Source organism: Gordonia sp. WA4-43, assembly GCF_020520305.1.
GTDB classification, from domain to species: domain Bacteria; phylum Actinomycetota; class Actinomycetes; order Mycobacteriales; family Mycobacteriaceae; genus Gordonia; species Gordonia hongkongensis.
The window spans coordinates 3,219,352-3,333,662 of the sequence record NZ_CP084736.1 but is presented as its reverse complement, the minus strand read 5'-3'; the positions used below and the strand labels follow the sequence as shown (position 1 = coordinate 3,333,662).

Genomic DNA, 114,311 nt, shown 5'->3' with positions numbered 1-114,311 from the left:
TGACGCTGGGAATGTTCGAGCCAGAAGATCACCGATCGATCCGAAGTCGATGTATGTGTCTGCGACTTTCGCCGTCGCCGGCTTCACCGCGCGGGTAATGGCGACAATATCGGGCTGGAGTATCTGGATGTAGCCGCTGAGCTTTTCCACTAGCTTCAGGATCGGTGGCCATTTGTCGTAGGACGTAGAAGTGAAAACGATGAACGCACGTTGGATCCTCGCCAAACCGTCGACGGCATCCGGGGTCCGGACCGACGCGGTGCTGAGCACACCGCCCACGTTCGACATAAGGCCCAGGAGGAACTCGGCATTGTCCGCAGTGGTACGGACGGCACCGTCGTCACCGACGAAGTCCACGAGGCGGTGCATCATGTCTCCGATCGTGTCGAGGTCCTTTTGCCGGCCGTCGACTGCCGCCGAGATCGTTTCGTTGATGGACTGAATCGATGCTGGATCGAGCGCGTCCGCCACTGCCGACATTTTCGGGAGCACCTGGGGAACGGATTGCGACACGCGGATGGCGCCGGCGGGCACTAGGTCCCCACTACGCAAGTACTCACTGGTGGTTGTGCCCGGTGGGATGAAATTGATGTATTGTTCTCCCGCGACCGAGAGGTTCTGAATCGTCATGACACTGCCGCGAGGAATCTTATAGTCGGAGTCGATGGACATGTCGACGGCGAGCTGATTACCTGTGACGCGAATAGATGTCACTTTTCCCACCGGCACCCCCTCTAACATTACCGGTGATGTGTCTAGAAGGCCGCCCGAGCTCTCGAGTATGGCCGAGATCGCGTAGTCGGTGCGGAACGGGTTTACCCGTGCCACGTCGATGATCAAGTATGTCGCTCCGACGAGGAGAACGAGGACAAGGGCAACCAGCGATACGAGGGTGCTGCGGATCATGGCATCATTCCGATCGCTCGCAAGACGGTTATGAACGACTCGGCATCACGCCGCGCCAGTTCTCGGCCATCGATAGACACATCGGAGACGTTGATATCTGGCGAGCTGACGAATGGGATGAGCCTTTCGCGTATTACACGAGCCGCCTTGTCGGAAACATCCTTGGAGTAGATGTCCGAGTACGCGATGGACGCGACCACTGGCGCGATCGCGCCCACCGTTTCCTTGATGCGGGAATACTCAGGGTCGACGATACGGCCTGCGGATACCGCGAAGTCGCGCAGATTAGCGATGAGTAGCGCTACGTCAATTAGCGAGTAGCCCAGACCATAAAAGTTCACTCCCCCCTTGGTCAACATTCGGTCTGTACCTGACGGGTCGGCCAGGATCACTTTGAGTGTGCGATCGGCTGACTGCAGGATTACGTCGAGTTTGTCGGTGTTGGCAGACACCTCAGACACGGTGCGCAAGGTCGTGCGGTAGAGCGCATCGAACTGGGCGGGGTCACTCGGAAAAGTCGAGTTCAGCGTCGATATCGCGGTATGGATTTTATCGAGTTCACCCCCGCCCAATACGTTAGCCATACCCCGCATCACGTCCTCGACGTTGGCAGCCGGTTCGGTGCGTGAGAGAGGTATTACCGATCCCGCGCGCAGCAAGCCTTGGGTGGACTGCTGTGCAGGGGGAAGGATGGCCACATAAATCTCGCCCAGGAGAGTGTCTTGGCGGAGTTCCGCGCGCGAATCTTCCGGCAGCTGGGCGTCTTTATCAATTCGGGCAGCAACCAGCGCGTGGCCTCCGTCGTAAGCGACGCTGGTGACGGCACCGACGTCAATCCCTCGAGAGAGGACTTTGGCACGGGCAGGCAAGTTCAGAGCACTCGTGAACTCGATCTCGATGTCGTAGCCGTCTCGGGCGGATGATCCACCGATGGTCGGCGGGTTGTCAGCACTGATGCTGCAGGCGGCGAGGGCGATAGTCGCTACGAACAGCGTCACGATCGCGGCCGTGACACGACGAAGGTAGCCGTAGATCATCATCGAGGTTGCCCTCCGATCAAGTTGGCGATCGTCGCCGCTTCGTTACCCGTCGCGCAAACGTCCTTGACGGAAGGAGGAGCGCACGCGTTCTTGAGGGCCTGCAGTGGTACAGATATTGCGAATGCCCGCAGGATCGACTTCGCATCTGGATGCTCAACGATGAGGTCAGCTGTTCGAGCGGCGACGGACGCAAGTATGTTTTCTTGCTTGCCCGCTTGCGAGAGGAGGGGAACCGCAGCATCTCCAAGTGAGAAAATAGGTGGCCCGAAGTCAGACGATAGGCGCGACAGGATAGGGACGAAGGTGCCTGCGTACTCTGTTGCGGCGCCGAATGTTTGACCGAAAGCAACAATCACCTCAATTGCGCCTACGAAGTTGTCGAATAGCTGGGTCACCTCAGTACTGTTTTCGGTGGCAACACCGGTTAAGGTGGCGAGATTGGCTACAATCCTGCGTATCTGGCTATCACGCCGGGTCGGATCGTTGATTAGCGTGGCCGAGTCCTGGAGAATGCCGGATATATCACCCTGGGTCCCTTCCATGTTTTTCGAGACGAGTGTAAGTGCCTGAAGAATCGCATCCGTGTTACGTCCGTCGTCCTTGACGAGTTCGTCTGAAAGAGTGCTGATCGCGTCGAGCGTTTGACTAATCCCCAGTGGAGTCCTGGTCTTTTCCAGTGGGATACACTCAGCCGACTTGTAATATTCTCCGCCACGATAGGGATGGGTGAACTCGATTTGTCTTTCGGTGACAATCGAGGTGGACACCAGGGTCGCACCCACATCTGCGGGAAGCGGCACGGTCTTGTCGATCCGCATATCGACACGCACACCTTTCTGTCCCTCCTCGTGAATGCCTACGACCCTGCCCACCTTCTTGCCGAGCATCGCGACGGAATTGCCTTCGTACAGACCTGATGCGTCAGAAAACTCCGCACATAGTGATCGCGTGTCGTCGTCGGCTGTCGCATAGTCGATTCCGACGCCGCCGATCACTACTGCCAGTGTGACAATGGTGGCGATCGGGATCAGATGCCGACGCATCCGCTCCGTCAACATTTGTTATCACCAATCGGGATACAGACGCGGACGGTCGGTTCAGGACTCGCAGGTCCGACCTGCGGAGCATTGAGGAGAATGCTCAGTCTTCTGGTGATCTGATCGACCTGGGCCAGCGCGTCTTGGTAGGCGGGCATCTGGGCCGACACCTTGTTTAGAAGGATCTTAAACTGCTGTACCGATGGTTCTATACCGTCGCGGTACGCGACAAGCGGCCGGGTCAGCAACTTAAAAAGACGACGTAGATAATCGAACCCGCTCTGGACGTTGGCGATGTCTGGTCCAAGGGTGCGGGCAAGGAAGCTGAGCTGGCGTAGGAAGTCCACGAGTACCTGCTTGCGGTTTGCGAGGGCAGCGACATACTCGTCGGACAAAGCCACCGTCTTGTCGAGTTGTGCGTACTGACGCTCCAGCAAGTCCATCAGGCTGCTCGCGTTTTGCAGGGCATCAGGGATATTGGTGTTTCCGTCGGAAAAGGCATCCTGTAGCAACGCCGCCGTGCGCCGTAGATCAACACCACGCACGTCACGGAACACCGGTGTAGATGTCTCCAGGGTGCTGGAAATATCATAGGTGCTGCCTGTCTGCACCAGTGGGATCGCGCCGTCAATGGCCGACGGGCCTGAACCTGGGTCGAGGTCCAATACACGTCCACCGATAGGGGTGAGGAGACGGACGTTCGCCGTCGCGTCCGACCGAACGGCAATCGAGTCATCCAGCCGGAACCGCACGGTGATGAACGTTCCGGTCAGGTCGACCGACGCTACCTTGCCTTTCCTGATCCCGGCGATACGTACCTGGTCGCCAGCTTCCAATCCGCCGGTATTGACTAACTCCGCGCTGTAGATAGTTTGTCCGGGCGGCGAGATATACACAGCTCCGGCGGCGACGAGACCGGCCACCGTGACCATCGTTACGACCCCCGCCAGGATGAGGTCCCGCCGACGCTGCGGGCGGTGATGCGGACGCTTGCCGAAGAAACGGGTCACTGGCACACCACCAGTCGTTGACCCATCAGGGCGATCTGCACTGTTCTCGGTAGGTCGAGCACCCCTCGGGCACACCCTGCCGCCGAGGGCGGGGGAGTCGCGTTGGATGTTGCGGCCAGGGCGTCCAGGAGCGGCTTCAGGAGAACGGCACCATTCAGTAGGCCTTCTGTATCCCCTGGCTCCCGCACTAATCTCTGAAAGATAGCCGCGAAGCTGGTGTCGTAGGTCGACTCGATCTGCTCACCGGCGAGTACAGTCTTTGCCATCGAACGGTTGACCTCTCGCAGCGAGGCCCGCAGTCGATCGCTCACGCGGCTGAACGCATCGACGATTGACCCCAATTTGTCTATCAACTCAACCAGTTCAGCGGAGCGCCCCATCAACTGGTCGGACACCTGCCCCAGGCTCGTCACAATATTGGTGATGATCTCTGAACGCTGGTTCCCGTAATCAGTGATGTTCGCGACTTGCTTCATGACTGGTGCGATACCTCGACCGTCTCCCTGGGCAACCCGTAGAAGGTTCGACTGAAGCTCGTTGATTTCCGCAGTATTCAATGTATCGAATACTGGTTTGAAACTGTTGAATAGTGTCGATACGTCGAAGGACGGGACGGTCTTCTCGAGTGCCACCTGTGTGATCGAGTCCTGGTCGGCGCCTTGTCCGGCATTGATGAGTTCCACATACCGCTGCCCCAGCAGATTTTGGTAACGCACAGCGGCAGTCGTCGCGGGGGTAATCGCGACACCGTCATCCAGTTGGAAACGGACGATCGCTGTTGAGCCCTCGAGATCGACAGCCGTTACATATCCCACTTTCACTCCAGCGAGTCGTACCCCGTCGCGGGGCTTGAGTCCGGAAGCGTCGGCAAACACCGCGGAACGCTGCGAACTGGGTGACCCTTCGTTGGTCGGCTGCAGAATCGCGATGATGACATATGAAAGGACTCCGATGAGAGCGATGAAAGCGACGATTTTAATGATTGTGGGTGTTAGCGACCTCAGAGTCATCGCGTGGCACCCCCCATTCTCAATGCGCCTTGTAGGGCAGGCGACGTCTGGACCACCAGTGCTAGCTGGAGCTGGACCCGTTCGTTGAATTTCGGCAAGGCTTTGTCGATGCCATCGAGGATCTGCGGGATCGTGTACACCGTGCGAACTAGCCCCGAGGCGGATCTGGCGACGGGCCGCGCTAGGTCAAGGCCGACGTCTAACAGCGAACTCAGGGCTGGGTAATTCTTATCGAGCAGGCCGCCGAGCCCACCGAAAAGAACCTTTCCCGTGTCGCCGAGATTACTCTTCGTGCGGTCGATGTTTTGTTGGGTGGCGAAAAAGTCAGCGATATCGACGTTCTTCAAGACGCCAGGGACAAACGGCGTCATGAAGTCGGCGACTCCGGTGGACAGGTTAGCCGCAATTCCTAGGTCCTCCCCGACCGGCCGTTTCTGGACATCTCGCGTGAGTTGCGCAATCTGGAGAACGAGTCTTCCGCTATCAGCCATTGCCTGCGAGTCCTCAACGATGAACCTCACTACCGCTTCAAATGAGGGCTGGTCCAGTGCCTCGACCAGCGTGGAGATCTTGCGAACAAGCGTTGACACCGAGGTCTGTTCAGATTGCAACCTGCTCACGTAGACACTCCCGCCGGAACCGATGGGTGGTCCTTGTCCAGGATCTACGATCTCCAGTGCAGTTGGTCCCAATGCGTTTGACGAGGTGTAGTTCACCGTCATGCCCTGCCGGAGAACTAGGTCGTTACCGGAACCGGTGAGGTTGATTTTGACCGCCGCGCCACGGTCTCGAACCGCGATGCTCGAGACCTCCCCCACGGTGAACCCAAGGTACTTCACATCCGATCCCCCCTTCAATCCGTCGCCTATCGCGTCGGTGTTGATGGTCAACGACGTGTGATCGCTGAAGTCGCCGTTAGCGTCACTTATCAGTAAGTAGGCAGCTATCGCGCCGAGGATCAATAGGGCGACCCCCCGAAGGGCCAGGTTCCCGTGCGACGGCTCGCGTCCGGACGGATCATGAAAGACAGCCACTGAACCCCCTACCCTGAAATCCGTACGCCGGAATCGAATCCCCACATCAGAAGGGTCAAGATCATGTCCTCCACGACGATGACTATGAGGCTCGTGCGGATCGCTCGACCGGACGCTCGACCCACCCCCTCAGCTCCGCCTGTGGCGAAGTAGCCCTGATAGCTATGGATAATCACTACAGAAATGACAAATACAAGAACTTTGATAAGCGAGAAGGCAAGATCCTGAGGTTTGAGGAACTGGTCGAAATAGAAATCGTAAGTGCCGCCGGATTGGCCGTGAACTTGTGTGACGACGAGTTTGGCGGCCCCGAATCCGAGAATAAGCGCGACGATGTACAAAGGAATCACGGTCGTGATCGACGCAACTACGCGAGTGCTGACGACGAATGGAATAGGACGTACCGCCATAGCCTCGAGAGCGTCGATCTCCTCGGAAATGCGCATCGAGCCGATCTCAGCTGTCAACCGGCAGCCGGCTTGTGCTGCGAACCCGATCGCCGCGATCATTGGCGCAAGCTCTCGGGTGTTGGCATAGGAAGAGATGAACCCCGTCAGTGAACCCATCCCTACGAGGTCCAGAGAGGCGTAACCCTGGATACCGATTGAGGCGCCGACGGCGATGCCGAGGATGGCGAGGACGATGGCCGTTCCACCACCGACCAAGACTGCACCTCTACCCCAGGCGAATTCTTGTATGTAGAGCAGGGTTTGGCGTCGGTAGGTGGTGATCACATGGCGGATGCCGAGGACCGCGGCGATCACAAAGGTCGCGACGTGCCCCAAGCGTTCAGGTACGTGTACAACTGGCGCGATCACGGCTTCGACAGGGCGGGTGGCGGCGGAGAACCTCCGGGAGGGAACGGTGGTCACGAGGCGTTTCTCATCCAATAGTTTGGGGGACGAACATGGTTGTTAATTGCGTGATAAAGACATTGATCACGAAGCATGCGACGACGCCCAGTACTACGGTGGCATTTACTGAGGTTGCGACGCCTTTAGGGCCGCCTTTCGTCGACAGGCCGCGGTGACAAGCAATCGTCACCACTACAAGTCCGAACACAAGCGATTTGCATAGAGCGACAACGATGTCTGTTATCGATGCGAACGAAGCGAACGAGGCGACGTAGCTGCCTGGTGTGATGCCTTGGACGTCGACGCTGATGGCGTAGCCCGCCAGCAGCCCGGTGAAGACGATTAGCATGCAGAGCAGCGGCGCGGTGATCAACACAGATACGAACCGGGGCGCTACGACTCGCCTGATCGGATTGAGTCCGAGTGTCTCCATGGCAGCAATTTCTTCGCGAATCGTTCGAGCACCCAAATCAGAGGCAATCGCTGATCCGGCCGCGCCCCCGAGTAGGAGGGCGGTAACGATGGGCGCTCCCTGTTGAATAATCCCGAGGCCACCAGCGGCGCCAGCTATTGACGTGGCCCCAACTTGCTGAGTGAGGCTACCCACCTGTACTGACACGATGACACCGAATGGCACAGCTACGAGAATCGCCGGCAGAGTTGTCACGACGATGACGAACCAGGTCTGCGATACGGCTTCGCGAAACGGAAATCGTCCTGTAGCAATGTCTACTGCTACCCACCGCAGGGCCTGACCAGCCAAGCCGACGGTGTTACCAAAAGTGGCAGCGCCGTCTAGCAGACGGTTGACGCCTGTGCCGGTGGTGATGGCCATCTCCCCCCCTAGTGCGCGTGGTGTGCGCCACTCCATTCGCGTGTGCGTAATGGACAGTATCAGGTACTGGCAGTATTACCTATAGTGGTGAGCACAGACCGTGTTCGGGACCGGTTCCCACACCTCATCGATCCCCCCGCACCCTGTTGCGTAGGTGGCGGGCTGAGTTAAGGACAACGATCAGAGATGACCCCCGAAGCAAGACTGCCGGCACACTCGTCCCAGTGCATGGGCTGCGGAAGCAGCAACCCCCACGGACTTCAACTTGAGGTCTACCGGAGCGGCGAGCGGGTGTACGCCGATCACACCTTCGACGAGAAACACCTCGGCGCGCCCGGGTTGGCGCACGGTGGCGCGATCTCGGCCGCCTGCGACGACATCATGGGTTTCACCCTGTGGATCGCGCGGACCCCCGCGGTGACCCGCACCCTGACCGTCGAATACCGCCGGCCGGTCCCGCTGCACACTCCCATACGTCTCACTGCCTGGATTGACCACGAGTCGGATCGCCTACTGCACATCGCGGCCGCCGGATCGTTCGATGAGCAAACGTACTTCACCTCTAGCGGTGTTTTCGTCAAGGTCGACGTTGCTCACTTTCGACGTTATGCCGACGTATCAACAATCGATGACTTCTTCGCCAACTTCACGCGGTCAGACTGACGCCGCACGCGTCTCCGTTCTGCGCGCCGCCAACTCTGCGAGGTACGCGACCACGTTCGGCGATCCACCGCCAGCGGTCAGGCTGCGACGGTCAACAGGGCTGGAACTGCAAACGCTCGGCCTTCCACTGCCGGTTCAGTAGCGACAGGAAAACAACACCGCAAGGACCGGCTTGACCGCGAGGGTCAGGCCGAGCGGATTGCCCGCCCACCAGTCGCGGCGCTGCAGCATCAGGCTCGTACACAGCGGCTGAACCATAACGGTCACCGGCAGCACTGTTCTCACAGGATTGGAGGGGAGGGCGGCGAGCTCCCTCGAATGTGCAGCTCTCTTCCTTCCGTCCTGGCTACAGTTGAACCGCCCCGGGTCTGTCGGAGGCTCTCGAACCTGTGAAGGATGGAGAGCATGGCAGCACCACGCAAGTACAGTGAGGAACTCAAGGACCGGGCCACCCGGATGGCATGTGAAGCGCGACGAGATCCCGATTCGTCGAGAGGTGCGATCAAGCGGATCGCCGATCAGCTCGGAGTCCATCCCGAGGCGTTGCGCAATTGGGTTCGTCAGGCCGAGATCGACGGCGGGGTCCGCCCGGGCACCACGAGTGAGGACGCTGACCGCATCGCGGCGTTGGAGCGGGAGAACCGTGAACTGCGGCGAGCGAACACGATCTTGAAGCAGGCTTCGGCTTTCTTTGCGGCGGAGATCGACCGCCCACAGCGCTGATCGTGGAGTTCGTCGCGGCTCACCGCGATGAACACGGAGTCGATCCGATCTGTGCGGCATTGCGCGATACGTCCGCCCAGATCGCTCCGTCCACGGTACGAGCCCACCTGAGCCCCCAGAAGACCGAGGCGCCTCGTGTGGTGCGTGACCGGGAGCTCCTTACCCAGGTCCGCGCGGTGCATGCCGACAACCTCGGCGTCTACGGTGCCCGCAAGGTGCATGCCCAATTGCGCAGACAGGGCCATAGTGCTGCCCGCTGCACCGTCGAGCGATTGATGAAAGCCGATGGGCTGCAAGGGATAGCGAGACTCAAGACACGCAAGACCACGCGCAGCGAGGGAGCTGAAACACCCCGGCCGGCTGACCGGGTCAACCGTCAGTTCACCGCGGCGGCACCGAACGCGTTGTGGGTGGCGGACCTGACCTACATCCGCACCCACTCGGGCTGGGTGTACGCGGCGTTCGTCCTGGACGTGTTCTCGCGGATGGTCGTCGGCTGGCAGGTCTCGACCACCATGCACACCGACCTCGCCCTCGACGCCCTGAACATGGGATTGTGGGCACGGTCGCGTGCCGGCCACGACGTGGCCGGGCTGATCCACCACTCCGACCGCGGAGTGCAATACCGAGCCATCCGCTACACCGAACGACTGGCCGAAGCCGAAGCGGTGACATCTGTTGGCTCCAAAGGGGATTCATACGACAACGCGATGGCTGAGGCGTTCAACTCGCTGTTCAAAGCCGAATGCATCCGTAACCCCGTGATGCGCCCGCGAGGCGGCTGGGCAGGTGTGGGCGAGGTCGAGATCGCCGTCGCTGAGTACGTCGAATGGTTCAACCACCGCCGCCTGCACGGCGAGATCGGACACGTCCCACCCGTCGAGTACGAGAGCGCCTACTGGTCGACCCAAACCGTCACCAGCTACCGTGAGAACCCGGTCCCCGCAAACGCTGGAACCAACTAACCGAGCCTCCAGCAAACCCGGGGCGATTCAAGTCGCTACGACTCGCGGTAGTACTAGGTTGGCCGACTGTTTAGGCCAGTGCGAGGAACAGTTTCTCAAGCTCCGCTTCCGTGAGCGGTGGCTGCTCGCCATCTTACGGTCGCGATGCATTGACGCATCCCTGATTAGTCCGGATGGTCCACCGCCAGTCCGGGAACTCGGTCTCGAGCCGTTCGATCCGCTCGGCCGACAACCGGCCCTTGCGGTAGTCAGCGCTGCGGCTCTGCACCCAGGTGCCGATCGCGAATCCGTCAATGACATCGCGCCGGCGGGCGTTGCTGGTGCCGTACACCGCGACGTAGCGGTGCAGGTGCTCGAGCCCGGCCTCGAACCGCCCATCGCCAATAGATTCAGCCACGACAGCTCACGAGTGTGTTCGACGTTGCCGTAACGGGAAGACCGCGCTCAAGTGCGGTCATCACTGGAATGTAGCGCGGCGAACCCCACCTAGTGTCCTGAGTCATTAATTTCCGTTCGGTTGTTAGGCTAGGGAATGGCAACCCGGGGTCCGCGAGCAGTGGATATTGTTCTGACTGATGACGAGCGCCGTGAGCTCGAAGGGTGGGCGCGTCGGCGAACGACGGCCTCGGGTTTGGCGATGCGCTCACGAATCGTTCTCGCCGCCGCTGATGGCGGTTCGAATACTGAAGTGGCACAACGACTCGGCCTCAATCGCAGTACCGTGCGGCGCTGGCGAGGCCGGTTCGTCGAGCACCGCTGCGAGGGGTTGCTCGACGAACCCCGGCCTGGGCGACCTCGCACCGTCGACGACGAGCAGATCAAAAACTTGATCACCGCGACTCTCGAGACCACTCCGAAGAATGCGACACACTGGTCGACGCGGGCGATGGCCGAGCATCTCGACATGTCACAGTCAACCGTGTCGCGTGTGTGGCGGGCGTTCGGATTGGCTCCGCACAAACAGGATTCGTGGAAGCTGTCGAGAGATCCCTTGTTCACCGAGAAGGTCCGCGATGTCGTCGGGCTCTATATGAACCCACCCGAACGTGCCCTGGTGCTTTGCGTTGACGAGAAGACCCAGATCCAAGCTCTCGATCGCACCCAGCCGATCTTTCCCATGCTCCCGGGCACCCCGCAACGGGCCAGCCACGACTATGTGCGCAACGGCACCTCCAGTCTGTACGCGGCGTTGGACATCGCGTCGGGAAAAGTGATCGGTTCGCTTCACTCACGGCATCGGGCAACAGAATTCATCGGGTTTCTCCGCAAGATCGACGCCGAGGTGCCCGACGAGCTCGACGTCCACCTGGTCATGGACAACGCCTCTACCCACAAGACGCCCGCGGTCAAACGATGGCTGACCTCGCACCCACGATTCGTTGTCCACTTCACCCCGACGAGCTCATCCTGGATGAACCTCGTCGAACGCTGGTTCGCCGAACTGACCACCAAGAAGCTCCAACGCTCCCCCCACCGCACCGTGAGAGCGCTCAACGCCGACATCAGAGCATGGATCGAGACCTGGAACGACAACCCCCGCCCCTACGTGTGGGTCAAGACCGCTGACCAGATCCTCGACTCCATCGCCCACTACTGCACACGAATTAATGACTCAGAACACTAGCTGCCTACGCCGAGGCGGCTCGTATGTCGCAGCCCGAACTGGTGGCTGCGTTGCGAGATCTGCTCGGCGCGCGGCTGGTCGCCTACCTGGGTCGGGTGAGCGAGACCCGGGCGGTGCGGCAATGGGCTGACGGCACCCGCACCATCGCCAACCCCGAGGACGTCGAACGGCTCCGGATCGCCTACCGCGCCGCCCGCCTGATCACCGAACGCGACACCCCCGCCGTCGCACAAGCCTGGTTCCAGGGCCTCAACCCGGTCCTCGACGACCGGGCGCCGGCATTGCTGTTGCGCGACGGCGAGCTCGCCGACGTCGGACCGCAAGTACTCGCCGCCGCCCGCCAATTCGCCGCGGTGGGATGAACCAACCACAGCCTTCGACGATCAGCACCCCGCACGGCCCGATCACCACCAGCATCCGGACTGCCACGCCCATATATCGAGTCGGATACGCGCCCAGCCCGTGGGAGTGGACACCATGGGAGTACGCCACCGACGACCGCTTCGCCGGCCGCTGGGACGACCCCGACGGGGGTGTGGCGCACCTTGTACTGCGCCGACACTCCCCTGGCCTGCTACCTCGAAGTCCTCGCCTTCGCCCGACCCAGCCCACAACTGATCGCCGAGCTCGACGACATCGTCGTCGACGAGGAAGACGAGCAGGACTACCCCGCGCTGCCGCCCGGCCACGTTCCGCGATCGTGGTGCGATCTACGGATGATCGGTCACGGCACCCTGACCGGACGGTTCGCGGTGCCCGCCGACCCGGACAGCCTCGCCACCCTCCGGACGGTGTTTCGGCCGCTCGCGATCCGCTACGGGCTCGATGACCTCGACACCGCCGCGTTGCGGGACGGCCGGCCCCGCGGGCTCACCCAGGCCATCTCCCGCTGGATTTACGCCCTCACCGACCACGGCCATGCAGCGGTCGACGGGATCGAGTTCGACTCCCGACACGGCGACCAGCTGCGCATGTGGGCGCTCTATGAACGCGCCGCCGACCCCGACATCAGCCCCACTCCGGCGTTCTCGACCACTCCCCCATTGACGCCGCGGATCCACAACTGGCCCGCGCCCTGACCCTCTTCGGACTCGAGTGGACTCCACATAACCGGCCTGAAACAGGCTGTGCCGCATCGTCGAACGAGCATGAGGATAGCTCGACCAACCGTGGTGGTCCTACGATCGTCTTCAAGTTCGGGATAGCGAACCTGCACCGCTACGCCGCCCACACCGGTGGACGCCGATTCCCAACCTCGTCTCAGCCGGGATGCCGGCCCGGCAGTTGCGCCAGTTCACGATCGTCGGCTCCCTGGTCGACCAACCTTGTCCGGGTCCGCTCCAACCACGCACGGGCCCACTCCGGGTCGGCCGCGGTCAGCATCCGATACTGTTCTGCCCATATGCGGCGCAGATAGTCGGGCGCGCCGGGCGAGTGCAGCCGATACGACGCCGCTTCGGCGATCGCCACCGCAACCCAGCTCAGAAACTCCTCTGGATCGCTGGACTGCCGGTCGAACATCACCGTGCCGCGTTCGCGGATGATCAAGTGCCACACACCGTCCGAGTCACGCACGCACGAGGGCGTCGCGTCGTCGGGGATGTGACCCAGGCGAGGCACATCGGACGGCTCCGCCGACATCGTCGCCGCGAGATCGGCTATCCGGCTGCGCATCTCGGGGTCGAGCTGGTCGTCGGCGCCCGACGTCATCCGGGGAAGACGCTCTCGAGCACACCCGAACACAGCAACCACTGGGTGTTGACGAAACCGCTTGTCTCGTTGAAACATCCGCGATGGTCCTCGATCAACCCGGGATCGAGGAGCTGCTGGTCGATCTGATATTGAATGCCGCCGCCCGGCTGACCGAAGCCCTTGGCGATACGTCCGATCCACACCTTCACCGGGCGCATGACCACGTACACGTGATAGTTGCAGAACTGAGGGTTGTCTTTGTCGACGAGGTTCTCCGGCGGAAGCGCCCGCCTCTTGTAGTGCGTGCCCGCGGGGGCCAGGAAGCGACCATTGGCGGGACCATAGCGATCTATCCGCTTGTTCGGGTTGAGGGTGGTCACCGACTTCTTGGCGGACCCGTCGGGGTTCAGCGTGTATCCGTCGTGGTCCGGATAGTCCCACTTGTCCCCTTTCCGATACGTCTGCAGGAACTCGCTCGGACTCAGACCCGCGAGCCGGTCGTAACCCCTCAACTGCGGACCCACCGGGGCATCGGTCGCCAGAATCTTCGGACCGAACAGTTCGTCGTTGTACAACAACTGTGCGGAACATCCACCCGCCTCCGGCCCGCCCAGCGATCCGAAGTCCAACGATCTCAGGGGATTCGGTGCGGCCGCCGCGACCCCTCCCCCGGACACCGCCAGCGCAAGACTGAAGAAGATGGCGAGCAGAGCATGGCGACGTTTCATGGCCGCGCCTTTCGATGGGTACGTCCGGAGGTCACGCAGTGCGGAAACTAACCGATCGACGACACGATGGGGCCTGAACTGCAAAGGTCCGACTCAGATTCGACCGGACGTCCCAAAGGGCTACCGCCGACGGTGTTCCGACGGCGGGATGCCGTAGCGCTTCTTGTACGCGGCCGCCAGCCGACTGGGGCTCGAAAAGCCCCATCGCGCAGCAACTTCGGCCACCGTGTCGGTGTTGTCCGGTTCGGTGAGGTCGTGGTGAGCCCGGTCGAGTCGGATGTCCCGCAGCGTCTGGGTCGGACTCGCACCGACGTGTTCGGCGAAGCCCTCCTGCAGTCGTCGGAGGCTCGAGCCGCTCAGTTCGGCCATGTCCGCCAGACGCCGGTCGCGTCCGGGATCGTCGTGCAACGCGTCGAGCACGCGCTTGACCATCCGCGGGCGCAGACCGGTACCCGCCTCTTCCGGAGAGACAGCGAGGAGGAACGCGCTGCTGATCGCGCTCGCCAGCTGCGGTCCGACCAGCGGGTTCGACAGGAGGTCGGCGGGTTCGCGCACCTGAGCCGACAATGCACGCACGAGCCCGAACCATGCCTGTTGGTCGGGTCCGGCGAGATCCAGCTGATCCGGCAGCCGCAACTGTGAACGCAGCGCCGACGCCCGGACCCGGTCGGCCTCACGTTCGAGGTACTCGGCGTCGAACTTCACCCCGACCACGACGCAGTCCGCCGACCACCGGGTGATCGTCGACGGGCGGTCCGCGGTGAAGACCGTGGCCGTCCCCTCCTCGGACGTCGTCTGCACCGATCCGGCGCGCGAGTCCAGGACGCCGCGGACCGGGATGTTGATCTCGTAGGCGCCCGGATAGTCGCAGGAGATGGAGACATCGGTCCCCCAGTTGAGCTTGCCGATCGTGACCGGTCCCAGCTCGACGGTCTGCAGGTTCAGATTCAGCTGATCCGGCGACGACAGCGCGGTCAGCTCATGCGGGAAGTACACCTCTTCGACGGCACGATGCGCCGTCTCCCAGTCGCTGGTCGATGTCGTGCTCCGCATGGACTTCTTCCTCGTACTCCGGTCGCGCAGGGTCGTGCATCTCGATTCAACCCGGTGACACACGACACTCGCCACCCGGTTCGGAGACTGCGATCACATTGCCGCGCGATCGGTGCCGCCGACGCGCGAAGCGTATCGACCGCCCGGTCGGCGGTCCCTAATGTCACCTCGCACCGGGTCGCCGACAACCTGCCGGCCGCCGCCCCCGGCTCTCGAGACGAACACAGCGGAGGAACCCATGACCAGCACCATGTCGTGGATCGACGACATCACGATGACCGAACTCGAACGCAACCCCTACCCCGTCTACGAACGGCTTCGCGCCGAGGCGCCGCTCGCCTATGTCCCGGTTCTCGGGTCGTATGTCGCGACGACCGCGGACATCTGCCGGTCGATCGCCACCAGCCCCGACTTCGAGGCGGTGATCACCAAGGCCGGCGGCCGTACCTTCGGACACCCGGCAGTGATCGGGGTGAACGGTGCGATCCACGACGACCTACGGTCGATGGTCGATCCAGCCCTGCAACCCCAGGAGGTCGACCGGTGGATCGACGACCTCGTCCGGCCGATCGCCCGCCGGTACCTGAGCGACTTCGAGGACGTGGGGCGCGCCGAACTCGTCGCCCAGTACTGCGAACCCGTCAGCGTGCGCGCGCTCGGCGACCTTCTCGGCCTTCAGTCGGTGAGTTCGGACAAGTTGCGCGAATGGTTCCACAAACTGTCGGCGTCGTTCACCAACGCGGGAGTCGACGAGAACGGCGAGTTCACCAACCCGGACGGCTTCGCCGAGGCCGACGCCGCGAAGCTGGAGATCCAGTCGATCGTCAATCCGCTGATCGACAACTGGATCGAGAATCCCGACGACAGCGCGATCTCCCACTGGTTGCACGACGGTATGCCCGAGGGACAGACGCGCGACCGCGACTACATCTACCCGACGCTGTACGTATACCTCCTCGGAGCGATGCAGGAGCCTGGCCACGCCATGGCCTCCACACTGGTCGGCCTCTTCAGCCGGCCGGACCAATTCGAGCAGGTCGTCGACGAGCCGAACCTGATCCCGCGCGCGATCTCGGAGGGCATGCGGTGGACGTCACCGATCTGGTCGGCCACGGCCCGGATCAGTACGAAGGACGTCGAGGTCGCGGGCGTCGACCTACCGGAGGGCTCAGTGGTCCTGATGTCGTACGGTTCGGCCAATCATGACCACTCCGTCTACGAGGCACCGTCGGACTACGACATCACCCGACCGCCGTTGCCGCATCTCGCATTCGGTGCCGGCAACCACGCCTGCGCAGGAATCTACTTCGCCAATCACGTGTGCCGGATCGGACTCGAGGAGCTGTTCGAGTCCATCCCGAACCTCGAGCGCGACAACAGCAGCGACGTCGAGTTCTGGGGTTGGGGTTTCCGCGGGCCGACGTCACTGCACACGGTGTGGGAGGTGTGACGTGTCCGACCCGACGACCCGGCCCGGCCCGACGACCTTCCGAATCGACGCCGGCAACACCTCGGTGACCTGCGGTGACGGACAGCGAGTTCTCGATGCCCTGTTGCGCCAGGGGGTGTGGATTCCCAACTCCTGCAACCAGGGCACCTGCGGCACCTGCAAGGTCCGGGTGATCGACGGCATGGTGACCGCCCCGCCTGCCCCCGACAGTGTCCTGTCCGACGCCGAGCAGCAGCAGGGATACGTGCTGTCGTGTCAGTCGACACCCATCACCGACATCGCCGTCGAACCGCCAGCCGCCGAGTGCGGCGAGCGCCATCACCTGTTGCGCGATGTCGCCGGAACGGTCGGTTCGATCACCGCGGTGGCCGATGACACCGTGTCCATCACGGTGTCACTCGACGAACCGTTCGAGTTCACGGCCGGCCAATACGTCGAGTTGTCGATCCCGGGCACCGGCCAGACCCGGCCGTACTCGATGGCCAACCCGCCCAGCGAATCCGACACTCTCGAGTTCCACGTCCGAAGGCAGCCAGACGGTCTCGCCACCGACCGGTGGATCTTCGATTCCCTGACGGTCGGGGCGGCGGTGTCCATGACGGGACCGTGGGGCGACTTCTGCCATCAGCCGGGCGAACCCGACGTCGGGCTCATCCTGCTCGCCGGGGGCACCGGTCTCGCGCCGCTGAAGTCGATCGCGAGAGCAGTACTCGACGCCGACCCCGATCGTGAGATCCACGTCTACCACGGCGTCCGCACCGAGGCCGAGCTGTACGACGTCGACTTCTGGCGCGCACTCGAGACCGAGCACCCGAATGTCCGGTACACGCCCTGCCTCAGCCGCGAAGAGTGGAGCGGCCGTACCGGTTACGTCGGTGACGCGATGATGGCCGACTTCGACTCCTGCCGCAACCACTCGGCATACCTCTGCGGCCCGCCCGCGATGGTCGAGGCGGGGGTCCGGGCCCTCAAGCGACGACGCATGCCGCCCCGGCGGATCAAGCGGGAGAAGTACACGCCCGCAGCGAGTCTCGTGACCCTCTGAGCCGGCCCGGAGGCACTGTTGTTCCGGTGCCGACGACCAGCTCAGGCCACGTCCTGCACATCCGCCGCCGACGCTCCGGAGATGATGTCGAGGACCCGCGGGTACTCGGGCGCAGTCGAGGTGACCACCGACCCGTGGTTGCCGCCACGGATGAGAACGGCCTCGGCGTCACCGCCGTCACGCACGACGGCGGCGACGTAGCGTTGCGAATTGGCCGGCGCGACCATCCGATCGGCGGTTCCGTGAACGGCGACCACGGGGGTGTCGGGATCGATGTTCTGGATGGGATCGACCATCGTGTACCGCTGCGGGACCTGCGCCGGGGTGCCGCCGAGGGCGGTCACGATCCGGTCGTCGCCATGCGTGGCCGCATAGGTCATGTCGAGTGGACCGGCGAGCGAGACGACCCGCGTCGGGCGAAACAGCGGCCGCGCACCGACCTCGTCGTCGTCCAGTTTGTGCCGGGTGCCGCCCCAGACCGCGAGTTGCGCTCCGGCACTGTGCCCGACAACCAGCTCGTCGTCGGTGTCGATCTGCGGGAACTGCCGGTCCACCACGACGACGTGGTCCAGGGCGCTCGCGACGTCCCGGAACGTCGTCGGCCAACCACCGCCCGATCCGACGCGGCGGTATTCGATGTTGTACACGGCCATGCCCCGATCGGCCAGGTCTCGTGCCAGCGGCTCGAAGACGTCGGCCCCGAGGGCGCTCTGCCAGGCACCGCCGTGGATGAGGACCACCAGCGGGATCGTGTCGACCCGTTGCTCACCCGCGGGCAGGTACAGCTCGGCCCAATTCTGTTCGGAGTCACCATCGTCCGGCGTCGGGTAGTCGAACCGGTGGACGGTCACCTCGTCGAGGTACTCGACCGGGGCGGCTGTGGCACTGCTGCTGGGGGTCGGGGTCGGCGTGGTTCCCGTGGAGCACGCGGACAGTCCCAACACGCCGGCGACGACGACCCCCAGTGCGATGCGGACGCGACGCGACGTGGCCGTCACCGCACGCTCAGCGGTACAGGCGTGATCGACGCGCCGCTACGCAGGGTCGCCGGCAGCGGTCCGAACCCGGGCCACAGATTCACCGGCACCGTGACCGTCGCGCCCGCGGGCAGCGAGATCGACGTCGGGCTGACCGCGACGCGATCGGTGAAGGTGTCGCTTCGTTCGACCTCCAGTCGGAGCCGCTGTGCCCGTCCTTCGGATCGAACGGTCACTCCCGACGGAGAGGTGGCCCCCACCGAGACCGCCGAGCCCGGGCCGATCGCCAACTGCGTGGTCTCGGTCGACAGTGATCGCAGCGAATTCTCGGTCGCGACTTCGAACTCCGCGGTCGACGGTGCCGACGAGGTCACCCGCATCCCGTGCCGGGCCGGATCGGCGTCGATGACCGCGACCGCACCCGCGGGCACCTCGAGATCACCCATCGCGACCACGCCGCCCGCGCTGAGCACTGTGGCGTCGATGTCCGCGGTCCGACCCGCTTCCACCCCGTCCACGACGATCCGGAACTTCCGGTTCGCGGGCACTGTGAACGTCGCGGAGTTGTCGTTGTTGAACAAGATCTTCTTGTCGACACCAGGGATCGCACGACCGGCGGGATCGGTGACCCGCACATCCCAGTCGACGTCGCCGACACCGCGCGCACCGCCGTTGTTGTCCGACACCATCACGACCGTCTCGTCGTTGCGCAGCTCCGGATCCTGATGACGTGCCAGGATCGGTGCCAGCGGAACAAGCATCATCTTGTTGGCCGGCGACCCCTGGAACAACAGTGTCGGCTCGGACGGGTTGGTGGCCGTCGAGTAGTACCAGCTGTTGGCAGCCGGGTCGGCGACGATCATCTTCTCCACGCCGGGGAAGTTGTTGTCGTAGACGACGATGCCGCGCTTGCCCTGCCCGAGGTCGCGGATGGCGATCGGGTTGATGGCGTGCCCGGCGCTCTGCTCCTCATCGGTGTAGATCGCCAGGACGTAGTTGTCGTTGCGCGCCCACGCCGAGCGCAGTCGGGACAGCGCCTCTGTGACGGTGACCTCTGACTCGAGGAGGTCGGTGGGCGGGAAGCCCTGGGTGATGAACATCCGCGCGATGAGTTCGTCGAGCGGCGCCGACGGGCCGATGCTGTAGACGGACTGCCACGGCATCGCCAGCGGGAACGGGTTCAACCGCTTGGTGGCATACAGTCCGGCCAGGGCGGCCATCCCGAAGCAGTGCCCGCCCGCCATCGACTCGTTGAATTCCTGCTGGACGAGCTCGGCAACCGTCGTCGGCGAACAGACTCCGACCACGATTCGGGCGCAGACCTCGTCACCGAAGACCGCCCGCATGCCCTCGATGCTCAAACCACGAGTGTGCAGAGCGTCGTTCGGCCCCCAGTTCTCGAACGAGAAACCGTCCCGTTTGACCTGGAAGTCGGCCTGCGCGACGAGCTTTCCGGCCTTGGGGTTCACCACGGGCGCCGCCTGCGACGGACCGGGGGCGACGATCGCCAAACCTGCGGCCACCGCCAGCACAAGTGCCGTCACCGAGAGACGCACCAGCCATCGATTACCGCGCGTGCCTGTGAGCATCGCTAAACACTAGCGGACAATTCAGACACCACCCGAGTAGCCGGTGAATTCACCGGATCGATTTCTGAAATACGTCCCAAAATGTTTGTTGCGGCAGTTCGGCCCGCAATTCGGACCGAGCTGCCGCAACGTGATTGCGGGTTGTTTCGGGATTCCCCTACTTGACGCCCGAGAACACGTACTGCAGTACGGCCAGTGCCAGTTCGTTGTCCTGGATCGCCTGCCACAGGATGTTGTCCACCATGTTCGTCTCCGTTTCGATGTTCGCGTGAGGGGTCGGGTCCGGCACCGAGCAGGAAACCGTGGGTCGCCCCGCCCCGGCGCTGTCGATCCTACGTCGACTGCCGGGCGAGAGTTCGCCGGGCGATCCGCGCGACCGCCTCGTCGATCAGACGGCCCGCACTGTCGGTGGCCGCGGCGCCTCCCGCGGCGTCGAAGGCGGTCAGGACGTCGCGGGCGGAGGCGACCTCGGCGTCGGTCGGCGCCATCCCTGCTCGGGCAGGGGCGATCTGTCGCGGGTGGATGCAGGCGCGCCCGAGGAACCCGAGGGCGGTCAGCCGTCGGGTCTCGTCGGCGAAGCCGTCCGGGTCGTCGATGACCGGCGACGCCGCGCCGAGCGGTGGACCGATCCGCGCCGCCGCCGACGCGGCGACCACCTGCGAGCGTGCCCACAGCAGTTCATTGCCGACCACCGAGGTGACCCCGAGGTCGGCGGCGAGATCGACTTCCCCGATCTGGACGAACTCGACCCGCGGTCCGGCCGCGATCGACGCCGCGTTGCAGAGTCCGGCCCCGGTCTCGATCAGCGGCGACACCGGTGTGCGGGGTCGTCCCCACTCGGCCTCGAGCTCGGCCAGCATGGTGTCCACCCGCTCGAGCGTCGCCGCGTCGTCGACCTTGGGCAGCCAGACGCCGTCGGCGCCGGCCCGCACCGCCATGGTGAGGTCGTCGAGGAGTTCGGCTCCGGGGTTGACCCGCACCCAGACGGGGACGCCGTCCCGGTCGCGGTTCTCCAGCCACGCGCCGACGGCGATGCGTGCGGTGTCCTTGCCCGACAACGGCACCGCGTCCTCCAGGTCGAGGACCACGGCATCGGTCCCCGACCCGACCGCCTTGTCGAAGCGCTCGGGCCGGTCGCCCGGGACGTACAGGAAGACCAGCGTCTGCGTCATCCGACCGTGACGGTGCCGTTGACGAGCGCCTTGGCGATGACCGTGCGCATGATGTCGTTGGTTCCCTCGCCGATCGACATCAGCGGCGCGTCCCGGTAGTAGCGCTCGACGTTGAACTCGGTCGAGTAGCCGTATCCGCCGTGGATGCGCATCGCCTCGAGGCTCGCGGTGATCGCGGTCTCCGACGCGAAGTACTTCGCCATGCCGGCCTCGCCGTCGACGCGGGCACCCGAATCCGCCTTGGCCGCTGCCCAGTACGTCATCAGACGCGCCGCCTGCAGCTGGGTGGCGATGTCGGCGAGCTTGAGCTGGATGGCCTGGAAGTCCGAGATCGGCTTGCCGAATGCCGTCCGCTCACGTGAATAGTTGAGCGCGGCGTCGTACGACGCCTGCGCGATGCCGACGCTACGGCCGGCGATGTTCAACCGACCGATCTCGAGGCCCGACAGCGCCTGCTGCATGCCCCGGCCCTCGACGCCGCCGAGCAGCGTCGACTGCGGGACGCGCACCTCATCGAGGAAGATCTCGCACGACTCGGTGCCCTTGTAGCCGAGCTTGCCCATGTCCCGCTGGACCTCGAAGCCGGGCGTGGTGGTGTCCACCAGCAGGATGCTCATGCCCTTGTGCGCCGGAGTGGCCGACGGGTCGGTCTTCACCAGTACCGGAAGCACATTCGCGTGGCGCGCGTTGGTGATCCAGGTCTTGGTGCCGCGGATGACGTAGTCGTCGCCGTCCTTGGTGGCGGTCGTCTTGATGCCCTGTAGATCCGTTCCGGCCCCCGGCTCGGTGAGGCCGATTCCGGTGCGGCACTCACCACTTGCCAGGCGCGGGAGCCACTGTGCCTTCTGTTCGTCGGTGCCGTGGCGCGCGATCATCCAGCAGGACAGGTTGTGACTGCCGAGGATTCCGGCGATCCCCATCCAACCGCGTGCGAGCTCCTCGTAGACGAGGGTGAAGGACACCATGTCGAGTTCGAGTCCGCCGAATTCCTCCGGCGTGGTGATCCCGAACAGACCCATCTCCCGCAACCGGTCGACGATCTCGGTGGGATACCGGCCGGTGCGCTCCCACTCGTTGGCGACCGGGATGATCTCCTTGTCGACGAGCTGGCGCAGGGCGGCGCGGAAGTCGCGCTGTTCGGAGTTGAAACTGAAATCCATTGTGATCCTTGCTCTCAGGCGTGACCGGACGGGTTCGCGGCGGCAAACCCACGGCGAGATGGGCGTGGTGTGCGTCAGCCGGCGGCGACGATGGTCGTCGCGAGGGTGGTGATCGGTACGACCGACGATGCGTTCGGGAGACCGAACACCGCGTCGACGAGGTCATCGGAGGCATCTTCGCCACCGCTGTTCCCGCGGAACTTCGCGGCCACGGCGGCGTCGTCCATCGGTCGGCCCGAAGTGCCACGGCTGCACGGCACCTCGCCGACGACCCGGGAGCCGTCGGCGAAGGTGATGACCGCCCGGCCGGCGGCGTCGGCGGCCGGGCGGTCATCGGGCACGGTGGTGACCTCGACGAGTCCCGCGGTGGTCGCGACCTCGGGGCGCCCGATCGAGTCCACAGCGTAGGTGTCCACGGTGACGGCACCGTCGTGCACGAGGGCGGCGACGCTCCACGGCAGATCGAACTTGGCGTCGTAGGCGCTGCGCGGGCTGCGGGTACCGGTGCCCGGGCCGCAGACGATCTCGACGCTGTCGGGGTGGACGTCGACGGCGATGCTCGTGATGTTCCCCGGCGTGATCTCGCGACCCTGCTCACCGGCCGTGACCAGTGCGGCGCCGACCGCGTCGAGCGCGGCATGCATCAGCTGGCAGCTCGGGTACGGCTTGATGCCGATACTGGCACTCTCCCAGCGGGTTCCGAGGTCGGCCACGATGGTGTCGGGATCTATCTCGCGATCGGCCAGCGCACGGTACAGACCGCGGCGGCCTTCGAGCACCGACTCGGGTCCGCTCGCCCCGGCCACCGCGAGCCGCGCGGCCAGGACACCGCTGAAGCCCGCGTTCCCGGGGTGCAGGGTCTTGGTGTTCGCGCCGGTGTCGAGGAACTCGAGGAGCCCACCCGACGACGACGCGGCGATGCCGATCGCGTTGGTGAGCACATCGGTCCCGGCGCCGTACAGCAATCCGGCGGCGACGGCACCGGCGAGCGGACCGACGACGGCGGTGGCGTGCAGTCCGCGCGCATGGAATCCGTGGGGCGCGGCCGCGCCGAGACGGCACGCGACCTCGAGCCCGGCCACCAGCGCGACGACGGTGTCGGCGCCGGTCGCGTCGACCTCCTCGGCGACCGCCAGCACCGCCGGGGCCACGACCGTCGTCGGGTGCACCAGCGCGCCGGCGTGCGTGTCGTCGAAGTCGAGCGCATGCATCAGCACGCCGTTGGCGAACGCCGCCGCGGGGGACGAGATCGCCTCGGCATCTCCGAGCGGGTGGGCCTGGGCGGGACCGCCGAGCGCGCGAGCCACCGTCAACCCCGGTCCGCCCTGGTCGAGGCGCCGGGCCCCGATCCCGTTGCCGATGCCGTCGAGCTGGTGTCGGAGTGCGGCGCGGCGGGTGGTCTCGGGGATGGCGTCGATGCTCAGGCCGGCGGCCCAGCTCGCGAGTCGGCGGGCGGTCACGACGGGGCCTGACCGGAGGGGGCCTGACCGGAGGGAGTCTGGGCGACCGCGCCGAAGGCGCCGCCGTCGACGAGACCACGGACGTCGTCCGCGCTGTAGCCCAGCAGACCCATCACCTCGTCGAAGTTCTCGTTGCGATGCGGTGCCCGACGATACTCCGTCTTGTCCGTGCCGAAACGCACCGGCGAGGTCACCTGCCGGACCTCACCCCACACCTCGTGTTCGGTGGTGGCGATGAGACCGCGTGCGAGCGTGTGCTCCTCGGTGAGCGCCTGCTCGACGTCGTTGATCGGCCCGGTGGGAACCCCCGCGTCGGTAAGCAGCGACACCCAGTGGTCGACGGTCGACTCGGCGAATCGCTTCTCCAGGATCGGCAGCAGCTCGTCCTTGTGCTGTCCGCGGGCGGCGAAGTCGGTGAACCGCGGATCGTCGAGCAGCTCGGCCAGACCGATGGCCTCGGCGAGGCGCACCCAGAACTTCTCCTTGGCGCAGCCGACGACGAACCAACCGTCGGTGGCCTCGAAGGCCTGGAACGGCACCAGCGACGGATGCGCCGAGTTCTTGGTGCGACCCGGACGGTAACCGGCATTGAGATGCCATGCGGCCGGGTAGGTGAGCATGGAGACCGCGGTGTCGTACAGCGAGACGTCGCAGTCGCCGCCGACACCATCGCGGCGCGCGGCGTGCAGACCGGCCATCAGGCTCAGGGCGGCGACGAATCCGCCGGAGAAATCCACAAGGGACAGACCGGATTTCGTGGGCGGTCCGTCCGGATCGCCGGTGAGGTCCATCCAGCCGGCCAGGCCCTGCAGGATGTAGTCGTAACCGGGCTGCTTGGCGCGCGGACCGGTCATGCCGAAGCCGGTCAGGCTGCAGCAGACGATCGCCGGGTTGAGGTGTTTGAGATCGTCGTAGGTGATCTTGATCTTCGCCGGGACGTCGCCGCGCAGATTGGAGTAGACCGCGTCGCTGGTCCGGACGAGGTCCTCGAACACCTTGCGGCCGCCGGGGGTCGCGAGATCCAGTGAGAGACTGCGCTTGTTGCGATTGAAGGCCTCGAAGAACAGGGAATCCTCGCCCGAGTTGTACGGGGGGACATACCTTCCGACGTCGCCGCCGGACTGCGGCTCCTCGATCTTCAGCACGTCCGCGCCGAGGTCGGCGAGGTGGACGCTGCCGAACGGGCCGGCGCCGTACTGCTCGATGGCGATGATGCGGACGTCCTCGAGCGGCTTCATCCGACGCTCCCCTCGGTGGTTCCGGTCAGCTCGGTCAGGGACGGGGCCTTGACCTCGGGGAAGTAGTTCTGTCCGATGCCGCTCTCGCGGGTCGCGACCATCACCGAACGCTTCCAGGAGATGACGACCTCGCCGTCCTGGTTGATCCCGCGGGTCACCATCGACACGATCCCCGCGTAGGGACGGGACTGGGACAGGCGCAGGTCGGTGCAGATGCTCTCGGCGTAGATGGTGTCGCCGACGTAGACCGGGTGGGCCAGTTTGACGTCGGTGAACTGCAGGTTCGCGACCGCGTTCTGGCTCATGTCGATGACCGAGAGTCCGAGGACCAGGGCGATGGTCAGACCCGAGTTCACGATGACCTTGCCGTCGGTGATGGGATTCGTCGCGGCGAGGTGGGAGTTGAAGTGGTTCTGGTTGGTGTTCATCGACAGGCATGTGATCCACGCGTTGTCGGTGTCGGTGATGGTGCGGCCCATCGGGTGTTGGTAGACGTCGCCCACGACGTAGTCCTCGAAGAAGCGTCCGAGAGTGGCGGGATGGGTGGTCAATGGTCCTCCTCAGGGTGCGGCGTCGTGGAATGCACACAACGAGCCGTGACGCGGACCACCATAAACATCTGATCTTTAGAACGTCAAGGATCTCGTCATCCTGGCAATACCCTGAGTTTCGCCGCAGGTGTTGCCGAAACCCTCCGATGTATTGCATGATGCGCCGGAGCGCAGCTATGGCTCAGATCACTCCCGTCATCGGGGACACAGCTGAAGACGTCGGGGTGACGGCATGTACAGAGGAAGCGAGTTTCGATGAAGCGAATCGGCGTGGATGTGGGCGGCACGTTCACCGACCTGGTCCTGTGGGACGACGACGGGACGGTCACGGTGCACAAGACGCCGTCGACCAACCACGATCCCTCGATCGGCACGATGGACGGGATCGGGGTGCTCGCCGAACGCGCGGGCATCGACGTCGCGGACATCGAGATGTTCTTCCACGGCACGACCGTGGCCACCAACATCGTGCTGGAGCACAACGGCAGTGACGTCGGCATGATCACCACCGACGGCTTCCGGGACATCCTGCACATCGCGCGCAAGAAGCGCCCCCTGAACTACTCCAACTACCAGGATCTGCCGTGGCAGAAGTGGCAGCTGGTGCCCCGTCGCAACCGGCGCACCGTCGCCGAGCGGATGGACGCGGCCGGAAACGTGCTCACCCCGCTCGACGAGGACGCCGTTCGCCGCGAGGTGGGCCTGCTCCGCGAGCGCGGTGTCGAGGCCATCGCGGTGGCCTTCCTGCACGCCTACCGCAATCCGGCCCACGAGCACCGCGTCCGGGACATCATCGCCGAGGAGTACCCCGGCGTGTTCGTCTCGCTGTCCAGCGACGTCGCCTCGCAGTACCGCGAGTACGAGCGCTTCTCCACCACCGCGCTCAACGCGTTCGTCGGCCCCAAGACCTCCCGCTACATCGAGAACCTGGCCGGCAAGGCCAAGGCCGCACAGGTCGGCGAGGACGTCCACCTGATGACCTCCGCCGGCGGTCTCGTCACGTCGCGCAGCGCCAGCGAGGTCCCGGTCTCGCTCCTGACCAGCGGTGTCGTCGCCGGACTCCTCGGCGGCTGCTTCATCGGCAAGGCGTCGGGCTACCCGAGCGTCATCACCCTCGACGTGGGCGGCACCTCCGCCGACATCGGCGTCGCCCCCGACGGCAAGCTCCGCATGAAGCACCTGCTCGACACCCGCATCGGCGACTACCACGCGATGGTGCCGATGGCCGAGGTCGACACCATCGGTGCCGGCGGCGGATCCATCGCCAGCATCGACGAGGGCGGCATGTTCCGCGTCGGACCGCGCAGCGCCGGTGCCATGCCCGGCCCGGCCTGCTACAACCGCGGCGGCACCGAACCCACATCCACCGATGCGATGGTCGTCATGGGCTGGCTCCGCGAGGACAGCTTCCTGTCGGGAACCATGGAGGTCAAGACCGAACTCGCCACCGAGGCGGTCCAGACCCACATTGCCGACAAGCTCGGTGCCGACATCGAGCACGCGGCGATGGGCATCTTCCAGATCCTCGCGCACTCGATGACCGAGGCCATCTCGCTGCACTCGGTGCGCAAAGGCTATGACCCGCGCGAGTTCTCGTTGGTCGCCGAGGGTGGCGCCGGACCCCTGTACGCCTGGCAGATCGCCGAACACCTCGGCATTCCGCGTGTCATCGTGCCCGGCCACCCCGGGATCACCTCGGCGGTCGGCCTGCTGACCACCGATGTTCGCTACGAGGTGCCGACCACCGTGTGGACCTCGTCGGCCGAACCCGATCTGGAGTTGCTGCGTCGCGAGATGGACCGGCTGTCCGAGCAGGCCGTCGCCCAGCTTCGCGCCGACGGTATCGCCGAGCACGCGATCACTCTCGAGCGCAGCGTCGACTGTCGTTATGTCGGACAGGGTTACGAGCTCCGGGTGCCCGCACCTGCCGGCGACATCACCGACGAATGGGTCGAGAAGACCGCGGCCACCTTCCACGAGGTCCACGGCCGTACGTATTCGCAGCGCTTCGACGACAAGCCGGTCCAGCTGGTCAACATCCGCGTGACCGGGGTGGGCGCGGTCGAGCACATCCGCATCGCCGAGATCGAGAAGGGCGACGCGGACGCGTCGTCGGCGATCAAGGCCACCACCCGCGCGCTGTTCTGGAAGAACGACTCGGCCGATCCGGAATGGGTCGACACCCCCATCTACGACCGCGCACTCTTCAAGGCGGGCAACACCTTCGACGGTCCCGCGATCGTCCAGCAGTTCGACTCGACGACCATCGTCGGCATCGGACAGAAGGCCACGGTCGACGCCGTGGGCCACATCATCATCGAGAGGAGCGCCTGACATGGCGAAAGCTCTGATGCCCACGGACGGCGTTTCGCTCGCCGCCGAGGCCAACCGGACCTGGAACACCGTCGAGGTCGACCCGATCACCCTGCGCGTCATCGGTGGTGCGCTGAACTCGATGGCCAAGGAGATGGCCCAGGTCCTCTACCGGATGGCCTACTCGAGCCTCATCCGCGAGTCCGAGGACCTCGGCGCCGGCATCTTCGACGTCAACGGCCGCGAGCTGTGCGAGTCGGATTCGACTCCGATGCACTGTGGTTCGATCCCCGCGTACATCCGCGGCGTGAACCGCAAGCTCGCCGGCACGTACAAGCCCGGTGACGTGATCCTGCACAACCACCCGTATCACGGTGCCGCACACTCCCCCGACTACGGCGTGATCATCCCGATCTTCTGGGAGGGTGAGCACATCGGCTTCGCCGGCTGCACCGGTCACGTCTCTGACATCGGCGGCAACTTCCCAGGTCTGTGCATGGACGTCGTCGACGTCTGGGCCGAGGGCAAGCTGATGGACTCGATGAAGATCTACGACGGCGGCGTCCGCAACGACATGCTGATCCAGCACATCCTGGACAACGTGCGCACCCCGGAGCAGAACCGCGGTGACCTCGAGGCGCTGATCGCCTGCTCGCGCATCGGTGAGAAGCGGTTCGTCGAACTGCTGGAGAAGCACGGGCTCGACACCGTCATGAGTGCAGCCGACCGCTGGATGGACTACTCGGAAGAGATGCTTCGCAGCCGGATCCGGCAGATCCCCAACGGGAGCTACGAAGCACCGATCGGCTACCTCGACGACGACGGCAAGAACCGCGGTGTGCCGCTGAAGGTCGCGGTCCGCGTGCAGGTCGAGGACGAAGACGTCCTCATCGACCTCACCGGTTCCAACGACCAGGTGCCGACGGCGTTCAACGTGCCGTTCGAGGGTTCGGTGCTGCCGGTCGCGGTCAGCGCCATCCGCACGATCCTGCTCGACGAGCACCTCACCGAGGAGTTCGTCCCGCAGAACGACGGTTGCTTCCGTCCGGTGCGCGCCTACGCGCCGGAGGGCACGATCTTCAACCCGGACTTCCCGGCGTCGTGCTTCGCACGCTTCTCGCAGGTGAACCGCATCTTCGACTCGATCAACCTGGCGCTCGCGCCGGTGCTGCCCGAGCGGGCGATCGCCGGTTCATCGGCCGCCCTGTGCGCCATCGCCTACTCCGGTCTGGCCGAGGACGGCGAGTCGTACTGGGTGTACATCGAGATCAACGAGGGTTCCTACGGCGCCCGTAACGGCAAGGACGGCATGGACGCCGTCGACGCCCTGATGGCCAATACCCGTAACAACCCGATCGAGGAGCTCGAGCTCAACCACGCGATGCGTGCCGAGCGCTACGAACTCCGCGACGAGTCACCGGCTCCCGGCCAGTGGCGCGGCGGCATCGGCAGCGTGCGGACCTGGTACATGCAGACCGACACCTTCCTGGGGTCGGAAGCCGACAACCGGACCGACCCGCCCGCCGGCGCTCTCGGCGGCGGCGGCGGCGCGTCGGGATCCTTCGTCCGCAATCCCGGTACCCCGGACGAGGAGGTGCTGTTCTCCAAGGTGACCCAGGAGGTCATCCGCGAGGGCGAGCGTCTCGAGATCCGGATGCCGTCGGGCGGCGGCTTCGGCGATCCGTTCCTGCGCGACCCGTTCGCCGTCCTCTCCGACGTGTGGGACGAGTACCTCACCGCCGAGGAGGCACGCCAGGACTACGGTGTCGTCGTGAACACCGACGACTGGACGGTCGACGCAGCGGCCACCGAGCAGCTGCGTTCGTCGCGGGTGGCGTCCTGAACAGTTCGACAGGAAGGGCCGGTGATTCTGTCGCCGGCCCTTCCGGCGTCGGTGGCAATCGGCCCGCTCGCTCCGCTCCCAGGGCGGGCGGGAGTTCCTCTGCCGAAATCGTCTCGCTCGCTGAGCATTTGAACACGGTCATCTCGTGGGTGCCCGAGGAGCTCGGCGTCGATCCCGGGGTTGAGTCCGGCCCGCTGTCCGGGGTGCGGATCGGTGTGAAGGACAACATCGAGGTCGGCGGGGTGCGGTCCACCTGTGGGTCGAAGTACTTCGCCGACCGGGTGGCGGAGTCCGATGCAGTCTGTGTCGGTGCGTTGAAGCGTGCGGGTGCGACGATCACCTCGACGTTGAACCTCGCCGAGTTCGCGGTCGGTGTGACGAGTCAGAATTCGGCCTCGGGCGGGCCGGTGAACCCGTGGGACCCGACGCGTGTGCCGGGCGGATCGAGCGGCGGTTCCGGTGTCGCGGTGGCGGCGGGAGTCGTCGATGTGTCGCTCGGTACCGACACGGGTGGATCGATTCGGTTGCCCGCCGCGTGCTGCGGCGTGACCGGTCTGCGGCCGTCGGTCGGCGTGCTCGACATGTCCGGGATCTTCCCCGTCAGTGCGGACTTCGACACCGTCGGTCCACTGGCACGATCGGCCGCTCTGGTCCGTGACACGTTCGCGGTGCTCGCCGGCACCGATCCGACGCCGCTGCGGATCGGACCGCTGCGCATCTCGATGCCGTGGCCGTTCGTCACCGACGACGTGGATCCGGCAGTACGGAATGCGATGACCGGCGTCGCGGACCTGCTTCGCGAACTGGGTCACAGCATCGTGAATGTGCCGGTACGTCACAGCGAGTCGGCACAGGACGTCGTCTACACCCTCATCTACTCGGATCTGGCGGAGGCCCACGCCGAGCGGTTGAACGATGAGCCGAGCCGGTTCCAACCCGCGACCCGGGAACGAATCCGTCTGGGCCTGAGCATCTCCGACGAGGAGGTCGTGGCCGCTCGGCGACAGCGAGACGTGTTCCGTGCCGGGACCGCTGAGCTGTTCGGCGAGGTCGATGTGGTCCTCACCCCGGCGATGCCCGGCGACGTCCCGCCGCTCGGTGGAGGTGATGCCGTTGTGGCGCAGGCGCGTCGGATGGGACAGCTCACCTACCCGTGGTCGCTGCACGACGGTCCGACCCTGGCGCTACCGGTGGGCGTGCATCCGTCCGGCATGCCCATCGGGGCGCAGTTGACCGCGGCGAGAGGTGGCGAGGGAACGCTGTTCGCACTCGCCGATCAGTTCCAGGCGCACACCGACTGGCATCGGCGACTCCCGCCGGTCCGGGTCGGTGTGGGCTGAACTCGGGCGGGGCGGGCCTGCTCAGCCCTGGCGTCTGAGCAGGTCCATCTGCTTGTAGACGTCACCCAGGTGGTCGAGGTGGCGTCGCATGAGGGTCATCGCCGTCATGGAGTCCCGCTTCTCTACCGCATCGAGGATGGCGCGGTGGTCCTCGTCGACGCACTTCCAGAAGTCCTCGGGCGCGGCGTCGCGGCTGAATCGACTGCCGATGACGCGGAAGACCGGCACGGTGATCAGGTCGAGAAGCGGATTGTCCGCGGCCCGGAGCAGCACGCGGTGGAACTCCTGGTTGTTCGCATACACCTCCGGACCGATCTCGCCCGAGGCGTCGAAGATGGTGGCGCGCAACTCTTCCAGGTGTGCGTCGGTGTGGCGGTACGCGGCCACGCCGGCGGCCGGGACCTCGGTGAGCTGCCGGACCTCCATCAGTTGGTCGACAGTCACGCCCTCGGCCGCCGCGAGCAGCGTGACCCCGGCTTCGAGGTGAGCGCTCAGTTGGCTGATGTCGGGGGTGGCGACAAACGTTCCACCGGTGACCCCGCGCGTCGTGTGGACGAGATTCTCGCTGGCGAGCGACCGGATGGCCTCCCGGACGGTGCTCTGCCCCACGCCGAACTCGGCCCGCAAGTCTGTGTCGGGTGGCAGCCGGGTACCGGGGGTCAGTTCACCCGCCAGGATGCGTACGCGAAGCGCGTCGGCCACGACCTGGTACGCCGGGCGTCGGCCAGACTTATTCGCTTCCGTCACAACATCTTCCGATCGTGGATGGGGTGTGATCCAACTTACCAGATCGGCGAGGCGGAGACGACGCTGCGCCAAGGGTTTTCGGATGCGGCCTGGCGGGGGTGGACCCCGGCGTGGTCAGCTCCGGTACGTCACGCCGGTCGTCGGCGCCCTGCTCGTCGAGTCGACGCCTCCACCTCGGCAATCGCGGAACGGAGCATCTCCGCGAAGTGGCTCCAGTACGCGGCCTCGTCGTCGTAGAACCGGATGGTCCGCGAATCGGCTGCTACCAACCGGGCGCCGTTTGCTCGGCTCTGCCAGTTCTCCCACTGGTCCTCACACACTTCGAGATAACCGGCGAGCGTCGCAGCGTCGTGGTTCTGAAATGCAGCGATCCTGCTCGGCATCGAAGTCCCCTCGTCCCGGTGTCAGTCGTGCACACGCTATGCCGTGGGTACGACAATTCTGAGGTGCGAGCGAAGCGAGCCAACGTCTGCTCCCTGAGGTGCGAGCGAAGCGAGCCACGAAGACATCCCAGGGGTGCAAGGTGTCAAGCGGCGAGGTTGGCGCGGTGGTTCCAGGCGGTGTGTTCGTTGTAGAGGGTGCGGTGTTTGAGGCAGCCGTGGAGGATGCCGATGAGCCGGTTGGCGAGCGCACGCAAGGCTTGGGGGTGGGACTTCTTCTGATCTCGCAGGCTGTCGTAGTAGACGCGGGCGCCGGGACTGCCGGTCAACGCGCTTTGCGCCATCGCCATGGCGGCGGCGTTGAGGCGGGTGTTGCGGATATGGCGGGCCAGCACGACGTGCCCTTTGCCTGAGGCGATGGTCCGTGGTGAGGTGCCGGCATAGTTTCTGCGAGACTTGGCGGTGGCATAGCGTTCGGGGTCGTCCCCGAACTCGCCAAGCATCCGGGCGCCGGTGATGTCACCGACTCCGGGCATGGACAGGTAGATCTCGGCGTCGGCGATGCGCTCTAAAAGACTGGGCCATACTGGTTTCCAGTTGATCAATTTGGGTGTTGAGCGTCGTCAGCATGTTCACCGTCACGGTCACGGTCGCCGCATACGCTGCGGTAAGTGCCTCCGGTGCGCTCAGATGACCGCCCCCACGCAGGGCCTGCTGGATCTCGCGGGCACGGGTATCGGTATTGCGTTGGCGGCCAACCTTTTTCAGAGCTGATCGGATCGCCGCGACCGTCAGTGCCGCTCCCTGTCGTGGGGTGGGAGCGCGACGCAACACCGCCAGGCAGTCTTTGTGGGCGAGGTCGCCGCCGAAGGCATCGACCGCGGCCGGATAGTAGGCGCCCAGTTGAGCGCGCAACACGTTCTGTTGTGCTGAGCGCGCCCACACCAGATTCTGATGCGTACGGGCCATCACCGTGATCGCCTTGACCTCGACGGTGTCGGCGGCGACCAATCGATGATTGTGCCGGTCGGTCCGCACCAGATCAGCCAGCGTTTTCGCGTCAGCCTTATCGGATTTGGTGCCCCCGACATGGTGGCAGTCGCGGTACCGCGACACCGACAACGGGTTGATCGCATACACCTGATAGCCCGCGGCGACCAGGGCGGCGACCCACATGCCGTGATCGGTTTCGATCCCCACCACCACCTCAGAGGGGTCGTGGGCGAACCGGGCGAGCAGGTCATGCATCGCCGTCACGCCGGCCGCGTTCTCGGGTAGTCGGCGGGTGGCCAGGGTGGTGCCGTGTTCATCCATCACGCACACGTCGTGATGATCCGACGCCCAGTCGTTGCCCACACAGATCATGTCGGTCGTTCACCTCGTCTTCGGTCGTCTCGATCGATCGTCGGTGTGAACCTTGGGGTGATCACCCTTGACGCGGCCTAATGGATCAGTGCTCACCCCACATGGTTCAGGGGGCACGACATCCCAGAAGCGTTCTAGTGGTGTGTCTCGCAATTGTCTAGCTCGTTGTTCGGTAGGCTGGGTTGATGAGTGCACCGGCAGCTTGTTTGCGGTTGACGAAAGCCGAGCGGGAGACGTTGGAAACGTTGGCGCGGGCGCAGACCGCGCCGCACCGTGAGGTGTTGCGGGCCAGGGTTTTGCTGATGGCCGCCGACGGCGAAGCGAATCGGGTGATCGCCGAGGAACTTGGGGTGACCGCGGTGACAGTGCGGGCGTGGCGCACGCGTTTCGCCGAGGACGGGTTGACGAAGTTCGGGCAGGTACGAGCTGGTCGGGGCCGTAAGTCTTCGATCAGTGAGGAGAAGGTCGCCGAGATCGTGCGGTTGACCAAGACGAGCACTCCACCCGGGCATACCCATTGGTCGTGCCGCACGATGGCCGCCCATGTTGGGGTGAGTCCGGCTACCGTGCAACGCATTTGGTCTGATCTTGGGCTTAAGCCGCATCGGGTGGACACGTTCAAGGTATCCAACGATCCGCAGTTCGAAGAGAAGCTGATCGATGTGGTCGGCTTGTACCTGACACCGCCGGACAAGGCGATTGTGCTGTGTATGGACGAGAAATCACAGATCCAAGCCCTCGACCGAACCCAGCCGTCGTTGCCGATGGTCACCGGCCGTGCCGCTACGATGACCCACGACTACAAACGCAACGGCACCACCACCTTGTTCGCCGCGCTCGACGTGCTCACCGGCACGGTGATCGGACAATGCTTACCCAGACATCGCCACAGCGAGTTCATCACGTTCCTCAACACCGTTAACCGTGAAGTCCCCAAGGGATTGCAGGTGCACGTGATCCTGGACAACTACGGCACCCACAAACATCCCGAAGTCCTGCGATGGTTGGAGCGGCACAAACGTTTTCACTTCCATTTCACCCCGACCTCGTCGTCGTGGCTCAACCAGGTCGAACGCTGGTTTCGGGAGTTGACCGACAAGAACATCCGCCGTGGGATCTTCGCCAGCGTGCCCGACCTCATCGAGAGCATCGAGGAATACCTCAACGCCCACAACGACAACCCGACACCATATGTCTGGACCGCAACCTCCAGGTCGATCCTGGCCAAGGTCGCCCGCGCCCGCGCCGCACTCGAACAAGGAGTTAGCTAAAACCGAGACACACCACTAGCGGGTGATCCTTACCCGGCCGGGCCACGGTCTTCGTGTAGAAATCCGACACCGTTTCAGGGTCTCGGAGTGGTCACCGGCCGGGAAGGCTCACACAAACCAGCATCCCCTGCAGGACGCCGATCCACCCCCATTAGGACGCCGATCCACCCCCATTAGGGTCTCGCAAGGCGTCTCACCAGGCCCTTCGTGGCTCGTCGCTATCGCTCCTCGCACCTCAGGGAGCAGGGGGTGGGTCGCTTGCGCTCCTCGCACCTCAGGGAGCAGGGGGTGGGTCGCTTGCGCTCCTCGCACCTCAGGGAGCAGGGGGTGGGTCGCTTGCGCTCCTCGAACCTCAGGGATCAATGGTCATGTCGTTCTTCCGGATTGGGGAGGGATCAGCCAGCACCGATCAGCACGGCGGTACCAAGCCAGACAAGCGCGACGACCTTCAGGACCTCGAAGCCGACGTAGACGAGGTGGGCGTGACTTCGAGGTCCGTCGTGTCCGGCGAGCACTGCGTCGGATCGCTTGGTCAGTGCCGGTCGGACGGCCACCAACTGAACGGCGAGCGCGGCAATCGCCACACCGGCGGTGATCGGCACGGCAGCGCCGGACCACGAGCCCCACACAACCGCGATCAGAATGCCGACCGCCCAGACGATCTCAGCCGCATTCAGCGCCCGGAACACCAACCGGCCGATGCCGAGACCGATGGGCAGAGTCACCCCGGGGGCACGGAACTTGAGCGGCGCCTCGATGAACGAGATGGCGAACACCATTCCGAGCCACAAGAAGGTCAGCGCGGTCACCACCGCGCCCGCGGTGCTCATCGGGCGCCGGTCCGGAGCAGTTCCGGTCCGAATGTCTCGTAGTGAATCCGGCTCTCGTCGACGTCGCGACCGACGAAGGCCTCACGCATCGACGACAGGAATCCGGTGGGACCGCAGAGCATGATGTGAGCATCCCTCTCGACGTCGAGGTTGTCGAGGGTCATCTGTCCGATGCGGATCGCGTCCGAGACGACGTGCGGCGAGGCGCTCTCGTACCACTGGATCAGCCGGCCCGACGGGAGCGAGTCGACCAGCGCAGCCAGCATGCCGCGGTGCGGCTGACGATCCCGCGAACGGTCGGCGTGGAGGACGGTCACCGGCCGGGTGTCGCGCTTCTCCGACAGGGCGGTGAGCAGCCCGATCACAGGTGTGCAGCCGATCCCGGCCGAAGCGAGCAGGAGCGGAGCGTCGTCGTCGGGCAGCACCAGGTCACCGAAGGGCGTGCTGACATCGAGGAGGTCACCTTCGAAGACGTGCTCGTGCAAATGCGCCGACACCTCGCCGGCGAGTTTGACACTGAACCGCCATCGCGACTCCGCCGGCGAGCCCGTGAGGCTGTACTGGCGGATCTGCCGGGCGCCGTCGGCCAGGGGGACCTGCAGGGATATGTATTGTCCAGGTCGGAATCTCGGCAGATCACCGTCGACTGCATCGACGGTCAGCGCGATCGTGTCGGGAGAGACCTGCACGCGGTCGGTGACCCGGACCTCACGCCAGACCTGCCCGGGACCGACGTCGGCGGCGGCATACAGTTCGGCTTCCGATGCGATGAGCAGGTCGGCCATGTCCCAGTACAGCTGATCCCAGGCATCCGCGACGTCGGGAGTGACCGCAGCGCCGAGCACTTCGACGATCGCAGCGAAAAGATGCTCGTGCACAACGGCATACTGATCGGCTGTGACCCCGAGTGAGGCATGCTTGTGTGCGATGCGGTCGAGGATGAAACGCTGGCGACGGACGTCGGGCTCGAGCTGGAGACGAGCGAACGCGGCTATCGAACCGGCAAGGGCCTGCGGCTGATCACCCGACTTCTGGTGCGTGCGGTTGAAGAGATTGTCGAGCAGATCGGGATGCGCGGCGAACAGTCCGCGATAGAAGCGCGGGGTGATCTCCGCAAGCGACCCTTCGACGGCGGGAAGCGTGGCGGCGATCGTCGCGCGTTGGGTGTCAGACAGCATGAGAACTCCTTTGTTCATCTGCTCATCGGGTTGGTGCGCAGGAAGAATGTGTGACGGGTCGAGCGCCGCCCCCGCTGGTTGAGCTTGTCGAAACCACCACCGCAGCAGGCGGTTACAGCGTCAGGTCGCTGTGGGTGCGGCAGCTTCGGATACCGGTCCGTCCCGCGGCGGCCGGGACGACAGCGACAGCAACACCGCGGTCGTCGGCTCGCGGGCGAGATCGGCGACCGTCTCGGAGTCGAGACTCTCATAGAATGCGGCGACCGCTCGGGCGAGGGACCCCCGGAGCCGGCAGGCGTGGCGCAACGGGCAGGGTTGTGCGCCTTCGCATTCCACGACCTCGCCGTCACCTTCGAGCGAACGGGCGAGCCACCCGACGCGGGCATCGCGGCCGAGTTCGGTGATCGTCAGCCCGCCGGTTCGACCGCGCCGAGCGTGTACGACGCCGAGTTCCGACAGCCTTCCGACGACCTTGGCGACGTGTGTGTATGGGACGGCGAGTTCGCGGGCGAGATCCTTGGTGGTAAGAGCTGTTGCAACAGAGTCATGTTGACCCGAGACGGCCAGCCGCATCACGACCCGGAGGCCGATGTCGGTGAAGCGCGTCAGTTGCATGTCGTAAGTAGAACACAAATTAGCACCTGAGATGCCAATTAAATGAGGTGACGCCGGTCACGCGAGGTGAGCCGGCCGGCTACTAGTCTGCGCCGACGCGGGCCGCGTGTGAGCGGTCCAGGCGTGGCCGTCGTGGTACCGGTCCACGTCCGGATACTGCGGGTCCGGGTACCAGCCACCCATCCCATTCCGTCCGGCGTCGACAGCCGAGTTCTTCGACTTACGGGACACCAGTACGACGATGCCGACGATCCCGGCACCGAGAACCGCCAGCAGCACGAGCAGGACGGCGAGCATCAGGATGATCGACATGCACGTACCGTACCGAGACCGGCGGGCGGCGCCACCGGGCCGACGCTCCGATTCCGTCGAATGACGGACCGCCAATGGGGTCAGCTCCGACGGTCTTCACCGTCGTGCCCATGCGTCGCGCGCGGCGGATCATGATGGCGGCGTTGTCGATCGCGGCGCATCCCGGGTCGTTGTTGAAGTAGACGTAGACGTCACACGAATCGTCGAAGGACTCCGACAGACGGCGTAACCAACTGTCGATCGCCCGGGTTCCATAGCTCATCGGTCGTCGAGACGTCCCGTCGTGAAGGCGCAGGTATCCGAAATCGGCTGTGCGCCAAAGAGGGTTGAGGATTCGGTTCTTCCGGTCGGCCCAGCACAGCGCCGCGTTGTGCCGCTCGAGGACCGTCCTTGTCTCGTCGCACCACCAGGACTCGCGCCGGGGTTCGACGGCGACCTGCACCGACGTCGGAAACCTCGCGAGCGTCTCGTCGAGGGCGTCGGGGATGGCGCGGAGAGTGGGCGGCAACTCCGAGGAGCACCGGTCCCAGCCGGCCGTCGAGCCCGGCCGACCGATCGAGGAACCGCTGGACCGGTTCGGCCGGCTCGTTGAGCCGTTTGATGTGCCCCAGATAGCGACTCATCTTCGCGGCCATCCGGAAGTCGGCGGGGACCGTCTCGGCCCAGCGCTCGAACGCCTTCCGCTCGGGCAACCGGTAGAAGGTGTTGTTGACCTCGGCGGTCGGGAATCGCCGCGCATAGAAGTCCAGCCACAGTCGTTGTGGGAGCTTCTCGGGATAGAAGGCACCGCGCCAGTCCCGGTACTGCCAGCCGGAGGTGCCGATGAACAGCATCGCGCAACTATCCGTTCGGGACGGGGCTACGAATCCCGTCCACGACGAGTACCCGGTATGCGCGTGGGTGTCGACTCACGGCTCGTGGGTACCCGTCGGTGGCACATGCCAATCACCGAGACGGGAGTACACATGACCAAGCTGGCGATCATCTACTACTCGGCCACCGGACACGGCACTGCGATGGCACAGGTGCTGTCGGATGCCGCTGAATCCGCCGGTGCCGAGGTCCGAGTCCGCCACATTGCCGAAACCCGGGACCCGCAGACGTTCGCCGAGAACCCGGCCTGGTCGGCCAACTACGAGGCCACCAAGGACCTACCCGCCGCGACCGGCGACGACATCGTCTGGGCAGACGGCGTCATCTTCGGGAGCCCGACGCGGTTCGGCAGCACGGCTTCGCCGTTCCAGACATACATCGACTCTCTCGGGGGACTGTGGGCCGAGGGCAAGCTCGCCGACAAGGCCTACGCCGCCTACACCTCCAGCAACACCGCCCACGGCGGGCAAGAGACTACCCTCACCGCTCTCTACACATCGCTGATGCACTTCGGCGGCATCCTCGTCCCGCCCGGGTACACGGACGGACTGAAGTTCGCCGACGGCAACCCGTACGGCGTCTCCCATGTCACGGGTCCGGAGAACAAGAACGAGCTCGACGACGCGACGAAGGCCGCGCTCGAACACATGGCGGAGCGGGTGGTGCGGATCGCGGGCCTCCTCGCTGCCTGATAGTCGTCGCTCACGAGATCCGTTCCCGCTCAGCCGTTTGGTTCGGGCGGGGACGGATCTTGTGAGCGCGCGGGTCGCCGTAATCGAGTTGACAGCGAAGGTTCGGCGGTTCACCATCGGTCCTCGTGTCTGTCAGTGTGTCGCCCTCCGGGCGTGAGGAGGTCGTCGGCGTCGTGCGCGCCGACGGTTGATTAACCCGCTCCGATCGGCGCGCGTCCCCGCAGTTGTGGACCGCGCCGGTCGAATCGTGCACTCTTTTTCCTCCTCCGACACCTGAGGTGTATCCACTCATGCATTCCTTGACCGAAACCCAGATCCGTTCGTCGTTCGTCAACGCCTCGCTGCGCGAACGCAAGAGCGTGACCCTTCCACCCGACTTCGACGACTTCGACTGGGAGCGAATCGATTTCGTCGGCTGGCGCGACCCGAAACTACCGATGGTCGGATACGTGGTCATCCCGACCGACGACGACGTCGTGGGCATCATGCTCCGTCTCGGTGGCCGCCAGCCGCGAACCCGGCCCCTGTGCTCGTTCTGCGAGGACGTGCACCTGCCCAACGAGGTCGCCTTCTTCAGTGCGAAACTCGCCGGCGCCGCGGGACGCAAGGGCAACACGGTCGGGACGTTGATCTGCTCGAACTTCGAGTGTTCGGCGAACGTCCGCGCTAAGCCGTCGGCCATCTTCTCCACAGACGACCCCGAAACCGTTCGGCAACAACGCATTCAGGCATTGCGGAGCCACCTCTCCGGCTTCGCAGCGCGGGTGGCGAGCGGCGACAGCTGACGCGCGCCACTGCTCCCCGAGCTGAGAGCCGCCGAAGTTTACGGAGCCGTGTCATCCCGCCCCTGAGCAGCGAGCTTGCGAGCGGATCCCCCGCGCCCTGAGGAGCGAGCTTGCGAGCGGACCCCCGCACCCTGAGGAGCGAGCTTGCGAGCGGACCCCCGCACCCTGAGGAGCGAGCTTGCGAGCGTATCCCCTGCTCCCTGAGGAGCGAGCTTGCGAGCGTCACGAAGGGTCTTGGTGAGATGCGTGGCAGACCCTTCGTGACGCGCCCTCCGCAAGCTCCGGGCGCTCCTCAGGGAGCAGAGCGGGACAGTGGTTCCGCGGCTCTTTCGGATCAGGGAGCAGAACGGGCCAGCGGGCCTGCGTGTTTGTCGACTAGAGGGAGCGTGGGGGTGGGACCGGGTGTCCGCTGAGCTTTCGGCCGACGGTCAGAGCGGCGATAGTGGACCCATGACGTCGCTGTTCATCCGAGCGCTGCAGACCCACCAATGGCTCTACGAGCATTCCGGCGGACTCGTCGGCCACCGGCTGCTGATGGGCAATCCCACGCTGCTGCTGCGCACAATCGGCCGCCGCACCGGGGAGGCCAGGTGCAATGCGCTCACCTATGCGCGCGACGGCGAGGCCTACCTGGTGGTCGCGTCGAACGGCGGATCGCCGCGACCACCGGGGTGGCTCGCCAACCTCAAGGCGCACCCCAACGTCGAAGTCCAGGTGGGTCGTCGTCGGATTCAGGTCACCGCGCGGGCGACCTACCCCGATGACCCGGACTACGCCCGGCGCTTCGTTCTCGTCGATGAAGTCAACAAGGGTCGCTACGCCGGCTATCAGAAGAAGACGACGCGCCCACTCGCCATCGTCGAGCTGACGCCGCGCTAACAGCGTGCCGTTCCGATGACTATCGACCGGCCCGCCGGTCGGTATCTGGGAGACAACGTCAACGACCCCCGGGAGAAGCATGCGCACGCTGGCGATCACCCAGAACATGACGCTCGACGGTTCGATCGAGATGTTGACCAACTGGTTCGACCCGACCGTCGAGGCGCCGGACCTCATGGCCGAGTCCCACCGGCAGGACGCCGAGGCCGATGCGCTGCTCGTCGGCCGGCAGACCTTCGAGGACTTCCGCGGCTTCTGGCCGCACCAGACCGACGACGCCACCGGGATCACCGACTATCTCAACACCGTGGACAAGTACGTGGTGTCGAGCACGATGACCGACCCGGAGTGGCAGAACTCGACGGTGCTGTCCGGCGATGTCATCGACGAGGTGACCGCACTGAAGAACGCCGACGGCAAGGACATCGTCGTGACCGGCAGCATCAGTCTCTGCCACACGCTGATCGGAGCCGGTCTCGTCGACGAATACCGGTTGTTCGTCTACCCGACCGTCCAGGGGTCGGGAAGGCGTCTGTTCCCGGACGGCCTGGAGATCCCGACGCTGCGGCTCGTCGACACCAAGAGTTTCGAGCTGGGCGTCTCGCTGCTGCGTTACCGAACGGTGTGACCCTGTTCAGGCCGGCTCGGAGTTGATCTCCGCGAACGCACGGTCGCGGATCGCCGCGAGATCCATCCCGTACGTCAGTCCGTGAGACTGCTCGTACTCCTCCAGCCGCGCAGCCGCCCGGTCGTAAAGTCGGCGGGCGCCGACGGCATTGCCGCGACGATGGTGCGTCAGTCCGACGCAGAGCTGGGCCAACCCCTGCCACAGCGGACGCTCTTCCGGCGGACACGACTTCCAGCGGGTCTCGAACACCTCGTGCGCGGAGAACGGCCGCCCGTCGTCGAGCAGTTGGCACGCGAGCGCGATCGTCTCGTCGGGCGGCAACGGCTCCTCGGACACGGGTTCGACGCCCCGCTCGCCGTACGGCAGCGGCCGCCCCAGCTCGTCGCGCGGCCGGGCCTGACGGGCGCGGCCATCGGGGTCGCGATCGCGGTCGTCGGACACCGAGCACCTCCTGGGCCGTGTGATCGCATCCTGTCGGTCAACCGGTCTCACGCAGTCGACGCAAGATCTGTGAACGACAGGACGGTACCCATCTGAAGGGTCCGGAAACGAGAAAAGTCAGGCTGCCGTGTGCAACCTGACCTTGTCCGCTCATGGTGGGCGAAGGGGGACTTGAACCCCCACGTCCCGAAGGACACTGGCACCTGAAGCCAGCGCGTCTGCCATTCCGCCACTCGCCCGTGGCCACCGATGTTCCGGTGGGCATGTCGTCGAACTGGGTGTGTCCGGCGACTGGACGACGATAGCAGCACGCCGCCACCGAAACAAAACTCGATCTCCGACGTTGCATTTGTGCAGTACGTCGGGTTACGTCAGATGCCGAATACACACCAATGGGACAGGTGTTGCAGACGGTGCACCAGTTGCCTTGGTGGCACAGTTGGCCGTTGATGTCGCTATCATCAAACAAGGCCAGATGCACGGCGACACGCTCTATTGCCGCGAAAGGAGGTCTCGGTGGGGATCCTGCAACGACTGGAACGCAAGCTCGAAGGTGCAGTTGACGACGGTTTTGCCCGTGTCTTCGGTGGTCAGGTGGCCCCGCAGGAGATCGAGAACGGGCTACAGCGAGAAGCCGAGGAGTCGCTCGAGAACCTCGGTGACGGTACGGTCCTTGCGGCCAACAGCTACACGCTGCTGTTCAGTCCCACCGATCATCAGCACATCGCTGCGGAATACGAGCTGAACCGCAAGACTTTCTCGAAGCATTTGGAAAACTTCATCAAGGACAACGGGTGGCAGACCTACGGCAAGGTCGTCGTAGAGTTCGAGCAATCGCCGTCCTTGCACACGGGGATCTTCCGCGCACGCGGCACGGTGAACCCGGATGCGCGGCCCCGCCCGGTGGCGGCGCGTTCGGAACAGCCGCACGGTGCACCGGTCCCCGGCCCGCCGGCCGGACGCCCGGCCCCTGTTCCCCCACCTACCGACGCCCCCGACCAAGGAGCCCCCAAGATGACTCAGAATCCCGGATACGACCAGCGCAGGGGCGCCGATCCCGCGTACGACCAGTACGGCCAGGGGTCAGGACAGCAGGGCGACCAGGGTTACGGCCAGCAGGGCTACGACCAGTACGGTCAGCAGCCCGGTTACGACCAGGGATACGACCAGCAGGGTTACGGCCAGCAAGGCTACGACCAGGGTTACGGCCAGCAGCCCGGCTACGGACAGCAGGGTTACAGCCAGCAGGGCTACGACCAGCAGGCCTATGGCCAGCAGCCCGGGTACGGCCAGCAGGGCTATGAGCAGCAGGGTTACGGCCAGCAAGGCTACGACCAGGGTTACGGTCAACAGCCCGGCTACGGACAGCAGGGTTACGACCAGCAGGGCTACGGACAACAGCCCGCCTACGACCAGGGTTACGGGCAGCAGGGCTATGAGCAGCAGGGCTATGAGCAGCAGGGCTACGGCCAGCAGGCGTACGGTCAGCAGCCCGCCGGGTACGACTACCAGGGCGGGTACGACCAGGGTTACGGCGCGGGCCGGCCGGCAGCGGGGTACGCCCCGTCGTCGATCACGCTGCTGCTCGAGGACGGCAGCAACCGCACCTTCCAGCTGCACGAGGGATCCAATGTGATCGGCCGCGGACAGGACGCACAGTTCCGTCTTCCCGACACCGGCGTTTCGCGCCGGCACGTGGAGATCCGCTGGGACGGCGCGACCGCCATGCTCACCGATCTCAACTCGACCAACGGCACCACCGTCAACGATCTCCAGGTGAACACCTGGGAACTCGCCGACGGCGACCGCATCCGCGTCGGACACTCCGACATCACCGTTCGGTTCCAGTAGACCCGCATACGCCGAGCGCACGCCCACCGCGGGCGCGCGGCAGTCGACACCGGCCAGAGACCACTCCGGCCGGTTGATACTGAACTGTCATATCCGAATGACCGGGTTCGGCGGATCTGCCCATAAGATGCAGTCGGGTCCGCTCCTTTCGATCGGCGGTCCGACGACTGCTGCCGCGGGTACGACCCGACCGAGACGGAACGCGCTGGAGGTGAACACGACATGCAGGGCTTGGTGCTGCAACTGACCCGCATCGGGTTCCTGTTGTTGCTCTGGTTGTTCGTCTTCGCCGTGATCCGCACCCTGCGCGCCGACATCGCGTCGGCCGGCGGTCTGCGTATGCCCCGGTACTCGGGCGGCTCGGAGAAACGACGCCGCGGTGGTGGCGTCCGCGGCGCGGCCCGCTACCTCGTGGTGACCCACGGTGCACTGGCGAACACTCGGATCAGCCTCGGCCAGCAGCCGGTCCTGCTCGGACGCGCGGACGACTCGACGCTCGTGCTCACCGACGACTACGCCTCCGAGCGGCACGCGCGGCTCTCGCGACGCGGCGACGACTGGTACGTCGAAGACCTCGGCTCCACCAACGGCACCTACCTCGACCGTTCCAAGGTGACGACCGCGGTCAAGGTGCCGCTGAACACGCCGATCCGCATCGGCAAGACCGTGATCGAGTTGCGCCCGTGACACTTGTGTTGCGCTACATCGCGCGCAGCGACCGCGGTCTCGTTCGGTCCAACAACGAGGACTCCTTCTACGCGGGTCCGCGCCTGCTCGCACTCGCCGACGGCATGGGCGGCCACGCGGCCGGCGAAGTCGCCAGCCAACTGGTCATCCGCGCGCTGAGCACGCTCGACGACGACGAGCCCGGCGGCGACCTGCTCACCCAGCTCGACAGCGCCACCCGCGCCGGCAACGAGGCGATCGCCGCGCAGGTGCAGGAGTCACCCGAACTCGACGGCATGGGCACCACGCTCACCGCGATCCTCTTCGCCGGTAGCCGAATCGGGTTGTGCCACATCGGCGATTCTCGCGGCTACATGTATCGCGACGGTGCCCTGACCCAGATCACCCGCGACGACACGTTCGTCCAGACCCTCGTCGACGAAGGTCGGATCACCGCCGAACAGGCACACACCCACCCGCAGCGTTCGCTGATCATGCGCGCGCTGACCGGCACCGAGGTCGAGCCGACCCTCACCATGCGGGAAGCGCGCGCGGGTGACCGGTACATGCTCTGCAGCGACGGCCTGTCGGACGTCGTGACCGAGGACACCATCGCCGAGACCCTCGGCTCCATCGCTGACCCCAAGGAGTGTGCGGACCGCCTCATCGAGCTCGCACTGCGCGGGGGCGGCCCCGACAACGTGACCGTCGTCCTCGCCGACGTCGTCGACACCCAGTACGGCGACTCGCGACCGATCGTCGGCGGGGCGGCCGGCGCCAACGAGGAGATCTACACCCCCGATCCCGCCACCGCCGCGGGACGCGCCGCGGCACTGCGCCCGCCGCCTGCCGAACCGCAGCGCCCGACGGTGCTGACCGAGGACGAGCCCCCCGCCAAGCATAAGAGCAAGTACCGCCGCTGGATCGTCGCCGGAGTCGCGCTGGCCGTGATCGTCGCGCTCGTCGTCGGAATCTTCGTCGTCCGCGCCATCGTGCGCAGCAACTACTACGTGGCCGCCGACGACACCGGCGATGTGCTCATCTACCAGGGTTCACCGGAGAAGGTCTTCTTCCTGTCGATGAGCAACCCGGTGCAGCGCGTCTGCGTCGAAGATCTCGACCAGGCGGAACCGAGCTACACGTTCATCTCCTACGACGCCTCCTGCGAGTTCCCGCTCAACGTCGATGACCTGGTGTCGGGACCTGCCCAGTCGGTCAAGAACGTGATGATCCGGAACAAGAGCGAAGAACAGATCCAAGGCGTCGTCACCGACGAGCTCACCTTCCGCTGCGACAACGCACCCTCGTCGCCCTCCCCCGCGCCGACTCCCCCGGCACCGGCACCGTCGGAGTCGACGCCGAGCACCGATCCGTCCGCCCCGGCACCCCGCGCCACCGCGGCGCCGGCACCGGGCATCCCGCAGCAGGGCGCCACCGAATCGGTGGCACCGTCCACCGGCAACGCCGGGCCGGCCGACACGCCCGCACCTGACCAGGACGCCGTCACGAGCTGCCGGCAGCAGGTGAGATGACTCAAGCCGCGCCCGCCCCGCACGCCCCGCCACGCCAACCCGCCACGAGCACCGGCCGCAACGCCGAACTGCTGCTCCTGGGATTCGCCATCGGCCTGGTGACGGTGGCGCTGCTCATCGTCCAAGCCGCCCAGGGCCAGAACCTGACCTGGGACATCCTCAAGTACGTCGCCGCGTACACCGCACTGTTCGGGGTCGCCCATCTGGTGGTTCGCCGCTACGCACCCCACGCCGATCCGATCATGCTGCCCGTCGTGGCCGTCCTGAACGGTCTCGGCCTGGTCCTGATCCATCGTCTCGACCTCGGCACGGGCAACACCGGGGAGTCGGTGAATGCCACCGAGGCGACCCGCAACGCCGATCAGCAGTTGCTGTGGGCAGTGCTGGGCATCGTGGCGTTCTCCGCGGTGCTCATCCTGATCCGCGACCACCGGACACTCTCGCGGTACGCCTACACGCTCGGCCTCGGCGGACTGGTCTTCTTGATCATCCCGGCGATCCTGCCCAGCGCGTTCTCGGAGATCAACGGGTCGAAGAACTGGATCATCACGCCGTTCTTCTCGATCCAGCCCAGTGAGTTCTCCAAGATCCTGATCATCATCTTCGCGGCCGCGGTGCTGGTCTCCAAGCGTGATCTGTTCATCACCGCCGGTCCGCACGTGCTCGGTGTCGACCTCCCGCGCGCCCGTGACCTCGGTCCGCTGCTGGCTGCCTGGGCCATCGCCATCGCCGTCATGGTGGTCCAGAAAGACCTGGGTACGTCGCTGCTGATCTTCGCGACCATCCTGACGATGCTCTACGTGGCCACCTCGCGCGTCGAATGGCTGGTGCTGGGCATCGGGCTCTTCGCGATCGGCGCGGTCTTCGCGTGGTCGATCTTCTCGCACCTGCAGACCCGGGTCTCGGTGTGGCTGAACCCCTTCGAGGACTTCGACGGCTCGGGCTACCAGATCGGGCAGAGCCTGTTCGGTCTGGCCACGGGCGGACTGTTCGGCACCGGACTCGGTTCGGGCCGGCCCAACATCGTGCCGTTCGCCAACACCGACTTCATCATCTCGACCATCGGCGAGGAACTCGGCCTGGCCGGCCTCACCGCGATTCTGCTGCTGTACATGATCTTCATCCACCGCGGTCTGCGGACCGGCATCGCCGTCCGCGACAGCTTCGGCAAACTCCTGGCGACCGGTCTGGCGTTCACCATCGCGATGCAGATCTTCGTCGTCGTCGGCGGCGTCACCAAGTTGATCCCGCTGACGGGTCTCACGACGCCGTTCCTGTCCTACGGCGGATCGTCGCTGCTGGCCAACTACATCCTGGTCGCGTTGCTCATCCGGATCTCGAACGCCGCGCGGGAACCCGATCCCGGGAAGAAGCGTCCCGCGGCCAAGCCCGTCGAGGCACTGCCGACGCAGGTGGTGAAGCGTCGATGAACAAGCCGATCCGCAATGTGTCGATGGCGGTGATCGTGATGATCATCGCCCTGCTCGCCAACGCCACCTACGTGCAGGTGTTCAAGGCCGACGCCCTCAAGACCGACCCCCGCAACAATCGGGTGCTGCTCGACGAGTACTCCCGGCAGCGCGGCCTGATCACGACCGCCGACGGCACGGTGATCGCGTTGTCGGTGCCGATCGAGAGCCGCCTGAAGTTCCTGCGCCAGTACCCGCGGGAGGGCGCCGAGGCGTTCGCCCCGGTCACCGGTTTCTACTCGTTCCAGTACCTCGCGAGCCAGATCGAGCACTACGAGAACAGCATTCTCAACGGCTCCGACGACCGGCTCTTCGGTCAGCGGTTCATGGACATGTTCTCCGGGCGCGACCCGCGCGGCGGCAACGTCGTCACGACGATCAACCCCAAGGTGCAGCAGGCCGCGTACCAGGCCATGCTCAACGGGCCGTGCGACGGTCCGTGCCGCGGGGCCGTCGTGGCGCTGCAGCCGAACACCGGCAAGATCCTGGCGATGGTCTCGACGCCGAGCTATGACCCCAACCGGCTCGCGAGCCACGACCAGGAGGTCCGCGAGAGCAGCTGGGAGGCGTGGAACCGGCCCGGCGACACCGCGCAGCCGATGCTCAACCGCGCGATCAGCCAGCTCTACCCGCCCGGCTCGACCTTCAAGGTCGTCACCTCGGCCGCGGCCCTGCGCGACAACATCACCCCGGGCATCCGCCTCACCGCAGCTCCGACCTTCCCGTTGCCGGGCACCGACGTCTCCCTCCCGAACTACGGCGGCGAGACCTGCCCCGGGTCGTCGGGCGGAACCGTGTCGCTCGAGACGGCGTTCAAGTACTCGTGCAACACCGCCTTCGCCGAACTGGTGACCGAGAAGATGTCCGACGCGATCCCCAAGTTCACCGAGACCGCGAGCCTGTTCGGCCTCGACCAGCCCGGCCCGGACATCCCGATGCCCGTCGTCGACTCGACGGTCGGGCAGATCCCGTCCCTCGACGTCCTCGCACAGGCGTCCATCGGCCAGCGTGACGTCCGGCTCACCCCGCTACAGAACGCGATGATCGCCGCGACGGTGGCCAACGGAGGTGTGCGCATGCAGCCGTACCTGGTCGACAAGTTGCAGGCCGCGGACCTGCGGACCCTGCAGACCACACCGCCGACGACGGCCAACAAGCCGATCACGCCCGAGCAGGCCGCCGAGCTGACGTCGATGATGATCGAGTCGGAGCGGTCGACGGCCGGCGCAGGCGGCCCGGTGTCGATCGCGTCGAAGACCGGTACGGCGGAGAGCGGATCGAGCACGGACACCCCGTTCTCGTGGTACATCGCCTTCGGACCGTCGTCGAACGCACAGATCGCGGTGGCCGTCGTGGTGGAGAATGGACAATTCGGCGCGGACTCGGTCGGAGGGACCGTCGCGGCGCCGATCGGACGAGAAGTGATCAACTCACTGGTGGGAGGTGGCAGTCGATGAGCCTGCAGAACGGCACCACCATCGGCGACCGGTATCGACTCATCCGCCTGATCGCCACGGGCGGCATGGGCCAGGTGTGGGAGGCGCTCGACACGCGCCTGAATCGTCGCGTCGCGGTGAAGGTCCTCAAGGCCGAGTACACCAGCGATCCGGAGTTCATCGCGCGGTTCCGCGCGGAGGCCCAGACCACCGCGAAGCTAAACAACCCCGGGATCGCGAACGTCTTCGACTACGGCGAGACCCCGGATTACAACGGCGGCGACCCGCTCGCGTACCTGGTGATGGAACTCGTCGACGGTGAGCCCCTGAACTCGGTGATCTCCCGCCTCGGGCGGTTGTCGCTGACCAACACCCTCGACATGCTCGAGCAGACCGGCCGCGCCCTGCAGGCCGCGCACAGCCAGGGACTCGTCCACCGCGACGTCAAACCCGGCAACATCCTGATCACCCCGGTGGGCCAGGTGAAGATCACCGACTTCGGCATCGCCAAGGCCGTCGACTCCGCCCCGGTCACCAAGACCGGGATGGTCATGGGTACCGCGCAATACATCTCCCCGGAGCAGGCCACCGGCGACGAGGCGACCGCGGCGTCGGACGTCTACTCGCTCGGCGTCGTCGGCTACGAGGCCCTCACCGGGCGTCGTCCATTCCTCGGCGACGGTGCGATCACCGTCGCGATGAAGCACATCCGGGAGGCACCGCCACCCCTGCCGACGAACCTGCCGTCCGGGGTCCGCGAGCTCATCGAGATCACGATGGCCAAGGAGCCGCGGCAGCGTTACGCCAACGGTGGTGAGTTCGCCGACGCGGTCGCCGCCGTGCGTGCCGGGCGGCGTCCGCCGCGACCGGGCGCGATCGCCGGTGCCGCGGCAGGCGCAGCGGGAGCCGCCGCGCTCGGCGCCGCAGTCGCTCGTGGGGCCACCCCGACGGGTGCGGCCTCGCGGCCGGTGACCCCTCGGCCGACGTCGCGGACCGCGGTGGCGCCACCACCGCCGGACAACAGCTGGACCACCGGTCAGAAGGTCCTGGCCGGCATCGCGGCCGCCCTTCTCGTCGGTGCCATCGGGCTCATCGGGTTCTATCTGGTGAACAGCGGGAACGGGGACGCGGCGACACCACCGCCGCCGTCGACGACGGTCGTCGAGACCACGACCGCGGTGGAACCGACGGAGGAGCCCGACGAGCCGACCACGACTCGACGCACGACCCGTACGACCACCAGCGAAGAGACGTCCAGCGAAGAAACGACGACGGAGACGACCACGCCGCGTCAGCAGACCGACACCTCCGAGCCGCCGCCGGACCCCGGTGCCGCCACCGGCACCCCGTGTTTCCCCGGCGTACCGTTCTCACCGCTGTGCTGATGGTGCTGTGTGTACGAGCCATGCGTTTGAGCCGATAGTTTCCGAATGACCCGTTCTGACCACAGATCCTGAGGGGCGAACCACCGAGGCCGATGTCGACACCACACCACCTCTCCGACCGCTACGAACTCGGCGAAACGCTGGGTTTCGGTGGCATGTCCGAGGTGCACTATGCGCGCGACCTGTTGCTGCACCGCGACGTCGCGGTGAAGGTGCTGCGTGCCGACCTCGCCCGTGACCCGTCGTTCTATCTCCGGTTCCGCCGCGAGGCCCAGAACGCGGCGAAGCTGAACCACCCCACGATCGTGCAGGTCTTCGACACCGGCGAGGCCGAAACCGAGGACGGCCCGTTGCCGTTCATCGTGATGGAGTACGTCGACGGTGACACCCTGCGAGATGTGTTGCGCGCCAACGGCCCGATCTCGCCGCGACAGGCGATGACGTGGATGGCCGATGTCGCCGCGGCGATGGACTTCTCGCACCGCAACGGGATCGTCCACCGAGACATGAAGCCGGCGAACGTGATGATCGACAAGTCCGGCGCCGTCAAGGTCATGGACTTCGGCATCGCCCGCGCGATGAGCGACTCGACGTCGACGATGACCCAGACGTCCGCGGTCATGGGTACGGCGCAGTACCTGTCGCCCGAACAGGCCCGTGGCATCAAGGTCGATCCGCGCAGCGACATCTACTCGATGGGGTGCGTGCTCTTCGAACTGCTCACCGGCGAGCCACCGTTCACCGGGGACTCGCCGGTGGCGGTCGCACACCAGCACGTGCACGAGGATCCCCCGTGGCCGTCGCACGTCCGGCCGGAGATCCCGCGCGAACTCGATTCCGTCGTCCTCAAGGCGATGAGCAAGAACAAGGACAACCGGTATCAATCAGCGGCCGACCTGCGCGCCGATCTGATCCGGGTGCTCGCCGGTGGCAAACCGTCGGCGCCGATGCTGCTCTCGGACGAGGAACGCACCGAGTTCATCGACACCGGACCGCGCCGGCCCACCCGGACGGAGACGACCGGTCCGCGCCGGCCGATCGCGGGCCGCACCTCGAACGGCAACGGCGGAAACCACCGGCGTGACGAGGACACCGAGGAGACACCCCGACGCCGCTCACGGCTCCTCATGGCCGGCGCGCTGCTCGCCGTCGTGGTGCTCGTCGGAGGTCTCTTCCTGTGGTCGCCGTGGGGTTCGGGCTCGGCGGCGCAGGTGTCGGTGCCGGCGGTCTCCGGACTCAGCTCCGACGACGCGCAGGCCTCGTTGGAACGGGCCGGCTTCGAGGTGCGTGTGCTCGAGGAACCGAGCCTCGACGTCGGTGTCGGTCTCGCCACGCGGTCGACCCCGGGTGAGGGCGTGATGGCGGCCGAGGGCTCCGAGGTCGCGCTCTATGTCTCGACGGGTCCTCAGCGTGTTCGATTGCCGTCGGATCTCGTGGGCAAGACGCCGGCCGAGGCGTTGGATCAGCTCAAGGTGCTCGGGTTCACCAACGTGCGAACCGACCGCGTGGACTCGACGACCGAGATGAAGGACAAGGTGGTCTCGACGGCACCGGCCGTCGGCGCCGAGGTCCCGGTCAACGGTGCGGTCGTCGTCAACGTGGGCAACGGCCCGCGCGAGGTGACGGTCCGCGATGTCGTCGGCATGTCCCAGAGTCAGGCACGAGCCGTGCTGGAAGAGCTCGGCATGATGGTCGTCGTGGTCGCGGCCGACTCCGAGCGTCCGGCCGGAGAGGTCATCAGCACCTCACCGGGTCCCGGGTCGACCACAGAGCAGGGCAGCACCGTGCAGATCAGCGTGTCGCGGGGCAACCTCTTCACCGTCCCGAACCTCCGGGGCAAGACGCCTGCCGAGGCCCAGGCCGATCTCGAGCGGGCCGGCTGGGAGCGGTCGACGCTGACGCGGCAGACCCGCAACGTGCCGCTCGGCAGCCCCGACGACGGTCGCGTCGTCGGCCAGGAGCCGAATCCCGGGTCCCAGGCCCGCAAGAGCGGTTCGATCACGATCATCGTCGGCCAGGCGAGCCTGCTGCCCAACTGAGCTTCTCTGCTGGTTGAGCCGGCACCGAGCGGAGCCGCCGGGCCGAGCAAGCGACGAAGGAGCGCGCCGAGGTCGAGGAACCGAGTCTCCGCTGGTTGAGCCGGCACCGAGCGGAGCCGCCGGGCCGAGCAAGCGACGAAGGAGCGCGTCGAGGTCGAGGAACCGAGTCGAAACCACTTCGGTGACCTCGCCACCGAAGTCAGCCGACCGCGGTCGCCATCTCGGCTTCGAGGGCGGCCACGCGGGTCTCGTCGATCTCGATCCCACATGTCTTGAGCCAGTTGGCGAGCATCCGGTGACCGCCCTGGGTCAGGACGCTCTCCGGGTGGAACTGCACGCCGTGGATGGGTAGTTCACGGTGGGCCATCGCCATCACGATGCCCGACTCGGTGCGTCCGGTGACGACGAGTTCATCAGGGATCGTCTCGGGGAGCACCGTCAGCGAGTGATAGCGCGTGGCGGTGAACGGATCCGGCAGTCCTTCGAGCACGCCCGCGTCGTCGTGGAAGACCAGTGAGGTCTTGCCGTGCAGGAGTTCCGGTGCGCGGTCGACGGTGCCGCCGAACGCCGCACCGATCGCCTGGTGTCCCAGGCACACACCCAGCAGCGGCAGTTCCCGTTCGGCGGCGACACGGACCATCGGCATCGTCGCGCCGGCCCGCTGCGGCGTGCCGGGACCGGGGCTGAGCAGGACGCCGTCGAATCCGGCAACGGCCTCGCGCAGATGGTCGGGATCAGCCGGGGAGAGTTGCGGGTCGTCGTTGCGCCACACGACGGCCTCGACGCCCAGCTGGCCCAAGTACTGGACCAGGTTGTAGACGAAGCTGTCGTAGTTGTCGACCACCAGAATGCGACTCACGCGAGAAAGGCTACCGCCGAAGCGGGTGGTCGGCGTCGGCGACCTGGTGAGATACCGTAGATCTCGAGTGTTTGCCAGTGGCGGGGACGAGCTCACCTTCTCCCGCCCGCGTACGACCGCCCCGGCGGTGCCGCACAACAGAGGAAGTCATGCCGAAGTCAAAAGTCCGGAAGAAGACCGATTACACCATCAACCCGGCCAGCCGGACGCCGGTCAAGGTCAAGGCCGGCCCTTCGAGCACCATCTATGTAGGCGTCATGCTCGGCCTGATGGTGCTGGGTCTCGCCTGGCTCGTCGTCTACTACCTGGCCGCCACGCCCACCGCGTACGGCGGCGAGGGCCAGGTCCTGCATTGGATGGCCGAGCTCAACTCGTGGAACTTCCTGATCGGTTTCTCGCTGATGGTGGCGGGCCTGTTGATGACGATGCGTTGGCGGTAGACGCCGACGGTCGTTCGCGTGTCGAATGCGCTGAGCTGCTGAAACACACGCGTGTAAGTTATCCACACTGTGGAAATCACATGTGTGTAAGTCATCCCCACTGTGAGTAACTCCTGTGGATAACTCCGAGGTCTCTTACACACACGCGTGGGCGACCCCCGTCGGCGCCGGTCTGGCCGGCTGCCTCGGCGGCGTCGCGTTGGTGGTGGCGGCGGTCGTCGCCGCCGCCGATCCGGCCGGCATGGTCCTGATGGGCGTCGCCGGGATTCTCCTTCTCGTGCTCGGCGCCTACACCCTGCTGGTGCGTCCCCGACTGGCCATCACATCGGGGCCGAACCCCGCTCTGGTCCTCGGGACCTTACGAGGCCAACGGACGTACCCCCCGGAACGCATCGAACGGATTCGGACGCTGTCGATCCGTCGGGTCGGCCGGCGGGTCGGACAGTTGGAGATCGACGTTCTCGACGACGACGCAGCCGGCACGACCGCGCACGACCGCGGCGTCGGCCCTCGCGACGACACCCGACTCGTGGTCTTCAGCCGCTGGGACCTCGGGACCGACCTGCCGACCGTGGTCGACGCGCTGCGCGACGCCGGCTTCGTCGTCGACGAGGGATAGGTCGCGCCGCAGCTCAGCGGATGTAGACGAGCCCGTCGTACGCGACGCCCGCGCCGATGCCGAGCCCCAGCGCCACGACGAACAGTGCGGCGAGCGCGATCCAGCCGACACGACTCGCGGCCTGGGGAGTCCGACGACCCGCGGGCAGCACAGCGTCGGGGAGGTACACGACGGCCGCGGTGGCGGCCGCTCCGAAGGCGAGCCCGCCGAGATGTCCGAGGACCGAGATGCCGGGCAGGGAGAACGACAGCACCACGTTGAAGCCGATGATGAGCAGAACCGGGACCGGGGACACGCGGGCCTTGAGGATGATCACGAGCATCGCGCCCATGAGTCCGTAGATGGCTCCGGAGGCTCCGGCGGTCAGGGCGCGGTCGTCCTCGAAGAGCATGACGGCAGCGCTGCCGCCGAGCAGTGCGATCAGGTAGACGGCCAGGTATCGGCCGATGCCGAGGGCGAGTTCGAGATCGCGGCCGAGGATGTAGAGCGACAGCATGTTGACGGCCACGTGCATGACGCTGAAATGCAGGAAGCCCGCGGTGAGGAGACGCCAGTACTCACCGGCTGCGACGTCGCTCTTGAGGAGGTCGCCGGCGGCGAAGATCGCCGCACCGCCTGGATCGCCCACTCCGGCCTGGAGAACGCACAGCGCGAAGATCAGCAGGTTGACCGCGATGAGCGCGTACGTGGCGTAGGGCTGCGTCGGGGCCGTGCGGGTGCGCGCCATCACGGGGACACCGCGGCGTGGGCCGCCGAGCGACGGCGACCGTTGCACGCCGTCGTTGCGGAGGCATTCGAGACAGTGCTGGCCGACCGATGCCGGACGCAGGCACTCGGGACACGCCGGCCGTCCGCACCGGCTGCAGGACAGGCCGGTGGGACGGTCGGGATGCCGGTAACACACCGCCCGCTGCGGGGCGGTGTGTTCCGGAGAGGTCAGTTGACCTCGATCTTCTCGATGACGACCTCGTCGAGCGGGCGGTCGCTGCGGTCGGTCGACGTCGTGGCGATCGCGTCGACGACCTGCTGCGAAGCCGGATCGGTGACCTCACCGAAGATGGTGTGGCGACGGTTGAGGTGCGGGGTCGGGCCGACGGTGATGAAGAACTGCGAGCCGTTGGTACCCGGGCCGGCGTTGGCCATCGCGAGCAGGTACGGACGGTCGAACTGCAGCTCCGGGTGGAACTCGTCGCCGAACTGGTAGCCGGGGCCGCCCATGCCGGTTCCGGTCGGGTCGCCGCCCTGGATCATGAAGCCGGAGATGACGCGGTGGAAGACCGAGCCGTCGAAGAACGGGCCGGAGTTGCCGCCGGACGCGTTGGGCTTGCTGTACTCCTTGCTGCCGTCGGCCAGCCCGACGAAGTTCTCGACCGTCTTGGGTGCGTGGTTCGGGAACAGGTCGACCTTGATGTCGCCGCGATTGGTGTGGATGACTGCGGAGCTTTTCGGTGTAGTCATCCCTCCATCCAACCACTCACCCGGATCCGCTGGTCGGGACACGGCCCCGAGGTGCGCAGATGCACCGGGCGGGGTGGCAGCGGCGCACACCGGCTGGCACTCTTGAGCCCATGTCCAAGAACTACCTCTTGACCGCGCTGGGTGTGGTCGCCGCGTCCGTCACCGCCGCCGTCGTCGTCGGCTCGCTGCGTCGCGCCCGACGCGTGGTGGCCCCGGTGTCCCCGACCGTCCCGCGGATCGAGGAGGTCCGCGAGGCGCTCGCCGAGAGCACCGAGACGCAGGCTTCGTGACCCGCCGCGGCCGACGCGACACCGGGCCGCTCGCCACGCACGGGTAATTTGGTCTCGTGACCTCAGACGACGAGCGCTCCCCGAACCCGCCGCCGGGGTCCGGCGGCGCAGACGACCGGACCCGCGAGTCCTGGTCGGCGCCCGAGAGCTCCGCACCGACGAGCAACCCGGCGCCGTGGGAACGGTCCCCCGCACGACCTGCGGGCTCGCCGACCTCGTCGCAGGGAGCCGACGCTCCCGACCGTTCCGACGGCCGGCCGGCGCCCCGCGGTGACTTCACGCCGCCGCCGGGGGGTCGACCACCCACCAGACCCGGGCCCCCGCCGGGCCGGCGACCGGCCCCGCCGCGCGGTGACTCGTTCGGGACGTCTGGTCCCTCCGGGGGACCGCACCCGCCCGGTGCGCCGCGTCCGCGGCCGAGCGGCCCCGGGCCCGTGCCGGCCGGGCCGGTGGCGGGCGCAAACCCCACCGTGCAACGCCCAGGCGGCAATTCGTCCGGCCCGGGTCCGCGACCGCCGATGCCATCCGGTCCGCCCGGACGCCGACCCCCACCCGGTCAACGCCCGGGCCCGGGAGGAGTGCCGTTCGCCAAAGGCGCTCCGCCACAAGGCAATAGGCCCACAGATGGCTCCCGTCCACCCTTCGCCGGGCCCCGGCCGGGTGCAGCCCCGGGCGGACGACCCGACTCCGCCGGTCGGGATTCCGACCGGGACGATCACGCGACACAGGTGGTGGGTGCGGGCGGGCTGGCAGTCGGTCTGTCCGGCGATCCGTCTCCCGACACGCGCGTCGTGGACGGTCCCGCCGCGGCCGGCACACCCGCTGTCGCCGACCGCCCGGACACCGAGACCTCGGGCCCTGCCTCCCCGGCGACCCAGGCCTACTCAGCAGTCGAACCCGCCAAAAGTTCGGAGGACAGCGTGGCTCCCCAGTCCGGTGCCGGTCCGCGCGTCAATCGGATGGCGTTGTGGGCCCTGGCGTTGTCGATCCTCGGGATCACCTTCATCGTGGGACTGGTCCTCGGATACCGTGCGCGCACCCAGATCCGGCAGCGTCGCGAGGTGGGTCTCCCCTTCGCCACCGCCGCCATCTGGGTCGGCTGGGCCTACGCCGGGGTCTTCGTCTTCGGGCTGCTCGTCTACGGGTGGATTCTGTTCATCGCCTGAGCCGGACTCACAAGCGGCGAGCCGCCCATCCGGCCCCTGAGGAGCGAACACGTCACCCCGCCCCCTGAGGAGCGAGGTTGCGAGCGTCCCGAAGGGTCCGCCGCCCCGGCATCACGAACACGGCCGCGAGGAGGGCGCACACGAGAAGACCGGCCGTGAGGAGGTACGTGTCGGCGATCGCCGAGGCCAACTCGGGCGCGGCGTCGATGCGTTCGGCGGGACTCAACGACATCGCACCTGCCACTCCCCGCCGGTCGACCGCCGTGCTGCGCGAGTTCATCAGGGCCGCAATGGTGGCCGTGATCGCGGCCGACGCCAGCGCGACGGCGAACTGGTTCGAGGTCGTGAGGATGGTCGTGCCGCCCGGGGTGTCTGCGCCCTCGAGGTCGCGGGTGGCGGCCGTCATGGTGGGCAGCATCGTCGCGCCGACACCGATCCCCATGAGAGCGAGGATCGCGACGACGGCCGGGTAGGGGGTCGACTCGTCGAGCAGCGTGGCCATCAGAATCATCGCCGTCGTCGACAGCACGATGCCGCACATCGCAACCCGTCGCGGGTCCACGGAATCGGCGACCCGCGTGGCGATCTGGAGAGTGATGCCGCTCAGGAGCGCGGGGAGGACGAACAGCATGCCCGCGGTCGTGGCCGAATCGGACCGGACCGACTGGACGTAGATGGGCAGGATCGTCATCGACCCGAAGTACGCCCCGGCGAAGAAGATCATCACCACGACGCCACCGCGTAGACGCGCGTGCGCCAGCAACCGGAGATCCAGGACGGGCGTGCGGCTGCGCAGCGATCGTCGGACGAAGTAGCCCAGGAGGACCAGGCCGATACCGACCGGGACAAGTATCGATGCCGCGAGCAGCGACCCGGTGTCCCCGGCGCGGGACAGGCCGAGAACCAGGAACGCCCCGCCCGGTGACAGCGCCGCCACGGCTCGCAGGTCGATGCGCGGCATGCGGCGCGTGGCGGTTCGGGGGAAGAACCGCCACGCCAGGACTGCCGCAATCAGGCCGAGGGGCACGTTCACCGCGAAGACGACGCGCCAGCTGCCGTGGTCGACGAGTACGCCGCCCAGCACCGGACCGAGCACGGGACCGACGAGGGTGGGCAGTCCGAGGATGGCCATCATCCGTCCGCGCAGCGCCTCCGGCACCGCCTGCAGCGCGATGGCCATGCCGACGGGTTGCAGCATCCCACCACCGAGCCCCTGGAGCGCACGAAACACGATGAGACTGCCGATGTTCCAGGACAGGGCGGTGAGGAGCGAACCGAGAACGAAGACCAGGAGGGACGCGCAGTAGACCCGTCGGCCGCCGAAGCGGTTGCTGGCGTAGGCCGACAGCGGCATGACCGCGACAAGGGCCAGTGCATACGCGGTGGTCACCCACTGCACGCTGGACAGCGGCGCGTCGAATTCGGTGGTCAGTTGCGGGAGCGCGACGGTCACGACCGTCACGTCGAGCATCACCATGAGGGTCGGGACGACGAGGATGAGGCCGATGCGCCGGCTCGCCGGGTCGAGTGTGATCACGACGACGAGCACACAACCTCAAGTTCAGTTGAAGTCAAGGGCGGTGTGAAATCCCGCGTCTTGGGGCAAGGTGGAGAGATGCCGGACAACGAGAAGCCCACATGGACCACGACCGACGACGAAGTGAAGGCCGACCCCGACATGCGGAGCGACCCCGACGAGAATGGCGGGCCGGCCTCGGCACTGCCCACCGCAGGGGACACCGAGATCGGCGAGACCGACCGAATCCGGGAAGACAAGGCGTCTTACGACGGAGCGCAGCCACCGGCCGACCACACTGACGAGGGTCACGCGGTCGGCGGATCGGAGGGCACGACCGATGGCCAGTGACACCCCGTCCGGACAGAAACGCACCATCGTGCTCACCGGCGCCAGCGACGGGATCGGCGCAATTGCCGCGCGATCCCTGGCCGGACCCGACACCGATCTCGTCCTCGTCGGACGCTCGGCGAAGAAGCTCGCGCCGATCGCCGCCGAGACCGGTGCGCGGCAGTTCACCGCCGACTTCTCCGCGCTCTCGGAGGTGCGGGATCTCGCCGCCGAGATCAACTCCGCCGTCGGGACCATCGACGTCCTGATGAATAACGCAGGCGGGACGTTCGACGCGTCGCACCGCACGTCCGACGGGCACGAACCCAACTTCCAGATCAACCACCTCGCGCCGTTCCTGCTGACCCACCTCCTGCGGGATCGACTGGCCGCGGCCCCGCAATCGCTCGTCCTGAACACGTCCAGCGTCGGCAACCTCTTCGGGAAGGTCGACCTCGACGACCTGGATTTCGAGAAGCGCCGGACCCTCGCGATGCGGCCCTACGGTACGGCCAAGCTGATGAACATCCTGTTCACACGCGGGATCGCGCAGCGCTGGACCGGTGACAAGATCTATTCCGCCGCAGTGCATCCCGGACCGGCGGCAACGAGCTTCGGCCGCGACTCGCGCTTCGTCGGGCTCGCCTACCGGTCTCCGCTGACGCGCCTGGTGACCATCACCCCCGAGCAGGGAGCTGCCCCGCTCATCGCCCTGGCCGAGCGCGGCGCCGACCCGACGGTCAACGGCGTGTACTTCGATCGCCACAAGGCCAATGGTCGGGAGAACCGTCAGGCCCATGACCAGAAGCTGATCGACGGGTTGTGGCTGCGATCGGCGGAACTCACCGGTTTGACGTGACCTGACCCGTCTCCCCCGCCCTGACCTGGGCCGTGGCCGAGACCGCGGTTGTTCTCTACGTTGGCGGTCGGAGACCGACACCGTCTACCTGGACACAGGAGGTTCAGATGACACGCAACATTCTCTTCATCATGACCGGCGCCGGCAGCTGGACGCTGAATGATGGCTCGAGCCACAAGACCGGGTTCTGGGCCGAGGAGGCCGTCGCGCCGCTGGAAGTGTTCCGCGCGGCCGGCTACAAGGTGACCGTAGCCACTCCGAACGGCGCGAAGCCACCGGTCGACGAGACGAGCCTCGCGGTCGAGAGCATCGGCACACCTGAGCGCGCCGCGGAAATCCGCCATGTCGTGGAGACCGCTCCGGAGCTGCAGAAGCCGATCGCGCTCACCGACGTTCGCATCGCCGACTACGACGCCGTGTTCGTCCCGGGAGGCCACGGACCCATGGAGGACCTGGCCGTCGACGCGGACGCGGGAGCTCTGCTGATAGCGGCCGACGAGGCGCAACTGCCGCTCGGAATCGTCTGTCACGGTCCGGCGATCCTGTTGGCGGCGAACAACTCCGACGGCGTCAACGCGTTCGCCGGCCGCACGGTGACCGGCTTCAGCAACGCCGAGGAGGAACAGGCCGGGCTCGCCGACAAGGCTCCCTGGCTCCTGCAGGACCGACTCACCCAGGCGGGGTTCAAGGTCACCCTCGCCGAACCGTGGACGGTCCACATCGAGACCGACGGCAACCTGCTGACCGGCCAAAATCCCGCGTCGTCGGAATCCTTGGCACGCACCCTGCTGGATCGCCTCGAGAACGTGCCGCAGGGTTCCAAGTAGCACCTCTTGCCCCTCGAGGTTCGAGGAGCACACCCTCTGCTCCCTCAGGTGCGAGGAGCACACCCCTGCTCCCTGAGGTGCGAGGAGCGCACCCCTGCTCCCTGAGGTGCGAGCGAAGCGAGCCACGAAGACATCCCAGGGGTGCAAGGTGTCAAGCGGCGAGGTTGGCGCGGTGGTTCCAGGCGGTGTGTTCGTTGTAGAGGGTGCGGTGTTTGAGGCAGCCGTGGAGGATGCCGATGAGCCGGTTGGCGAGCGCACGCAAGGCTTGGGGGTGGGACTTCTTCTGATCTCGCAGGCTGTCGTAGTAGACGCGGGCGCCGGGACTGCCGGTCAGCGCGCTTTGCGCCATCGCCATGGCGGCGGCGTTGAGGCGGGTGTTGCGGATATGGCGGGCCAGCACGACGTGCCCTTTGCCTGAGGCGATGGTCCGTGGTGAGGTGCCGGCATAGTTTCTGCGAGACTTGGCGGTGGCATAGCGTTCGGGGTCGTCCCCGAACTCGCCAAGCATCCGGGCGCCGGTGATGTCACCGACTCCGGGCATGGACAGGTAGATCTCGGCGTCGGCGATGCGCTCTAAAAGACTGGGCCATACTGGTTTCCAGTTGATCAATTTGGGTGTTGAGCGTCGTCAGCATGTTCACCGTCACGGTCACGGTCGCCGCATACGCTGCGGTAAGTGCCTCCGGTGCGCTCAGATGACCGCCCCCACGCAGGGCCTGCTGGATCTCGCGGGCACGGGTATCGGTATTGCGTTGGCGGCCACCCTGTTTCAGAGCTGATCGGATCGCCGCGACCGTCAGTGCCGCTCCCTGTCGTGGGGTGGGAGCGCGACGCAACACCGCCAGGCAGTCTTTGTGGGCGAGGTCGCCGCCGAAGGCATCGACCGCGGCCGGATAGTAGGCGCCCAGTTGAGCGCGCAACACGTTCTGTTGTGCTGAGCGCGCCCACACCAGATTCTGATGCGTACGGGCCATCACCGTGATCGCCTTGACCTCGACGGTGTCGGCGGCGACCAATCGATGATTGTGCCGGTCGGTCCGCACCAGATCAGCCAGCGTTTTCGCGTCAGCCTTATCGGATTTGGTGCCCCCGACATGGTGGCGGTCGCGGTACCGCGACACCGACAACGGGTTGATCGCATACACCTGATAGCCCGCGGCGACCAGGGCGGCGACCCACATGCCGTGATCGGTTTCGATCCCCACCACCACCTCAGAGGGGTCGTGGGCGAACCGGGCGAGCAGGTCATGCATCGCCGTCACGCCGGCCGCGTTCTCGGGTAGTCGGCGGGTGGCCAGGGTGGTGCCGTGTTCATCCATCACGCACACGTCGTGATGATCCGACGCCCAGTCGTTGCCCACACAGATCATGTCGGTCGTTCACCTCGTCTTCGGTCGTCTCGATCGATCGTCGGTATGAACCTTGGGGTGATCACCCTTGACGCGGCCTAATGGATCAGTGCTCACCCCACATGGTTCAGGGGGCACGACATCCCAGAAGCGTTCTAGCGGGTGATCCTTACCCGGCCGGGCCACGGTCTTCGTGTAGAAATCCGACACCGTTTCAGGGTCTCGGAGTGGTCACCGGCCGGGAAGGCTCACACAAACCAGCATCCCCTGCAGGACGCCGATCCACCCCCATTAGGGTCTCGCAAGGCGTCTCACCAGGCCCTTCGTGGCTCGTCGCTTGCGCTCCTCGCACCTCAGGGACCAGTGGGTGAGTAGTTCTCTCGGATCAGCGAGCGGTGAGGGGCGCTCCGCTCGCACCTCCGAGCGCAATTGTCAGTGCCGAGAGTCGTACGGCAGCAACGCCATTTCGCGTGCGTTGCGGATCGCGGTGGCTACCTGGCGCTGCTCCTGCGGGTTCAGCCCCGTGAGGCGTCGGCTGCGGATTCTGCCCTTGTCGGACAGGAACTGCCGCAGCAGCGCGACATCCTTGTAGTCCAAGGGATTACGACCGTCGACCCGCACGCCTTGTGCGATGAGCAGGTTCCGCTTGCGCTTCGCCGGCACTTCCTCGCGCTGACGTTGTCTTCTGTTGGCCATCACTGTTCCTCGTTCTCGTGGGTCCGGATCACCAGCTGGACTTCTGGATTCCGGGTAGTTCGCCGCGGTGCGCGAGTTCGCGGAACCGCACGCGCGACAGGCCCGCCTTGCCGATGTACCCGCGGGGCCGGCCGTCGACGGCATCCCGGTTGCGCAGTCGAGTCGGACTTGCGTTGCGCGGCAGCCGTTGTAGGCGTCGTAGCGCTTCCGAACGCTCCTCGGGCGTCGAACTGGCTGCAACGCTCGCGCGCTTCAGTTCGGCGCGGAGGTCGGCATACCGCGCGACGACCTCGCGGCGCTGTTCGTTACGGACGATCTTGGACTTCTTGGCCATCAGCGGTCCTCTCGGAAGTCGACGTGGGCGCGGGCGATGGGGTCGTACTTGCGCAGCACCATCCGGTCGGCATCGTTGCGGCGGTTCTTCCGGGTCACATAGGTGTATCCGGTCCCGGCGGTGGAACGCAGTTTCACGATGGGCCGGATCTCGTTGCGCGCCATCAGACCTTCTCCCCTCGGGCACGGATCTTGCGCAGCACCGACTCGATGCCGTGCTTGTCGATCGTCGAGATCCCCTTGGCGCTCACGCGCAGCGTCATGTACCGCCCCTCGCTGGGCACGTAGTAGCGGCGGCGCTGGATGTTCGGGTCCCACCGGCGCGACGTCCGCTTGTGCGAATGCGACACCTGCTTGCCGAAGCCGGGTACCCGACCGGTGACCTGGCACCTCTTGGACATGCTGCCTCCTGTTCTTATCGACAATGATTGGCATTAACTGTGCGGCCACGGTACCGTCGTCGAAGCACAAATGGAAATCATTCTCAATAGAACGGAGTAGAGTCGTGCTCGACGATCGATCCGCGAACCACCCGCAGGACGCCCCGGGCGACCAACGGACCCCGGTCGTGCTGGTCACCGGGCTCGACGCGTCGTCGATCCACCGGGTGGGCGACGCGTTGGAGTGCGGCGGCGTCGGCAGCGTCCAGGTCCACCACGACCTGACACAGGTCGAGGACGGCCGCGTCGTCCGGACCCTCAGCTGGCGGGGCCCCGACGGTCGCAGCCACCATGACGTTTGCATCGTGGAACTGGCCCACGGTTGCATCTCGTGCACCCTGCGCGAAGATCTGCTCCCTCTGTTGCGGCGGCTGCATCGTCGACCGTCGGTGAACCGGATCGTCCTCACCCTCGATCCCGTCCTCGAACCCGAGCAGGTCGCCTGGTCGATCGAGAACGTCATCGTCTCGGACGTGCCGGGGTTCGACGACGCCCCGGCGGCCGCCGACGTCCGCGTCGATCTCACCGTTGCCTGTGTGGCCGAGGATGATTGGCTGACCTCGGCGACCGGCGATCTCTCACTCGCCGAAGGTGGGCACGTCGCACTCGACGACGACCGCACCCTTGCCCAGGTGGCGGTCGGTCAGGTCGCTTTTGCCGACGCGCTGGTGGTCGCGGCATGCGACCCGACCGTCCGCGACGCCTGGGCGTCCGCGCGACTCGTCGCCGTCCTCAAACGGCTCGCGCCGAACGTCCCGATGATGTTCGAGTTGCCGCAGCGCCCGATCACACCCGTCCTCGCCGAACAACTGCTCGCCGCGGTACCGCCCCGTTCACGTCGCGGACGCATCGACGGTCCACACGACCCTCTCCTGGCGGGCGAGCCGCCACTGGAATCCGACTGCGGGGTCACGTGGGTCGAGTTCCACAGCGATCGACCGCTGCACCCGGGTCGCTTTCACGAGGCGATCGACGCCCTCCTCGACGGGGTCGTCTGTGCCCGCGGGCGACTCTGGATCGCCACCCAACCCGACGAGGCGCTCTGGCTCGAGTCGGCCGGCGGCGGACTCCGCGTCGCGCACGGCGGTCCCTGGCTCGCCTCGATGACCGACGACGAACTCGTGCAGGTACCCGACGAGCGACGGGCTCTCGGTGCACTGCGCTGGGACGAGACCTTCGGCGATCGGCACACCTCGCTCGTCGCGCTCGTCCACCAGGGCGACCCCACGAAGATCGAGGAGGCCCTCCGCGGCGCCTGCCTGAACGAGGTCGAATTCGCTGCCGGACAACAGTTCTGGTCGACCTTCGACGATCCCTTCGGGCAGTTCCACGCCGACCCGTGCGATGACCTCGACGTCGGCGAGTCGACCGTGGACGCGATCCCCGGCGTCGACGCTGATCCCCGGAACAACTGACCCGCACCGACCCGCATCTCACCGGAAAGGACCCACATGAAGAAGGGCATCCACCCCGATTACCACCCCGTCGTCATCCGCGACGGTTCGACGGGCAAGGAGTTCCTCACCCGATCGACGGCGACATCGTCGACGACCGTCACCTGGTCCGACGGCAACGAGTACCCGCTCATCACCGTCGATGTCACCAGCGACTCGCATCCGTTCTACACCGGGGTCAACACCATCACCGACGTCGCCGGCCGGGTCGAGAAGTTCCGCCGGCGCTACGCGCACCTGAACAAGGACGACTGAGGGACGTCGATGGGCGACGTCAGTTCTTGTCGTCCTTCGGTTTTCCGTTCCCCTTGTTCTCGCTCTTGCCACCACCGCCGTTGCCACCACCGCTGTTGCCCCGCCCGTTTCCGCCGCTTCCGGCCGGTCCCTCCTCGGTCTGGGGGGTGTCGATCTCCGTCGCGCCGGTCGGCAGAGGGATCGGCGCGGGCGCGTCGATCGTGCTCGGCGGTGGAGTCGGCCGTGATTCGGTGGTCGAGGACTCGGCGGCCGGCAGGGAGGTCGGGGTCGCCGGAACTGGGGTGTCGTCGTCGGATCCGGTGGCGATGACGACGACGGCGACGAGAAGGGCGGTCAGAAGAGCGGCGGCGCCGCCCAGCACCGCGATCGACGTTCGACGTCGGGAGCGGTTCGGCCCTTCCGGAAGCGAAGCCGTCCCCGAGGCGGTGCGAGTTGGCGGGGACGGTGGCGGCATCGGCGCCGTGAGCCGACTCGTCCCGTCCGGGCCCATGTGGTCGCCATGCCCGGCCAGCGCCGCGCTCATCGCCGCAGCACTCGGAAACGGCACGGTGTCACCCGGACGCATGGCCCGGTCGATCGTCTCGCGCAGTGCCGGCGCGACATCCGGACGGATGTCGGCCAGCAGTGGCGGCGGCGCGTGCAGGATCGCGTGCGCGACGGCGGCAGGGTTGTCGTGGTCGTACGCGCGGCGACCCGTCAGAGCCTCATATGCGACGACCGCAGCCGCGTAGAGATCGTCGGCCGGTGTCGCCGCCCGGCCCAACACGCGACCGGGACTGAGGTAACAGATGGTTCCGACCACTTCTCCCGTCGCCGTGTGCGCCATCCCGGCCGTCTTGGCGATGCCGAGATCGGCAACCTTCACCCGGTCGCCGGACATCAGCAAGTTCGCGGGTTTGATGTCGCGGTGCAGCACCCCGGCGGAATGGGCGGCGTACAGGGCGGCCAGGACGTCCTCGAGGATCGCGGCGACGCGGTGGGGCGGCAACGGCCCGCCGGCCATGAGATCGCCGACCGTTGTGCCACTCAGCCGTTCCATCACGATGTACGGCGTTCCGTCGTGCTCGCCGAAATCGTGGACGGCGACGATGTTGGGGTGGTTGAGCGCGGCGGCCGCCCGCGCCTCTGCGATGAACCGGTCACGTGCGACCGTCGGGGTCTCCGGCTCTGAGCGCAGTAGCTTGATGGCGACCGACCGGTGGAGTCGCCGGTCCCACCCGTCGTGGACCACCGCCATGCCACCGCGTCCGAGAACTCCCCGGATCTCGTAGCGTCCGTCGAGCAGGTCTCGGTCCACCTGTTCACGGTAGCGGGTGCCATTCCCGGCCATCGTCGACCCGGAGCCGGAGTCGGACGGCGTGATCTCAGCCCGGCAGCAACCCGTCGACCAGCGCGTCGACGATGTCGTCGACAGGCACATCCGGGAGCAGCGGACCGGTCAGCTGGTCCAGCAGGAGGCCGTCGACGGCGTAGTGGAAGAGGGCGATCTCCCGTGCCGACCCCGGTAAGCCCGCTTGTTCGTTGAACGCCACGTCCCCGGCGAAACCGGTCCGACGCCATTCGCCGATGATCTCCGCGACCTCAGGGCGTCGAATTCCTTCCAACCGGAGTTCGATCAGTGCGATGGTGACAGTCCGGTTTGCCATCAGACGCTCGACGATGTTGCGGAGATACTCGGCGAAGAGCTCCCGCGTCGGTGTGCGTCCGGCCCGCTCAGCGATGAACTCGTCGCTCGGTGCCAGTCGCTCGTAGATGCGCTCCACCAATCCGGTGAGAAGTGCTGAGCGAGAACGGAAGTAGTTCGTCGTCGTACCGAGGGGCACGCCGGCCGCCCGGTCCACCGCGCGGTGGGTGAGCCCCCGCGCGCCGGCGTCGGCGAGCACTTCGAGACCCGCGTCGGCCAGCGCACGTCGGCGGTCATCGTTGCGGGCCATGAGAAAACGATAGCGCAACCACTACATGTGCTGTAGTTTCTCAACCACTACATCTGAAGTGATTGGGGAACAGCATGCGTGAACTCGTGTACTACGTGGCCGTGAGTCTCGACGGGTATATCGCCGGACCGGACGGCCAGTTCGACGCCTTTCTGATGGAGGGCGATCACATGGACGGCATCAACGAGCGGTTCGCCGACACCATCCCGACCGACTACGCCGCCGCACTCGGGATCGACCAGAGCACAGGGATGTTCGACACCGTCCTGATGGGAGCCGGTACCTATGCCGCCGGGTTGCCTGAGGTGACGAGTCCGTATCGTCACCTCGACCAGTACGTCTTCACCCATCAACAACGCGAACAGGTCGACGGCGTGACGTTCACCGACCGCGACCCGGTCGAGCTGGTGCGTGAGCTCAAACAGCGCAAGGGAAAAAACATCTGGCTCTGCGGAGGCGGCGACCTCGCGAATCAGCTGGCCGACGAGATCGACCGGTTCGTCCTCAAACGTCAGCCGGTGATGTTCGGGAGCGGCATTCCGCTGATGGCGCCCGGCCGGTACGCGCCCAGGAGGTTTCGACGCGTCAGCGCACACGACTTCGACACCGGCGTGTCGATCGTCGAATACGCCGCAGCGTAGGAGCGGACCTACCTCAGCACCGTGAGCGCGTCGTCGAGTGAGACCAGGTCGGCCATCGTCACTATTCTCTTGGCGCCATGGAGTTCCGTCGCGGCGCGGATGGCGGCCAGCGCCGTCAGTTGGCCCGTGGCGTCGGACTGCCCCGTCCCGGAGGCCTCCCGACGCTCACCGGTGCGCCGATTCTCGGCGATGACGTGCCAGGCATCGGAACCAAGGGGAGGCGCCCACGTCAGCGTGCTGCGCAACGCCGGCACCCGCCCGATCAGGCCGAGTGCCGCGGTCATCGGGGCCGAGCTGAGAGTGAGATACGACCGGACCACGCCGGGTCTGTCGCCGAGAAGGACATGGTCGGGGAAGTCCGCGCGTAGGTAGCGCCGGGTCCGGCCGTCGGGTCCGGTCGCTTGCCGGCTTTCCCGGAGATTCCGCACCGGCCGAGTCTCCGGCGGGCAGTGGACGTCGGAGCCGACCAGTCCGACGGTCCACGCGACCGCGGCGGGACCGTGTTTCTCACCCGCGCCGAGCATCACGAACACGTCGAGGTCGTCGCCGGAGCGAGAGTCGAGTGCGGCGGTGAGGATGGTGCTGAGCCCGGGCGCGAGGCCTGCCCCCAGGACGACGGGTCCGGTGGCGGTGGCGCGTAGTCGGTCGAGATAGGCGCCGGAGGCCGAGATGTCGACCAGCGGCGTCTGCACGATCGCGGCTCCCAGCTCCGGGCGTTCGATGCCGGAGGCGTTGACGACGACATCGTGTTCGGCAGCGAGTTCGCGCAGGGTCGCGAGGTCGGCCCGCAGATCGATCCGGGCGTCCCCGCGCGCCGTGCGGCTCGTCACGGTCACGACGTGACCGTCCTGCTCGAGTTCGCGGGCAACGACGGTGCCCACCGCACCCCGCCCACCGAGAAGGAGGACCCGTGGGTTCGCGTGCTCGTTCGATTCGTTCATCCTCACCCAGTTCGTCGATACCGACTGCCGAGGACCATCCTCGCGGACAGCCGTCTCGTTCAACGGTGATCCTCGCGTACGCGTCGCACCTGGGGTCGGGGCTGGCACACCCGGCCGCGGAAACACGAAAGGCGACGAGGGCTCGTCGAGCCGCTGCGTCGCCTTCGAGGTGAAGTGGTGGAGCCTAGGAGATTCGAACTCCTGACATCTGCCTTGCAAAGGCAGCGCTCTACCAACTGAGCTAAGGCCCCGTGCCGTCCCGATCGGTTCGGCGGGATGCGAGATTCCGATGTCCGAAAACATCTGTCGCAGTGGGCCTAGGAGGACTTGAACCTCCGACCTCTTCGTTATCAGCGAAGCGCTCTAACCGCCTGAGCTATAGGCCCTTGAACCGAGGAGTGAGATTACCTGACCGATGCCCCAACAAACAAAACGGCTGGTCAGGCGCTCACTCAATCGAGGTCGGCGAGAGTCACCTCGGCGCCGCCGACGAGGTCGGCACAGATGTTGTAGATGTAGCTGCCGATCGTCGCGAGCGCGGTCAGCAGGATGGCGTTGATGGCGCCCAGAAGCGCCGCGGCGCCGAAGACGGTGCCCGCCCCGATCACGTCGTTACTCGCGGCCGATTCCTCCGCCATGAGCGTTCCGAAGCTGTTGTTCACCTGATCCCACACGCCCATGCCGTCGAGGATGAGGTACAGCACGGCGACGGAAATCATCCAGATGAAGAACCCGACCACCGACAGCACGGCCGCGACCTTGAACGTCGCCCACGGGTCGATCCGACGCACCTGCACCGAGGCGCGCAGCGCGGTCCCGGCGGCGAGTACCTGGCGAGGCGCCGACCGCGGTGCGGAGGGCTTGGATCCCGGCGCCTGTGCCGTCTCGGGTCGCTTCAGGTCCGCCGTGTGGTGGATCTGATCGAGGTCGGGCAGATCGTTCTCCGGAAGGTGTCCGCGGTCGATCGTGCTGGTGGGTGACTCGACGAAGCCGGGTTCCTCGGTCGCCGTCGCCGTACCCGATCGGCGCGGACTCTCCAGCTTGGTCACCGGGGCCTGCTGGCCGCTCATGCTGGCGGCAGCGGTGCCGCTGTTCGTCACGACGCCACGCGGCGGCGGGCCGCCCGGGTTGTTCAGCGGCGGGCCGGCTGGGCCCTCGCCGGTGCTCGGACGCTGGGCGGCGTCGCGGTTGAACGTCTCGGTCGGGGCGGCCGACGGATCGTCGGCCGGCCCCCGCTGCCACGGCGGCACCAGTCCCCCGGTCGGGGTTCCCGTTCCGGGTCCCGCCGGTCCCCCGGCGGGGCGCCCGTTCTGGTCCTGATGCGGCTCGTTCGGTGTGCTCACAGACATTCCCTCACTCAGGCGTTCCTGACGTTGCTCGCTCGGCGCCGGGTCCGAGCCCGCCGTTCCCCGACCCGTCGACTCGCGACGGGTCGAGCAACAGTGGCCTTCACCCTAACGCCTAGGAAGAGACCTCTGTCTCGTCCGGCTCGTCGGCGTTGCGGGCGATGGCGATGACCGTGGTGCCCTCGTCGATGTTCATCAGACGGACACCCTTGGTCTGGCGTCCGGCCTTGCGCACCGATTTCGCCGTGGTGCGGATGACGCCGCCCCCCGAGGTGATGGCGTAGAGCTCGGAGTCGTCGTCGACGATGAGCGCGCCGATCAGTTCACCGCGTCGACGATCGTGGGCGATCGTCAGCACACCCTTGCCGCCGCGACCCTGCACCGGGTAGTCGTCCATACCGGTCCGCTTGGCGTACCCGCCGGACGTGGCGACCAGCAGGTAGGTGCCCTCGCGGACGACGTTCAGTGACAACAGCGTGTCGTCGGTGTTGAACCGCATGCCCTGGACGCCGGAGGTCTGCCGGCCCATCGGCCGCAGGGCTTCGTCGTCGGCGTGGAACCGGATCGACTGTCCCTTCTGCGACACCAGGAGCAGATCGTCGTCGGCGCTGCACAATTGGGCGCCGACCAACTCGTCCTCGCCACGCAGGTTGATCGCCGCGATGCCGCCGGAGCGGTTGGAGTCGAAGTCGACCAGTCGCGACTTCTTCACCAGGCCGTTGCGGGTGGCGAGCACCAGATACGGCGCATCCTCGTAGGTCTTCAGCTGGATGACCTGGGCGATCCGCTCCTCCGGCTGGAAGGCCAGGAGGTTGGCGACATGCTGACCACGGGCGGTGCGGTTCGCCTCGGGCAGCTCGTAGGCCTTGGCGCGGTAGACGCGACCCTTGGTGGTGAAGAACAGGATCCAGTCGTGGGTCGAGCACACGAAGAAATGCTTGACGATGTCGTCCTGCTTGAGCCCGGCACCCTGCACACCCTTGCCGCCGCGACGCTGACTGCGGTACAGGTCGGTCTTGGTGCGCTTGGCGTATCCGGTCTCGGTAATCGTGACGACGACGTCCTCGCGAGCGATCAGATCCTCGTCGCTGACATCGCCGTCGGCCGCGATGATCTTGGTCCGACGCTCGTCACCGTACTTCTCGACGACCTCCTTGAGCTCGTCGCGCACGATGGCGCGCTGACGCTCGGGCCGGTCGAGGATGTCCTTGTAATCGGCGATCTCGAGTTCGATCTCGGCGAGTTCGTCGACGATCTTCTGGCGTTCCAGGGCCGACAGACGGCGCAACTGCATCGCGAGGATGGCATCGGCCTGGATCTCGTCGATGTCGAGGAGGTCGATCAGGCCGGTACGCGCGGTCTCGGTGTTGGCCGAGCGGCGGATCAGCGCGATCACTTCGTCAAGCGCGTCAAGGGCTTTCACCAGACCACGCAGGATGTGGGCGCGCTCCTCGGCCTTGCGCAACCGGTACCGCGTCCGTCGCACGATGACGTCGATCTGATGCGCCACGTAGTAGCGGATCATCTGGTCCAGACGCAGCGTGCGGGGCACGCCGTCGACGATGGACAGCATGTTCGCACCGAAGCTGGTCTGCAGCTGGCTGTGCTTGTACAGGTTGTTCAGGACGACCTTCGCGACGGCGTCGCGACGCAGCGTCACCACGATCCGCATGCCGACGCGGTCCGAGGACTGATCCTCGATCCGGCTGATGCCCTTCAGCTTTCCCTCGTTGACCTGCTCGGCGATCGACTGGATAAGGTTGTCCGGGTTGACCTGGTAGGGCAACTCGGTGACCACCAGCGTGGTGGATCCCTTGTTCTCCTCGATGTCGACGACACTGCGCATCCGGATGCTGCCGCGCCCGGTGGTGTAGGCGTCCTTGATCCCCTGGCTGCCGACGATCAGTCCGGCCGTGGGGAAGTCGGGTCCCTTGATGCACTCCATGCACGCGGCGAGGGTGGTCTCGTCGTCGGCGTCGTGGTTCTCCAGCGCCCAGAACACCGCATCGGCAACCTCGTTGAGGTTGTGCGGGGGCATGTTCGTCGCCATACCGACGGCGATACCGCCGGAACCATTGATCAGCAGGTTCGGGATACGCGACGGCAGGACCGTCGGTTCATTCGTCTTGCCGTCGTAGTTGGGGACGAAATCGACTGTCTCCTCGCCGATGTCGCGCAGCATCTCCATGGCCAGCGGGGTGAGCCGGGCCTCGGTGTAACGCATCGCCGCGGCACCGTCGTTGCCTCGCGAGCCGAAGTTGCCCTGACCGTCGATGAGCGGGTACCGCATCGACCACGGCTGGGCGAGGCGCACCAGGGCGTCGTAGATCGCGGTGTCGCCGTGCGGATGGTAGTTACCCATCGTCTCCGCAACGGGTTTCGCCGATTTGACGTAGCTGCGGTCCGGGCGGAACCCGGCGTCGAAGGACGCGTAGAGGAGGCGGCGGTGCACCGGCTTGAGACCGTCGCGGACCTCGGGGAGCGCACGGCCCACGATGACGCTCATCGCGTAGTCGATGTAGCTCTTCTGCATCTCCTGCCCGAGATCGACGGGCTCGATGCGATCGCCTTCACCGCCGGCGGGCGGCAGGGTGGTGTCAGTCATGTGTGTACTTTCTCCGATCGGAGCGGAATCGCAGGAACCCGCGATCAGACATCGAGGAAGCGAACGTCTTTCGCGTTGCGGGCGATGAAGCTGCGTCGGGCGGCGACGTCCTCACCCATCAGGATGGAGAACAGTTCGTCGGCGGCCGCGGCATCGTCGAGGGTGACCTGGCGCAGGACACGCACGGCCGGGTCCATCGTGGTCTCCCACAGTTCCTTGGCGTTCATCTCACCGAGACCCTTGTACCGCTGGATGCCGTCGTCGGTGTTGATCTTCTTGCCCGCCGCACGACCGGCCTCGAGCAGTCCGTCCCGCTCGCGGTCGGAATAGGCGAACTCCGGAGCCGACTTCTGCCACTTGAGCTTGTACAGCGGCGGCATCGCGAGAAACACGTGACCGTGCTCGATGAGCGGCCGCATGAAGCGGAACAGCAAGGTGAGCAGGAGGGTCGAGATGTGCTGACCATCGACGTCGGCGTCGGCCATCAGCACGATCTTGTGATAGCGGAGCTTGCTGATGTCGAACTCGTCGTGGATGCCCGTGCCGAAGGCGGTGATGATCGACTGGACCTCGGTGTTCTTGAGCACCCGGTCGATTCGCGCCTTCTCGACGTTGATGATCTTGCCGCGCAACGGAAGGATCGCCTGGTACATCGAGTCGCGGCCCGACTTGGCGCTGCCGCCGGCCGAGTCGCCCTCCACGATGTAGACCTCGCACTTGCCGGGATCGTTGCTGCGGCAGTCGGCGAGCTTGCCGGGGAGGCCACCGATGTCGGTGGCGGTCTTGCGGCGCACCAGATCGCGGGCGTTGCGCGCTGCCATCCGGGCCCGCTGCGACTCGACGATCTTCTTGATGATCGTCTTCGCCTCGGCCGGGTTGGCCTCCAGCCAGTGTCCGAGGTGTTCACTGCAGACGCGCTGGACGAATCCCTTGACCTCGGTGTTGCCCAGCTTGGTCTTGGTCTGGCCCTCGAACTGCGGATCCCCGACCTTCACCGAGATCACTGCGGCGAGGCCCTCGCGGATGTCGTCACCCGAGAGGCGGTCTTCCTTCTTGTCCTTGATGAGCTTCTTGTCCACCGCGTACTTGTTCACGGTGAGGGTCAGCGCGGCGCGGAACCCCTCTTCGTGGGTACCACCCTCGTGGGTGTTGATGGTGTTGGCGAAGGTGTGGACCGATTCGGAATAACCTGCGTTCCACTGCATCGCGACCTCGACCTCGTGGCCGGTGCCCTGGCCGGTGAAGCCGACGACGGTGGTGTGGATCGACTGCTTGGTCCGGTTGAGGTGCTTGATGTAGTCGACGAGCCCGTCGGGGTAGTGATAGGTACGGGTCTTCGGCTTGGCCGCGGCGGCGGCCTTCTCTTCCTCGGACTTCACCACCTCGGCGGCCTCGGTGGTGCCGCTCTCCTCGTCACCGTCGGCGTCACCCGGCGGCTCGATGGCCTGCGGGCGCTGATCGGTCAGCGTGATGGTGAGGCCCTTGTTCAGGAAGGCCATCTCCTGCAGACGACGCGCCACGGTTTCGGCGTTGAATCGTGTGGTCTCGGTGAAGATCTCGGGGTCCGGCCAGAACCGCACCGTGGTGCCGGTCTTGCGCGTCGGGGTCCCCTTCTCGAGGGCGCCGGGTGTCGCGTAGGTGTAGGTCTGCTCCCAGTTGAATCCGTCGTTCTGGATCTCCAGCTCCACCTTGGTGGACAACGCGTTGACCACCGAGATGCCGACGCCGTGCAGACCACCGGACACCGCGTAGGCGTCGGAGTCGAACTTGCCTCCGGCGTGCAGCTGGGTCATGACGACCTCGACCGTCGGCACGCCCGTGCGGTGCATGCCGGTCGGGATGCCGCGGCCGTCGTCGACGACCTGGACACCGCCGTCGGCCAGGAGGGTCACGTCGACGCGCGAGGCGAAGCCGGCCATCGCCTCGTCGACCGAGTTGTCGACGACCTCCCAGATCAGGTGGTGCAGCCCTCGCTCACCGGTGGATCCGATGTACATGCCGGGCCGTTTGCGGACGGCTTCCAGACCTTCGAGGATGTTGATCGAATCGGCGCCATACTCTGACGGCTTCTTCTTGTTCTTCTTCGGTCCGGTGTCGTTGGTGTCGGCCACGAGGTGCGTCCGCTCCTGTTCTGCTCATCGACGGATCAGGTGGTCTCCGGATCCGTCGTCGATCCTTCTCGACGGGGCACACGGCGGTTGCGCGCACAGGAATACCCGGTGGGTACATCCGGGTAGCCTGGAGGCGCTGTCTGTCTGCTGTTGTGCACCCCTGTCGGGACAACTCTCCACAGTGTACTGCCTGACTCGCCCTGGAACGCGCATCCGGGGCCGCTAACAGGCCCTCAGAACGATTTTTTTGCCTCGATCCCGGTTCGATCGTGGCTTGGGGATGGAAAACGGCCCACGAGGCTCTGCAACCAGTAAAGTGCGGTCGACTCTGCTAGCGGCGCGTCAGCCGTAGGTGTCGCGTGGGCCTCGCCCGCGCACATGCCGTTCACCCTTACGCCACGACGGGCCCTTCGGACCGCTGATCCGCAACGAGGTGACCTGGCCGTTGCCGATGGCGGCCGCGATCTTGGCGAGGATCTGGGATTGGATGTAGCGAAGTTGCGTCGCCCACGCCGTCGACTCGGCCTGCACGTGGAGGACGTTGTCGCGCAACGCAACCGGCTTCGCATGAGCCGCGATGTCCGAACCGACGATCTGTTCCCACATCCCGAACAGGGTGCCTTCGCCGATCTTCTCCTGCCACCCGCGATCCTTCGCCAGCCCGCCGACCAGCCGGCCGAAGGGCTGCGGATCCCGCGGATCCGGACCGGAGCCGGACCAGCGTCGACGCCCCTGGGATCCGCGCGGGACCCGACGGACGGGCGACGCCCGGCCCCGGCCGACCGACTTACCCGCGGCGCGGGCCTGTGCCCGGGCCTCCTCGAGCGCCTTGCGGGCACGTTCGTACCCGCCGAGTTCGCCGGGCGGTGTCGGCCGTGGTGCGGGGTCGGCGGGATCCGGGGACCCGGACGGTCGATCGTCACTCATGGGCTTCCTCCCCCGCTGCCGTCACATCGTCGAGCGCGCCGTCGACGATGTGCGACCGTCGGCCCGCGTCGTCGTCGACCACATCGACGCCGATCCGCCGGCCACCGATACGCCCGGGGATGTCCTCGGCGACGGCGGCGGTGATGAGGAGTTGCTCGGCGTCGGCGGTGAAATCGACGAGTTGCGCGCGCCGCTTGGCGTCGAGTTCGGCGAACACGTCATCGAGCATGATCACCGGCTCGACACCTTCGGCGCGGGTGAGCTCGACGGAGCCGAGGCGCAGAGCCAGGGCCAGCGACCAGGATTCCCCGTGTGAGGCAAAGCCTTTCGCGATATCGCTGCCGAGGACGATGTCGATGTCGTCGCGATGCGGACCGACGAGACACAGGCCCCGCTCGATCTCCTTGTCGCGCAACTCCGTCAGGCGTAGTGCCAGCACGTCGGCGATCGCCTCGGGTGTGTGTTCCTCGATCTCCACACCGCCGGCGGGACGATACCGGAGCACGGCCGGCCGTGAATGCGGCGCGATGGACGCATACGAGCCGGTGAAGTGCGGCTCGAGCTCGGCGAGCACCGACAACCGCGCGGCGATCACCTGACCGCCGAGATCCGCGAGCTGACCGTCCCAGACATCAAGCGTGCTGACCACCGAATCTGCCTGTTGCCCACCACGTCTCAGCGCCGCGGCGGCAGTCTTGAGCAAGGCCGACCGCTGACGCAGGACCCGGTCGTAGTCTGCGCGGGCGGCGGCGAAACGGGGACCCCGCTGCGCGACGAGCTCGTCGACGAAGCGTCGTCGGTCGCTCGGGTCACCACGCACCAGGGACAGGTCCTCCGGCGCGAACAGCACCGTACGGAGGATGCCGAGCAGGTCGCGGGGTCGCCGAGCCGGGCTCCGGTTGATGGTCGCCTTGTTGGCGCCCTCGGCATTGATCCGCAGCTCGGCGGTCAGCTCACGGCCGTCGTTCTCGACCGTCGCGGTCACCGACGCCGACGCCGATCCCGCGTGTACGAGCGGTGCATCGGAACTCACCCGGTGTGAGCGCAGCGTCGACAGATAGAACAGCGCCTCGAGCAGATTGGTCTTGCCGAAGCCGTTGCGGCCGGTGAAGACCGTCGGCCCGGGTGCCAGATCGAGGTCGACGGCCCGCCACGATCGGAAATCGCGCAGATGCAGCTCACGGACGAACACGAGTCGGCGTCGATCCTGAGGACGGTGAGGCCGTGGCGGCCGTCAGCCCGGGAGGCGGACGGGCATCAACAGGTAGCTGAACGCGCTCTCGGGAGCGACGAAGGCGCCGGACTCGTCCGCGACCGGATCCTCTCCGCTGGCCGGACGGAGCACGGCAGGCCGGCTGGGGGTGGTGAATCCGAAGTCCACCGCGTCGGCGTTGATCGCCGACAATCCGTCCTGCAGGTACCCGGGGTTGAACGCGATCGTGAGGGGCTCACCCTGGAACGACACGGGCAGCTCTTCCTCGGCCTTGCCGGCCTCGTCGCCGCCCGCGGTGAGCAGCACGGATCCCTCGGAGAACTCCATCCGGACCTGCGCGCCGCGCTCGGCGACCAGGGCCACACGGCGGATCGCCTCGATCAGCGGGCCGCTGTCGATGGTGGCGACGGCGGTGTGGCTGGCCGGGAGGAGCTGACGGAACTTCGGGAACTCCGCGTCGAGCAGGCGGGTGGTGGTCTTCTTGGTCTCGCCGAGGATGCCGAGGATGCCGTCGGATCCGATGGCCGCGCCACCACCGAACGCCAGCGAGACGACGCCGGTGCCCTCGGCACCTGCGGTCTTGGCGCTCTCCGAGAGCGTCTTCGCGGGCACCAGGACGGCTCCCTTGGTGTCGGGATCGGAAGGCTCCCACTGCAATTCACGCACCGCGAGCCGGAAACGGTCGGTCGCGGCGAGGACGACGGAGTTGCCCTCGATCTCGACGCGGACACCGGTGAGCATGGGCAGGGTGTCGTCCTTGCCGGCCGCCACGGCCACCTGCGAGATCGCCTCGGCGAAGAGCTGCGACGGGATCGTTCCGGTGACGGAGGGAACGTCGGGCAACTGCGGGTAGTCCTCGACCGGCATCGTCGGGAGCGAGAACTTCGCGCTGCCACAGGTGATGGCGACGCGTGCACCGTCGAGGGTCACGTCGACCGGCTTGTTCGGCAGGGCCTTGGTGATGTCGGCGAGGAGCCGACCGGAGACCAGGACCTGGCCGGGCTCGGCGACCTCCGCGCCCAGATTTTCCTGTGCCGAGACCTCGTAGTCGAAACCCGAGACGGTCAGGCCCGTTTCGCCGACGTTGAGCACCACACAGCCGAGAACCGGGACGGGCGGACGAGACGGGAGACTGCGGGCCACCCAGGCGACGGAATCAGCGAACTCGTCACGCGCGACACGAAACTTCATGCTGGGAGGTTGCCCTTCTCTCGTTCTCGTTCCCGCCTGGATCGCCGGGTCGGCGCCGCAGTGGGTCGGCCGGCCTGGAGTGGGATCCCGCATCCGGGAATCCCACTGTAGAACGCCGCCGCCCGAGCCGGAGTGGTTGGGGCCAAGTCAGACCGTCGTCGGAGCCGGCCGCGGGCGACCCGATCGGCGACGGTCTGTGCACAGACCTTCTTACAAAAGAACCTCTTTCTAGAGGGATCCATCTCAGTAATAGGAGTTGTGCAATCTGTGGACAAGCATGACATCGGGCCAGTCCGGGCGGGTGTGGACGTGTGCATGACCGGTGGAGCAACGTCGAGCGGATCCGTCCGGGGATGTGGAGTTCTCATGTTGTTCGCGCGGCGTCCACCGGCGATGCACATGCCGACCCCGGTTATCCCAAGGATTGTGCACAGCTGGTGATCGATCGTGAGCAGCGTCGATGTCGGCCGAATCCTACTGCGGGAAGGCGGTCCACGGCGTCGAAGACTCTCGACCTAAGGACCAGACTTGGCATTCGGACGGGCCATCGCGGCCGCCATCGGATGCCACTGCGGGCGGCGGAACACCCTCAGACGACCGCACCCCCGGGCCGTCGTGGCCTCGGGGGTGCGGAGAGCTGTAGGTGTGAGCGTGTCAGCCCACGGCGCGCTGCTTGATGCGGGCGGTGAGTTCCTGGACATGGTCGTACACCCGGCGGCGCTCGGCCATCTCCTTGCGGATCTTCCGTTCGGCGTACATGACCGTCGTGTGATCGCGGTCGAAGGTCTCGCCGATCTTCGGCAGCGAGAGGTCGGTGAGCTCACGACACAGGTACATGGAGATCTGGCGGGCCTGGGCGATCGACCGTGTCTTACCGGGACCTCGTAGTTCCTCGACAGAGATGTCGAAGTACTCGGCGGTGATCGCGAGGATGCTCGCCGCGCTGACCTCCAGGGTCCCCGAGTTGGGCAGCAGGGCCTGCAAGACGACGTCGGCCAGGGACTTGTCGAGAGCAGCGTCGTTGAGCGACGCGAACGCCGTCACGCGGATGAGTGCACCCTCGAGTTCACGGATGTTGCGCTCGATCTTCGACGCGATGAGTTCGAGTACATCGTCGGGAACCGCGATGTTGTCCATCTGCGCCTTCTTGCGCAGAATCGCGATCCGGGTCTCCAGATCGGGCGGCTGGACATCGGTGATCAAGCCCCACTCGAACCGTGTACGGAGCCGATCTTCCAGTGTCGCAAGCTGTTTCGGCGGCCGGTCAGAGGAGATGACGATCTGCTTGCTCGCGTTGTGCAGGGTGTTGAAGGTGTGGAAGAACTCTTCCTGGATACCTTCTTTGCCCACGAGGAACTGGATGTCGTCGACCAGCAGCACATCGACGTCGCGATACCGGCGCTTGAACGCCACCCGCCGGTCGTCGCGGAGCGAGTTGATGAAGTCGTTGGTGAATTCCTCGGTGGACACGTACTTGACCCGCATGCCCGGGAAGAGGCGCTGCGCGTAATGGCCAGCGGCGTGCAGCAGGTGTGTCTTGCCGAGTCCGGACTCTCCCCAGATGAACAGTGGGTTGTAGGCCCGGGCGGGGGCTTCCGAGACCGCCACCGCCGATGCGTGCGCGAACCGGTTCGACGCGCCGATGACGAAGGTGTCAAAGGTGTACTTGGGGTTGAGGTTTGCGCCGGTGGCCGGCGGCGTCGAGGTGGGCCGCTCGGCGAAGTACGACGCCCAGTCGCCGGACGGGCGCGTCGACTCCGGCATCGGGGACGGCGCGCGGCCCGCGCCCACGGGGGCGGCCGTGTAGTCGACCGCTGCGGCCGTTCCGGCGATGGGCCGTACGTCGGGGACGGGTGTTTCCGCCACCGGCTCGTCGTTACGCGGGGTGGCGATACGGACGCCGAGATCGACGGGTTCGTCGAGGTGGCGGCTGAGGACCGAGCGGATGGTCTCCCGGAGATTGCGCTCGATCTGTTCCTGGACCAGCGCCGTCGGCACGGTCAGCAGGGCGAAGCCTTCGGTGAGGGTCAGGGGTCGAACCAGTGACAGCCACGCCTTCTGCTGGCGTGTCAGTGGTTCGTGGTCGCGTGCGGCTTCGTCGTCGTTGAGTTCGGCGACGACCTGTTGCCACACCTCGCCGAAAGTGTCTCGGTCTGAAGTCACGGGGCTGGCCTCCTGGTCCGGAAAACTACCAGCGTTCACGAGAGCGGTGGCATCTGCGCCGGAGTCCCCGTCTCTCCACAGGGTTATCCACACCTGTGTACAAAGGTGACGAACTGGGGACTTCGGTCGGAGCCAGGTCCTCGAGGATCTACCTCGACGGGAGGGGTGGCCGACGCTGTGAGTGAACGTAACAGAGGTCGGGGAGGGCCACAAAGCGATCGGGACGTTTGACTCGATTCTGCTGACAATCTTGCTTTCGTGGCCCAGAACACACTGGTCGCGAACGGTCCCGGAGAACGGACGTCGCCGTTTGATTTGGACGCCCGGTGTCAGTAGTCTCGACTGGTCATCCAGGTTGCGGATTTGCGCGGCGAACTTCCGTGTTCGCCGAGTCATCACCGACACCAGTTCGGCACCGTCCTGGATCAACAGACCAACGACAACATGTGGGTCATGCCCGGGTAACCGGCGTGCCCACAGGGAGCACAAGGAGTCACCGTGGCCAAGGGCAAGCGTACTTTCCAGCCGAACAATCGTCGTCGCGCGCGCGTGCACGGATTCCGTCTGCGCATGCGGACCCGCGCCGGACGTGCGATCGTCAGCGGCCGTCGTTCCAAGGGCCGCGCGAAGCTCACCGCCTGATCGTCGGCTCTCACCGGGTCCCGTACGGGGCCCGGTCAGCTGTTCGATGACTGCGCCCCTTCATCGGATCTCACGGGGATCCGACTTCTCTCGCACCCTCAAGTCCGGTGCGCGGGTGAACAGTCGTGACTTCGTCGTCCATCTCGCGATGGTCGGTCGTGAATGGCCCGACCCCCGCAGCCTTCGACGGGACGTGGCGATGTCCGGTGGTCCCTGGTTCGGTCTCGTGGTCAGCAAATCCGTCGGCAATGCGGTGACGCGCCATCTCGTCGCCCGCCGACTGCGCGCGGCATTCGCCGGCGCATCGCATCTGCTTCCCGACGAGACCTATGTGGTCGTCCGTGCCCGCCGAAGCGCGGCCGAGCGATCCAGCGACGAGCTCGCCGACCAGCTCCGCGACGCGTTCACCAGTCGTCGTGTCCTCGCCCTGTCCGAGGCCGTCGCGGCGTCGGCCGACGGAGCGGGACCGCGGTGATGGGCAACACCGACACCACGCCGTCACCTGAGACCGAGGCGGATTCGACGACTCCGCACGCGGCCTCGAGCGGAACCGGCGCGCGCCTGTGGCGCGGAGTCCGCCTCCTCCCCCGCCGCACCGTCATCTTCCTCATCGAGCTGTACCGCACCTGGGTGTCGCCGATGCGTCTGCCGTCCTGCCGGTTCGAACCCACCTGCTCGGGATATGCGGTCGAGGCACTGGACCGGCACGGCTTCCTCTACGGCTCGGTGCTGTCGGTCATCCGGCTCGCGAAGTGCGGGCCCTGGCACAAACCCGGTTACGACCCGGTTCCCGAACGCGGCTTCGGCGAACTATGCCGCGACCTGTGGCGCTCGGCGACCGGCACACACCGACCTCGAAACCATCAGCACGCGTCCGGCGAGACGCGTGCTCTGTGAGTACAACAAGTGAGGGGTAACTGACCCGTGCTCGACTTCATCTATTACCCGGTCTCCGGGATCATGTGGGTCTGGCATTGGCTCTTCAGCCATGTCACACCGAACTCCCCCGGTGGCGACGGCATCGCCTGGGCCCTGTCGGTGGTGTTCCTCGTGTTCACCCTGCGTGCGATTCTCTACAAGCCCTTCGTGAAGCAGATCCGCACCACGAAGAAGATGCAGGAGATCAACCCGCAGCTCCAGGCGATCCGTAAGAAGTACGCCAAGGATCGGGTCAAGATGACCGAGGAGATGCAGAAGCTGCAGAAGGAGCACGGGTTCAACCCGATGCTCGGCTGCCTGCCGATGCTGCTCCAGATCCCGGTCTTCATCGGTCTGTTCCACGTGCTGCGCTCGTTCAACCGTATGGGCACCGGCATGGGTCAGCTCGGCATGAGTGCGGCAGAGACCCGGTCCCAGGGCAACTACGTGTTCAGCGCCGAACAGGTGCAGAACTTCCTCGACGCCCGCCTCTTCGGTGTCCCGCTGTCGTCCTACCTCGTCGAGCCGGCGACCGAGTTCCAGGCCTTCGTCGAGCCCGGCTCCCCCATCGACTTCACGCGCCCGCAGATCGCGTTCGTCGTCATCCCCATGATGATCGTCGCCTCCATCGCGACGCACCTGAACTCGCGTGCGTCGGTTGCCCGTCAGCCCGAAGCGGCGCTGGAGAATCCGCAGACCCGGATGATGAACAACCTCGCGCTGTACGTCTTCCCGATCGGCATCCTCGTGACCGGTCCGTTCTTCCCGGTCGCCATCCTCCTGTACTGGATGAGCAACAACATCTGGACCTACGGTCAGCAGCACATCGTCTTCGGGCACATCGCCAAGGAAGAGGAAGAGGCCAAGCTCCTCAAGCAGGAGAAGCTGAAGGCCAATGCGCCGAAGCCGGGCGCGCGACCCGACCGGAAGAAGAAGCCCGCGGCGACGAACACCAACGGCGCCGACTCGACGAACGTCTCCCTCTCGAAGGACGGATCGTCGGACAAGGCCGGGACCGAGGGTGTCGACGCAGATGCATCGCCCGACGAGTCGACGACCGCCGCAGCGGACACCGGGGCGGGAGCCAAACCCAAGCCGGGTCAGAAGCCCACACGCCCCGGCGCCGGCGCCGCACCGGGCAAGAAGCAGAACCACAACCGCGGAAGCCGTTCGACGGCCAAACGCGGAAACAAACGCGGTGGCAAACGATGACCGCCCCAGACTTGTTCGATGAAGCACAGAAGTTAGGTGAATGAGATGACAGCAGAGACTGCAACTCAAGCCGGTACGGACGCCGAGACCACGGCGGGATCCCAGACCGAGGACCAGGCCGACACGTCTTCGTCGGCCGCCGGCGACGACGGTGCGGTGGCGGAGAACGCCGTCACGGAAGCGGTGCATAGCGACGCCGATGATGACGCCGCGGACGAGACCGACGTCGACGACGACTCCGATGACGACGACTCCGATGACGACGACTCGGATGAGGACGAAGACGACGAAGACCGTCTGGTCGAAGAAGGCGAGATCGCCGGCGACTACCTCGAGCAGCTGCTCGACGTCCTCGACTTCGATGGTGACATCGACCTGGATGTGGATGGCGACCGAGCAGTCGTCAGCATCGATGGCGGCGACGACCTGACGAAGCTCGTCGGGCGCAAGGGTGAGGTCCTCGACGCGCTCCAGGAGCTGACCCGCCTTGCGGTCCAGCAGGCGACAGGTGAACGCAGCCGCCTGATGCTCGACATCGCCCGTTGGCGGGCTGATCGCCGCGATCGACTGGCTCGCCTCGGTCGTGAGGTCGCCGAGCGAGTCCTGTCGTCCGGCGAGCGCGAAGCGCTGGATCCGATGACTCCGTTCGAGCGGAAGATCGTGCACGACGCGGTCGCGGTCGTCGACGGCGTCGTCAGCGAGAGCGAGGGTGCAGAGCCGAAACGTCGCGTGGTGGTCCTCCCCTCGTAGCAAGTACTCCCCTCCCCCACGGAGGTGAACAGGCCCCGACCGTCTCGGTCGGGGCCTGCTTCGTCTCCGGGTAGTGCTTGGTTGTGTGCCGCGATAGCGGGTGGCGTTTCGACGGCGTTGCGCGCTGTGGGCTACTTACACGGTTGTTGTTTCACGTGAAACACGACTCGTCCGCTGAGGCGGCGCACAGAACGGATGCGCGCGGGGCGTTGATGTGCACGATCGAGTCGACGGTCGGCGCCCCTTGCAACTCGGGTTGCGGTCAAACGTCCCGGGATGTCGCCGACGGAATGCGTAACCGTCACCTTCGGATGCCTCGATCCCCCGCGCCCGGTGGCCGACTCAGTCGGCGACGTTGCTGCACATGGCGGTAGCGCCAACTCGCACCATGGACGTCCTCGTAGCGCGGTGGATGGCCACGTGTGCCGGACGCGACGAGAGAGCCCAAAAGCCGTTCATTGCCCGGACCGGGTCGAGGCCCGTTCGGTCGAGCGGCTGCCGAGTTGCAGTCTCGGCGGCCGCTGTGACGCCAGGGCAGTTCCGGGTGTTGGCAGCGCGGACCGCGGCAGTGACTCTCCGGCGGGTTGGGATACCCGCGCCACGCGTCGCCACTGGCCAACGACACCGCTCGCTGCTCGGTCCGGACGCAAACTGGTCGAATTGTCACGTGACGCTTCCTTCCGGGACCGGAGTGTCAATCGAAACGGTCGTCATCAGACCCTTCGAGGCTCGCTTCGCTCGCACCTCAGGGAGCTGGGTGGCGCAGGGCTCGCACGTCACTATCTTCAGCCTGGCGACTGTTGTGGACCATGGAAGAACACTCGTGAACATCCGAGTCCGTGCTCCCCTGGTCCGAATGAACGACCTGCTCCCTGAGGGCGTCCGGAGCTTGCGGAGGGCGCGTCGCCTCCCGTGCCCTGAGGAGCGTCCGGAGCTTGCGGAGGGCGCGTCACCCCCTGCTCCCTGAGGAGGCCGGAGCTTGCGGAGGCCGTCACGAAGGGTCCTGGCGAGATGCGTCGCGAATCTATCGAGGCTCGTCGATCTCGACCGCGCTTCTTCGTCGCATGTTTGGGCCTGGCGGCTTTTGCGTCTGGCCCCAGGGCCAGAGATCTAGCGGATCTCTCGGACCAGGGAGCGGGAGGGGGCGAAAGCGACGCAGATGTCGATCGCGGGTTCGACGGGACGTTGCGCTCAGTTCCGCCGGTTTGTCGTCGAATCACATCGATGTGTTTCACGTGAAACATCGCGCTAGGACCCGATGTGCACCGACCTGCCAGAAGGTTGGGTTTCACGTGAAACACTGTCTAGGTATCCCACTCGAACGGAGGCGAAGTGCCGTCTGACGCACAACCCGGGCACGAGCACGATCTTGATGCGTTGGCGGTTCCGCCAGACATCGCGACTGATGTCTTCGGTGAGCGGGTGGCGCTGGCGGTGGACTACTGGCGCGTCCTCGCCACCGACGGGATCGACCACGGACTCATGGGGCCGCGAGAGGTCCCGCGACTGTGGGATCGTCACATCCTCAACTGCGGCGTACTCGGTGAGCTCATCTCCGACGGATCGCGCGTGATCGACATCGGCAGCGGTGCCGGCCTCCCCGGCATCCCCCTCGCCATTGCACGTCCGGATCTCTCGATCACGCTCATCGAACCGCTACTCCGGCGCAGTACCTTCCTGGACCGTGCTGCTGCCGCGCTCTCGTTGGACAACGTGATCGTGATCCGAGGGCGAGCGGAAGAGAAGGCGGTACGCGCCGTCGTCGAGCCCGCCGATGTGGTGACGTCGCGAGCAGTCGCGCCGCTCGAACGGTTGGCGAAATGGTCCGCTCCCCTGGTCCGTCCCGGAGGCCAGATGATCGCGATCAAGGGGTCGTCAGCCGCCGAAGAGATCGAACGCGATCGGGCGGTGGTCGGGCGCTCTGGGATCACAGAACTGACGGTTCACACGTGTGGCGATCGCGTTCTCGAGACGCCGACGACCGTGATCGTGGGAACGAAGACCGAGCGGTCGCGCGGTGGCCGTTCCGGACGGCGCTGAGGAGGCGATCGGATTGGTGTGGAGTCCGCGGAGGGCGCAGAATAGGAAGCGTTCTGTCGGCACCCCCGAAGGTGCTGCAATGGACGCTTCCGCGACCGTAGGGTCGGCAGCTACAGCCGCCGGCGGTACGGACGCGAGTCCGTACGAGGTCGGTCAAAGGAGTCCACGCGTGGTCGATCAAGACCCGAATGTTTCACGTGAAACTGCGGCAGGGGGTCACCCCGGAGTTGACGGCCAGCCCTTCGCCGACACCCCAATCGCCATGGCCGCCGAGCGCGCGAGTCAGGTACTGACTCCCGGGGGTGCGGGGCAACTACCCAAACCGCCGCATACACGGATCATGACCGTCGCCAATCAGAAGGGCGGCGTCGGGAAGACCACGACGACCGTCAACCTTGCGGCGGGACTCGCGCTGCGCGGTCTTCGCGTTCTGGTTGTCGATCTCGACCCCCAGGGCAACGCCAGTACCGCGCTCGGCATCGATCATCGCGCAGAGGACATCGCATCGGTGTACGAGTTGTTGCTCGGTGAAGTGACCCTCGAGGAAGCGATCCAGGAGTCGCCCAGCCAGCGCGGCCTGTTCTGCGTGCCTGCGACTCTCGATCTGGCCGGCGCCGAGATCGAACTCGTGTCGCTGGTGGCCCGCGAGAATCGGTTGCGTAATGCGCTCGCCGACGATGTGCTTGCCAAGTACCAGATCGACTACGTGTTCATCGACTGTCCCCCATCACTGGGTCTGCTGACCGTCAACGCGATGGTGGCAGCCCGTGAGGTTCTCATCCCGATCCAGTGCGAGTATTACGCACTCGAGGGCGTCGGACAGTTGTTGCGCAATATCGAACTCGTACAGGCGCACCTCAACCGTGAGCTCCACGTCTCCACGATCGTGCTGACGATGTACGACGGCAGGACGAAACTGGCCGACCAGGTGGCCGAAGAAGTGCGGCGCCACTTCGGCGACAAGGTGCTGAGCACGATCATCCCGCGAAGCGTCAAGGTGTCCGAGGCCCCCGGCTACGGGATGACGATCATCGAGTACGACCCCGGCTCTCGCGGCGCAATGAGTTACCTCGATGCCGCACGCGAACTGGCGTTGCGGGCTGCCGAGGGGGCGCCGGCGTGATCCGGTATCGCCGCGGTTCACGTGACACGCCGACTCACGACCATCATCGCGAAAGGGAGCACCAATGAGTCAACGAGACGCCGCTCAGCGCCGGGGTGGACTCGGACGAGGGCTCGCGGCGCTGATTCCGACGGGGCCTGCCGACGACCAATCGGGCGCCCCGCGCCTCGGCAACGCCGCAGCGGATGTCGTCATCGGCAAGGGTCCGACGACAGCTGATGATGGCGTCAAGACCTCGCCGACTGCCGCTACGCAGGCGACCGGGACGCAACCTCTCAGCCCGGAAGAGGCGGGCGCGGTGTACCGCGAGTTGCCCCCGAAGGAGATCCAGCCGAATCCCAGTCAGCCCAGAACCGTCTTCGATGACGAGGCGATGGCGGAGCTCGTGCACTCGATTCGAGAGTTCGGGCTGATGCAGCCCATCGTGGTGCGCCGACTCAAGCAGCCCACCGCGGATGGGATCGTCTATCAGATCGTCATGGGTGAGCGCCGGTGGCGGGCAAGCCAGGAGGCAGGGCTCGAGGCCATCCCCGCGATCGTGCGGGAGACGCCTGACGGTGACATGCTGCGCGATGCGTTGTTGGAGAACATCCACCGTGCGCAGCTCAACCCACTCGAAGAAGCGGCGGCCTATCAGCAGCTGCTCGAGGAGTTCGGTGTGACGCACGAGGAGCTCGCCTCTCGCCTCGGCCGTTCTCGCCCGCTGATCAGCAACATGATCCGGTTGCTCAAACTCCCGATTCCGGTGCAACGCCGGGTCGCGGCGGGGGTGCTGTCGGCCGGCCATGCCCGCGCTCTCCTGTCCCTCGAGACCGGAAGCGACGCTCAGGAAGCTCTCGCGGCGCGGATCGTCGCCGAAGGGTTGTCGGTGCGGGCGACTGAAGAAGCTGTCACGCTCGCCAATCGTGGCGACGGTCCGGAAGCGAAATCTCCGTCGGCACCGAAACGCCGTCCGATGCAGATGCCAGGCCTCCAGGATCTCGCGGAGAGACTGTCCGACAGTCTGGACACCAGGGTTACAGTCAGTCTAGGGAAAAGAAAAGGCAAGATCGTGGTGGAGTTCGGCTCGGTCGACGACCTGGAACGCATTGTCCAGTTCATCGATCCGAAGAAGTGAATTTCGACGCGGGATTTCCGGTACCACCTAGACGCGGAAGTAATGTCACAGTGACGATTGACGTAGCCAGCGGGCGCTTGTACAGCGAAAGCTGTTGTTGCGCTGCTACATTCGGCATCCGTGGAATTCTCGACCGGGGCGCACCGACATGAGTGTGTCCGTCACTCGGTTGGAACTGGGATCCTTCGCGTCGCTCCCCCGCCACACCCGCAATTGCGTCTTCTGGGAAGTCGAGCCCGTGGCGCAGACAAGCCGCGGCACGGTACCGGGCCCCGGCGATCTCGAACCCTACGAAAGCGAGTTCGACAAGGAGGCGTGGATCTCGGGTCTTCTCCTCGATTGGGGTGCGTGCGGGCAGGTCGCGATCGAGTCGAGCACGAACACTGTCATCGGTACAGCCTTCTACGCGCCGCCCAATCGTGTTCCGCGGTCGCAGCACTTCCCTACGTCGCCGGTCAGCCACGACGCCGTGCTGCTCACCAGCATCCGTACCGAGCCCGGCCACGACGAAGTCGCCACCATCCTGCTGGACGCGGTGCTGGGCGACCTGATCCGACGAGGCGTCCGGGCGGTCGAATCGTTCGGTCTGGTACGGAACGGGTCCGGCGCGGATCCCTTTGTGCTCGCCGGGAGCGCGGGTGGGGTGGCCGACGATCTCGAGCTCTGGTCGGATGAGGCGATCGTCGAAGTCGCGCGTGAGATTCTCGACGACCCACAGGGCGACCTCTGCACGAACTGTATGAATGACGCGTCGTTTCTGAAAGATTCCGGGTTCGACGTCGTGTCGTCGCACCAGAGGTTCCCGCGTTTCCGACTGGAGCTCGACGAAGGACTCGGCTGGAAGGTCGAGGTCGAGAGTGCGCTGCAGAAACTGGTGGTGATGGCCGAGATGGACCTGGCCGGTCGGCAGCGGACGGCGGTCCCGGTGGGAACCGGGCCGCAGCGGATCAGCGGGAGCTGTTCTCCGCGGCCAGCAGATCCGCGAAAGTATAAGTGCCCGTAGGACGATCGTCCTGATCGAGCAGGTACAGTCGCTTCACCGCCACCACGATGGCGTCGGCGATGACGTTGCGCCAATCCGAATCAGCAAGCACTGCAGCGTCGTTCGGGTTCGTGATGTAACCGACGTCGATGAGGGCCACGGGCATCTTGGTGAGCCGGAGAACGTCCCATGTGCGCTCGTGGGTCCGGCAGTCCGACAACGGCGTGCGTGCCGCGATCTCCCGCTGGATGAAGCCGGCGAGGTTGCGCCCGATCGTCGAGTACGAGTCGTTGTTGCCGAAGTAGAACGACGCGACACCATTGGCGCGCGCGTTCCGGTAATGGCCGCAGCGGAGCGAGATCATCAGGTCGGCGTCCATCAGATTCGCGACGCGAGCGCGCTCGTCGTCCCCGGGACGTCCCCGACCGTCATGCGACAGGAACGTCTGCATTCCGGCGGCCGCCATCCGGCCTTCGAGACGAGCACTGAGGTCCCACAGCAGTTCCGACTCGCGATCGGCGACCTCACCCGTCGACAGGGCATGGAGTCCACCGGAGCCGGGGTCGATGAGGATCCGCTTCCCGGACAGTTGCGGTCCGGAACGACGGACGTGCTCTTCTTCGCGGATCGCGTACGGCGAACCCCCGGTCACTCTCGTGCCGAGGCGCTCCAGCGAACGCAGGGTGGCCGGACCGCAGATGCCGTCGGAAGCGAGACCGTATTCACTCTGGTAAAGGCAGACTGCGTTGTGAGTGGTCAGGCCGAAGATGCCGTCGACCAGCGACGTGAAGTAACCGAGGTTCTGCAGCCGGCTCTGCAGGGTGGCGACATCGTCGCCGACCATGGGCGCCGACAGCTGATACGAGAGCACTCGAGCGCCGAGTCGGTAGGACGCCTCGCGTAGGACGCGGTAGGTCGCCGGACCGACGATGCCGTCGACGATCAGGCCGCGCTCCTGCTGAAACGCACGGACGGCCCGGTCACACGCCTCGTCGAAGACGGCTTCGGGTAGATTCCACCCGTTCGCCGGCCCACCGTGTGTGGCGCTGGAGGATCCATCGTCGGGCAACAGACCACGTCCGACGAGGATGGCGCGGATCTCGGCCACCGCCGAGCCGTGATCACCAAGTCGGAACAATGGCATCTGGTCACCCCTCGTACGAATCGCGGCAGGTGCGGCTCTGCGCGATGTCCGATGTAGCCAAGCGGTACACCGGTGAAACGTCAGCCTGCATTCTCGCAGCTGGACTTCACTACACCAAACTGCACGGAGCCGAATCGGTGTGATCCGGCGTGCAGGGGTCTCCGGTCGAGACCACGGCCGACACTACCAACGCAAGCAGTCCGCGGGTGGAACGGCAACGTCGTTCACCCGTCGGACTGTCGCGTCGATGTGCGGAGAATCGCAGGTCGTCAGGCCGACTGGCCGACGACCGAGTCGAGCTCTCGAAGCAGGGCGGCCTTGCCCTTGGCGCCGACGATCGTCTTCACCGGCTGACCCTTGTCGAACAGGATCATGGTCGGGATGGACATGATCTGGAAGTCACGCGCGGTCGACGGGCTCTCGTCGACATCGAGCTTGGCGACCGTCAGCTTGTCGCCGTGGTCGCGAGCGATCTCCTCGAGAACCGGAGCGACCATGCGGCAGGGACCGCACCAGGTGGCCCAGAAGTCCACCAGAACCGGCTTGTCGGCGCCGAGAACGGCGTCCTTGAACGTGGTGTCGGTGACGGCAACGGTGTGTGCACCCATGATCTGATCTCCTTGGTCGGACCGGGCCGGGTGGCCCAGGTGGTGAGTGGTTGACGGTTCAGGCGGGTGCCTGAACAGCGTCGATCTCGGAAACGGAGGCCGCTTCGGCGTCGTCCACGCTGAGGTCGGCTGCCTCACCTTGCTCGGCCAGCCAGCGCTCGGCGTCGATGGCCGCCGAACATCCACTGCCCGCGGCGGTGATGGCCTGTCGGTAGGTGTGGTCCACGAGGTCCCCGGCGGCGAACACGCCGGGAAGAGAAGTGAGGGTTGTACGTCCCTGGACCAGGACGTAACCCTCGGGATCCAGGTCGACCTGCCCGCGGACCAACTCGCTGCGCGGATCGTGGCCGATCGCGACGAACATGCCGGTCACATCGAGGGTGCTGACCTCGCCGGTGCGCGTGTCCTCGACCTTCAGGCCCGACACCGAACTGTCGCCGACCACGGACTGCACCGCGGCATTGGTGACGAAACGGATCTTGTCGTTGGCACGTGCGCGCTCGAGCATGATCTTCGACGCCCGGAACTCGTCACGACGGTGGACCAGCGTGACACTTCGCGCGAACTTGGTCAGAAACGTGGCCTCTTCCATCGCGGAGTCGCCGCCGCCGATGACGGCGATGTCCTGGTCCTTGAAGAAGAAACCGTCACAGGTGGCACAGGCCGACACACCGCGGCCGAGGAGCTGCTGCTCCCCCTCGATGCCGAGATAGCGCGCCGCCGCGCCCATGGCGAGGATGACGGCGCGGGCCCGGTAGATCTCCCCGCCGACCTCGACCTCCTTGATCCGGCCGGTCAGCCGAACGGTGTCCACGTCCTCCATGCGCAGGTCGGCGCCGAAGCGGATGGCCTGCTCACGCATCTCGTCCATCAACGCCGGACCCTGGATACCGGTCTGGAAACCGGGGAAATTCTCCACCTCGGTGGTCGTCATCAGGGCGCCACCGAACTGGGTGCCCTCGAAGACGATGGGAGATAGCTCGGCGCGTGCGGCGTAGATCGCTGCGGTGTACCCGGCAGGACCAGATCCGATGATGATCAACTCGTGGATCTGCTGGGTCTCTGGCTGGCTCACTTGTCCTCCGTGCTGTGGGTTTAGCGAGACCCGCCCAGTCCAGGCGGGTCACGGCTGCTTCAACACCAGGGTAGGCGGAGATGTTCCCGCGGACGCGACGCGTGCCCCGGCCGGTCGGCGCAACCCTGGGCCTCGCGACGTGCCGGTCACCCGCCGACGATGCCCCGTGAGATCAGCGCCGGATTTCCCAGGTCACAGTCGAGGCCGACGATCAGCGCGTCGAAACGTCCTGCCACGCCCGTCGACAAGAGAATCGCGGCGGCCCCGGTGCCGTCGACGAGGATGCGACCGGAACCCACGATCACCACCTCGACCGGTACCAGGTGCGCGGCGGTGCAGCGGCGGAGCGCCTCCACGGAACCGAACGGTGCCCCGTCGGTACGACCGAGGACCGAGAGTGCGGTCGCGACGCCCGCGGGACCCGCCGGGGTCGGGACCGACGACGACTGGGCGCGCGGTGTCTGCCCGGGACCGGTCGCATCGGGCGCCGACACCAGCCGCAGTATTCCGACCGTTCCGACCGCGACGATGATGACCGCGGCGGCAGCCAGTAACAGACGGCCGGCCAATCGACGGTCGTCGCGCGATCGGGAGCGGGCGGGTCGACGCCCTCGGCGTGCAACCGAGATGTCGACCGGTGCGGGATCCCGGCCGAGCGCGGCGAGGGTGGTCGCGACGTCGGCGCGGACCTGGTCGGGAACGGGCGCGGGCGCCGGACGGGCGGAGCGCAGATCGTCGGAGGTGTGATCCAGCGCGGCCAGGATCGATTGCGCGGCAACATCATCGACGATGCGGGAACGGATGTGTGCGGCTGTCCGGTCGGGCAGTGCACCGGCGTGCAGGTCGGCGAGGATCTCCGCCGAATACGGCGGGTCCGGTAGATCGCCGGTCTCGTGGTCGTCTGGTCCCCGAGGGGTCATGGTGTCAGTCTTCCATTCCGGGGGATGGCGGGCGTTCGTTGAGTTCGGCTCGGTTCGGCGTGGTTCACGAGCGGAGTCGGGTCAGAGGAGGTGGCCTCCTGGTCGCGATCCGTCGGATACTTGGACGCGGCCCGCCCCGGTTCGGTTCCCCCCGGCCGCGATCTGTCGGGAACGGGATGGACCAGTCGGGGTGATGACGGGTCAGCCGCTCCGCAGATGTCCGAGGACCTGGGCGAGTTTGAGGCGGCCGCGAGCGCATCGACTCTTGATCGTGCCCTCGGCGACACCGAGGATCTCGGCCGCTTCGGCGACCGTGTAACCCTCGATGTCGACGGCGACGATGGCCGCTCGTTGCCCTTCGGGGAGGACGTGCAATGCACGCCCGATCGACACCGACAGGTCGACGGCGGCGATGTCGTCGGTGGTGTCGGCGATGGAGACCACGTCCCATTCCGGCAGCGGCACGGTTCTGCGGACCTTGTTCCGTCGGATGCGATCGAGGCCGGCGTTCACGACGATCCGGTGCAGCCAACTCGTCACCTTGGCATCGGACCGGAAGTCGTGTGCGGTCCGATGCGCGGCGAAGAGGGCGTCCTGCAACGCGTCTGCGGCATCCTCGGGATTCTGGCTGGTCCGCAGCGCCACCGACCACAGGTAATCGAGATGGCGGCTGATGAGATCGGAGAAGGCGTGTGGGTCGCCGGCGAGGTGAGCGTGCAGAAGCTGCTCGTCGCTACGCGTGTCGATCGCGTCGTTCCCCCCGGGCATGGGCTGAGAGTAGTGGAGCCGACACCGCGTCATCCGTTGGAGCGACGGCTGTGCACAGCTGTCGCCGGATGACGGATCTGTCCTCAGGCCGGCCGGTCAGGACTCCAGGCGGGCGCGCACCGCAGCCATCCGCGTTCGCAACTCACTCTCGTCGATGACCCCGCGGTCGAGCAGTGTGTGTGCCAGGGCGACCAGTTGGTTCTCAGGGTAGGGCAGGTCGGCGTAGATGGTCGCCGACAGCCGGTCCTCCTCGTCGCGTCGTTCGACGACGCCGGGGGTACCCGCGTTCACCGCGGTGGCATCGGCGACCCGGTCGAGCGCATCGCAGAGACCGTCGAGGCTCGTCTTCCACGGTGGAACAGGGTTCTCCACACCGTATTTCGCGGCCATCCGGTGCCACACCTGGTTCCGGTCGACGATCTCCTCGAGTGGTCCGTGGGATGATCCGGTGCGTCCGTCCTCGGTCATCGGCTACTCCCCCGCCGGGTGGACGGCCGGACGGATGGTCGAGACGACGTTGGTGGTGACACCCGGTCTGGGGAGCGCGACTCCGATGAGGCAGTCGCGGGTGATGATCTCCGACAGCTGCTGCTCGGTCCATCCGTCGGTGCCTGCCGGGCGCTGCGGCATCACCATGAAGCGGTGCTTCTGATTGGAGTCCTGCACGCGTACGGAGACACCCTCCGGGAGCTGGAGTCCGAACTCGGACAGCACCTGTCGCGGCCACCGCACCATCCGGCGACGGTAGTTCGGCGTTCGGTACCACTCGGGCGAGTTCCCCAGGATCGGGCGCGGATAGCACGAGCACAGCGCACACACGATCACGTGATGGATCGTGGGGGTGTCGGCGAGGATCTCGAAAGCCGTGAAATCGCTGGGTGTTCCGAAACCGGTCGGTTCGAGCCAGTCGACGCCGACCTCTTTGCTGGCGGCCATCGGGTCGTCGAGTGCCAACCGCTCGAACTCGGGGTCGAGCCAGGCCCGGGCGACGAGCGTCGCCGCGGGCGTCGGCCCGATCTGTTCGGCGAACTCGGTGAAGCGGCGGTGCTCCTCGGCGGTGAAGAGTCCCTTTTCGATGCACAGCTCGCGCAGCGCGATCTCGAGTACCTCGAAGTCGGTGATCTCGTCGACCATCGGCTTGACCGTCCGGTCGTGGTCGTGGTGATCGTCGCTCATCGGCGGTCGTCCTCTCCGCCGGCGGATTCGAGCCAGCGTTCGGGGATCTCGGTCTGCAGGGTGTCGTCGGCGGGCCCGGTGTACCCGTGCCAGAGGTCGCCCATGGTGAACCGGACCACGTAGAACCACTCCGGTTGGGCGTCGGAGAGACCCCAGGTCTCGTCCTCGGGCGCTGGGCTCTCGTAGGCGACGGCCGCGACCTCGCCGACCGCGCCCCGGACGTATTCCGGTGTCCGCGTGTACAACAGGACGGGCAGCTCGCGGACCCGGACCCGGTCCCCGATGCCGAACGCGGCGTCGCCCGCCCGCCCGGCGTAGATCTGCGGGTCGCCGATTCCGATCGCGTGCCGATGGTGTGTGTTCCGCGGGACGTCGGATCCGTCGCCGACGCTGCGCGGGCGGGCCTCGAGACGCCGGCCGTCCAGTCCGCCCGCGTATCGCTCCCGGACCTCGAGCATGCGTTCACTGAGCTCGCCGAGCGCGATGTGGTGCTTCTCGACGAGAATTCTGGCGACCGCCAGCAACCAGCGTCCGTAATACGGGATTCCGAGGTAGACCGCGCGACCGACGTCGACGTTGCCGATCCGACGCCGCTCTTCGGACAACCAGATCCCGCGCCAGGCGAGCACCTCACACATGACATAGGTCATGTGCTCCCATTCCTCGTACGCCTTGCCCTCGTAGGTGATCGGTGCGTCGGGCTCACCCCCGACGTCGTGCACCGGCTTCATGTAGGCGACGAAGCGATCGTGGTCGAGAAGATCGGGCGTCGGGGCATCCGGCAGCTCGGGATACGAGGAGTGCAGTCGCGCAACGAGTTCGAGTTGTCTCGCACGTTCTTCGGCAGTGCTCACCGGACACCTCCCGGGCCCCTGTCCGACCGTCGCAGCGCAGTTGCAGGAGAACTTACACGCCGACCGCGTGGTTCAGGAGCGTTTTCGGCACGCCCTTGCTCCCCGATCCGAACGAACGACAGCCGCGGGCGCATCAACCCTAATGGGGGTGGATCGGCGTCCTGCAGGGGATGCTGGTTTGTGTGAGCCTTCCCGGCCGGTGACCACTCCGAGACCCTGAAACGGTGTCGGATTTCTACACGAAGACCGTGGCCCGGCCGGGTAAGGATCACCCGCTAGAACGCTTCTGGGATGTCGTGCCCCCTGAACCATGTGGGGTGAGCACTGATCCATTAGGCCGCGTCAAGGGTGATCACCCCAAGGTTCACACCGACGATCGATCGAGACGACCGAAGACGAGGTGAACGACCGACATGATCTGTGTGGGCAACGACTGGGCGTCGGATCATCACGACGTGTGCGTGATGGATGAACACGGCACCACCCTGGCCACCCGCCGACTACCCGAGAACGCGGCCGGCGTGACGGCGATGCATGACCTGCTCGCCCGGTTCGCCCACGACCCCTCTGAGGTGGTGGTGGGGATCGAAACCGATCACGGCATGTGGGTCGCCGCCCTGGTCGCCGCGGGCTATCAGGTGTATGCGATCAACCCGTTGTCGGTGTCGCGGTACCGCGACCGCCACCATGTCGGGGGCACCAAATCCGATAAGGCTGACGCGAAAACGCTGGCTGATCTGGTGCGGACCGACCGGCACAATCATCGATTGGTCGCCGCCGACACCGTCGAGGTCAAGGCGATCACGGTGATGGCCCGTACGCATCAGAATCTGGTGTGGGCGCGCTCAGCACAACAGAACGTGTTGCGCGCTCAACTGGGCGCCTACTATCCGGCCGCGGTCGATGCCTTCGGCGGCGACCTCGCCCACAAAGACTGCCTGGCGGTGTTGCGTCGCGCTCCCACCCCACGACAGGGAGCGGCACTGACGGTCGCGGCGATCCGATCAGCTCTGAAAAAGGGTGGCCGCCAACGCAATACCGATACCCGTGCCCGCGAGATCCAGCAGGCCCTGCGTGGGGGCGGTCATCTGAGCGCACCGGAGGCACTTACCGCAGCGTATGCGGCGACCGTGACCGTGACGGTTAACATGCTGACGACGCTCAACACCCAAATTGATCAACTGGAAACCAGTATGGCCCAGTCTTTTAGAGCGCATCCGGACGCCGAGATCTACCTGTCCATGCCCGGAGTCGGTGACATCACCGGCGCCCGGATGCTTGGCGAGTTCGGGGACGACCCCGAACGCTATGCCACCGCCAAGTCTCGCAGAAACTATGCCGGCACCTCACCACGGACCATCGCCTCAGGCAAAGGGCACGTCGTGCTGGCCCGCCATATCCGCAACACCCGCCTCAACGCCGCCGCCATGGCGATGGCGCAAAGCGCGCTGACCGGCAGTCCCGGCGCCCGCGTCTACTACGACAGCCTGCGAGATCAGAAGAAGTCCCACCCCCAAGCCTTGCGTGCGCTCGCCAACCGGCTCATCGGCATCCTCCACGGCTGCCTCAAACACCGCACCCTCTACAACGAACACACCGCCTGGAACCACCGCGCCAACCTCGCCGCTTGACACCTTGCACCCCTGGGATGTCTTCGTGGCTCGTCGCTTGCGCTCCTCGCACCTCAGTATCTGCGGCCTGGCGGCCGTCGTGGCTACGAAGGAATCCGTTGTGTTGGAGCGAGCCCAACCACTGCTCCCTGAGCTCCGGGCGCTCCTCAGGGAGCAGGGGGCAGGGCGTCCTTTCGGATTAGGGAGCAGAGGGAGGGCATCGTTTTGACCCCACACAGCAGCGGTTCTGTAGTTCTTGCGGATATGGGAGCAGCCTCGAAGGGTCAGGTCAGAAGCCGGCCGTAGGCGGCGACGAAGAGCTCCACACAGACGTCGAGGATCTCGTCGAGCGCATAGCGTTCCGCGTCGGCCTCCCCCGCACCGGCGACGTACCAGTCGACGAGAAGCTGGGTGACTGCTCCGACCAGGCCCACCGACGCCAGCCGTTCGCGGTCCGACGTCGGTCGCGAGCCACGAGCGAGTGCCAGGATGAGCGCGGCCCAGTCGTGGATCGCGCGCATGCGGACCTGCTCGATCTCCGGGGACACACCCACCACTTCGACGAGCATCACACGCGCGCGCCGGGGATCGTCGGCGAGGCAGGACATGAACGCCCCGAGAGCCGCTCGTGTGACCTCCGGAACACGCTCGGCGGCAACGCCTTCCGCCGAGTCCGATGATCCGGGGGCGGCGCCGGCGATCTCCGCTGCGGCATCGACGGTCGCCGCCCGGACGAAGTTGACGCAGTCGTCGTACACGGCGACGAGCAGGGCGGCGCGGTCGGTGAAGGACTCGTAGAAGTATCGCTGCGTCAGCCCGGCGAGGTCGCAGATCCCCCTCACTGACACGTTCGCGTATCCGTCGGTTCCGAAGGCGTCGAGCCCGGCCGCGATCAGAGCGGCTCGGCGGCGTTCTCGCCGCTGCGTCGGGTCGGCCCCGCCATAGCGTCGTCCGGGCGGGGTCCCCGTCGACGGGGTCTGGTCCGGCACGGCTGTCACGCGAGCTCCCTCCCGGGTCTTTACAGCGGATCTTCTGACACGTTACCTTGTCAGAAGTAAGTGACATGGCGTCGTGTCAGATACTGCTGTGAGGGGACAATCGTGCTGGAATTCTTGCCGGAGCCGATGCGTGAGCCGACCGTGCTCGCGATCCCGTTCTTCGTCACCCTGCTGGCCATCGAGTGGTTCGCCGCGGCCAAGCTCGAGCACGATGACACCGAGACGGCGCCGCCGGGCGCCTACGATTCGCGGGACGCGCGGTCGAGCGTCTCGATGGGACTGGTGTCGATCGTGACCAGCGCCTTCTGGAAGTTCCTAGGACTCCTGCTGTACAGCGTGCTGTTCGCCTATGTCGCCCCGTGGCAGTTGCCCGCGGACGAGTGGTACACGTGGGTGATCGCATTCGTGGGCGTTGACTTCCTCTTCTACTGGAGTCATCGTGTGTCGCACCGGGTCCGGCTGGTGTGGGCTACTCACCAGGCGCATCACTCCAGCGAGTACTTCAACTTCGCGACGGCGCTGCGGCAGAAGTGGAACATCAGCGCCGCGGTGCTGATGTGGATGCCGCTCCCGCTCCTCGGCATCCCGCCTGCACTGGTGTTCGCCGCCTACTCGCTGAATCTGATCTACCAGTTCTGGATTCACACCGAGCGGATCGGAAAACTCTGGGCACCCGTCGAATTCGTGCTCAACACACCGTCGCATCATCGGGTACACCACGGCTGCGACCCCGAGTACCTCGACCGCAACTACGGCGGGGTCTTCATCCTGTGGGACCGGATGTTCGGCACGTTCGCTCCGGAGATCCGTCGGCCCCGTTACGGCCTGACCAAACCGGTGGACACATACAACATCCTGCGACTGCAGACGCACGAATATGCGGCGATCGTGCGGGATGTGCGCGGTGCGTCGACGTGGCGCGCCCGCCTGGGCTACGTCTTCGGGCCGCCGGGATGGACGCCGCGCGACCTGGTCGGGGAGCAGGTGGCGGGGACGACTGGCGCATCCGCGGAACGCGTCTGACGGAGCGGCCTCAGAGGCGAGGTCGGTCGGGCGCCATATGCGGTCACTGTGCCGATCGTCGTGACGAGTGGGATGAGCGCGGTCTGGATGCCGAGCTCGTGTGGCGGGATGACCCGAGCGGCGACCACCAGTAGAGCATCCCTGCCCCGGCCGTGACGAAGAAGGTCGACACCACGACAACCGAGTCCACCGTGAGGGCTCTGGAGCCGAGCACCGCCGGTCTGATCGCCAAGCTCATGGGCCAGACCTCAACTCACGCAATCTGGTTCGTGCATCTGAGCCCGCCGCGAACAGGTTTCCGAGCCCTGCTGCCACCACCGTCGCCCCGAGAACGGCGCAGCGCCCGAGCCCCCGGGGGTCGGACCTACGCTTCTCGCGTGTCAGGCTGTCGCGTAAGTACCGTAGGGCGGCGGAGGTAACCGTCATGGTCAGATACGGGCGCTCGGTATCAGGATGGCGTATGCCAGTTTCCTCAATTGCCCGTCGATGCCGGGCCGAGAGCGGAGCTCGGGCGACGAGATCACGTGGCCGGCGAACCCGGCCAGAGCCTGCTCCAGTGCCTTGGCATCGGCCTGTGACAGGCTGGGCGTACGCACGCGGATGGCAGTAGTCCACTCGGCGGAGTAGTCCGAGGTGGTACGGCCGAGAGAGATCTGGTCGGCTCCCGGCAGATACACCGCGTCCCGAACTGCCACGGCCAGCACCCGCCCATTGGGGCCCAGCGAGTAGTCGACGAACACGCGCAGGAGCACGTCGAGCGTGTCACCGACGGCGGCTCGGTCGAGTGCCGCGATCGACGTCCCCAACAAGCCTTCGATGCCTCGACGGATGACCGTCCACAAGATCTCCGTCTTCCCTGCGTGCTCGTGATAGACGGTCGCCACCGAGACGCCCGCGTGGGCGGCGATCTCGTCGATACGAACGTTCCGGAAGCCGCGTACGAAGAACAACTCGGTCGCGACGTCGAGGATTCGTTCGCGTCGGGCGATCGGACTTCGGCGTGATCGTGCGTCATCTGTCCCCACCACAACGGGAGCCGTGGCCAGGTCACAGTCGAGAATCGAGTCCGTGAGCGCTCGCTGGACCTGCATCAGGCGCTTGGCCGACAGTGAGCCACGCATCCGGGCCGTGCTGGAGTACACACTGAGGACAGCGGTCGCGAGTAGCTCCGCGCCCGCCGGGTCGACCGCGGGTCGGGCGGCGCTGATCTTCGCCGCCAGCGTGCCCACGAGTCCCCCGAAGGAGCGATTCAACTCGGACAGGCCCGATCGCTCCAGGTGCAATCGTTCGCGGTTCCAGAGGATGGAGACATCTTGATGCGCGGTCATGTCACCCAATGCGTCGAAGAACAACCCGATTTGCTCCTCGGGAGTGCCACCGCGCTCCTGCGCATCGGCCATGAACCGGCTGACGGTCCGCACCTGCGCGGTCAACGCCTGCGCGAGGATGTTCTGCTTGGACGGGAAATGTCGGTACAACGCAGGCCCGGTCAGTCCGACCGTCGCACCGATCTGTTCCATGCTCACGTTGCGGTAGCCGAACTCCTGAAACAGGCGTGTCGCCTCCCGGACCAGGTGTTCGAGCCGGAGTTCGGGCAGTCGGGCGCTCTTCGCACTCGCGGCGCCTGCGGATTTCGACACTGGTGTCGAGGGCAGCGGTACAGGAGACCTCGCCGATGGTTCCGCGTCATGCCCCGCTCGTACCCGAGTGCCGTCGTCGTTCATACTCGTTGGTCGTAACTCGGACCTCGAGTTGCACGCGCCGATAATCGCGGGGCGCGGTCAGGTGCTCGACCGGTACGTCAGCCGGCCATCGTGACGCGCGAGATCTCGGCCTGGTATCCGCTCCCCGAACTCGGCAGGCTCGTGAGCCAGACCATGACGTAGCGGGTGGTCGGCGGCTGCGCGATCGGAATCGTGGTGGACGCCTGGTCCACCTGACCCGACGCCACCGTCGTCGTCCGGGCGAACGCCGGACGCGCCGACGGTGACGTACGGATCTCGACGCTGATCCCGGGCGTCGGACTCTCGATGGTGACCGACCGCACCGGGCGTTCCGCTCCGAGGTCGAACATGAGGCCCAGCCCCGGCTTGAGCCCACCGAAGTCCGGACGTCCGCGATAGTTGTCGGTCTGCCACGGCGGGGCGGCGCCGGTGATCACGTTGCGTACGTTCGCCGAGTTGTCCGGCGTCTGCGCGGAGAAGTCGACGACCGAGACCGACTGCAGCGCAATGGGTTGCGGGGCCGCCGGAGCCGCGGGCGTCGGCGGCGGCTGGGCGCCGGGCGGAGGCGAGGGCTCGGTCGTGGTGAGGATCGAGTCGATGTCGCTCGAGCCGCTGCTGCCGCCGAAGATGTTGGTGGCACCCACGATCAGCGCGATGACGATGAACAGGGCGAGGAGTCCGGCGCCGATGAGCAACGCCAGGTTGCGGCGCGGTGGCTTCTCGTCGCCGCCGGCACCCAGTCGGGGCGCCACGCTCACCGGCGGCGGGGCGTCGGCGTCGGTGATGGCCGGCAACATGTCGGTGTTCAGGTCGACGACCGTGGCCTGATCGAGGACGTGCTGGACCGTGGCCGCGGTACGGATCCCGCGGGAACCGTCGAGCGCGCGCGCCGCGACCGCCGAGATCTCGAACGGGATGTCGGGCTTGCTGAGCCGCGGCTCGACCGGTTGTCCGTCCTCACCGGGCGTGGCCACGGGGATCCCACCCACGGGCTCGGTGGAGTCGGCGGTGGTGATCAGCCGGGACCCGTCCGCGGGATCGAGCGCCCAGCGGTTGAGCAGGAGCGCGTACAGCACGGCACCGAGGCCGCGGACATCGGACGCCTTGTCGTCCCCGGCGAGGGTGCCGGGGAACGCCAGCACGGCATTGCCGTCGTGGCTGATGCGGATGCGGTCGGGATGGTCGATGGACAGCGCGCCACCGGAGCGGTGGGCGATCTCGGCGGCCGCGGCGAGTGAACGCACCGCCCGCGCGGCGCCGATCGGCGACGGTCCCGACCCGGCGACATCCGCCAGGGACGATCCGGGCACCCATTCGGCGACGACGATGCCGCCCGACGATCCGCGGACGACGTCGAGGACCCGTGCCACCCCGTCGGAGTTGATCTGGCCCAGGCGCAGGGTGCGCGACAGCACGGCCTGCGGTCCCTGATCGGACATCTTGGCGGCCTGACCACGCTCGGGCGGCGGTGCGAGCTGCTCGGCGTCGACGAAGGTCAGCGCGACCTCACGGTCGAGGTTGATGTCCTGGGCCCGCCAGAACTGCAGACCGCGGGTGCCGCCGTGCTGCTCGAGCAGTCGGTACCGGCCGCCGGCGACCGCAGCACCGGGGATGAGGCGTGGTCCGCGCCGGCGTGGGCTCGCCGCGCTGTCGGCCGCACCGGTCTCGGCGGCGGGAGTCGGGGTCGGTGGAGTGGGTGCGTCGCCGGCTCTGGGCGCGGCGGGCGGCCCGGTGGCAGCAGTGGTGTCGACCTCACTGTCACTCACGCGACGGACTCCTCTCCTGCGGTATCTGATGTCGCGCGGTACCGGCGCGCGTTCGGGGATGGGGCGCACATCCCGGGTCGCGCCGATCGCGCCACCGGAGTGTACGGAGTACGACTGCCACGTCGCGGTACCTCTGTCGAAGCGGCGCAGCACCTGTACCTGACCAGAGTACGGGAGCGATTCGTCGCCTGTGACGCGCGGAAACTGAACTGTGATCGCCGGTGACTGTTCACGTTCGGGCTGCGGCGGCGGGGCGAGCGCCGGGATGAACCGGCCGAGCAGACGGCGTACGGCCAGCCCGATCGCGACGACATCCGGTACGCGGGCCGCGGCGAGACCGGCGTAGGTCACCGCGAGCACCACCGCGGCGGTCAGCCCGAGGTAGAGGACCGACCCCACCTTGCCCAGCCAGCCGATCATGTCGTCGAGGCCGGTGAGTTTCGCGACCGCCCACACGGTGGCGGAGACCCCGATCGAGACAGCCAGGGTCACGACGGACGTGCGTGCCACATCCGAGAGCCGGGCCCCGCGAAGACGGCTGCGGAGCAGGAAGTGCCCGACGACGGCACCGACCAGATAACCCAACCCGTTGGACAGCGCGAGCCAGCGCACGACGAGTTCGGGATCGTCGAAGAGCACCGGCCCCAGGTACGACGACACCACCTTCACCACGGTGATGCCCAGCGCGATGAACGTCGGGGTCCACGCGTCCTCGCGGGCGTAGAACACGCGCAGCTGGACGAGGGTCATCGAGTACGGGATGAGGGTGAACGCACCCCACGACAGCACCGAACCCAGCTGCGACGCGGAGGCGGCGTCGAACTTGCCGAAGTTGAAGACGGCGATGGCGATGGCCGGTCCGAAGAACGTCATGAACGACACGACCGGCACGAGGGCGACCATCGTCAGTCGCGTCGCCAGGGACAGATCGTCGACGACCGCCTTGGTGTCGTCGGCGGTGGCGTTGCGCGACAGTCGCGGCATGATCGCGGTCAGGATGGTCACGCCCAGCACGCCGTACGGAAGCTGCAACAACTGCCAGTGGGTGAAGTAGATGCTGACGCCCGACGCGTCGGCCGACGATGCGATCCGGTAGGTGACGATCAGGCCGACCTGGAGCAGCGCCACATACGCGACGATCGCGACGGCCATGTTCCCGAACTGGCGCAGGCGCGCGTCGATCCCCCACTGCAGGCGCAGCCGCACCCCCGACTTGCGGAGGAACGGCACCAGTATCAGCGCCTGGAGCACGACACCGGTCGTGCAACCGATGCCGAGCACCAGGAGCTGCGGATCGGACATCCGGACGGGGTTGAGGGTGATCTCGCCGGGCACCACCGCGTAGAGCACGAGAGTGGTGATCTGCACGACGTTGTTCAGTACGGGCGCCCACGCACCCGGCTTGAAGTAGCCGCGCAGGTTGAGGATCGCGATGAACAACGCGGACAGGCCGTAGAACAGGATCTCCGGCAGCAGCAGGTAGGCGAGCGCGGTCGACAGCTCGCGATTGACCTGCCCGTCCCCCAGATTCAGATAGGTGAGCAGCGGTGCCGCGATCACCGCCACGACCGTCGCGGTCCCGAGGACGACGACGGTGATGGTGAAGATCCGGTTGATGAAACCCTCGCCGCCGTCGTCGTCCTCGGCTTCGGCCCGGGCGAGCAGCGGGATGACGATCGCGGTCAGCACGGCGCCGAGGACGACCTCGGCGATCATGTTCGGCAACACGTCGGCCGCCTGGAACGCCGAGGCGATGGCAGGGCCGAGCATCGCGAGGATGAGCACGGTCCGCAGGAAGCCGGTGATGCGACTGAACAGGGTGGCGATCGCGATCGACCCGCTGGTGCGCAGGATGCTCGAGTCCGAGTCCCGCGCCAGACCGGTCGACGACGCTTTCCCGTCGGGCGCTTTGCCCTCGGGCGTTTTCTCGTCGGGTGCCTTCTGGACGGACACCGCGCCGGCGGCCACCGGACCGTTCGACGGTCGGCGGGGGTCGGACGCGGTCATGACCCGCGTGTTGTTCTGGGCCGGTGACACGTCCGGCCGGGCCGGCGTGGGTGCCGGTGGAGTAGGTGCCGATGGCGCGGGCGGACGCGGAGCCGAGGGTGCCCGCCCGCCCGGTCGCGGCGGCGCGGGTCGTGGGGCCGCGGACCGCGCGTCGGGCGATCGTGGTGCGGCAGGCCGTGGCGCAGTGGGTCCCGGGTCCGGGGACCCGGGCGGGATCCGCGTCGGAGGGACCCGGCCACCCGGAACCCGGTTCGGCGGAATCCGCCGGGGCGCGGCGCGCTCGGGACGCTGGGGCGGCACCGGGCCGGGTGTCCCCGACCGCGGTGCACGCGGCTCATCGTTCCAGGTCACGTCGCTAGGGCCGCCGTCCTCGGGTCGTCTGATGTCGGTCATGGAGGGTCATTGCCCGGTTCCTCGCCGTACGTCCGACCCTCGCTCTGCAGGGTACGGCGTCGCTCCTGATACCCGCTTCCGGCAAGCATTCGCTCGAGTTCGTCGGGTTCGGGACGGTCGGCGTCGGCGGGATCGGGCTGGCCGCGGAAACGATGCCAGAGGCGACGCGCGGTGAGCAGGACCAGCGCTGCCGCAGCGATGATCGTGATGTAGAACAGCGGCTTCCCGTACGCGTTGGTGTGCACCGACAGGCTGATCGGCTGGCCCAGTGGCACGCCGGTGACCGTCGACAACCGGATCTGCACACTGATCGCCTCGGAGGCGTCGCCCTGGGTGGGCAGCTGGATCTGCCGGGTTCCGCGCGCCGGGATCTCGATCACCCCGAGGTCGCCGATCTCGATGCCCGCCGGCTCGGACGTGGTGATCCGGGCACGCACCGGGAGCGCGAGGTCGTTGCTCACGACCAGCAGCAGCGGACTCCGCTCGGAAGCCAGCGTGTAACGACCGCCGGGATCGAGGATGGTGACCGACTGCGACATCCGGTACAGGGTCGACGCGACGGCGTCGATGCGTTCGGTCTGCGCGCGCCGCAGGTGGGTGTAGACGGCCGACCCCTGGGCATCCGGGGAGCGGATCGCCCGGAGCTGGTCCTCGCGCAGCGGCGACATGTACCGCTCGGGGGTGGCGGCGACATCCGCCGAGCGCACCAGGGCGCCCTCGAATTGCCAGCTGTCCTCGACATTGCGTCGTATCGATCCGGTCGCGTCGCTCGTCAGCACCGAGCCCACCTCGCCCACCGGACCGACCCCGGGCGGGTCGATCAGCCGCGCCTGCTCGGGCGCGGAACCGAGGTCGGCGGCCAGCGTCGACAGCGGAGCCGGTGTCGCGGCACCCGATTCGAGGAGCAGCCGTGCGGTGGTGAACAGGGCCTCGGCGTCGGCGGACGTGGGCGACCAGTACGTCGGGGGCATCAGGAACGCCGATCTGCCGACGACCGGGTCGGGCGACGGGCGTGCCCCGGGTGCGGTCGGACCGGGTTCCGGCGCGGCGATCGCGGGATAGGCGAGGGCACCGATCGCGCTCTGGCGCCTGCTTCCCTCGGACTCGTCGGACAGGTCGACGCGCTGACTCGGAGGCGTCAGAGCGGGGGTGGACGGCGCCGTACCGAGCGCGGCGAACGAGGCGGTCACAGGTGCGTCGTAGGTCTGGGCGGCGAGGTCACCGATCCGGTAGCGGCCGGCGGCGTCGCGGCGACCGACCGGCGCGACGGAGTTCGACGACACCGCGGTCGCGGTCATCTCGGCCTCGGTGAGGGCGGCGGCGCCGTCGGCGTCGATCGCCCCCAGGGCGGGGATCGAGAGACCGCGCACGCTCCGGACGCCGAGCACGGTGTCGATGATGTCGGCCGGTGACCGCAGCGCGGCCTCGGTGAGGCCGGTGTTGCCGATCCGGGTCAGGGAGGTGAGGTCGGCCTGCGCGTACGGCAGGGCCACCACGCACATCCGCTGCGCGATCCATCGCAGGCCGGTGAGCCAGCGACCGGCGGCGTCCACGCCGCTACCGGGCCGGGTCGTCGACCTCGGATCGGCGGGATTGTCGGACACCTCGTACCCCAGCGACATCGCGCGCACCGTGACGACGAGGTCGGGGTCGATCGCCAGGCACATGCTGTCGGCGAGCTTCTCCGAACCGGGCAGTGCGCTCGGTTCCGGGTTCTCCGGTGTCTCGGATGGCGGCGTGTCCGATGTCACCGAATCCGATTGTGCGGGTGGGGGTTCCCCGACGACCCGCTGCAGCGCGGCGAGTAGCTCGGCGAGTCTGCCGCCGTCGGCGAGCGACCGCGCCATGTTCTCGTTGATCAACCGGACCGGTTCGGTGTTGCCGCCCAGCACACCCGGCGCGAGCTGCGGCGGGGCGGCCAACGGCCACACCATCGTCATGCGTGCCGGACTGGACAGGTTCGCCGACACCGACCCGTCCGGCCCGAGCCCGACGACCGGGTCGGCGTCGGAGTACTCGATGGACGGGTCGACGTAACCGGCGGACCGGGTGTCGTCGGGTGGCAGGGACAACACCGGCAGCAGCATCCGCGATCCCGCGACCTGCGCGGTGTTGCCGTACTCCGGGGTGCCGTTGACGTTGACCTGCATCGGGTACACGCCGGGCTGGGAGATGGCCAGGCCCTGGCCGTCGGGACCGTTGTTGGCCGAGAGTGCCATCGACATGCGGAAGCCGACGCTCTCGCCAGGGGCGAGCGAGTCGGACAGCGCTTCGAAGGGGCCGGCCACGGCGACGGCCGGATCGTCGTCGGCGAGGTCGGTGCGCAGGCCCGCGGCCGACGCCACCGGATCGCCGCGCTCGAGCCGGATGGTCAGGTCGGTGATGGACCGGTCGCCGACGTTGTCGACGCGTCCGCTGACGGTGACCACCGGCCGGCTGGTCGTGGTCACGATGTTCGGGGTCATCGAATCGATGACGATGCGGGCGAAGCGGCTCGGTGAGCGGTCCGACGCGCCGGATCCGGCGTCGGAATCGCTGGTGGCCGTCTCCGGCGCCGCCGACGCCGGTCCCACCGCGCCGGACAGGACCATCAGACCGAGAACGGCCAGGACCACGGCGGAGGCCAGCGTCGCGAGCGCGCCGGACCGCAGCGCATGCGAGAAGGCGAGAGAACGAGACGAACGGGGCTCGGCGGCGGACGGGCGCGGCTCAGCCATCGCCGGCCGCGGGCCGTCGTGGACGGCGCCGGCGCCGGCGCGGACGAACCGGGGGCGGTGGCTCGTTGCGGCGCTGGTTGCGCGCGGCGGCGGCTTTCTCATAGGCGTTGGGTTCGGTGCGGATGCTGTCGGCCTCGGACTGGGCCAGCCGGGTGGGGTCGGCGGCGAGTTCGGCGATCACACCCCGGGCCATCCGGGCGAGTCGCCGCTCGTCAGAGTACGTGAGCCGACGCGGGAGCTCGTGTAACGGCACCCAGGCCACCTCGGACACCTCGTAGTCGGCGTCGGACAGCTCGCCGCCCGTGCACCGCAGCAGGTAATGATGCACGGTCTTGTGGATCCGACGACCTTCGCTGACGAACCAGTAGTCGATCTTGCCGAGCGGGGCCACCACCGTGCCCTGGATCCCGGTCTCCTCCTCGACCTCGCGGATGGCGGTCTGCTCGGCGGTCTCGCCGGTTTCGATGTGTCCCTTGGGCAGCGACCACATGGTGCGGCCGCGACGGTCGACGCGACCGATGAGCGCGGCCGACAGCTGGTCGACGGGGAGGTCGAGGTCGGAGATGACGAGCCCCCCTGCCGAGGTCTCGCGCACGGTGCGGAGTTTCTCGTTGCCCGCGCGGTCGGGGTGGGCGCGCTCGGCAGCCGGGCGTTCGGACGCACGGTCGGCCCGAGCCGCGCGCCGTCGACCCTTCGACGCCTTGCCGCCGGCCTGGGTCAAACCGGTCTTGGTCAGCTTGGCGCTGACGGCGACCATGTCCGACGGCTTCGGCGGGGTGACGCGGGGTCGCGCACGATCGGGATCGACCGGGAGCTTGTCGACGGGCTCGGCCTCGACCGGATCCGGGCACGCGGGATCGGCGGCCCGGGCGCGGGCGAGGTCATTGGGAGTCGGGTGATGAGTGCTGGGTGCCGGTTCGGAGGCCGGGTTGGGCGAGCCGGGTTTGTGGCCCGGCCGCGAGCCCGCCTGGCCGGGAGTCGGCTGTTTGTTCTTGGGTTGGGCATGACCGCCCTGTTTGTGCCCGTGCGGACTGTGCGCCGTCGGGGTGTGAGCGGGCGCCGCACCTCGGTTCTCGGACTTGCGCCGGCCCCGGCGGCGTCGGCCGCGCCGGGCACGACGCCCCTGGCCGGAGGCATTCTGCTCGCCTTGTCCGCCACCCTCACCGTGCGCACCCGACGAGACGCCGCTGACGTCTGAAGGGTTGGTCGAGGAATCGGTGGACACTCCACGATGCTAGCGGCTGGTCACCTGCAGTTTGTCCGGACGCCTCCGAGGGCGCGTAGGTTGTGGATTCGCAGTGTCGCGAGTGCGCCGGGGGTGTATGAGTCGTCGCCGACGAGCTGTGCGGCGTCGTCGTCGCGGGTCACGACGGTAGGGTGGCAAGCCGTGAACGACACTTCCTCGTCCGGTGCGGCGGCGTCTGGGCCATTCCGGAATGGGGCAGCCCAGCCGGACCAGGTGCACTCGGCGGACCCGGAACGGCGCACCCGCCTGCTCGCCGCCGCGGCGATCGCACTGCGCGACCTCGACGACGTCCTCGTGCCCCTCGGCAAGCTGTTCGAGACCGCCGGCCACGAGCTGTACCTGGTGGGCGGCTCGGTGCGCGACGCGGTTCTCGGGCGTCTGGGCAACGACCTCGACTTCACGACCGATGCGCGCCCGGAAACGGTGTCGCAGCTCCTCCGCGGCTGGGCCGACGCGTTCTGGGACGTCGGCATCGAGTTCGGCACGGTCGGGGTCCGCAAGGGCGACCACCTGATCGAGATCACGACGTTTCGCGCGGACTCATATGACCAGGTCAGCCGCAATCCCGAGGTCACCTTCGGCAAGACCCTCGACGACGACCTGATCCGACGGGACTTCACCGTCAACGCGATGGCGGTCCGGATCGGCTCGGCGGGCGCCCAGGACTTCCGGGACCCGCTCGACGGGATGACCGCCCTGCTGGCCGGGGTCATCGACACCCCCGCCACGCCTGCACAGTCCTTCGGCGACGACCCCCTGCGCATGCTGCGCGCCGTGCGGTTCGTCTCTCAGCTGGGATTCCGGCTCGCGCCGCGCGTGTGGCAGGCGATCACCGACATGAACGGCGAGATCGAACGCATCACCGTCGAACGCATCCGCACCGAGCTGGACAAACTGATCTGCGGCGAGTTCCCGATCGAGGCGATCGACGCCATGGTCGAGACCGGTCTGGCCGAGCGGGTGCTGCCCGAGGTGCCCGGCATGAAGCTCACCATCGACGAGCACCACCAGCACAAGGACGTCTACCAGCACTCCCTGACCGTGCTCCGCCAGGCCATCGATCTCGAGGACGGCGATCCGGACCTGGTGCTGCGCTGGGCGGCCCTGTTGCACGACATCGGCAAACCCGCGACGCGGCGGCACGAACCGGGGGGTGGCGTCAGCTTTCATCACCACGAGGTCGTGGGCGCGAAGATGGTGCGCAAACGGATGCGGGCACTCAAGTATCCGAAGGCGGTGGTGTCCGACGTGGCGCAGCTGGTCTTCCTGCACCTGCGCTTCCACGGTTACGGAGACGGCGCGTGGACCGACTCGGCCGTCCGCCGGTACGTCACCGATGCCGGTCCCCTACTCGACAAGCTGAACAAGCTGGTGCGCGCCGACTGCACCACCCGCAACAAGCGGCGCGCCCGGCGGCTGCAGCAGAACTACGACAGTCTCGAGCAGCGGATCGCCGACCTACAGGCGGCCGAGGATCTCGAGAAGGTCCGGCCCGACCTCGACGGCAACGCGATCATGGAACTCCTCGGCGTGCCGCCCGGTCCGATCGTCGGACAGGCGTGGCGTCATCTGAAGGAGCTACGCCTGGACCGTGGACCGCTCAGCCGCGACGAAGCCGAGGATGCCCTTCGCGAATGGTGGGCGGCGCGCAGCGGTCAGTGAGGACTGCGAGACGCCCCGGGCGTTTCAGCTCGCCGGCGCGAACACCTCGATCGCGTGCGGTACCGCCTCGAAGACCGCCGGCAGCTCGCCGACGAGGTCACCGTCGACCGACACGAGGGCCGGCGGATCGCAGTACAGCTCGACCTCCGCGCCGCGCATGGTCCGGACGTTCGGGCTGTCGATGTGCTTGCCCGAGAACACCTTCGGGAAGACGCGCGCAATCGTCCAACGTGCCAGCCGCGGTGGGTTGAGCGCGAGGGTCACGTCGAGCCGGCCGTCGGTGATCGACGCCTGCGGCGTGATCTTCATGCCACCGCCGTACGACGTGGTGTTGCCGATCGCGGCGAAGATGAGGTCGGATTCGACGGCCTGGTCGTCGACGCGGACCTGGTAGTGACGCGACCGCAGAGCGAGTAGTTCGAGCAGCGCCGCGATCGTGTACCGGGACTGTCCGCGCGGCCGGCGCATGTCGATGGCCCGCGCGGTGACCGCGGCGTCGAACCCGGTGGCGGCGACGGTGCTGAACAGCGCGGTCTGCCCGTCCGGGAAGCTGACCCGGCCGAGGTCGATGGGTCGCCGGTGGCCGTCCAGGATGACCTCGACGGCGTCGGCCGGATCCAGTGGGATGCCGAGGTTGCGGGCGAAGTCGTTCCCGCTCCCGGCCGGGATGACGGCCAGCGGCTTGCCCGACCCGATCGTGGCCTCCACCGTCAGACGCACCGTGCCGTCGCCCCCCACGACGACGAGGACGTCGGTGTCCCCCCGGGCAGCCTTGCCGGCGAGATCGGCGGCGTCGGCGATGTCCTCGCCCACGATGATCTCCACCTCCACGCCGCGGGCACGCAGCAGTTCTGCGGCGTCGTGGGCGACGCGCAGGCCCGTTCCGTGCCGTGCGTACGGACTGGCCACGAGTGTGGCGTGTTCGATAGTCATATGAGTCGGCCCCCCGCCGTTCAAGTGATCCGTTACAGTGTTACACATCATGGCAATCCGTAACGAGGAGATCGGGGATCTCGTTCTGGATGCAGCACGGAGCTGTCTGCTGCGTAGCGGCGGACGCAAGGTGACTGTCTCCGAGGTGGCCCGACAAGCAGGCGTGAGCCGACCGACGGTGTACCGCCGGTGGCCCGACATCAACGAGATCATCCGCGGGCTGTTGACCCGCGAGGTCCTGGGAGTCGTCGAGGACGCGATCGGCGGACGAGGCGAACCCGCCGATCTGGATGCGCTGGTCGATCGGGTGGTCGCGGTCGTCGGCGCGCTCCGCGACGACGAACTGATCGCCTCGCTGTGGCGCGAGCAGCGAGACTTCATGGCGCCGTACGTCTTCGAGCGTCTCGGTACGAGTCAGCAAGGGGCGCTCGCGATTCTCTCGGACATGCTGTCGCAGGCCCAGGAACGGCGCCACGTCCGGGCGGGTGACGCCAAACGGATGGCGGCGATGGTGCTGCTGATCGCGCAGTCGTTCCTCCAGTCCGGGGCGCTGGTCTCCGACATCATCGCCGAGGGCTGGAGCACCGAGTTGCACGAGATGCTGGCCGGGTATCTGCGTCCGACCGGCGCGGGCGTCGACGGATGACGTCGTGAGCGCCGTTCGCGCGGTGCGACTCTGATGGCGACCCTGTCCGCCGACACCCGTCGTCGTGCGCTCGACCGTCTGACGTCCGGCGATCCCCTGGATCTGCTGGTCATCGGCGGCGGTGTGACCGGCGCCGGGGTGGCGCTCGACGCCGCGACCCGTGGCCTGCGCGTCGCGCTCGTCGAGAAGGACGACCTCGCGGCCGGAACCTCGCGCTGGAGCAGCAAACTCGTCCACGGTGGTCTCCGTTATCTGGCCAGGGGTGATCTGCGGATCGCGCGCGAAAGTGCCGTCGAACGTCATCATCTGATGACCGCCATCGCTCCGCATCTGATCGCTCCCCTCCGCCAGATCATCCCCGACCGTGGCGGCAGGCAAACCTCGATCATCCGATTGGGCCTCCGCGCGGGAGATGTGCTCCGACGCAACGCCGGTACCCCCGACTCGCTGTTGCCGCCGCCGACCCGGGTGTCGGCGCTGGAGACCCTCGCCCGCTTCCCGGCGGTGTCCCCCCACGGTCTGCGCGGCGGTATCTCCACCTCCGACGGTCAGCTCGTCGACGACGCTCGGCTCGTCGTCGCCCTCGCGCGGACGGCGGCCGGCTACGGCGCATCCGTCTGCACCCGCGTGCGCGCCGAGCGCGTGGACGGCCGCGGGGCCACCCTCACCGATCAGTTGACCGGTGAGAGCTTCGACGTCGGCGCGCGGATGGTCGTCAACGCCACCGGCGTCTGGTCCGGCGGCATCGATGACGCCCTCGCCGTACATCCCAGTCGCGGAACGCATCTCGTCGTCGACGCGGCGCGGTTGGGATTCCCCGATGCCGCGCTGATGACGCCGCTGGGCACCTCCGTGTCCCGGTTCGTTTTCGTGATCCCCGCGCAACTGGGGCGCGTCTACGTCGGCCTCACCGATGTCGCGGCGCCCGGGCCGATCCCCGACGTCCCGATGCCGGACGAGTCGGAGATCGACTTCCTGCTCGACGCCGTGAATCCCGCTCTCGCAAGGCCGTTGGATCGCTCGGACATCATCGGCACGTTCGCGGGTCTGCGACCGTTGGTCGACACCCGCGGCGGCGGCCGCGACTCCGACGCCCTCGCCGACGTCTCCCGGCAGCACCACGTCGGCGTCCGCGGCGATGGTCTCGTCAACGTCCTCGGCGGCAAGCTCACCACCTACCGGCGCATGGCCCAGGACGCCGTCGACGCCGCGCTCGCGACCACCGACCTCACCGCCGGGGACTGTGTCACGGCCACGACCCCGCTTGTCGGAGCCCTGCGGAGTCCGCGCGAGCAGGGGCTGCCGGCTTCGCTCGTGCAGCGGTTCGGCGGGGAGGCGCCGGCGGTGGTGGACGCCGCCGTACTCGCCGGTCCCCTGGATCCGATCGTCCCCGGCATCGATGTCACCCGCGCCGAGATCGAGTTCGCGATCACGCACGAAGGTGCCCTCGACGCCGACGACATCCTGCACCGGCGCACGCGGATCGGCCTCGTGCGTGCCGACGCCGACGCGGCACGGCCGGAGATCGAGCGGATCCTCGGCGAGGTCCTCGGGTGAGCTTGCTCGGCGTCAGTAACCCATCGTGCGCAATGTGTCTGCGACGCGGTC

The 114,311-nt window shown here is 66.6% G+C and carries 108 protein-coding genes, 3 tRNA genes, 3 pseudogenes and 1 other annotated feature (2 of these 115 only partly in view); of the genes and pseudogenes, 46 read left to right on the top strand and 68 right to left on the bottom strand.

What is annotated here, in order from left to right:
* The 8 genes in view from LEL84_RS14905 to LEL84_RS14870 are tightly spaced (at most 10 nt apart) and all read right to left on the bottom strand, a layout consistent with a single transcriptional unit that may run on beyond the window.
* Positions 1–906, bottom strand: partial view of an MlaD family protein gene (locus LEL84_RS14905; protein WP_004023297.1) — the 5' portion only. Its footprint begins 51 nt before the window's first position; 906 of the gene's 957 nt are visible here — the first part of the coding sequence; its start codon is at positions 904–906; its stop codon lies beyond the left edge, outside the window.
* The gene (locus LEL84_RS14900) at positions 903–1,946 is read right to left on the bottom strand and encodes an MlaD family protein (RefSeq protein WP_004023296.1); all 1,044 of its coding nucleotides are present in this window, start codon (positions 1,944–1,946) and stop codon (positions 903–905) included. Before LEL84_RS14900 ends, LEL84_RS14905 begins: the two co-directional genes overlap by 4 nt.
* The gene (locus tag LEL84_RS14895) at positions 1,943–3,004 is read right to left on the bottom strand and encodes an MlaD family protein (protein WP_004023295.1); all 1,062 of its coding nucleotides are present in this window, start codon (positions 3,002–3,004) and stop codon (positions 1,943–1,945) included. The genes LEL84_RS14900 and LEL84_RS14895 overlap by 4 nt, the downstream gene beginning before the upstream one ends.
* Entirely contained in the window at positions 2,998–3,993 is a 996-nt protein-coding gene (locus tag LEL84_RS14890; RefSeq protein ID WP_004023294.1) for an MlaD family protein, read from the bottom strand. Before LEL84_RS14890 ends, LEL84_RS14895 begins: the two co-directional genes overlap by 7 nt.
* Positions 3,990–5,003, bottom strand: a complete 1,014-nt coding sequence (locus LEL84_RS14885) for an MlaD family protein (protein WP_004023293.1) — start codon at positions 5,001–5,003, stop codon at positions 3,990–3,992. Before LEL84_RS14885 ends, LEL84_RS14890 begins: the two co-directional genes overlap by 4 nt.
* Positions 5,000–6,037 (bottom strand): MlaD family protein, encoded by a 1,038-nt coding sequence (locus LEL84_RS14880; protein ID WP_004023292.1) that lies wholly within the window; start codon positions 6,035–6,037, stop codon positions 5,000–5,002. The genes LEL84_RS14885 and LEL84_RS14880 overlap by 4 nt, the downstream gene beginning before the upstream one ends.
* An 8-nt stretch (positions 6,038–6,045) precedes the next feature.
* Positions 6,046–6,909: an ABC transporter permease gene (locus tag LEL84_RS14875; protein ID WP_014928961.1), complete on the bottom strand. Its 864-nt coding sequence runs from the start codon at positions 6,907–6,909 to the stop codon at positions 6,046–6,048.
* 10 nt (positions 6,910–6,919) lie between these two features.
* Positions 6,920–7,654, bottom strand: a complete 735-nt coding sequence (locus LEL84_RS14870; protein ID WP_033206584.1) for an MlaE family ABC transporter permease — start codon at positions 7,652–7,654, stop codon at positions 6,920–6,922.
* Positions 7,655–7,912: 258 nt separating this feature from the next.
* On the opposite strand from LEL84_RS14870, the gene LEL84_RS14865 reads away from it, so the two are divergent.
* Positions 7,913–8,389 carry a PaaI family thioesterase gene (locus tag LEL84_RS14865; protein ID WP_004023289.1) on the top strand — a complete coding sequence of 159 codons (477 nt, stop codon included), beginning with the start codon at positions 7,913–7,915 and terminating at the stop codon, positions 8,387–8,389.
* Between the two features lie 135 nt (positions 8,390–8,524).
* Here the strand turns inward: LEL84_RS14865 and LEL84_RS14860 are convergent, their stop codons facing one another.
* Entirely contained in the window at positions 8,525–8,665 is a 141-nt protein-coding gene (locus LEL84_RS14860; protein WP_156422439.1) for a hypothetical protein, read from the bottom strand.
* A gap of 129 nt (positions 8,666–8,794) precedes the next feature.
* Between LEL84_RS14860 and LEL84_RS14855 the strand changes: the two genes are divergently transcribed.
* A protein-coding gene (locus LEL84_RS14855; RefSeq protein ID WP_085949824.1) for an IS3 family transposase occupies positions 8,795–10,077 on the top strand; the annotation gives its coding sequence in 2 pieces (ribosomal slippage) (positions 8,795–9,083 and positions 9,083–10,077; 1,284 coding nt in all).
* Positions 9,073–9,201 (top strand) — a sequence feature (AL1L pseudoknot). It overlaps the preceding gene by 129 nt.
* A 133-nt stretch (positions 10,078–10,210) precedes the next feature.
* Here LEL84_RS14855 and LEL84_RS14850 read toward each other — a convergent pair.
* A complete protein-coding gene (locus LEL84_RS14850; RefSeq protein WP_004022477.1) occupies positions 10,211–10,474 on the bottom strand; it encodes a helicase associated domain-containing protein in 264 nt (87 codons plus the stop codon).
* Between the two features lie 135 nt (positions 10,475–10,609).
* Between LEL84_RS14850 and LEL84_RS14845 the strand changes: the two genes are divergently transcribed.
* The 3 genes from LEL84_RS14845 (at position 10,610) to LEL84_RS14835 (ending at position 12,780) form a co-directional block, all read left to right on the top strand.
* A complete protein-coding gene (locus LEL84_RS14845) occupies positions 10,610–11,701 on the top strand; it encodes an IS630 family transposase (RefSeq protein ID WP_068884350.1) in 1,092 nt (363 codons plus the stop codon).
* Positions 11,702–11,724: 23 nt separating this feature from the next.
* Entirely contained in the window at positions 11,725–12,063 is a 339-nt protein-coding gene (locus LEL84_RS14840) for a hypothetical protein (protein ID WP_033204248.1), read from the top strand.
* A gap of 171 nt (positions 12,064–12,234) precedes the next feature.
* Complete coding sequence (locus tag LEL84_RS14835; protein ID WP_223258854.1) at positions 12,235–12,780, top strand: RES domain-containing protein; 546 nt, start codon at positions 12,235–12,237, stop codon at positions 12,778–12,780.
* A 181-nt stretch (positions 12,781–12,961) separates the two neighbouring features.
* Here LEL84_RS14835 and LEL84_RS14830 read toward each other — a convergent pair whose 3' ends face one another.
* The 3 genes from LEL84_RS14830 to LEL84_RS14820 form a co-directional block, all read right to left on the bottom strand.
* Positions 12,962–13,411: an Imm63 family immunity protein gene (locus tag LEL84_RS14830; RefSeq protein ID WP_058253051.1), complete on the bottom strand. Its 450-nt coding sequence runs from the start codon at positions 13,409–13,411 to the stop codon at positions 12,962–12,964.
* On the bottom strand, positions 13,408–14,121 hold the full coding sequence (locus tag LEL84_RS14825; RefSeq protein WP_058253050.1) for a TNT domain-containing protein: 714 nt from the start codon (positions 14,119–14,121) through the stop codon (positions 13,408–13,410). The genes LEL84_RS14830 and LEL84_RS14825 overlap by 4 nt, the downstream gene beginning before the upstream one ends.
* Positions 14,122–14,241: 120 nt before the next feature.
* On the bottom strand, positions 14,242–15,174 hold the full coding sequence (locus LEL84_RS14820) for an AraC family transcriptional regulator (protein WP_226512016.1): 933 nt from the start codon (positions 15,172–15,174) through the stop codon (positions 14,242–14,244).
* A 238-nt stretch (positions 15,175–15,412) separates the two neighbouring features.
* On the opposite strand from LEL84_RS14820, the gene LEL84_RS14815 reads away from it, so the two are divergent.
* Positions 15,413–16,624 carry a cytochrome P450 gene (locus LEL84_RS14815; RefSeq protein ID WP_004020850.1) on the top strand — a complete coding sequence of 404 codons (1,212 nt, stop codon included), beginning with the start codon at positions 15,413–15,415 and terminating at the stop codon, positions 16,622–16,624.
* A gap of 1 nt (position 16,625) precedes the next feature.
* Positions 16,626–17,669 carry a 2Fe-2S iron-sulfur cluster-binding protein gene (locus LEL84_RS14810; protein ID WP_065632050.1) on the top strand — a complete coding sequence of 348 codons (1,044 nt, stop codon included), beginning with the start codon at positions 16,626–16,628 and terminating at the stop codon, positions 17,667–17,669.
* Positions 17,670–17,710: 41 nt separating this feature from the next.
* Here LEL84_RS14810 and LEL84_RS14805 read toward each other — a convergent pair whose 3' ends face one another.
* The 8 genes from LEL84_RS14805 to LEL84_RS14775 form a co-directional block, all read right to left on the bottom strand.
* Positions 17,711–18,667: an alpha/beta hydrolase family protein gene (locus LEL84_RS14805; RefSeq protein WP_101820400.1), complete on the bottom strand. Its 957-nt coding sequence runs from the start codon at positions 18,665–18,667 to the stop codon at positions 17,711–17,713.
* Complete coding sequence (locus tag LEL84_RS14800; RefSeq protein WP_065632051.1) at positions 18,664–20,235, bottom strand: hypothetical protein; 1,572 nt, start codon at positions 20,233–20,235, stop codon at positions 18,664–18,666. The genes LEL84_RS14805 and LEL84_RS14800 overlap by 4 nt, the downstream gene beginning before the upstream one ends.
* Before the next feature lie 157 nt (positions 20,236–20,392).
* Complete coding sequence (locus LEL84_RS24755) at positions 20,393–20,524, bottom strand: hypothetical protein (protein ID WP_255220179.1); 132 nt, start codon at positions 20,522–20,524, stop codon at positions 20,393–20,395.
* 43 nt (positions 20,525–20,567) lie between these two features.
* Positions 20,568–21,407, bottom strand: coding sequence for an HpcH/HpaI aldolase/citrate lyase family protein (locus LEL84_RS14795; RefSeq protein WP_064572082.1), 840 nt, complete (start codon positions 21,405–21,407; stop codon positions 20,568–20,570).
* Entirely contained in the window at positions 21,404–22,567 is a 1,164-nt protein-coding gene (locus tag LEL84_RS14790) for an acyl-CoA dehydrogenase family protein (protein ID WP_004020855.1), read from the bottom strand. The genes LEL84_RS14795 and LEL84_RS14790 overlap by 4 nt, the downstream gene beginning before the upstream one ends.
* A gap of 74 nt (positions 22,568–22,641) precedes the next feature.
* Entirely contained in the window at positions 22,642–24,027 is a 1,386-nt protein-coding gene (locus tag LEL84_RS14785; RefSeq protein ID WP_226512015.1) for an MmgE/PrpD family protein, read from the bottom strand.
* Positions 24,024–25,265 carry a CaiB/BaiF CoA transferase family protein gene (locus LEL84_RS14780; RefSeq protein WP_065632053.1) on the bottom strand — a complete coding sequence of 414 codons (1,242 nt, stop codon included), beginning with the start codon at positions 25,263–25,265 and terminating at the stop codon, positions 24,024–24,026. The genes LEL84_RS14785 and LEL84_RS14780 overlap by 4 nt, the downstream gene beginning before the upstream one ends.
* Entirely contained in the window at positions 25,262–25,816 is a 555-nt protein-coding gene (locus tag LEL84_RS14775; RefSeq protein WP_065632054.1) for a MaoC family dehydratase, read from the bottom strand. Before LEL84_RS14775 ends, LEL84_RS14780 begins: the two co-directional genes overlap by 4 nt.
* A gap of 255 nt (positions 25,817–26,071) precedes the next feature.
* On the opposite strand from LEL84_RS14775, the gene LEL84_RS14770 reads away from it, so the two are divergent.
* The 3 genes from LEL84_RS14770 (at position 26,072) to LEL84_RS14760 (ending at position 31,312) form a co-directional block, all read left to right on the top strand.
* Positions 26,072–28,150 carry a hydantoinase/oxoprolinase family protein gene (locus tag LEL84_RS14770; protein ID WP_065632055.1) on the top strand — a complete coding sequence of 693 codons (2,079 nt, stop codon included), beginning with the start codon at positions 26,072–26,074 and terminating at the stop codon, positions 28,148–28,150.
* A gap of 1 nt (position 28,151) precedes the next feature.
* A complete protein-coding gene (locus LEL84_RS14765; RefSeq protein WP_065632056.1) occupies positions 28,152–29,972 on the top strand; it encodes a hydantoinase B/oxoprolinase family protein in 1,821 nt (606 codons plus the stop codon).
* Positions 29,973–30,100: 128 nt separating this feature from the next.
* Entirely contained in the window at positions 30,101–31,312 is a 1,212-nt protein-coding gene (locus LEL84_RS14760) for an amidase (RefSeq protein WP_083207459.1), read from the top strand.
* A gap of 21 nt (positions 31,313–31,333) precedes the next feature.
* Here LEL84_RS14760 and LEL84_RS14755 read toward each other — a convergent pair whose 3' ends face one another.
* From LEL84_RS14755 to LEL84_RS14745, 3 genes and pseudogenes are all read right to left on the bottom strand, one after another.
* Positions 31,334–32,059, bottom strand: coding sequence for a FadR/GntR family transcriptional regulator (locus tag LEL84_RS14755; protein ID WP_065632057.1), 726 nt, complete (start codon positions 32,057–32,059; stop codon positions 31,334–31,336).
* Between the two features lie 128 nt (positions 32,060–32,187).
* On the bottom strand, positions 32,188–32,442 hold the full coding sequence (locus LEL84_RS14750; RefSeq protein ID WP_058253038.1) for a hypothetical protein: 255 nt from the start codon (positions 32,440–32,442) through the stop codon (positions 32,188–32,190).
* A 143-nt stretch (positions 32,443–32,585) separates the two neighbouring features.
* Positions 32,586–33,804 (bottom strand): annotated as a pseudogene (locus LEL84_RS14745) (IS110 family transposase).
* A gap of 185 nt (positions 33,805–33,989) precedes the next feature.
* On the opposite strand from LEL84_RS14745, the gene LEL84_RS14740 reads away from it, so the two are divergent.
* Positions 33,990–35,075 (top strand): IS630 family transposase, encoded by a 1,086-nt coding sequence (locus LEL84_RS14740; protein WP_211540894.1) that lies wholly within the window; start codon positions 33,990–33,992, stop codon positions 35,073–35,075.
* 395 nt (positions 35,076–35,470) lie between these two features.
* Here LEL84_RS14740 and LEL84_RS14735 read toward each other — a convergent pair whose 3' ends face one another.
* The 5 genes and pseudogenes from LEL84_RS14735 to LEL84_RS14715 form a co-directional block, all read right to left on the bottom strand.
* Positions 35,471–35,905: a hypothetical protein gene (locus LEL84_RS14735; RefSeq protein ID WP_065630633.1), complete on the bottom strand. Its 435-nt coding sequence runs from the start codon at positions 35,903–35,905 to the stop codon at positions 35,471–35,473.
* Positions 35,902–37,083, bottom strand: a complete 1,182-nt coding sequence (locus LEL84_RS14730; protein ID WP_058253036.1) for a globin domain-containing protein — start codon at positions 37,081–37,083, stop codon at positions 35,902–35,904. Before LEL84_RS14730 ends, LEL84_RS14735 begins: the two co-directional genes overlap by 4 nt.
* Positions 37,084–37,203: 120 nt before the next feature.
* On the bottom strand, positions 37,204–37,698 hold the full coding sequence (locus tag LEL84_RS14725; RefSeq protein WP_058253035.1) for an RrF2 family transcriptional regulator: 495 nt from the start codon (positions 37,696–37,698) through the stop codon (positions 37,204–37,206).
* Between the two features lie 57 nt (positions 37,699–37,755).
* A complete protein-coding gene (locus LEL84_RS14720; protein ID WP_058253034.1) occupies positions 37,756–38,010 on the bottom strand; it encodes a DUF2510 domain-containing protein in 255 nt (84 codons plus the stop codon).
* Positions 38,011–38,098: 88 nt separating this feature from the next.
* Positions 38,099–38,843, bottom strand: a pseudogene (locus tag LEL84_RS14715) (DUF72 domain-containing protein); the annotation flags it as partial.
* A gap of 132 nt (positions 38,844–38,975) precedes the next feature.
* On the opposite strand from LEL84_RS14715, the gene wrbA reads away from it, so the two are divergent.
* The 4 genes from wrbA (at position 38,976) to LEL84_RS14695 (ending at position 41,867) form a co-directional block, all read left to right on the top strand.
* Entirely contained in the window at positions 38,976–39,575 is a 600-nt protein-coding gene (gene wrbA / locus LEL84_RS14710; protein WP_226512014.1) for an NAD(P)H:quinone oxidoreductase, read from the top strand.
* A gap of 290 nt (positions 39,576–39,865) precedes the next feature.
* Positions 39,866–40,360 carry an FBP domain-containing protein gene (locus tag LEL84_RS14705; RefSeq protein WP_065630688.1) on the top strand — a complete coding sequence of 165 codons (495 nt, stop codon included), beginning with the start codon at positions 39,866–39,868 and terminating at the stop codon, positions 40,358–40,360.
* A 450-nt stretch (positions 40,361–40,810) separates the two neighbouring features.
* Complete coding sequence (locus tag LEL84_RS14700) at positions 40,811–41,239, top strand: nitroreductase family deazaflavin-dependent oxidoreductase (RefSeq protein ID WP_065630635.1); 429 nt, start codon at positions 40,811–40,813, stop codon at positions 41,237–41,239.
* Between the two features lie 79 nt (positions 41,240–41,318).
* Entirely contained in the window at positions 41,319–41,867 is a 549-nt protein-coding gene (locus LEL84_RS14695) for a dihydrofolate reductase family protein (protein WP_226512013.1), read from the top strand.
* A gap of 6 nt (positions 41,868–41,873) precedes the next feature.
* Here the strand turns inward: LEL84_RS14695 and LEL84_RS14690 are convergent, their stop codons facing one another.
* A complete protein-coding gene (locus tag LEL84_RS14690) occupies positions 41,874–42,308 on the bottom strand; it encodes a DUF309 domain-containing protein (protein WP_211540292.1) in 435 nt (144 codons plus the stop codon).
* Positions 42,309–42,461: 153 nt separating this feature from the next.
* Positions 42,462–42,547: transfer RNA gene (locus LEL84_RS14685), tRNA-Leu, on the bottom strand.
* Between the two features lie 277 nt (positions 42,548–42,824).
* Between LEL84_RS14685 and LEL84_RS14680 the strand changes: the two genes are divergently transcribed.
* From LEL84_RS14680 to pknB, 7 genes are all read left to right on the top strand, one after another.
* Positions 42,825–44,159: a DUF3662 and FHA domain-containing protein gene (locus LEL84_RS14680; RefSeq protein WP_226512012.1), complete on the top strand. Its 1,335-nt coding sequence runs from the start codon at positions 42,825–42,827 to the stop codon at positions 44,157–44,159.
* 222 nt (positions 44,160–44,381) lie between these two features.
* Positions 44,382–44,846, top strand: coding sequence for an FHA domain-containing protein (locus LEL84_RS14675; protein WP_058253019.1), 465 nt, complete (start codon positions 44,382–44,384; stop codon positions 44,844–44,846).
* Entirely contained in the window at positions 44,843–46,357 is a 1,515-nt protein-coding gene (locus LEL84_RS14670) for a PP2C family protein-serine/threonine phosphatase (RefSeq protein WP_226512011.1), read from the top strand. The genes LEL84_RS14675 and LEL84_RS14670 overlap by 4 nt, the downstream gene beginning before the upstream one ends.
* Positions 46,354–47,787, top strand: coding sequence for an FtsW/RodA/SpoVE family cell cycle protein (locus LEL84_RS14665; RefSeq protein ID WP_065630650.1), 1,434 nt, complete (start codon positions 46,354–46,356; stop codon positions 47,785–47,787). Before LEL84_RS14670 ends, LEL84_RS14665 begins: the two co-directional genes overlap by 4 nt.
* Positions 47,784–49,283: a peptidoglycan D,D-transpeptidase FtsI family protein gene (locus tag LEL84_RS14660; protein WP_065630651.1), complete on the top strand. Its 1,500-nt coding sequence runs from the start codon at positions 47,784–47,786 to the stop codon at positions 49,281–49,283. Before LEL84_RS14665 ends, LEL84_RS14660 begins: the two co-directional genes overlap by 4 nt.
* Positions 49,280–50,647, top strand: a complete 1,368-nt coding sequence (locus LEL84_RS14655; protein WP_226512010.1) for a protein kinase domain-containing protein — start codon at positions 49,280–49,282, stop codon at positions 50,645–50,647. Before LEL84_RS14660 ends, LEL84_RS14655 begins: the two co-directional genes overlap by 4 nt.
* Positions 50,648–50,739: 92 nt before the next feature.
* Positions 50,740–52,686: a Stk1 family PASTA domain-containing Ser/Thr kinase gene (gene pknB, locus LEL84_RS14650; RefSeq protein WP_226512009.1), complete on the top strand. Its 1,947-nt coding sequence runs from the start codon at positions 50,740–50,742 to the stop codon at positions 52,684–52,686.
* Between the two features lie 199 nt (positions 52,687–52,885).
* Here the strand turns inward: pknB and LEL84_RS14645 are convergent, their stop codons facing one another.
* A complete protein-coding gene (locus LEL84_RS14645) occupies positions 52,886–53,545 on the bottom strand; it encodes an aminodeoxychorismate/anthranilate synthase component II (protein ID WP_078114064.1) in 660 nt (219 codons plus the stop codon).
* A gap of 149 nt (positions 53,546–53,694) precedes the next feature.
* Between LEL84_RS14645 and crgA the strand changes: the two genes are divergently transcribed.
* Together crgA and LEL84_RS14635 are read left to right on the top strand one after the other, a co-directional pair.
* Complete coding sequence (gene crgA / locus LEL84_RS14640; protein ID WP_010843022.1) at positions 53,695–53,985, top strand: cell division protein CrgA; 291 nt, start codon at positions 53,695–53,697, stop codon at positions 53,983–53,985.
* Positions 53,986–54,100: 115 nt separating this feature from the next.
* The gene (locus LEL84_RS14635; protein WP_159369729.1) at positions 54,101–54,604 is read left to right on the top strand and encodes a PH domain-containing protein; all 504 of its coding nucleotides are present in this window, start codon (positions 54,101–54,103) and stop codon (positions 54,602–54,604) included.
* A gap of 13 nt (positions 54,605–54,617) precedes the next feature.
* On the opposite strand, the gene LEL84_RS14630 is transcribed toward LEL84_RS14635, so the two are convergent.
* Entirely contained in the window at positions 54,618–55,331 is a 714-nt protein-coding gene (locus LEL84_RS14630) for a rhomboid family intramembrane serine protease (protein WP_226512008.1), read from the bottom strand.
* Between the two features lie 209 nt (positions 55,332–55,540).
* The gene (locus LEL84_RS14625) at positions 55,541–56,062 is read right to left on the bottom strand and encodes a peptidylprolyl isomerase (RefSeq protein WP_058253011.1); all 522 of its coding nucleotides are present in this window, start codon (positions 56,060–56,062) and stop codon (positions 55,541–55,543) included.
* A 110-nt stretch (positions 56,063–56,172) separates the two neighbouring features.
* On the opposite strand from LEL84_RS14625, the gene LEL84_RS14620 reads away from it, so the two are divergent.
* Together LEL84_RS14620 and LEL84_RS14610 are read left to right on the top strand one after the other, a co-directional pair.
* Positions 56,173–56,352 carry a hypothetical protein gene (locus tag LEL84_RS14620; RefSeq protein ID WP_171011560.1) on the top strand — a complete coding sequence of 60 codons (180 nt, stop codon included), beginning with the start codon at positions 56,173–56,175 and terminating at the stop codon, positions 56,350–56,352.
* Positions 56,353–57,272: 920 nt separating this feature from the next.
* Positions 57,273–57,518, top strand: coding sequence for a DUF4190 domain-containing protein (locus LEL84_RS14610; RefSeq protein ID WP_165629292.1), 246 nt, complete (start codon positions 57,273–57,275; stop codon positions 57,516–57,518).
* 52 nt (positions 57,519–57,570) lie between these two features.
* Here LEL84_RS14610 and LEL84_RS14605 read toward each other — a convergent pair whose 3' ends face one another.
* Positions 57,571–59,055, bottom strand: a complete 1,485-nt coding sequence (locus LEL84_RS14605) for a DHA2 family efflux MFS transporter permease subunit (protein ID WP_226512007.1) — start codon at positions 59,053–59,055, stop codon at positions 57,571–57,573.
* Positions 59,056–59,133: 78 nt separating this feature from the next.
* Here LEL84_RS14605 and LEL84_RS14600 point away from each other — a divergent pair, with 78 nt between their 5' ends.
* The 3 genes from LEL84_RS14600 to LEL84_RS14590 all read left to right on the top strand — a co-directional run bounded on the left by LEL84_RS14600 (position 59,134) and on the right by LEL84_RS14590 (position 61,050).
* On the top strand, positions 59,134–59,385 hold the full coding sequence (locus LEL84_RS14600) for a hypothetical protein (protein ID WP_068970751.1): 252 nt from the start codon (positions 59,134–59,136) through the stop codon (positions 59,383–59,385).
* Positions 59,375–60,223 (top strand): SDR family NAD(P)-dependent oxidoreductase, encoded by an 849-nt coding sequence (locus LEL84_RS14595; RefSeq protein WP_226512006.1) that lies wholly within the window; start codon positions 59,375–59,377, stop codon positions 60,221–60,223. The genes LEL84_RS14600 and LEL84_RS14595 overlap by 11 nt, the downstream gene beginning before the upstream one ends.
* 107 nt (positions 60,224–60,330) lie before the next feature.
* A complete protein-coding gene (locus LEL84_RS14590; protein ID WP_058253007.1) occupies positions 60,331–61,050 on the top strand; it encodes a type 1 glutamine amidotransferase domain-containing protein in 720 nt (239 codons plus the stop codon).
* 151 nt (positions 61,051–61,201) lie between these two features.
* Here the strand turns inward: LEL84_RS14590 and LEL84_RS14585 are convergent.
* The 5 genes and pseudogenes from LEL84_RS14585 to rpmB form a co-directional block, all read right to left on the bottom strand.
* A pseudogene (locus LEL84_RS14585) lies at positions 61,202–62,420 on the bottom strand (IS110 family transposase).
* A gap of 411 nt (positions 62,421–62,831) precedes the next feature.
* The gene (gene rpsR / locus LEL84_RS14580) at positions 62,832–63,095 is read right to left on the bottom strand and encodes a 30S ribosomal protein S18 (protein ID WP_226512005.1); all 264 of its coding nucleotides are present in this window, start codon (positions 63,093–63,095) and stop codon (positions 62,832–62,834) included.
* A 28-nt stretch (positions 63,096–63,123) separates the two neighbouring features.
* Entirely contained in the window at positions 63,124–63,429 is a 306-nt protein-coding gene (gene rpsN, locus LEL84_RS14575; RefSeq protein ID WP_058253005.1) for a 30S ribosomal protein S14, read from the bottom strand.
* Positions 63,429–63,593 (bottom strand): 50S ribosomal protein L33, encoded by a 165-nt coding sequence (gene rpmG, locus LEL84_RS14570; RefSeq protein WP_226512004.1) that lies wholly within the window; start codon positions 63,591–63,593, stop codon positions 63,429–63,431. The genes rpsN and rpmG overlap by 1 nt, the downstream gene beginning before the upstream one ends.
* Positions 63,593–63,829, bottom strand: a complete 237-nt coding sequence (gene rpmB / locus LEL84_RS14565; RefSeq protein WP_226512003.1) for a 50S ribosomal protein L28 — start codon at positions 63,827–63,829, stop codon at positions 63,593–63,595. The genes rpmG and rpmB overlap by 1 nt, the downstream gene beginning before the upstream one ends.
* A 104-nt stretch (positions 63,830–63,933) precedes the next feature.
* Between rpmB and mrf the strand changes: the two genes are divergently transcribed.
* Entirely contained in the window at positions 63,934–65,283 is a 1,350-nt protein-coding gene (mrf, locus tag LEL84_RS14560) for a ribosome hibernation factor-recruiting GTPase MRF (RefSeq protein WP_226512002.1), read from the top strand.
* 36 nt (positions 65,284–65,319) lie between these two features.
* Positions 65,320–65,577, top strand: a complete 258-nt coding sequence (locus LEL84_RS14555) for a type B 50S ribosomal protein L31 (RefSeq protein WP_078114061.1) — start codon at positions 65,320–65,322, stop codon at positions 65,575–65,577.
* Positions 65,578–65,596: 19 nt separating this feature from the next.
* Here LEL84_RS14555 and LEL84_RS14550 read toward each other — a convergent pair whose 3' ends face one another.
* On the bottom strand, positions 65,597–66,874 hold the full coding sequence (locus tag LEL84_RS14550; protein ID WP_078114060.1) for a serine/threonine-protein kinase: 1,278 nt from the start codon (positions 66,872–66,874) through the stop codon (positions 65,597–65,599).
* A 67-nt stretch (positions 66,875–66,941) separates the two neighbouring features.
* Positions 66,942–67,511 (bottom strand): TetR/AcrR family transcriptional regulator, encoded by a 570-nt coding sequence (locus tag LEL84_RS14545; protein ID WP_068970739.1) that lies wholly within the window; start codon positions 67,509–67,511, stop codon positions 66,942–66,944.
* Between the two features lie 74 nt (positions 67,512–67,585).
* Between LEL84_RS14545 and LEL84_RS14540 the strand changes: the two genes are divergently transcribed.
* Positions 67,586–68,152 carry a dihydrofolate reductase family protein gene (locus LEL84_RS14540; protein WP_068970740.1) on the top strand — a complete coding sequence of 189 codons (567 nt, stop codon included), beginning with the start codon at positions 67,586–67,588 and terminating at the stop codon, positions 68,150–68,152.
* Between the two features lie 8 nt (positions 68,153–68,160).
* On the opposite strand, the gene LEL84_RS14535 is transcribed toward LEL84_RS14540, so the two are convergent.
* From LEL84_RS14535 to dnaA, 10 genes are all read right to left on the bottom strand, one after another.
* On the bottom strand, positions 68,161–69,093 hold the full coding sequence (locus tag LEL84_RS14535; protein ID WP_068970741.1) for a saccharopine dehydrogenase: 933 nt from the start codon (positions 69,091–69,093) through the stop codon (positions 68,161–68,163).
* A gap of 175 nt (positions 69,094–69,268) precedes the next feature.
* A tRNA-Ala gene (locus tag LEL84_RS14530) sits at positions 69,269–69,344 on the bottom strand.
* Between the two features lie 61 nt (positions 69,345–69,405).
* Positions 69,406–69,479: transfer RNA gene (locus LEL84_RS14525), tRNA-Ile, on the bottom strand.
* Positions 69,480–69,545: 66 nt separating this feature from the next.
* Entirely contained in the window at positions 69,546–70,436 is an 891-nt protein-coding gene (locus tag LEL84_RS14520) for a DUF3566 domain-containing protein (RefSeq protein WP_058253052.1), read from the bottom strand.
* 118 nt (positions 70,437–70,554) lie between these two features.
* Complete coding sequence (gene gyrA / locus LEL84_RS14515; RefSeq protein ID WP_058252999.1) at positions 70,555–73,044, bottom strand: DNA gyrase subunit A; 2,490 nt, start codon at positions 73,042–73,044, stop codon at positions 70,555–70,557.
* Between the two features lie 44 nt (positions 73,045–73,088).
* Positions 73,089–75,155: a DNA topoisomerase (ATP-hydrolyzing) subunit B gene (gene gyrB, locus LEL84_RS14510; RefSeq protein ID WP_068970742.1), complete on the bottom strand. Its 2,067-nt coding sequence runs from the start codon at positions 75,153–75,155 to the stop codon at positions 73,089–73,091.
* Positions 75,156–75,497: 342 nt separating this feature from the next.
* The gene (locus tag LEL84_RS14505; RefSeq protein WP_065630837.1) at positions 75,498–76,082 is read right to left on the bottom strand and encodes a DUF721 family protein; all 585 of its coding nucleotides are present in this window, start codon (positions 76,080–76,082) and stop codon (positions 75,498–75,500) included.
* On the bottom strand, positions 76,075–77,274 hold the full coding sequence (recF, locus tag LEL84_RS14500; RefSeq protein WP_226512001.1) for a DNA replication/repair protein RecF: 1,200 nt from the start codon (positions 77,272–77,274) through the stop codon (positions 76,075–76,077). The genes LEL84_RS14505 and recF overlap by 8 nt, the downstream gene beginning before the upstream one ends.
* A 42-nt stretch (positions 77,275–77,316) precedes the next feature.
* Entirely contained in the window at positions 77,317–78,486 is a 1,170-nt protein-coding gene (gene dnaN / locus LEL84_RS14495; protein WP_058252995.1) for a DNA polymerase III subunit beta, read from the bottom strand.
* A gap of 654 nt (positions 78,487–79,140) precedes the next feature.
* Positions 79,141–80,649, bottom strand: a complete 1,509-nt coding sequence (gene dnaA, locus LEL84_RS14490) for a chromosomal replication initiator protein DnaA (protein ID WP_226512000.1) — start codon at positions 80,647–80,649, stop codon at positions 79,141–79,143.
* A gap of 498 nt (positions 80,650–81,147) precedes the next feature.
* Here dnaA and rpmH point away from each other — a divergent pair, with 498 nt between their 5' ends.
* From rpmH to LEL84_RS14445, 9 genes are all read left to right on the top strand, one after another.
* Positions 81,148–81,291, top strand: a complete 144-nt coding sequence (rpmH, locus tag LEL84_RS14485) for a 50S ribosomal protein L34 (RefSeq protein WP_004020968.1) — start codon at positions 81,148–81,150, stop codon at positions 81,289–81,291.
* Positions 81,292–81,337: 46 nt separating this feature from the next.
* Entirely contained in the window at positions 81,338–81,766 is a 429-nt protein-coding gene (rnpA, locus tag LEL84_RS14480) for a ribonuclease P protein component (protein ID WP_065630840.1), read from the top strand.
* A complete protein-coding gene (yidD, locus tag LEL84_RS14475) occupies positions 81,766–82,188 on the top strand; it encodes a membrane protein insertion efficiency factor YidD (RefSeq protein ID WP_226511999.1) in 423 nt (140 codons plus the stop codon). Before rnpA ends, yidD begins: the two co-directional genes overlap by 1 nt.
* Before the next feature lie 27 nt (positions 82,189–82,215).
* On the top strand, positions 82,216–83,421 hold the full coding sequence (yidC, locus tag LEL84_RS14470; RefSeq protein WP_226511998.1) for a membrane protein insertase YidC: 1,206 nt from the start codon (positions 82,216–82,218) through the stop codon (positions 83,419–83,421).
* Positions 83,422–83,466: 45 nt separating this feature from the next.
* Positions 83,467–84,171, top strand: coding sequence for a protein jag (locus LEL84_RS14465; protein ID WP_065630842.1), 705 nt, complete (start codon positions 83,467–83,469; stop codon positions 84,169–84,171).
* A gap of 1,332 nt (positions 84,172–85,503) precedes the next feature.
* Positions 85,504–86,211 carry a 16S rRNA (guanine(527)-N(7))-methyltransferase RsmG gene (gene rsmG / locus LEL84_RS14460; protein ID WP_065630844.1) on the top strand — a complete coding sequence of 236 codons (708 nt, stop codon included), beginning with the start codon at positions 85,504–85,506 and terminating at the stop codon, positions 86,209–86,211.
* A gap of 169 nt (positions 86,212–86,380) precedes the next feature.
* Complete coding sequence (locus LEL84_RS14455; protein ID WP_065630845.1) at positions 86,381–87,334, top strand: ParA family protein; 954 nt, start codon at positions 86,381–86,383, stop codon at positions 87,332–87,334.
* Positions 87,335–87,398: 64 nt separating this feature from the next.
* Complete coding sequence (locus tag LEL84_RS14450) at positions 87,399–88,451, top strand: ParB/RepB/Spo0J family partition protein (RefSeq protein ID WP_226511997.1); 1,053 nt, start codon at positions 87,399–87,401, stop codon at positions 88,449–88,451.
* 148 nt (positions 88,452–88,599) lie between these two features.
* The gene (locus tag LEL84_RS14445) at positions 88,600–89,454 is read left to right on the top strand and encodes a hypothetical protein (RefSeq protein ID WP_065630847.1); all 855 of its coding nucleotides are present in this window, start codon (positions 88,600–88,602) and stop codon (positions 89,452–89,454) included.
* On the opposite strand, the gene LEL84_RS14440 is transcribed toward LEL84_RS14445, so the two are convergent.
* The 8 genes from LEL84_RS14440 to LEL84_RS14405 form a co-directional block, all read right to left on the bottom strand.
* Complete coding sequence (locus LEL84_RS14440) at positions 89,399–90,577, bottom strand: N-acetylmuramoyl-L-alanine amidase (RefSeq protein WP_065630848.1); 1,179 nt, start codon at positions 90,575–90,577, stop codon at positions 89,399–89,401. The two genes, LEL84_RS14445 and LEL84_RS14440, sit on opposite strands and share 56 nt — an antisense overlap.
* A 269-nt stretch (positions 90,578–90,846) precedes the next feature.
* Positions 90,847–91,185 (bottom strand): thioredoxin, encoded by a 339-nt coding sequence (trxA, locus tag LEL84_RS14435; RefSeq protein WP_058252984.1) that lies wholly within the window; start codon positions 91,183–91,185, stop codon positions 90,847–90,849.
* Positions 91,186–91,243: 58 nt separating this feature from the next.
* Positions 91,244–92,260, bottom strand: a complete 1,017-nt coding sequence (trxB, locus tag LEL84_RS14430) for a thioredoxin-disulfide reductase (RefSeq protein ID WP_137809140.1) — start codon at positions 92,258–92,260, stop codon at positions 91,244–91,246.
* 146 nt (positions 92,261–92,406) lie between these two features.
* Positions 92,407–93,180 (bottom strand): hypothetical protein, encoded by a 774-nt coding sequence (locus LEL84_RS14425; RefSeq protein ID WP_068970784.1) that lies wholly within the window; start codon positions 93,178–93,180, stop codon positions 92,407–92,409.
* Between the two features lie 201 nt (positions 93,181–93,381).
* A complete protein-coding gene (gene sigM / locus LEL84_RS14420; RefSeq protein ID WP_058252981.1) occupies positions 93,382–93,948 on the bottom strand; it encodes an RNA polymerase sigma factor SigM in 567 nt (188 codons plus the stop codon).
* A 96-nt stretch (positions 93,949–94,044) separates the two neighbouring features.
* Entirely contained in the window at positions 94,045–94,416 is a 372-nt protein-coding gene (locus LEL84_RS14415; protein WP_065630852.1) for a thiocyanate hydrolase, read from the bottom strand.
* A 3-nt stretch (positions 94,417–94,419) separates the two neighbouring features.
* Positions 94,420–95,124 carry a thiocyanate hydrolase subunit gamma gene (gene scnC / locus LEL84_RS14410; RefSeq protein ID WP_065630853.1) on the bottom strand — a complete coding sequence of 235 codons (705 nt, stop codon included), beginning with the start codon at positions 95,122–95,124 and terminating at the stop codon, positions 94,420–94,422.
* Positions 95,121–95,978, bottom strand: a complete 858-nt coding sequence (locus LEL84_RS14405) for an SH3-like domain-containing protein (RefSeq protein ID WP_065630854.1) — start codon at positions 95,976–95,978, stop codon at positions 95,121–95,123. The genes scnC and LEL84_RS14405 overlap by 4 nt, the downstream gene beginning before the upstream one ends.
* A 413-nt stretch (positions 95,979–96,391) precedes the next feature.
* Here LEL84_RS14405 and LEL84_RS14400 point away from each other — a divergent pair, with 413 nt between their 5' ends.
* A complete protein-coding gene (locus LEL84_RS14400; protein ID WP_159369979.1) occupies positions 96,392–97,609 on the top strand; it encodes an IS110 family transposase in 1,218 nt (405 codons plus the stop codon).
* A 263-nt stretch (positions 97,610–97,872) separates the two neighbouring features.
* Here LEL84_RS14400 and LEL84_RS14395 read toward each other — a convergent pair whose 3' ends face one another.
* Positions 97,873–98,586, bottom strand: a complete 714-nt coding sequence (locus tag LEL84_RS14395) for a TetR/AcrR family transcriptional regulator (protein WP_226511996.1) — start codon at positions 98,584–98,586, stop codon at positions 97,873–97,875.
* Positions 98,587–98,688: 102 nt separating this feature from the next.
* Between LEL84_RS14395 and LEL84_RS14390 the strand changes: the two genes are divergently transcribed.
* Positions 98,689–99,609 carry a sterol desaturase family protein gene (locus tag LEL84_RS14390; RefSeq protein ID WP_226511995.1) on the top strand — a complete coding sequence of 307 codons (921 nt, stop codon included), beginning with the start codon at positions 98,689–98,691 and terminating at the stop codon, positions 99,607–99,609.
* Between the two features lie 428 nt (positions 99,610–100,037).
* Here LEL84_RS14390 and LEL84_RS14385 read toward each other — a convergent pair whose 3' ends face one another.
* The 5 genes from LEL84_RS14385 to LEL84_RS24750 all read right to left on the bottom strand — a co-directional run bounded on the left by LEL84_RS14385 (position 100,038) and on the right by LEL84_RS24750 (position 109,584).
* Positions 100,038–101,249, bottom strand: a complete 1,212-nt coding sequence (locus LEL84_RS14385) for a TetR/AcrR family transcriptional regulator (protein ID WP_226511994.1) — start codon at positions 101,247–101,249, stop codon at positions 100,038–100,040.
* A gap of 161 nt (positions 101,250–101,410) precedes the next feature.
* Positions 101,411–105,106 (bottom strand): murein biosynthesis integral membrane protein MurJ, encoded by a 3,696-nt coding sequence (locus LEL84_RS14380; RefSeq protein WP_226511993.1) that lies wholly within the window; start codon positions 105,104–105,106, stop codon positions 101,411–101,413.
* 389 nt (positions 105,107–105,495) lie between these two features.
* Positions 105,496–108,090, bottom strand: coding sequence for a DUF6049 family protein (locus LEL84_RS14375; protein WP_226514325.1), 2,595 nt, complete (start codon positions 108,088–108,090; stop codon positions 105,496–105,498).
* Positions 108,091–108,208: 118 nt separating this feature from the next.
* On the bottom strand, positions 108,209–109,441 hold the full coding sequence (locus LEL84_RS14370) for an NUDIX hydrolase (protein ID WP_137809152.1): 1,233 nt from the start codon (positions 109,439–109,441) through the stop codon (positions 108,209–108,211).
* Positions 109,442–109,461: 20 nt separating this feature from the next.
* Entirely contained in the window at positions 109,462–109,584 is a 123-nt protein-coding gene (locus LEL84_RS24750; protein ID WP_264186656.1) for a hypothetical protein, read from the bottom strand.
* A gap of 91 nt (positions 109,585–109,675) precedes the next feature.
* On the opposite strand from LEL84_RS24750, the gene LEL84_RS14365 reads away from it, so the two are divergent.
* A complete protein-coding gene (locus LEL84_RS14365) occupies positions 109,676–111,124 on the top strand; it encodes a CCA tRNA nucleotidyltransferase (RefSeq protein ID WP_058253767.1) in 1,449 nt (482 codons plus the stop codon).
* A 24-nt stretch (positions 111,125–111,148) separates the two neighbouring features.
* Here LEL84_RS14365 and LEL84_RS14360 read toward each other — a convergent pair whose 3' ends face one another.
* Positions 111,149–112,057 (bottom strand): diacylglycerol/lipid kinase family protein, encoded by a 909-nt coding sequence (locus LEL84_RS14360; protein ID WP_226511992.1) that lies wholly within the window; start codon positions 112,055–112,057, stop codon positions 111,149–111,151.
* A 49-nt stretch (positions 112,058–112,106) separates the two neighbouring features.
* Here LEL84_RS14360 and LEL84_RS14355 point away from each other — a divergent pair, with 49 nt between their 5' ends.
* Together LEL84_RS14355 and LEL84_RS14350 are read left to right on the top strand one after the other, a co-directional pair.
* On the top strand, positions 112,107–112,703 hold the full coding sequence (locus LEL84_RS14355) for a TetR/AcrR family transcriptional regulator (protein WP_226511991.1): 597 nt from the start codon (positions 112,107–112,109) through the stop codon (positions 112,701–112,703).
* Between the two features lie 33 nt (positions 112,704–112,736).
* The gene (locus LEL84_RS14350; protein ID WP_226511990.1) at positions 112,737–114,260 is read left to right on the top strand and encodes a glycerol-3-phosphate dehydrogenase/oxidase; all 1,524 of its coding nucleotides are present in this window, start codon (positions 112,737–112,739) and stop codon (positions 114,258–114,260) included.
* 12 nt (positions 114,261–114,272) lie between these two features.
* On the opposite strand, the gene LEL84_RS14345 is transcribed toward LEL84_RS14350, so the two are convergent.
* On the bottom strand, positions 114,273–114,311 hold the 3' portion of the coding sequence (locus LEL84_RS14345; RefSeq protein ID WP_159371753.1) for an aminotransferase class V-fold PLP-dependent enzyme. 1,053 nt of this gene lie beyond the right edge of the window; the window shows 39 of its 1,092 coding nt (coding positions 1,054–1,092); its start codon lies beyond the right edge, outside the window; its stop codon occupies positions 114,273–114,275.

Excerpts from the sequence above, each read along its gene's own strand:
- LEL84_RS14900 (WP_004023296.1), bottom strand. The coding sequence starts at position 1,946 with ATGATGATCTACGGCTACCTTCGTCGTGTCACGGCCGCGATCGTGACG.
- LEL84_RS14895 (WP_004023295.1), bottom strand. The coding sequence starts at position 3,004 with ATGTTGACGGAGCGGATGCGTCGGCATCTGATCCCGATCGCCACCATT.
- LEL84_RS14885 (WP_004023293.1), bottom strand. The coding sequence starts at position 5,003 with ATGACTCTGAGGTCGCTAACACCCACAATCATTAAAATCGTCGCTTTC.
- LEL84_RS14865 (WP_004023289.1), top strand. The coding sequence starts at position 7,913 with ATGACCCCCGAAGCAAGACTGCCGGCACACTCGTCCCAGTGCATGGGC.
- LEL84_RS14845 (WP_068884350.1), top strand. The coding sequence starts at position 10,610 with ATGGCAACCCGGGGTCCGCGAGCAGTGGATATTGTTCTGACTGATGAC.
- LEL84_RS14840 (WP_033204248.1), top strand. The coding sequence starts at position 11,725 with ATGTCGCAGCCCGAACTGGTGGCTGCGTTGCGAGATCTGCTCGGCGCG.
- LEL84_RS14830 (WP_058253051.1), bottom strand. The coding sequence starts at position 13,411 with ATGACGTCGGGCGCCGACGACCAGCTCGACCCCGAGATGCGCAGCCGG.
- LEL84_RS14825 (WP_058253050.1), bottom strand. The coding sequence starts at position 14,121 with ATGAAACGTCGCCATGCTCTGCTCGCCATCTTCTTCAGTCTTGCGCTG.
- LEL84_RS14820 (WP_226512016.1), bottom strand. The coding sequence starts at position 15,174 with ATGCGGAGCACGACATCGACCAGCGACTGGGAGACGGCGCATCGTGCC.
- LEL84_RS14815 (WP_004020850.1), top strand. The coding sequence starts at position 15,413 with ATGACCAGCACCATGTCGTGGATCGACGACATCACGATGACCGAACTC.
- LEL84_RS14800 (WP_065632051.1), bottom strand. The coding sequence starts at position 20,235 with ATGCTCACAGGCACGCGCGGTAATCGATGGCTGGTGCGTCTCTCGGTG.
- LEL84_RS14795 (WP_064572082.1), bottom strand. The coding sequence starts at position 21,407 with ATGACGCAGACGCTGGTCTTCCTGTACGTCCCGGGCGACCGGCCCGAG.
- LEL84_RS14790 (WP_004020855.1), bottom strand. The coding sequence starts at position 22,567 with ATGGATTTCAGTTTCAACTCCGAACAGCGCGACTTCCGCGCCGCCCTG.
- LEL84_RS14780 (WP_065632053.1), bottom strand. The coding sequence starts at position 25,265 with ATGAAGCCGCTCGAGGACGTCCGCATCATCGCCATCGAGCAGTACGGC.
- LEL84_RS14770 (WP_065632055.1), top strand. The coding sequence starts at position 26,072 with ATGAAGCGAATCGGCGTGGATGTGGGCGGCACGTTCACCGACCTGGTC.
- LEL84_RS14765 (WP_065632056.1), top strand. The coding sequence starts at position 28,152 with ATGGCGAAAGCTCTGATGCCCACGGACGGCGTTTCGCTCGCCGCCGAG.
- LEL84_RS14750 (WP_058253038.1), bottom strand. The coding sequence starts at position 32,442 with ATGCCGAGCAGGATCGCTGCATTTCAGAACCACGACGCTGCGACGCTC.
- LEL84_RS14740 (WP_211540894.1), top strand. The coding sequence starts at position 33,990 with ATGAGTGCACCGGCAGCTTGTTTGCGGTTGACGAAAGCCGAGCGGGAG.
- LEL84_RS14735 (WP_065630633.1), bottom strand. The coding sequence starts at position 35,905 with ATGAGCACCGCGGGCGCGGTGGTGACCGCGCTGACCTTCTTGTGGCTC.
- LEL84_RS14730 (WP_058253036.1), bottom strand. The coding sequence starts at position 37,083 with ATGCTGTCTGACACCCAACGCGCGACGATCGCCGCCACGCTTCCCGCC.
- LEL84_RS14725 (WP_058253035.1), bottom strand. The coding sequence starts at position 37,698 with ATGCAACTGACGCGCTTCACCGACATCGGCCTCCGGGTCGTGATGCGG.
- LEL84_RS14720 (WP_058253034.1), bottom strand. The coding sequence starts at position 38,010 with ATGTCGATCATCCTGATGCTCGCCGTCCTGCTCGTGCTGCTGGCGGTT.
- wrbA (WP_226512014.1), top strand. The coding sequence starts at position 38,976 with ATGACCAAGCTGGCGATCATCTACTACTCGGCCACCGGACACGGCACT.
- LEL84_RS14705 (WP_065630688.1), top strand. The coding sequence starts at position 39,866 with ATGCATTCCTTGACCGAAACCCAGATCCGTTCGTCGTTCGTCAACGCC.
- LEL84_RS14700 (WP_065630635.1), top strand. The coding sequence starts at position 40,811 with ATGACGTCGCTGTTCATCCGAGCGCTGCAGACCCACCAATGGCTCTAC.
- LEL84_RS14695 (WP_226512013.1), top strand. The coding sequence starts at position 41,319 with ATGCGCACGCTGGCGATCACCCAGAACATGACGCTCGACGGTTCGATC.
- LEL84_RS14675 (WP_058253019.1), top strand. The coding sequence starts at position 44,382 with ATGCAGGGCTTGGTGCTGCAACTGACCCGCATCGGGTTCCTGTTGTTG.
- LEL84_RS14665 (WP_065630650.1), top strand. The coding sequence starts at position 46,354 with ATGACTCAAGCCGCGCCCGCCCCGCACGCCCCGCCACGCCAACCCGCC.
- LEL84_RS14660 (WP_065630651.1), top strand. The coding sequence starts at position 47,784 with ATGAACAAGCCGATCCGCAATGTGTCGATGGCGGTGATCGTGATGATC.
- LEL84_RS14655 (WP_226512010.1), top strand. The coding sequence starts at position 49,280 with ATGAGCCTGCAGAACGGCACCACCATCGGCGACCGGTATCGACTCATC.
- pknB (WP_226512009.1), top strand. The coding sequence starts at position 50,740 with ATGTCGACACCACACCACCTCTCCGACCGCTACGAACTCGGCGAAACG.
- crgA (WP_010843022.1), top strand. The coding sequence starts at position 53,695 with ATGCCGAAGTCAAAAGTCCGGAAGAAGACCGATTACACCATCAACCCG.
- LEL84_RS14630 (WP_226512008.1), bottom strand. The coding sequence starts at position 55,331 with ATGGCGCGCACCCGCACGGCCCCGACGCAGCCCTACGCCACGTACGCG.
- LEL84_RS14625 (WP_058253011.1), bottom strand. The coding sequence starts at position 56,062 with ATGACTACACCGAAAAGCTCCGCAGTCATCCACACCAATCGCGGCGAC.
- LEL84_RS14620 (WP_171011560.1), top strand. The coding sequence starts at position 56,173 with ATGTCCAAGAACTACCTCTTGACCGCGCTGGGTGTGGTCGCCGCGTCC.
- LEL84_RS14600 (WP_068970751.1), top strand. The coding sequence starts at position 59,134 with ATGCCGGACAACGAGAAGCCCACATGGACCACGACCGACGACGAAGTG.
- LEL84_RS14595 (WP_226512006.1), top strand. The coding sequence starts at position 59,375 with ATGGCCAGTGACACCCCGTCCGGACAGAAACGCACCATCGTGCTCACC.
- LEL84_RS14590 (WP_058253007.1), top strand. The coding sequence starts at position 60,331 with ATGACACGCAACATTCTCTTCATCATGACCGGCGCCGGCAGCTGGACG.
- rpsR (WP_226512005.1), bottom strand. The coding sequence starts at position 63,095 with ATGGCCAACAGAAGACAACGTCAGCGCGAGGAAGTGCCGGCGAAGCGC.
- rpsN (WP_058253005.1), bottom strand. The coding sequence starts at position 63,429 with ATGGCCAAGAAGTCCAAGATCGTCCGTAACGAACAGCGCCGCGAGGTC.
- rpmG (WP_226512004.1), bottom strand. The coding sequence starts at position 63,593 with ATGGCGCGCAACGAGATCCGGCCCATCGTGAAACTGCGTTCCACCGCC.
- rpmB (WP_226512003.1), bottom strand. The coding sequence starts at position 63,829 with ATGTCCAAGAGGTGCCAGGTCACCGGTCGGGTACCCGGCTTCGGCAAG.
- LEL84_RS14555 (WP_078114061.1), top strand. The coding sequence starts at position 65,320 with ATGAAGAAGGGCATCCACCCCGATTACCACCCCGTCGTCATCCGCGAC.
- LEL84_RS14545 (WP_068970739.1), bottom strand. The coding sequence starts at position 67,511 with ATGGCCCGCAACGATGACCGCCGACGTGCGCTGGCCGACGCGGGTCTC.
- LEL84_RS14540 (WP_068970740.1), top strand. The coding sequence starts at position 67,586 with ATGCGTGAACTCGTGTACTACGTGGCCGTGAGTCTCGACGGGTATATC.
- LEL84_RS14535 (WP_068970741.1), bottom strand. The coding sequence starts at position 69,093 with ATGAACGAATCGAACGAGCACGCGAACCCACGGGTCCTCCTTCTCGGT.
- gyrA (WP_058252999.1), bottom strand. The coding sequence starts at position 73,044 with ATGACTGACACCACCCTGCCGCCCGCCGGCGGTGAAGGCGATCGCATC.
- LEL84_RS14505 (WP_065630837.1), bottom strand. The coding sequence starts at position 76,082 with ATGAGTGACGATCGACCGTCCGGGTCCCCGGATCCCGCCGACCCCGCA.
- dnaN (WP_058252995.1), bottom strand. The coding sequence starts at position 78,486 with ATGAAGTTTCGTGTCGCGCGTGACGAGTTCGCTGATTCCGTCGCCTGG.
- rnpA (WP_065630840.1), top strand. The coding sequence starts at position 81,338 with ATGACTGCGCCCCTTCATCGGATCTCACGGGGATCCGACTTCTCTCGC.
- yidD (WP_226511999.1), top strand. The coding sequence starts at position 81,766 with ATGGGCAACACCGACACCACGCCGTCACCTGAGACCGAGGCGGATTCG.
- LEL84_RS14465 (WP_065630842.1), top strand. The coding sequence starts at position 83,467 with ATGACAGCAGAGACTGCAACTCAAGCCGGTACGGACGCCGAGACCACG.
- LEL84_RS14450 (WP_226511997.1), top strand. The coding sequence starts at position 87,399 with ATGAGTCAACGAGACGCCGCTCAGCGCCGGGGTGGACTCGGACGAGGG.
- LEL84_RS14445 (WP_065630847.1), top strand. The coding sequence starts at position 88,600 with ATGAGTGTGTCCGTCACTCGGTTGGAACTGGGATCCTTCGCGTCGCTC.
- LEL84_RS14440 (WP_065630848.1), bottom strand. The coding sequence starts at position 90,577 with ATGCCATTGTTCCGACTTGGTGATCACGGCTCGGCGGTGGCCGAGATC.
- trxA (WP_058252984.1), bottom strand. The coding sequence starts at position 91,185 with ATGGGTGCACACACCGTTGCCGTCACCGACACCACGTTCAAGGACGCC.
- LEL84_RS14425 (WP_068970784.1), bottom strand. The coding sequence starts at position 93,180 with ATGACCCCTCGGGGACCAGACGACCACGAGACCGGCGATCTACCGGAC.
- sigM (WP_058252981.1), bottom strand. The coding sequence starts at position 93,948 with ATGCCCGGGGGGAACGACGCGATCGACACGCGTAGCGACGAGCAGCTT.
- LEL84_RS14415 (WP_065630852.1), bottom strand. The coding sequence starts at position 94,416 with ATGACCGAGGACGGACGCACCGGATCATCCCACGGACCACTCGAGGAG.
- scnC (WP_065630853.1), bottom strand. The coding sequence starts at position 95,124 with ATGAGCGACGATCACCACGACCACGACCGGACGGTCAAGCCGATGGTC.
- LEL84_RS14400 (WP_159369979.1), top strand. The coding sequence starts at position 96,392 with ATGATCTGTGTGGGCAACGACTGGGCGTCGGATCATCACGACGTGTGC.
- LEL84_RS14380 (WP_226511993.1), bottom strand. The coding sequence starts at position 105,106 with ATGACCGCGTCCGACCCCCGCCGACCGTCGAACGGTCCGGTGGCCGCC.
- LEL84_RS14375 (WP_226514325.1), bottom strand. The coding sequence starts at position 108,090 with ATGGTCCTGTCCGGCGCGGTGGGACCGGCGTCGGCGGCGCCGGAGACG.
- LEL84_RS14360 (WP_226511992.1), bottom strand. The coding sequence starts at position 112,057 with ATGACTATCGAACACGCCACACTCGTGGCCAGTCCGTACGCACGGCAC.
- LEL84_RS14355 (WP_226511991.1), top strand. The coding sequence starts at position 112,107 with ATGGCAATCCGTAACGAGGAGATCGGGGATCTCGTTCTGGATGCAGCA.
- LEL84_RS14350 (WP_226511990.1), top strand. The coding sequence starts at position 112,737 with ATGGCGACCCTGTCCGCCGACACCCGTCGTCGTGCGCTCGACCGTCTG.